The organism is Verrucomicrobiota bacterium JB022, assembly GCA_030673845.1.
Taxonomy (GTDB): domain Bacteria; phylum Verrucomicrobiota; class Verrucomicrobiia; order Opitutales; family Oceanipulchritudinaceae; genus WOUP01.
Genome location: JAUTCQ010000017.1, coordinates 1 through 113476, shown reverse-complemented (window position 1 = coordinate 113476; position 113476 = coordinate 1). Strand labels below are relative to the sequence as shown.

Sequence of the window (113476 nt, the reverse complement as noted above, 5' to 3'; positions counted from 1 at the left end):
CGCTCAGCCGGGAAAGCGTTCTGGAGCCCGATTACAAGGAGGCCGTCGTCGTTGTCGTAACGGCGCTCTCGGGCGAGGGGCTTGCTGACTTCCTGGACGCTAAGGCCCCAGTCTGCATAGGTGCCGCGCGCACCGACGCGGCTTTCGAGCCGTTCGGTCGTCACAGGCACGGTCAATTCTTCGCTGCCGCGGCGGAGCTTGAGGCTCACTTCCTGGCCCACGGGCTGGACCGCGATGCGGTGCAGGATGGGCGGGAGCTGCTCGGCAAAGCGACCGTCGACCGCCTGGCCGTCGATCGCGAGCACGATGTCGCCTGCCCGGAGGCCGGCATCGGCGGCGGGCGAACCGGCGTCGACGCTGTCGATCAACATGCCGACATTGGCGTCGAGGCCGAAAAAGGCTTCCAGGTCGCGCAAGGGCGCGGGGCGGATCCCGATGTTGCTGCGCACGACTTCGCCGCCGGCTTGCAGTTGGGGGATCACTTCGCGCGCGGTGTCGGCCGGTACGGCAAAGGAAAGGTTGTTGGCGCCGAGGTAGCTGCGGGTGTTGATACCCACCACCTTGCCGTCGGGCGTCACCAGAGGGCCGCCGCTGTTGCCGGGGTTGATCGCGGCATCGGTTTGCAGCCAGGTATTGAAGTAGCCCGTCTCGTAACCGCGGATGCTGTTGTTGGCGGCAAAGTAGCGCTGCGGGTTGGAGATGATGCCGCGCGTGACGGTGCGGGTGAGGCCGTTGGGCGTGCCGAGGGCGTAGACGGGCATGCCGGGCTGCAGGGTGTGCGAGGTGCCAAACTGGGCGGCGGCAAAGGCGAGGCCTTTTTCCTCGATCTCCTCGAGGTCGAGCTGCAGCAGCGCAAGGTCGGTCCAGTGGTCCCAGCCGACGAGCTTGGCGCGCACGCGCTCCAGGTTGGCGAGCGTCACGAGGATCTCCACCGCATCGGGGCTGACGACGTGGGCGTTGGTCAGCACATGGCCTTCGGCGGAGATGATCACGCCGCTGCCTTGGCCGCGCACGAGGCGCTGGCTGTCCCCCTCCCAGGCGATTTCGCGTACGTCGATGCGCACAACGGCTTGCTGGGCGTGGCGAAAGGCTTCCGGATGCTCCAGATAGTCGACCAGCCCACCAGTGGGCATCGGCACCGCTTCTGGCTCTCCCCCTCGCACAGAGACGAAGGGCAGCGCCAGGGCTGCGATCGACATGATGGGCGTTACCCCGGATACCATGCTCAGGACTCTAGAGAAGATACGCCAAAAGTAAAGACGTTTATAAGGAGATACACCCATTGTCATTGTAAAACATTTCTGCAGCACCTAACTAGGGTTTTTAGCCCATCGCTCATTTACCCATACCGAGGCAACGATCAAAAGGCCCCCTAGAGTGAGGCGCAGGAGGTTGGCTTCGCGGTTCCAGATGAGGAGGTTGACCAGCAGGCCGGCAGGGATCAGCGCGTTGTTCATGATCGCGAGGGTGCCGGCGTTGACCTTGGTCGCCCCGAGGTTCCAGAGGAAGTAGCCGAGCCCGGAGGCTCCGGCGCCCAGCCACAGGAGGATGCCCCACTGCAGCCCCGTCGTCGGGTATTGGGGCTGGCCCCACAGCAGCCAGGCGGGGAAGGCGACGAGCAACGCACCGACGTAAAAGAACGCAAAATCGCCCCGCTGCGCCTGCTCGCGCTCGCGCAAGCGCTTGTAGGCCACTTGGCCGGCGGCAAAGCAGAGATTGGAGCCTTGCACGACGAGGAAGCCGAGCCAGTAGTCTTGCGTCAGCCCGTCGTAGCGCATCACCGCCGCGCCGAGCACCGCCAGCCCGGCCGTAGCCAAGTACCAGGGGGAAAAGCGCAGCCGCAGCGCATCGTAGAGCAGCGTGACGTAAAGCGGGGTAAAGATGGTAAACAGCAAGACCTCCGGCACCGTCAGCAGCAAAAATGAGCGGTAATAGAAGATGTACATCAGCCCGAGCTGCACCGCCCCGATGGCCAGCAGCGGCCAGATGCGCCCGAGCCGCACGCTTCCCCAGCGCACCAGGGGCAAAAAGACAGCGGTTGCCACTCCGATCCGCATGAGCACCGCAAAGTAGTTGTCGACCTGGCCGGAGAGGTAGACACCAATGAGGCTGAACGAAAAGGCCCAGAGGATCGTAACGGCGATCAGGTATTGCATTGGGGAGGTGGGGACTTAAGAGAAGAGTATCGACCAAAACGCTTCCCGCGTTAACAAGCAAGCATGAGCCCGACCGACCCTGCCCTCGACCTGCTCTGGAGCCGCCTCGCGGCGGTGCGGCGTTTCCGCTTCGATGCCCGCAACGGCCCGGGTTCGCAGACCGACTGGAGCGGCTCGGGCGTGGGCACCGTGGCTGTGTCGGCCGAAAACGGCTGGCTTTTTGCCGAGAGCGGCACCTACACCACGCCCCACGGCCACCAGCTGCCGATGCGCAACACCTACCACTGGCAGCGCGAGGGGCAAGGCATCCGGCTCAGCCATCGGCGCTTTCAGCAACCCGTCTACCTCTTTACCCTGCAGACAGTCGATGCAACGGGCCGGCGTTGGCAGACGGACGAGCCTCACTTGTGCGGGGCAGACCTCTATCAGGCCACTCTACTTGTAGAGGACGCCGCGCTGAAGCTGGACTGGACCATCGTCGGGCCGAAGAAAAACGAGGCGCTGGCGTATGTATACGAGTAGAGATAGAGAGAGGGATTCACCAGAGAAGGCAGAAAATGGGGTCAGGAAGGCAGTGGGCGGGCGGATACGCTTGGGTTTCTCAATGGGATTTGACCACAAAAGGCACAGAACACACAGAAGAGGAGGTTTGACGTCCCTATATCCTGAAGGTCGCTCCGAGAAGTTGGCTGGGCGATCTTCTTCTACAATATTAAGAGGAGGCAGCTGGACCGACCCGCCCACCCAGACCTTTCCTGCCTTCTTCCTTTTGTGTGTTCTGTGCCTTTTGTGGTCAAATCCATCTGAGATACCGATGGATTTGCCTCTCCCATCGGCTTCCTGATCCCTTCTCTGCTTTTTCCGGTCAATCACCCGGCTTCTTTTGAGCAGTAGCGTTGTCTATTTTCCGCACAATCACGGGGTTTCGCAGCGGCGCTTGCGTTTCGGCATGAAACCTTCAGCATGTGCCGCGTGGCTACTGCTCTGCCCCATCCCGAAAAGTTTTATCAAAGCATGCGTCGCCAGGCCGAACGTCTGGAGCTCGACGTATTGGAGGCCGACCCGAAGACGCGTCTGAAGCGCTACCGCGAATATCTGGAACGCGGGCACCACTTGACGGAGCGCTACCATCACCAGGGGGCCAGCGGCCTCAAGGTATGCAACTGCCGCAGCATCGTGATGGACGTATTGCTGGAAAACCTGCTGCGCCTGGCCCTGCGCCAGTGGGAGAGCACCAGCGGCAAGCCACCCGCCGCCGAGGGCGCGTTGATGGCGCTGGGCGGCTACGGGCGCATGGAGCTGTGCCCGCATAGCGATATCGACATCATGTTCCTCTACCCCACGAAGACGCGGAAGGATTTTGGCGTTTTCCAGAAGGCGGTCGCCGATACCGTGCTCTACCTGATGTGGGATCTGGGGCTGAAGGTGGGCCACAGCACCCGCACCCCCAAAGAGGCGATGCAGGAGGCCGAAGCCGACGTGCAGAGCAAGAACAGCATGATCGAGGGCCGTTACGTGGCCGGCGCGCAAGAGCTGGTGCGCAAGTTCCAGCGCGAGTACGACCGCTACATCCGCAAGGACGATGCCGAGACCTACATCGACGCCCGCCGCAAAGACCAGGAAAGCCGCCGCGCGAAGTTTGGCGACACCGTCTTTCTCCAGGAGCCCGACCTCAAGAACGGCGTGGGCGGCCTGCGCGACTACCACAACATCCTCTGGATGGCTCGGCTAAAATTTGACAGCCGCGATCTCGAGGACTTGGTGACCAAAGGCCTCTTGCGCAAAAATGAACAGGAAGCGCTCGTCAAAGCTTACGACTTTATTTTGCGCACCCGCAACGAGCTGCACTACCAGAGCAAGCGCCCAACCGATACCTTGAGCCTGGAGCGCCAGCCCAAGGTCGCTTGGGCCATCGGCTACCGCCAGCACGAGATTTTCCGCCGGGTCGAGCTGTTCATGCGCGACTACTACCGCCACGCGAAGCACATCCACCGCATGGCCGAGTATCTGGAAGAGCGGCTGGCCCTGGAAGCACGCGAAAGCGTCTCCTTCCGCGAGGTGGTCAACAGCCGCCGCCAGCTCCGCAAGCCGTATGCAGACGGGCTGATCCTGCGCGGGCGCACGCTGGAGGCGGAGAATTCTTTCATCTTCCGCGAAGACCCGGTGCGCCTGATCCGCATCTTCCGCCACGCTCAACAGTTGGGTGCCGATTTCGACTTCGAGCTGACGCGCCTGATCGAGGATTCCGTGGGCCTGATCGACCGGAAGGTGCGCGAAAGCCCGGATGCGGCCAAATCGTTCCGCACCCTGCTACAGGAGCGCGGCAACGTCTACCCCTACCTCTACCGCATGCACACCCACGGCGTGCTTCAGAAATACATGCCGGAGTGGGCGGAGCTGTACTGTCTCGTGCAGCACGAATTTTACCACCGTTACACCGCCGACGAGCACACCCTCAATACGATCAAGGAGCTCGACGACATCTTTGCGCTGGAGAACCCGGGCCTCACGGCCAAGTACCGCGAAGCCCTGGAGGCCACGCACACCCCCTCCCTGCTCTACCTCGTGCTGCTGCTGCACGACATCGGCAAGAGCCGGGGCATTTCCGACCACGCCGCCAATGGGGCCGAAATGGCGGTGGAAATTCTTGCCCGCCTGCAGGTCGTGCCCGACATGCGTGAGAAAATTCGCGCGCTTATCACGCAGCACCTGGAGATGGCACGGTTCTGGCAGAGGTATGATGTCGATGACCCACGGTCCATCGCAGCCTTCAAAGAGCTGGTCGAGGATAGCCAGCAACTGCGCTACCTCTACGCCATGACCTACTGCGATGCCCGCGGAACGACACCTGAACTCTGGAACAGCTACAAGGACGCCTTGCACACGCAGCTCTATCAAGCTTCCCTCCGCGCATTCGGCCACTCCACTGGAGTCGGCTCTTCGGCAACTATGACCACCAAGGAAACCATCATCGAGCAGCTGCCCGACCTCTCCGAAGAGGAGATCGAGGCCCACTACAACCTGCTGCCCGAGCGCTACTTTGTCTCGACGGTGGCCGAGGAGATTGGCCTGCACCTCCGGATGGTGCACAAGCTCCTCCACAACATCGCCGAAGCCGACTCACTCGGCTCGCTGGTGCCGGTGATCGAATGGCAGGACGACGTGAACCTCGGCATGTCGGTCGTCCAGGTGGTCACGTGGGACCGCGCGGGCCTCTTCTACAAGCTGGCCGGCGCCTTCAGCGTCGCAGGCCTCAGCATCATCAGCTCGAAGGCCCTGACCCGTGCCGACCACATCACGATCGACACCTTCTACGTCTGCGAGCCCGACGGCGGCATCGTCCGCGACCCCGACGCCAAGCGCATCTTCCAGAAAAACCTGGAGGAAGCCCTGCTCAGCAACGTCGACCTGATGCCCCGCATCGAAAAGCTGGCCAAGGAGCACCAGCGCAACTCTTACCTGCGCCGCAACGAACGCCTCCGCGCCCCCCTGCCCCCGCGGGTGGACGTGTATCACGAGTTGAACCTGCGCCGCACCATCATCGAAGTGCAGGCTACCGACGTGATCGGCCTGCTCTACCGCCTCTCCAAAGCCATTTACGACCACGGCTTCGACATCACCTTCGCCCGGATCTCGACCGAGCGCAACGTGGCCGTCGATACCTTCTACATCGAGCCCGCCTCCTACCAACGCACGAGCAACAGCGAAAATTTGCTGGCCCTCCGCACGCGCCTCAACGAGATTGTGGAATCGATCAGCGGTATGGAAGACGTTCTCTAGCCCGTCTTTCTGAGATCCATCGACGGAGACTGCTGCGATGCTCGCGCGAGATATGGCCGAGACGGATATCATTGATTCGCTGTACCGGATCACGAGCCTCGTCAACCAGACCCAGGACCCCCACGAGGCCCTGGAGCTCGTGGTCGACGAGATCATGCTCGTCATCCCCTGCCACAGTGCCGCCATCGAGCTGATCAACCCGGAATCCCGGGAGCTCGAAATCGAAGTGACGCGGAATTTCCCCGTCGACGCCAAGCAGACCATCCTGCGCATGGGCGAAGGCGTGACCGGCTGGGTGGCCCTGCACGCCAAGCCGCTGCTCATCCCCGACGTGCGGCTCGACCCGCGCTACGTGGAGGTGAAGCCCGAGACGCTCAGCGAGATGGCCGTGCCCATCCTGGCCGAAAACGGCGAGTGCATCGGCGTCGTCAACTGCGACAGCGAACACCTCAACGCCTTTGCCGAGCAAGACCTCAAGGTCCTCAGCCTGCTCACCAACGAGGCCGCCCGCGTGCTCAACCGCCTGTGGCTGATCAAGAAGCTCGCCCAAAAGGCCGACCAGCTCGAAGCCCTCATCAACACCGCGCGCTCGATCGTGAAAAAGCGCGAGCTGCCCGAAGTGCTCAAGAGCGTGGTGGCCGAGGCGCGCGAACTCATGGGCTGCCGCATCTGCTCCCTCTTCCTGCTCGAAGAAGACGGCGTCACCCTCACCCTGCGCGCCATTGCCGGCCTGCCGGGCCGCCGCTACACCGAGAAGATCGGCATTGGCGACTCCGCCATCGGCACCGCCATCCGCCGGCACAAGCAGATCGAAGTCACCGATCTGCGCCGCACGGAAGAGCACCACTTCGTCAGCCTCATCCAGAGCGAAAACCTCGTCTCGATGCTCTCCTGCCCCATCGAGTACGAGAAGGAAGTCATCGGCGTGCTCAACGCCTATACCGACCGGCCCCACCGCTTTAACAACGAAGAGAAGCGCCTCTGCCAGACGCTCGCCAGTATGGCCGCCGTCGCGATCCAGAACGTCCGCCTCTACGCCCGCATCTTCCGTCAGGAAGACAACCTGCGCCGCAACGAAAAGCTGACCACTCTGGGCCTGCTCTCGGCCGAGATCGCCCACGAGATCCGCAACCCCTTGACCGTCATCCGCCTGCTTTTCGAGAGCCTCGACCTCCAGTTCGAAGGCACCGACCCGCGCGCCAAAGACGTGGCCATCATCGGCGAAAAGATCGACCAGCTCGAAAGCATCGTCTCCAAGGTGCTCAGCTTCGGCAAGTCGCGCGAAAACATGCGCGCCCGCTACGACCTGCATCAACTGGTGGAAGATACCCTCTTGCTCGTGCGCATGAAGCTGCAGCAGGGCGGCATCGACCCACGCTTCCACCGCCTGCCCGACCAGGAAGTGCTGGTAGAAGTCAACAAAGGCCAGATCCAGCAGGCCGTGCTCAACCTCCTGATCAACGCCATGCACGCCATGCCCGAAGGCGGCAAGATCGAGGTGTGGGTGCACCACGAGCAGCGCGACCAGCAGCACGTGGCCGTGATCGACATCGCCGACACCGGCAAAGGCGTGCCCGAGGGCATCCGCGAGCGCATCTTCGACAACTTCCTCACTGGCCGCCGCGGCGGCACCGGCCTCGGCCTCGCCATCGTCAAACGCATCATGCAAAGCCACAACGGCGACGTGGAGCTGCTCACCACGAGCAACAAAGGCACCACCATGCGCCTCTGGCTCCCGCTGGCCAAGGCGGTGTAGGGACGGACGCGAATTAAGGAGCTTTCATTGGGTGCGGACTCTTTGGACAAGATTCGGGGGAAGATTTTCTCACTAAGTTCACAAAGGCACAAAGAGGGTGAAGCCATGAAGCGGAACTTCTTTTTCAAGCGTAGGCAGCTGACCAAAGAAGCTTATAGAGAGCATTTCAGGACGCTTTGGAAAAATAGAGCTTCGCTAGATAAGCTATGCCGTGAACTCATTAACGCGATCGGAGCCCTGTCCGATGAGGGCCTACGCAACGGTAACCTGAACTGGGATCAGGGAGACGAAGATCACGTAGACTATCTTCGGGCCTTCCTTCCAGATCCTAATCGCTTCGATGCACCTACGATTTTGAGGATAAACGCATGTCTGGATCGGATAACTGAGGTCGGCAGGAGCAGAGGGCACTCGGGGGCCACAGCAGATGAGGAGATCGAATACATCATGAATCGTGTGGTCGATTCTACCAGTTCAAGACTTGGAAATGGTCCGCCTCTCTAGCACTCCGAGAGCGTGTTTAGGCGAAATCTACTCCCTTGAAACACGAAAGCAGCGACACCCACCCTTGGGTGCCGCTGCTGACAGGCATGAGGACGATTATCTGACAGAGATGATTTCAGCCTACGCGGCCTTGCGGCGGCGATAGAAGGCAAAGCCGAGCACAGCGGTACCGGCGAGCAAGGCGTAAGTTTGCGGCTCGGGCACGGCGGCGATGCTGGAGTAGCTGCTGCTGACGTCGAGACGGGCTTCGATCGTCGACTGGTGGGCGATGATCGGTGCAGTGATGCTGATCGAGGTGATCGTCTCGGTGATGCCCGAGAGGTCCCACTGCCAGGCATAGGAGGCGAGTTCGCCCTCAAAGCCGCCGATATTGGTCAGATCCGGGCCATTCACCACTTCGGCGAGCGTGGCCTGAATGCCTTGCGAGCCGCCGTTGAAGCTCAGGGTGGGCCCGCCGGTGTAGCCGGCCTGCATGTCGAAGCCGGGGATGTAGCTACCGTCGAAGTTGAGAATCTCCGCCGTCGTGTAGTCGGGGTTGGCCATCATCGCGAGCTGGAAGACGACGTTGCTCATGTCGAACGACGAGGTCTTCGTGACGGTGGCGCCGAAGTTCCCCTGCCAGCTGTAAAAGCCGGCGGAGGCCTGATAGCCGGGCGAGACCGGGGCGATCGTGCCGGTGCCGAAAGTCGGGGCCAGCGTCGTGTTGGCGTTGCTCAGGTCGGGGCTTTCCCACGCCACGGTGTCTTGTAGACCGGGCAGCGTGTAGTCGACGAGCATGAGAGAGGCTTGGGCGGCAGAGGCCACCCAGGCGAAGAGGCCGAGCAGAGCCCAGCGCGAGCGAGTTTGGAGGGTGTTTTTCATAGTTCAGACTCCCAGAGCAGGAGGTTAAATGAGGTGAGAAATAGTCCTGTTCTCAACTATAATTAGGATAATGAGACTCAGTACCATTTTAAAGTCAAGCGACTTTAATCTAGGGTCTTGCCGAGGAAATGACAGGCGGGAGCGGTTAGCCTCAATATGCGCGTAAAATAGGCGTACAACCTGCAAACATATCACGTATGAATCACCCTACCGAGGTCCTCTTCTGGCAGAGAGTGGACACCCCCGGACTGGAGCGCCTGACGCTCCATACATCTGCCGAAGGCGTGTGCGTGGAGTCCACGATTCTCTGCGCGCAAGAAGGCGGTTTTCGCCTCGACCATCGCTGGCAACTCGATACCGAATGGCGCTCGCAGTGCCTGGAGGTGCAAAAATGGACGACCACCCGCCACACGCAGCTCAAGATCGAGCGACAGGGCTATGACTGGCACATCGACGGCACGTTGCGCACGGAGCTGGAGGGGGCCGAGGATCTGGATCTGTCGGCCACGCCCTTCAGCAATACGCTCCCCATCCGCCGCATGATGGCCGAGCAGCGTTCCAGCCTCACCTTCGACGCGTGTTATGTGGATGTCGAGAGCATGTCGGTGGGGCGCTCGCGCCAACGCTACGAACGCCTCGGCCCGGCGCGCTTCCGTTACATCGACCTGGGGCTCTTTGCCGGGTTCATGGCGGAGCTGGAAGTCGACCCAGAGGGCCTGATCGAGCGCTACCAGCACCTCTTCGAACGGGTCAAGAAAGGCCCGCCCGCCCCGCGTGGTTACGACAGGTATGGCTCGAAGGCTTCCTTGTCGGCCGACTTCATATAGGCTTCTTCGCCGGTGATGGTGCCGGCGCGCAGGAGCTTGAGCAAAGAATTGTCCATCAGGCACATGCCTTCGGCGGAGCTGCCTTCGATGATGCCCCGGATGTTGGAAATGCTGCCGGTGCGGATCGTGTTGGGCAGCGCGTCGTGGCGCAGCAGGATCTCGTGCGCGGCCACCCGCCCGCCGCCCACCTTTTTGCAGAGCAGCTGCGAGACGACGCAGCTCAGGCAACTGGCGAGCATCACGCGGATCTGCGGCTGCTCGTCTGCCGGGAAGGCGTCGATGATGCGGTCGACCGTCTTGGGCGCGTTGTTGGTGTGCAAAGTGCCGAAGACGAGCATGCCCATGGAGGCGCAGTTGAGCGCGAGGCGGATCGTCTCCAAGTCACGCATTTCGCCCACGAGCAGGATGTCGGGGCCGGCGCGCATGGCCCCTTTCAGCGCATTGGCAAACGAGCCGCTGTGCTCGCCCACCTCACGATGCACAATGACCGACTTTTTGCGCGGGTGCACGAACTCGATCGGGTCTTCGATCGTGATGATGTGCTTCTCGAAGTTGTCGTTGATATAGTCGATCATCGCCGCGAGCGTGGTCGACTTGCCGGAGCCGGTGGGGCCGGTCACGAGCACGAGGCCTTCGCGGTAGCCGCAGACGCTGCGCAGCACTTCGGGCAGCTTCAACGTGTCGAACGACAGGATCTTGGCCGGGATCTGGCGAAACACCGCGCCCATGCCCCAGTGGTTGAAGAGGTAGCTGCCCCGGAAGCGCGCCACGCCGGGAATCTCGTAGGCGAGGTCGAAGTCTTTCTGCGCGCGGAATTGGTTCCAACGTTCGCCGCTGGTGATCTCGCTGAGCAGCTTTTCCATCACGGGCCCGGTCAGCTCACCCTGGCCCTTGAGGGGGGCGATGCTGCCGGAGGCGCGGATCTTGGGCGGCATGCCCACGCTCAGGTGCAGGTCGGAGCCGCCGTCGGCGAGCATCTGCTGGAGGAGTTGGTCGATGGCTGCCATGGGATCAGCGGAAGAGGCCGCGCTTCTTGGGTGCGTTTTCCTGGTTCAGGCTGCTGAGCGAGCCGAAATCGTCTTCGCTGCCACTGGCCGCCGGTGCACCTCCGCCCTGGATCTCGCGGGCGAGCATGCGGTTGCGGATATTGGCCAGCGCCACCTCATCGGCGATGCGGCCTTCGCGCCACAGTTGCAGGATCGAGGCGTCCATCAGGCGCATGCCCTCGCGCTTGCCCGTCTCCATCACGTTCGCGAGGTTTTGCGTCTTGCCTTCGCGGATGAGCACGGAGACGGCCATGTTGCGCAGCAGTAATTCGCTGGCGAGGGCCACGCCGCCGCTCTTGGCGGGCAGCAGGCGCTGGCAGACGATGCCGCGCAGCGACTCGGCCACCATGGCGCGGATCTGCGACTGCTGGGCCGGTGGGAACACATCGAGCAGGCGGTTGAGCGTCGTGGCGGAGTCGCTCGTGTGCATGGTGCCGATCACAAGGTGCCCGGTCTCGGAGGCGCTGATGGCCATCTCGATGGTTTCCAGGTCGCGCATCTCGCCGATCACGATGATGTCCGGGTCTTGCCGCAGCGCACCCTTCAGCGCGCGCTTGAAGCTCTCGGTGTGCGGCCCCACGCTGCGCTGCGTGATCTGGCACTGCCGGGACGGGAAGACGTTTTCAATCGGCTCCTCCAGCGTAATCAAGTGGTCCTGCCGTCGCTCGTTGAGCTCGCGGACCATCGCGGCGAGCGTGGTCGTCTTGCCGCTGCCGAGCGGGCCGGTGACGAGGATCAGGCCGTTGTGGTAAGACAGCAGCTTGCGGATGCGCTCCGCGTCTTGAAAGCCCAGCTCCTCCAGCGTGGGGATCCGGGCCTGCACGGTGCGGAAGACGCCTTGATAGCCGTCCTTGTGCACCATGAGGTTGGTGCGAAAGCGCATCCCGTTGTCGAGCGCGAGGGCAAAGTCGAAATCGTGAGCGCTCTGGAAGTGCTGCCACTGGGCCGGGCTGAGGCCGCTGCGAATCAGGTTGGCCACCAACCGGGCGCTGACCGGCTTGTCCGCCAGATAGCGGATCTTGCCTTGCTCGCGGACAAAGGGGCGGGCCTCCGCACACAGGTGCACATCGCTGGCACCGTCGCGGGTGGCCGCGATCAGGAGGCCCACAAAGTGTTTACCCAGTTGGTCGGGCGGCACGCGCTCCAGTTGGTCGAAGCGGGGCCAGGCGGCCTGCACGCCAGCGGTGGGCACCAGATACTCGGCTGGGCGTGGGCCTTTAGGCGCGGCAGGAGACTCCGCTGCTTCGGGCGAGGGAGCGCTCGTGCCGCCGCTATGGGCGCCGGGGCCACCTCCACCGGGCGCATTGCCGTAAGTGCCTCCTCCTCCCGCACCACTGCCGCCGGTTGCACGGGGGCCGCTGGGGGGTGCGCTGTTGATCTGCTCAACCAGACCCGCAATCTCGTCGAGGAACGAATCGCCGCCCTTCGGCTTGGCTTCCGAGCGCAGGCTGATGCGCGGCTTGGCGGGCTCAGGCTCCGGTGCAGGTGCCTGCTCGGGCTCAGGTGCAAAAACAGGGGGTTCGGGCGGCGCAGGAGGTGCCTCCGCCGTCGGGTAGTCTGGCAACTGACGCGCGCGGGACGGCAGGGTGGGCTTGGCGAACGCTGGCGGTGCGTCGAAAGGGTTCGAGGGCGGCAGCTTGCTCCAGTCCTGCTTGGCCGCCTCGTCGAGGATCTCTTGCACGAGGTCGAAATCGTCGGTGATCGTGTATTCCAGCAGCAGCTCGGCAAACGTCACGATGTCGGCATTGTCGCCTGCCGCGACGGACAAGCGACGACAAGTCTCCCGGTCCAGGACACCTTTCTCAACCGCCAAATAAGCAAACCAGACGACCTCCGCTCTCATTCCTTATCTTCATCGGCAGTCCTGAGGCAAAGGCAAAGCTCTAAGTGGGACTTTTAACCGATAATTGAGCCCAGAATGCGCCAGAAAAGACAGAAAATGGATTCAGCTAAGGAGATGGATGAACCATCCGAGAAATCCAGACCGCTCACCCGCGCCATTGCTTCGCTGGCTTTCGCTGATCAATCCCTTTGGTCAACAGAAACCCCACCCGCTGCGCAAAAACGGGTGGGGCTGGAGACAGGGCGCGCGACAGGACGGCGCTCGACCTACTCCGGGTCGGTTATGGCAAAGGTATGTTGCCCCGCTAACAAACGGTGTTTTGTCAAAAATTGCGAGAAGCTGCGATAGGTGACAGTCTGATACCCGTTGGGGCCCTTGTCCTCGTACTCCAGCAGGTTGCCCAAATTGCCGCCCACGCGGTACCAGAAACCCAGCTCAATCACATCGGGCTCGAAGTAGGCCTCCAGCTTGGCCTGCAAGCGCGCCTCGTCGGTCGTTTGGTAGAGCGCGACAAACATGATGCGCAGCAGCCAGGTGTTGCAGTTGTCGAACTCGGTGCGGTGGGGGTTGGCAAGCAGGTGATAGCTGGGGCGGTGCAGCGCCTGCCCGTGCGCCCGCATGGCGTCGATCAAGGGGCCTTGCAGCTCGGGGACCGGTACCAGCACACCCACATCAGGCTCGTAAGAGCCGGCAAGGAAAGTCTCCAGCGGCTGAATCGAGAGGTGGCTGTGGTGCTTGTCGTCAGCATCGCGGAAGAGCTGGTAGACGAACCACCCTTCAGTGATCGTGCCGTCGGCAGCTTGCGCGGGCTCGTGAACGAGCAGCGCCGAGTGGACGTACAGCAGACCCGCCGGCAGCTTGGTGCGCGGTCGGCCGCTGCGGGCGATGATCGCGGCGCGGACGCCCTCCCCTTCCAGCGTTTGTGTCACTTGTGCGTGCCAGGCGGCGATTTCGGTGGGAGCGTGGAATTGTGCGTCGTTGGTTGCCTCTTCGGAGCCTGCCCAAGCCTCGGTGGCAGCCCAGAGCAGGCAGAAGCACCAGACGAGCACGCTGGTGAGAAACGCGCCCGACCGAAGCCGGGCGCGCGGTTGAAGGGCTATTGCTGGTGGCATGCCAGCGCTTCGCCAGGGGCGGGGTCGGAGGTCTTGGGCTGGGCCTTGGTCGCAGCGGGAGCGGCCTGCTTTGTGGCGGGCGGGGCATCCTTGCCGTTGGCGGCATCCCAGAGGGCATCACCAGCCTCGGCGGAGGCGGCGCCGATGGCTTCGGCGGGCTTGCCTACCAGCCAGAGCGGCACGGCCGCAACCCCGGCGGCGAGGCGGAAAGTGCCTTCGCCCGCCGCGACACTGGCGTCGACAGAGGCCGTAGAGGCTTCGGAGAAGGCCCCAAAGGCGCTCCCGGCGTAGGTGGAGGAAACAGCGGCCAGCGGAAGGGCCGCGCAGAGAATGAGCATACGTTTCATGTTTGTCCTGGTTCGGAGGTGTCGCCCGGAGAAATAGCCTGCGGGCGGAAAACAAATCGCTTCGACAGTGGCACCCATCCAGGGTGCCTTATTGGGCTTGGGAACCCGGGGTATCGGCCCGCCCCAGCGGACCTCAACCCCGGGCTAAGAGGTGACAAGCCTCTGGCTTGTTGGATGATCCAGCATCCATCCCGGTGGGATGCAATCGGACAGCACCGACCCAGAATTTGCACTCCGGTGGGGTGCTACTGCCAAAATGCGTTGGCTACCGCAGGCTGGCCCAGGTGGCGGCGGCCTGGTCGGGGTGTGGCAGCGTCGCCGGGCGGTTGGAGCCGATCACCAGCACGGTGAAGAGCGTGGAAAGGCTGACGGTGCCAAGGAGCGTGAGGAGAAAGATGCGGCGGATGTTTTTCATAAGCAGTGTGGTTGATGCCATCTCCTATAGAACGACCTGTGCCAGCGCCCCGCACACAACCCCACATGATGTTGAAACACAGCAGGATAAAATCTTAAAAACCACTTTAGACCACAAACAGGAACTCAACGAAACATACGTTTCATGTATACCTGGCGACATTCCATGAACACACGAAAGGCAATAAAGAGCCCTTTGCTTTTGACAACGCAGCGAATGCGGGAAATGTTAAGATGTCCCGTCTGCCACTCCAGGGGGGCGGGGCACTCCATTATTTATGTGTGGTATCTGCGGAGAAATTACCTGGAAGGATCGTCAACCTGATCTGGGCGCCCTCGCGGCGATGTCCCAGACGATGACCCGCCGTGGCCCGGACAGCTCGGGCATGGTGAGTCGTGGACGGGTGGCATTGGCCCACCGTCGGCTCAAGATCATCGACTTGAGCGAGGCTTCCCAACAACCGATGGTCGATTCCGACCTCGGCCTTTCGATCGTCTACAACGGCGCGATTTACAATTACCCGGAGCTGCGGCAAGAGCTGCTGTCCAAGGGCTACAAGTTCTTCAGCCACGGCGACACGGAGGTCATCCTCAAGGCCTACCATTGCTGGGGCGAAGACTTTGTGAAGCACCTCAACGGCATGTTTGCCTTCGCCATCAGCGAGCGCGATACCGGCAAGGTGGTGCTGGGGCGCGACCGCCTGGGCATCAAGCCGCTCTACTACGCCGAGACGGCCGACGGGCTCCGCTTTTCCTCCACCCTGCCCGCGCTGCTGCAGTCACCGGGCGTGGACAAGAGCATCGATACCGTAGCGCTCAACTACTACATGAGCTTCCACTCCGTCGTGCCCGCGCCGCGCACGATCGTGAATGGCGTGAAGAAGCTGCTCCCGGCCACCCTCATGATCATCGACGGCGAGGGCCGCAGCCGGGAAAAGCGCTACTGGGACCTGCAATACGGCCCGCGCCCCGAACACGAGGGCTTTGATTTTGAAGACTGGAAGACCGCGACACTCGACGTGCTGCGCCGCTCGGTCAAACGCCGCCTGATTGCCGACGTGCCGGTGGGTGTGCTGCTCTCCGGCGGTCTCGACTCTTCGCTGATCGTCGGCCTGCTGGCCGAACACAGCAACCAGAGCATCGAGACCTTCTCCATCGGCTTTGAGACGGTGGGTGAAGAGCGCGGCGACGAGTTCCAGTACTCCGACATCGTGGCGGCCCGCTACAACACCGCCCACCATAAGCTGCCGATCGACAGCCGCCGCGCGCTCTCCGCGCTCAAGGAGTGCATCGGCCAGATGTCCGAGCCGATGGTGAGCCACGACAATGTGGGCTTTTACCTGCTCTCGCAGGAAGTCTCCAAGTTTGTGAAAGTCGTGCAGAGCGGCCAGGGCGCGGACGAAATCTTTGCCGGCTACCACTGGTACCCGCCGATGATGACCAGCACCAAGCCGGTCGACGACTATGCGCGCGTCTTCTTCGACCGCGACTTCGCCGAATACTGCGCCACCGTGCAGGAGCGCTTCCACGAGCGCGACTTTGCCCGCGAATACGTGTCGCAGCACTTTGGCCGCCCGGGTGCGGATGCCGCCATCGACCAGGCCATGCGCCTCGACACCGAGGTGATGCTGGTCGAAGACCCCGTCAAGCGCGTGGACAACAACACGATGGCCGCCTCGCTGGAGGCCCGTGTGCCCTTCCTCGACCACGAGGTGGTGGAATTCGCCGCCGCGATGCCCGCCAAATACAAGGTGCCCGAAGGCGGCAAATACGTGCTCAAGGAAGCCGCCCGCCAAGTCATCCCGCACGAGGTGATCGACCGCCCCAAGGGCTACTTCCCCGTCCCGGCGCTCAAGTACCTGCGCGGCGAGTTTTTCGACTTTGCCAAGGATGCCCTGCTCAACGACAAGGCACGCGAACGCGGTCTCTACCAATCGGATTACGTCGAAAAGCTGTTGAAAGACCCGGAGAAGCACATCACGCCCCTCCGTGGTTCCAAGCTCTGGCAGCTCGCCCTGCTGGAACGCTGGCTCCAGACCCATGGCATCTGATTTGCTAGTCTCTCCCCTGCTTAATGTGCCCAGCCCTGCCCGTCGGACTTCTCCGGCGCAGGGCCGCCCTCACTGACTCGCACCGCCCCTATGGAAGCTTCCCCTCCTGGCGTTATTCTCCCCTGTGGCTGGGGTCGCCTGATCTTTGCGCATACTTTCGTCGATCCGACCAAGGTGGCGGAAACCCTGCTCAACGAAGAGCCCGGCCAGCGCGACATCGCCTACTACATCGTAGACCCGCACCTGGTGCTCAACCACGCGCCACAGTCGCTCTTTCTCGACCCCTCCAACTCTTACCGGCTCAACTTCGAGGACTACCAGCCCTCGACCCGCGAGCTGAACGGCTTCCGCATCGAGGCCGTGCAGCAGCGCGCCGATCTGGAGGAGGCCAACCGCATCTACCGCACGCTCAATATGGTGCCGGTGGATGTGGATTACGCGCTCGAACACCGCGAGTGCGATAAACTTTACTACGCCGTGGCCCGCAGTGAGGCCGACGGCAGCATCTTGGGCGTCGTGATGGGCGTCGACCATGCGGCCAATTTCGACGACATCGAAAACGGCAGCAGCCTCTGGTCTCTCGCCGTCGATCCACAAGCCGAGTTCCCGGGCATCGGCGAGGCCCTGGTGCGCCACATCGTGGAGTATTTCCGCGACCGGGGCCGCGAGCAGCTCGACCTCTCGGTGATGCACAACAACCAGAACGCGATCCGCCTCTACGAGAAGCTCGGCTTCCAGAAGGTCGCGATCTTTGCGGTCAAGTGCCGTAACCGCATCAACGAGAAGCTCTTTATCGGCACGCCCCCGCACGAGGGCTTCAACCCTTACGCCACGATCCTGATCGACGAGGCCTTGCGGCGCGGCATCCACGTGGAGCCGCTGGACCCGAAACGGGGCTACTTCCGCCTCAGCCTCGGCGGCCGCGTCATCACCTGCCGCGAATCACTCAGTGAGCTGACCAGCGCGGTCGCCATGAGCCGTTGCGACGACAAGGAACTGACGCGCGACCTGCTGGAAAAGCACGGCGTCTCCGTGCCCGCCCAGCGCATCGCCGGCAGCCCCAGCGATAACCGCGCGTTTTTGCAGGAGCACGGCAGCGTGGTCGTGAAACCAGCCCGCGGTGAGCAGGGCCGGGGCGTGTTTGTGGACGTGCGCACGCCGGAGGGCGTCGAAAAATCCATCGCCGCCGCCCGGGAGGAAGACGAGCGCGTGCTGCTGGAGCAATATGTGACCGGCGAAGACCTGCGCATCATCGTGATCCATTACGAGGTCGTGGCCGCCGCCATCCGCAAGCCGCCGGAAATCTGCGGCACCGGCCAGCACACCATCCAGTCGCTGATCGAAAGCCTCTCGCGGCGCCGCTCGGCCGCAACCGGCGGGGAAAGCAAGATCCCGCTCGACGGTGAGACGGAACGCTGCGTGCAGGAGGCCGGTTACGACATGGACAGCACCCTCCCCCAAGGCGAAAAGCTGCGCGTGCGCAAGACCGCCAACCTCCACACCGGCGGCACCATCCACGACGTCACGGCCGACCTCCACCCGGAGCTGGCCGCCGCGGCAGTCAAGGCCGCCCAGGCACTGGAAATCCCCGTCGTCGGCCTCGACTTCATCGTGCCCGACGTGACGAAACCGGATTACGTGGTAATCGAAGCCAACGAACGCCCCGGCCTCGCCAATCACGAGCCCCAGCCCACCGCCCAGAAGTTCATCGACCTGCTCTTCCCCCAAACCATGGGCAACGCTCCACCCCGCCCCAACGGCGAAGCATAGGAAAAGGATCTTTCTGAACAGGAGTTTGGGAAGTTAAAGGAGTTGTTTTTTACTCCTGATACTCCTGTTCAAATCCTCCCGCTCAGCTTTTTGCTTTCCACGGGCGAGGGCTTTGCGCAGTGTGGACCCTTATGCAAGCAGGCATCGTCGGACTGCCCAATGTCGGGAAAAGCACGCTCTTCAACGCCGTGACGCGCACTCGTAAAGCCGAGGCGGCCAACTACCCGTTCTGCACCATCGACCCCAATGTGGGCGTCGTCCAGGTGCCGGACGACCGTCTGGAGCCGCTGCGCAAGCTCGCGGGCACACAGGTGACCATCCCCGCCTCGATCGAGATCGTGGACATCGCGGGCCTCGTCGCCGGTGCCAGCAAGGGCGAAGGACTCGGCAACAAGTTCCTCGCCAACATCCGCGAGGTCGATGCGATCATCCAGGTAGTGCGCTGCTTCGAGAACGACGACATCATCCACGCGATGGGCTCCGTCGACCCGGTGCGCGACATCGAGATCATCATGACCGAGCTGATCCTGGCCGACCTCGAAAGCGCCGAAGCCCAGCACCAGCGCCTGATCAAGCGCGCGCGCAGCCAGGACAAGGACGCCGTCGCGGCCGTGGCCCTGCTCGACCGCCTCCTCCCGATCCTCGGCGAGGGCAAGCCCGCCTTTACCCTCGAAGTGGACGACGAAGACAAGGCCCGTCTGCGCCAGTTCAACCTGCTGTCGGTCAAGCCCGTCATCTTTGCCTGCAATGTGGCCGAAGACGATCTCGCCGACCCGAACGCCAACCCCTACGTACAGGCCGTGCGCGCCTACGTGGAGAAGGCCCACGACGCCGGCATCGCCATCATTTCCTCCCGCCTTGAGGAAGAGCTGAGCGAAATGTCGCCCGCCGAAGCGAAGGAATTCCTCAACGAAATGGGCGTCAGCGACTCCGGCGTGAGCAACCTCATCCGCGCCACCTACGACCTGCTCGGCCTCGCCAGCTACTTCACCGCCGGCGAAAAGGAAGTGCGTGCCTGGACCTTCAAGAAGGGCATGACCGCGCCCGAATGCGCGGGCGTGATCCATACCGACTTCCAGAAGGGCTTCATCAAGGCCGAAGTCGTCGCTTACGACGACCTGGTGAAGTATGGCACCAAGGCGGCAGCCCGCGAAGCGGGCAGGGTGCGCCTCGAAGGCAAGGAATACCTCTTCAAGGACGGCGACGTCACCGAGTTCCGCTTCGCGAACTAGGCTTGAAGGGCTCTCTTCACAGGAGACTGTGAAGTAAATGAAAGAGGAGAATAAGGGTGCATTATCGCATCCTTTTTCCTATACACATCTTCGTTAACGTCGTTTTCTTCTGTTTTAACCTCTCTCACGTTTTCGATGAACCTGCTGCTCCTGCCTGAAGCCAGCGAACGCTTTACGCTCTCCGCGCGGGATGCGCGGCTGGAACACATCCGGGGGGTCTTGCGCGTCCAGGTGGGCGATCAGCTCGATGTGGGGGCTGTTTACGGGCCGCGCGGCAAGGGCACCGTCACGTCCATCACTCCGACGTCGGTCGAGCTGGAGCTGACGTGGGGAGAGACGCCGCCCCCTCCCCCGCCGGTCGACCTGTTGGTAGGCCTGCCCCGCCCCAACACAGCCAAGAAGATCCTGCAAGACGCGACCACGCTCGGCGTCCGGCGGATAATCTTTGTGCAGACGGGCAAGTGCGACCCGGCCTATGCCCGCAGCAGCCTCTGGAGCAGCGGCGAATACCGCGAGCACCTCCGCCTAGGGGCCGAGCAGGCCTTTACCACCCATTTGCCCGAGGTGGGCGTCTTTACCGACTGGGACGAGGCCCTCGCCACCCTCGCGCCCGACAGTGCACGCTGGGCCCTCGATGTTTACGAGGCCACCGGCGCCCTCAGCACCGTGCCGCTCAATTCCCGCTCCGTGACCCTCGCCCTCGGCCCCGAACGCGGCTGGAACGCTCCCGACCGCAAGACCCTCCGCGACACCGGCTTCATCCTGCTCTCTCTCGGCTCCCGCGTCCTCCGCGAAGAAACGGCGGTGGTCGCGGCCCTGGCACTGGTGCTGGCGAAGCTTGAGGTGATGTAGGGGTGATTGGAACAGGAGTTTTGGGAGTTAAGGAGTTTTAAAACAGAAGAACACGAAGAACACAAAGGTCTGTACCTGACTGCTTTCCCTTCGTGTCCTTTGCGACCTTCTGTTTATTCTGAAATAACTTCTTTTACTCCCAAAACTCCTGTTCAAAACCCACCTTCCTTAAGCCACGCCCATTCCTGACTTTACAAAAGCGTCACATCGGCGACAGTAGCGTTTCATGCCTGCTTCTCAGCAGCATATTACCCCTGAGACGCGGATGGGAGCGCAGTTGGTGCCGGAGGGTGGAGTGACCTTTCGGGTCTGGGCACCCACCGCCAAGGCGGTCTACGTACGGGGAGATTTCTCCGAGTGGCGAGGCCGTAACCATACCCGCCTCGTGCGACAGGGGGGCGGCTATTGGGCGGGCTACGTGCCGCAGGCGCGCGAGGGCGACGGCTACGAATACGCCATCGTGGGGCGCGGCAGCATCGGACCCAAGCGCGACCCCTATTCCCGCGAGCTGAGGCTACGACGCGGCAAGCGCAAGAGCGTGATCCGCGGCAGCGACTACCCTTGGCAAGACAGCGACTACCGCACACCTGCCTGGCACGAGCTGGTGATCTACCAGTTGCATGTGGGCACCTTCGACGCCCCCGCGTGGCCCGAGCGACAAGGCACCTTCCTCGACGTGGTGCGCCACCTGCCGCGACTGCAAGCGCTGGGGGTCAACGCGCTGCTGCTGCTGCCGATCCACGGGGTGCCTACCCAGTTTTCGATGGGTTACAACCCGGTCGACTACTTCGCGCCCGAGCTGAACTACGTGGTGCCCGACGACCAACTGGGGCCGTATCTGGACGAGGTCAACCGGCAACTGGCGAGCTTCGGGCGCCCACCGATGGAGTGGCACATGCTCTGCGGCGGCATGCGGCAGCTCAAGACGCTGATCAACCTCGCCCACCTGCACCGCCTCGCCGTACTCTTCGACGTGGTCTACAACCACGCGGGTGGCGACTTCGGGCGCGAAAGCCTGCACTTTTTCGACCGCCAGTATCGCGGCAATCACAACCGCTCCCTCTTCTTTACCGACCAAGGCTGGGCGGGCGGCCTCGTCTTCGCGATGTGGAAGCGCGAGGTGCGCCAGTTCCTGATCGACAACGCCCAGTTCTTCCTGCGCGAATACCATGTCGATGGCTTCCGCTTCGACGAAGTGAGCGTGCTGCTCCAACAGACGGGCCATAACGGCTGGCAATTCTGCCGCGACCTCAACGACACGCTGCGCCACCGCCACCCGGCCGCGTTCCGGCTAGCGGAGCATTGGCCCGTCTCGGGCTCGATTGTGCGGCCCACGGAGGAGGGCGGCGCGGGCTTTTCCGGCACCGTGCACCAGGGGCTGCGCGACAGCCTGCGCCACGTGCTGCGCCAGGCCAGCTACCCCGGCTCTCACGCGCTCGACCTCGACGGCGTGGCGCGGGAACTCCGGGCCGGCGGGCTGCGCCACCACTGGCAGGCCATCCAGTGTCTCGAAAACCACGACATCGTCTATTTCGAGCCCGGCAATGGCGACCGCGGCCCCCGCCTGCCCGTGCTCTGCGACCCCAACGACCCGGGCGGCTGGTATGCGCGCAGCCGTTGCCGCGCCGCGCTGGGCCTGCTGCTGACGGCACCCGGCATCCCTCAGCTTTTCATGGGGCAGGAAGTGCTCGAAACCCGGAGCTGGTCGGACAACCTCGTGCTGCACGGCCATCACCGGGTCGACTGGCAAGGTGCGGCGCACGACCGTCACCGTCGCGATTATTCGACCTTCCTGGCGCACCTGCTGGAATTTCGCCGCTCCCGCCCCGCCCTCACCGCCGAGGGCCTGCGCGTGGTGGCGGTGCACAATCAGGACCGCGTGCTGGCCTACTACCGCTACGTGCCAGGCGAAGGCAAAGAGGTGCTGGTCGCGATCAACTTCAACCACCGCTCGCACTTCGAGTATCGCCTCGGCTTCCCCCACAGCGGCCAGTGGCACGAGGTCTTCAACAGCGACGTCTACGACCACTACGTCAATCCCTGGCGCCAAGGGAACAGCGGCGGCGTGCAGGCCGACGGCCCCGGCTGCCACGGCCTCGCCCACAGCGCCCGCGTCGTGCTCCCGGCCTTGAGTATGGTGGCGTTCAGCCGGCAGGCGTAGCGGCAGCGGACTGGAAGGATGCCCTTGCCTTCCACGCCATCGCCGCAAAGCCGGCACCCCCAGCGAACGCCATGGCATCTACCGCCCATGTGCCGGGGTTTGGCGACCAAGGGGCGACCCCCGCGAGGCCGAGCAGGCTGCTGAAGGGGATGGCGAAGGTGCAGGCGGCGCAGAGCCAGAGCAGCTCGTCCGTGGCCCGGGCGGAACCACGCCAGAAGGCCCAGCCGAGAGCCAGCGCCAGCACAGCGTAGAAGATCCCCGCGTGCCAGTCGTCGAGGTGCAGGGTAGCCGGGAGCCACTTGGCGGCAGCAATCGTCAGCGAGATCCCCGCCATGGTGCCCAGGCAAACGCCCGCCGTGAGGCCGGAGAGGAACCGCACCGAACGCGGCTGCGCAAGCGCCGGGTTGGCGGCGGTAAGGCGCTTGCGACGGGCCTCGACCCAGAGCACGTTGCCGGTGTAGAAGAGGAACGCGCCGGACAGCCCCAGTGCCACATAGGCCCAGCGGATGGGCGTGCCGCCAAAGTTGCCGAAGTGCAGGCCGAAAAACGTGGTGATGATGGCGAGGCGGCTCGGCTGGCGGTCCGGGAAATAATCCGTCTGCACCAGCTCCCCTGTATAGGGGTCTGCCACGCCGATGCCAAAGGTGGGGCCGCGCAGCATGTAACGGTTGTCGTGGCCGAGGATACGCGCCACGGTACCCGCCGGAGTGCTCCGGTATTCAATCTGTTGGATCTGGAACGTTGGGGCCTGCTCCGCCAGTCGGGCGGCCATTTGGGAAGGCAGCAACATCGCCTGGCCCTCGGCGGGCTGGCTGAGAGCCGGCGGGGCAGGCCTCGCCAGCTCTGCCTGTCGCCCCTGGTAGAGCACGGCGTCCTGCACATCGTAAAACTGGTGGTGGGAGGCGAAGACCACCGCCGTAAGGGCGATCATCACGTGAAACGGCAGGCTGAAGATGCCCAGCGTATTGTGCATGTCCAGCCACTTGCGGCGCACCGCCCGTGCCCTCGCGCGGATGAGGAAGAGGTTTTTGACCAGCGTCGGCACCAGCACGACCACCCCGGAAACGAGCGCGAGGAAGTAGAGCAGCGAAACGACCCCGGTGACGGGCATGGAGATGTCGTGGTCGAAGGGCAGGCCCACTTGCTGGTGCAACACGTCGATGAACTGCGCGACCGGGGAGCCGCCGGTCTCCTGTACCACGAGTGCGCCCGCGTCGTCGAAAGCCGCGCCGTAGACGTGCGGGGCCGAATGGTGGTCCGCCGGGTCGCGAATCGTCCAGGTGACGCGGGCGGGGTTGGCGGGCGACGGGGCGAAGTTGATCGCGTAGGCCTTGCGGGCCTCCGGATGCGCCTCCACCGCCTGGCGGGCCAGTTCCGGCGCCTCGTCGAGCGCAACGGCGGGCGGCAGGGCCGTGGAAGGAGCCGAAGCCCAGCGCTGCAGCGGCAGCTCGAACATCGTGATCGCCCCGGCGTAAAAAGCGATGAAGAGGAACAGCGCCGACGTGATCCCCACCCAGGTGTGGACGGCCTTGTAAGTTTTGACGATATCGGTGCGCATAGCCTAGTAGAAGAGGGCGCGGCCGCCAAAGAGCAGTGCGTAGGTGAGCACGGTGGCGCCGCCCAGCCAAAGCCAGGCGCGCAGGCTGTCGCGAAAGAGAAAGCAGGCGGCGAGGATCGGGCACCAGAAGAAGGCCACCGACCACATGGCGATCTGGTCGACCGCGTAGGCTTCGACGCCGCCGGGCCCGAAATAGGCCAGCAGGCCGCTGAGGCCGACCGAGAGCGGGAAGCCGAGCACGACCGCAGCGGCCACCTTGCCAAACCAGTTGGCGGGCGTCAGCGGGGCAGGAGATTTGGTGGACTGGCTCATGAAGTGCGACGCAGGAAAGCGATGAAGGGCAGCGCAGACCCTTCGAGCATCAGGATGACGAGCCAGCTCGAAACGGCCGCCGCCGGGCCCATGGCGGACAAAAAGAGGCCGACCGCCAGCAGCAGGCTCGCGATGCCAAGCCAGAGGCCGCCCCGGCCCAGCCCAGCCGCAAGCAGCGCCTGGTTGGGGCTGCACAGGTAAAGAACAAGTCCCCCCGCCAAGGTCAAAAGGGTCGCCGCACAGGTTGTAAGAGCAAACATCAAGACGTGCCTTTTATTAAGATTGAGACTCTTTATTAAAAAGCGCACGCCGACCTCAAGCCCCGATCCGGGAAAGCTGCCCATTAGAAGCGTGCCTTAAGGACACCAGCGGCCCTGCAATACGCGACTTTACTATCGCCCTTCAACTTTCCCGAAAACAGCAAGTTACGACATCTCTGTCACTCCCCTTGAAACCGCTTGCCCCCCGACTACGCCTGGGGCATGATCAGGTGCTTTCGGTTTGGTTATAAGACCCATGAAAGAAAGTTCCGCTCCGGCCTTATGGTCGGCCTACCGCGATGGCACCCTTCGCGGATCGTGGTCGAAAGACCTGCTGGCAGGCATCATTGTTGGCGTGCTGGCGTTCCCCCTTGCCTTGGCCTTCGCCATTGCCTCCGGGCTGCCCCCGGAGACAGGCTGGGTGACGGCGGTGGTCGCCGGCGGCCTCATCTCACTGGGCAGCGGCAGCCGCTTCCAGATCGGTGGACCCACCGGGGCCTTCGTGCTGCTCGTGCACCAGACGGTGACGCAATATGGGCACGAGGGGCTGATCGTCGCGACCGCACTGGCGGGGCTGATCCTGCTCGCGATGGGGGCGATGAAGCTCGGCGGCGTGATCCGCTACATCCCCTACCCCGTCACGGTGGGCTTTACCAGCGCCATCGCCCTGATCATCGCCACCGGGCAGATCCCGGAGCTGATGGGCTGGAGCGGCCCGTGGCCCGAACACCTGCACGAGCGCTGGATCGCGTATGCGCAGCACCTCGGCCTGACGAATTTCGCCAGCCTCGCCTTGGGAGCCGCCACGATCCTGATCGTCACCCAATTCCCCCGCCTCTCGCGTCGCGTGCCCGGCTCGCTGGTCGCGATCTTGTTGACGACGCTGCTGGCGGTATTGCTGGGGCTCGACGTGCCGACCATCGGCAGCCGCTTCCCCACGCTCGACCTCAAGCTGCCGACCCCCGGCCTGCCCGCGCTCGACTGGCACCTCATCCAGGCCCTCCTGCCTTCGGCGGTCGCGATTGCGCTGCTCGGCGGGCTGGAATCGCTGCTCTCGGCGATGGTGGCCGACGGCATGACGGGGCAGCGCCACCGCCCCAATACCGAGCTGGTGGGCCAAGGCATCGCCAACGTCGCGGTGAGCTTTGTCGGCGGGATGCCGGCCACCGGGGCCATTGCGCGCACGGCGGCCAACATCAAGAACGGCGGCGTTACTCCGCTCTCGGGCATCGTCCATGCGCTGACCCTCCTTGTGCTGGGTCTCGCGCTGGGGCGCTACCTGCAATACGTGCCCATGGCGACGCTCGCAGGCATCCTGCTGGTGGTGGCCTACCACATGAGCGAGTGGCGCTTGTTTGTGCGCCTCTTCCGCAGCCCGCGCGAAGACGTCGGCGTGCTCCTGATCACCTTCCTGCTCACGGTGTTTGTCGACCTGACGTATGCGATCCCTGCCGGGGTCGTGCTGGCGGCCTTGCTCTTCATGCGCCGCATGGCCAACGCCACCCCGCTGGAATCGCTCGACCACGCAGATCTGCCCCGCCCCGAGCTGGCCGGGCACGAGATCCAGACCTTCCGCCTGCGCGGGCCGTTTTTCTTTGGCGTAGCCGATACCTGCCTCAACACGCTCGACCGGGTGGACCGCCGCTACCGCGCCCTGATTCTCGACTTCGCCGACGTGCCGTGGATGGACGCCACGGGGCTGCGCGCCCTCGAATCCCTCGTGCGCAAGGCCGAGCGCGCCGGCAAGACAGTCTACCTCGTAGGCCTGCGCGACCAGCCGCACAGCCTGATCGCCGCCAGCCCCATCCTGGCCGACCGCCGCACCCACGAAGTCACGACACTCGAACAGGCGCTGGCGGATTTCCGGGCGCAGTAGGAACTCTGTCAGCCACGGATGAACACGGATTGCCACGGATATTTTTATCTCAGAACCTGGATTTCATCCGTGAAAATCCGGGTTCCATCCGTGGCCAAAATTCCATTCCCGCGCCTCGGACGCCCCGCAGAGAGTTGACCTAGTCGGATGCGGTGGCACATTGGGCGGAAAGTTAACCACTTCCGCCCGTGTCGATTCAGTCCCCGCATACGCCCCTGCTCGCCCCCTCAATCCTCGCCGCCGACCACGCGGAACTTTGCCGCGGCCTCGAAGCCGTCTCTGCCGCCGGCTGCTCGTGGGTGCACCTCGACATCATGGACGGGCATTTTGTGCCCAACCTCAGCTTCGGCCCCGGCACGGTTGCCGCCCTGCGCGAGCGTAATAGCCAGCTCTTTTTCGACACCCACCTCATGCTGTCGCGGCCCGACCAGTATGTGGAAGCGTTTGCCGACGCCGGTTCGCAGCAGATCACCATCCACATCGAGCCGGACTACGACGTCGAGGCCACGCTGAAAGACATCGCGCGACGCGGGCTGAAGTGCGGCCTGTCGCTCAACCCCGGCACCGATGCCGCAGCGATCAAACACCTGCTGCCGCTCGTCGACCTCGTGCTGGTAATGACGGTTTGGCCGGGCTTCGGCGGTCAGTCGTTTATCGAAGACACGCTGCCCAAGATGCGCCAGCTGAGCGAGTGGCGCGCGACCGAGGGCCACCGCTTCCGCCTGGAGGTAGACGGCGGGATCAACCTCGAAACGGGCCGCCGCTGCGCCGCCATGGGCGTGGACACCTTTGTTGCCGGGACGGCCTTCTTCAAGGCGCCCGACCCGATCGCCTTCCGCCAGATGCTCGAAAACGCCTGATGCCTCACCGCCGTCTCCCCACCGACTGGGCCCTGCCCCATGCCCTTCTCGACCGCCTCACCCCCTCCGGCGGTCGCCAGCAAGCCCTTTTTGCCGACGGGCACCTGCTGCTCTACCTCCACCGCCTGCCCGACGACGATTCGCCGGACCGCGAGGGCGTGGTCTTTTACCGCCGGCCCGATGGCGTCTGGCTAAACGAGAAGGAGCCCCGCGGCCTCCTGCTGCTCGGCGAGATGCTCGACGATTACGACAACCGGGTCGATGCGCTCGACGACCGCCTAGACGCCTCCCAACGGGTCAAAGACTACTACGAGATCCTGACTGCCGTGCACCCAATCCTGCGCGCGGTGCGCAACCTCGCCTCGACGCTCGACCGGAGCCAGGAATACATCGTCGACCCCGAGCTACTGCCCTACATCGAGCGCACGCATGTGATCTCCCGCACGGCCGAGCTGCTGCTGACCGAGGCCAAGATGGCGATGGACTACGCGATCGCCCAAGACTCGGAGCTGCAATCGCAGGTGAACCTTGAAATGGCCAAGAGCTCGCACCGGCTCAACCTGATGGTCGCGCTCTTCCTGCCCATCACGGCCCTGGCCTCTGTCTTTGGCATGAACCTCACCAGCGGCCTCGAAGGCACGGGCGACTGGCTTTTCTGGGCCTTGATGGGCATCGGCGCCCTGCTCGGCTACCTGCTGCGCATCTTCATCGAGCGCGCTCAGGTGCCCCTGCTCGACCGGCTGAAGAAGCAGAGCGACCGCCTCTCCGTCTTCATCCGCCCCGGCAATGGCAACGGGCATATAAAGTGATCTGAATCTATTCCAAACGCGAATAACCGCAGAACCCGCGCTTATTAGATTAGCGGGCAACAAACGTCGCTTGACATAATTCATATCCGCCCATAGCTAAGCGGCGATGAAACTCGTCGCTCTATCTTCATTATTCGCTGGCTGCGTCCTGCTCACCGCCTCGGCTCACGCCAAACAACTCAACGACCCTGCCACCCACGACGGTTGGCTCAAATACGGCAAGCTCGGCTGGGTCTGGAACGCCGAATACCCGTGGATCTTTCACCAGGAGCTGGGCTGGATTTACGCTACAGAAGCCGCTGCAGATGCTTCCTACTACTGGCTCTATGATGCCGAGTCGACGATGGGAGCGCAGTGGTACTATTACGGCGAAGAAGATGGCCCTTGGACTTTCACTTCCCTCTTTGGCCTCTCCAACACGCGCTTTTGGAAATGGAGCCACGTCAAGGCGGGTCTGAAGCACGATATTATCCCGATCGCCAGCGTGGAGAATGTGGAGAAAGCCAAAGACTCGCAGATCCGTGGCGTATCACTCGGTTACCGGACCCTCACCCTCCAGATCAGCTACTCCGGCGGGGGTAGTGATCGCGACGACTTCTTCCTGCTCGCAGCCTCTCCCACCAGCTGGGCAGAAGACTATGCAGTGATCGGCGCGACTCGGCGGACGGAACTGGCACTGGTGGACGGCGCCTACGGCGAACTCAGCGACACCGGCATGTATCAATCCACAGTCACCTTCGACCTTATGCCGCTGGTCGAAAACTGGCAGCTGATGCCGGGCGACAGCGTCAACCTCGTCATCGGCAGCTACACGGTCAAGTGGACCTACGCCCCCATCTTCTAAGCGGCACTCACTGCATTCTCACCATTCATGCGCCTACGCAACCTTCTCCTTCTCGGTGGCCTCGCGGTTGCCGCCTCGGCTCACGCCAAACAACTCAACGACACGCCCACCCACGACGGCTGGCTCAAATACGGTAAGCTCGGCTGGGTCTGGAACGCCGAATACCCTTGGATCTACCAGCAGGAGCTGGGCTGGATCTGGGCCAGCGAAACCAGCGCCGACCCGTCCGCCTATTGGCTGTATGTGACGCCGGTCGCCTATGACGCCTTTGCCGACTGGTACCACTACGCCGAGTCTTCCGGCCCCTGGGTTTATACGGATGTGTTCAGCGGCTTCAGCACCGAGGGTCGCTACTGGAAGTGGGATCACGTCAAGAACGGCCTTCAGCACAAGACGATTCCGATCGCGAGCCTCGAAAACGTGCCCGACACCCCAGGCGTCACCGTCAACAGCATGACGATCGACGGCGACACGTTGACGCTCGACATGAACTTCAGCGGTGCCGAGACGCGAAAGGACTTCTTCGTCTTTGCCAGCCCGCCCTTCTCGATTCTCGAAAATGCCGAGATGATCGGCGCACCACGCCAGAGCAACCTGAAGGTGGTCGACGGTGCGAAGGCCGTCTTCGATGTCTACTCGCAAGGTAGCGTCACGATTGACCTGACGACGCTCGTTGAGGCTTGGGGCTTACAAGCCGGGGACACGGTCAGCCTCTGGATCGGCGACAAATCGGTCCAGTGGACGCAGCCCGACCTGACTGGCAGCACTCCCGACGGCGACCTCCCGCCCGGTCCGTGGGGCGAGGTAGGGAATTAAGCCGCTCCACTGCCCTAATGCCCGCTGGCCGGGGTGGTGAGCTTGAGGCCCACCAGCCCGCCGACGATCAGGGCCAGGAAGAAGAGCCGCGCTGCCGTGGCCGGCTCTTTCAAAAAGATGATGCCGCACAGGGCCGCACCCACCGTGCCGACGCCCGTCCACGCGGCATAAGCAGTGCCGACGGGCAGCACTTGCAGCCCCCGGTTGAGAAACCAGAAGCTGGTGACGAGCGCCGCGACGGTAGCCGCACTCCAGCCGAGCCGGGTAAAGTTCTCCGAGGCCCGCAGGAGGAAGGGCCACGAGATCTCGATCGCGCCTGCGATCCAGACCATCAACCATGCCTGTTGCACACTCATCCCTGCCAATGCATCCAAATTACAGGCAATGGCAAGTAGGAAGAAGTGTCAAAAAAGTAGGATCGACGGGCAGCGAGAAATAAACCTGCGGGCTGCGGCGTCTTACCGATGCCCATGCCATCGCCGAAGGCCCAGACTCTCCTCGCCTGGTTGCTGCAAATCGCCGCCGCCGCGATCTTGCTGCAGACGCTGTTTTTCAAATTCAGCGGTGCGGAGGAGTCGGTCTACATCTTCAGTACGCTGGGGCTGGAGCCGTGGGGGCGCTTTGCCACCGGCACGGCCGAGCTGATCGCCGCCGGGCTGCTGCTCTCGGGCAAGCTGGCATGGTGGGGAGCAGCCCTGGCCCTTGCCATCATGCTGGGCGCACTGGGCGGCCACTTGTTTGGCGGCCTCGGCATCGTGGTGCAGGGAGACGGCGGGCTGCTCTTCAGCCTTGCCTGTGCGGTCGCTGCGATGAGCGCTTTGCTGCTGTGGCTGCGCCGTGCCCAGGCCCCGGTGCAATTCCCTGCCCCTGCTCGGGCGTAACCTTTTGTCTCACCCTTGTGTCACGATTACACGACACCTTTTTCGTGCAACGGCCGGTCTGCCTTGACGTTTTATTCTCAACCGCTTCGGTGAGGGCTGTCAGGCAACCGTTTCCAGCGCAGGCTCCGATTTCCGCGCGCGCGGCACCAAACCTGCAGTATCCCCGAAGTATCACCTTCAACCATCGCAACGTAATATGACGCTCTTCCTCCTCCTGATTGTCCCGACCATCATTCTGGGCATGTGGGCCCAGTCCCGGGTCCAAGGGTCTTACAGCAAGTGGTCCCGCGTGGGCAACCACCGGGGGATCTCCGGCCGCGACGCCGCTCGCATCGTGCTGGAGCGCGCCGGTATCCACGACGTGCAGATCGTCTCCATCCAGGGCCACCTCACGGACCACTACGACCCGTCGAACAAGCGCCTCGCCCTGAGCGAGGAAAACTACCATGGCCGCAGCCTCGCCGCCGTGGGCATCGCCGCGCACGAAGCCGGCCACGCCATCCAGCACGCCGTGGGCTACAGCATGCTGAAGCTGCGCATGAGCCTCGTGCCGATCACCACCTTCGCCTCGCAGTTGCTGCCCTTCGTCATGATCGGCGGTTTCTTCTTTGGCATGACGGGGCTGATCAACCTTGGCGTGATCGTCTACCTTGTGCTCACGATCTTCCAACTCGTGACGCTGCCGGTCGAGTTCGACGCCTCCAACCGTGCCAAGGCCGAACTGGTCAACGGGGGCGTGCTCTACGACGAAGAGATGAACGGCGTGCGCGACATGCTGGGCTCTGCCGCTTGGACGTACGTAGCCGCTTTCGTCAGCTCGCTGGCCAACTTGCTCTACCTCTTCCTGCTCAGCCGCCGCGAATAACCGGCCCCGCCGACCGTAGAGCACCAGCCGCAGGCACCCTCGCAAACAGGGTGCCTTTTTTGTGCTCCTACTCCTGCGGGCGGTGCTTCTCCAGCTCGCGGGTGACGGCGCGGATGGTGAGGGCGATCACCAAGGCAATCACGCCCGCAAAGGTCTGCGAGACGAGCATGGAGCCGTAAAACTCTACATTGATCCGCTCCACCACGTGCAGGGCGGCACCAGATTCCACCACCCGCGTGTAGATGCGCACCGTATAGACCATGGCCCACGCAAATTGCAGCCAGACGAGGGTCCACCAGACATAGATCAACGGGTGCGCATTCTCGTCCTCCCAGTATCCTGGGCGCGGGTCTTTGGCGATCCGCGACAGGACGCGCAAGGCGAAGAAAGGCATCACCAAGTTTACAAACGGGATGATCCACGCCAGCACCGCCCACAGGGGGGAAATGCTGGTGCTGTCTCCATCCATCCGGCGGGCGTTCTTGACCGCTTTGTAGGTCCAGATCAAAAGCAGCACCCAGCCGGCCATCGAGGCCAAACCAGCGATGAGAGGCAGCGGGCTCGCATAGGCAGTGGTCGCGTGGGGTGCCGGGCGGTTCATCATCCCGATTGCCACATCGATCAGCGTGAGCACGGCGGTGATGCCATATGAGATCACGATGCCATTACTCAACCCGTCGAGGGCCGACCACTCCCGCCGGGCTGGCGCGGCGGAGACGGGAGCCCAAGCGGTGGGCGCAGCCTGCGTCGCCGGTGCGGTGGGCGGCATGGGAGGAGGCTGCAGGCGGGCCAGCGCCTCATCGGTCGCCGTCTCGCCCAGCAGCTCGGAGAGAGGGCGCCAGTCGGGCATGCCCTGCTTCCAGTAGAGGGTACGGGGCGGCAGTTCACCCGCCTCGTGCAGGCGGCGGACTTCTTCTTCGGGGTATGGGCCCTCCTGGCCCCGTTCGCGCGACAGGTAGATCATAGTGGGAGTCGTGAAAATCTCAGGAATAGGCCGCGCGCAGGGTGTGCTGCTGACGCGTGACCGTTTTGACGACGTGCATCAGGCACAGCGGCGGGAGGATAAAGCCGATGGCGACCGACACGAAATAGCCCAGCCCGAGCGCGATCAAAATCCCATCATCGAGCGTCCCGGCGACGTTGGTCGGCTCCTCCTGCATCTGGACCAAGCCCACCGCCATGCCCACCATGAGCAACCCGAAGTAGCAGAGGATGGGGGCGATGCTGGCGATCCACCACACGACAATCGCGCGCGTCGGCGTCTGCGCCTGCCAGTTGTGGGGCGATTGGCTGGCCTTGGACAGCTCGCGCAGCGCCAGAAAAGGCACGATCATCGAAACGATCGGCAGGAAATAGCAGACAATCGTCAGCACCGGGGAATAGTTCAGGCCCTCCGCCCCAAAGTAGCGCAGGTTGGCCATCGCGCGGTAGAGCCACACGAGGTAAACGATCCCCGCCCCCATCACGACGACGGAGACCAGCATAAAGACAATAACCAGCGAGCCCGCCAGCAGGTCGCTCGGGCTGGAGGCGGCCACCAGCGCAAAAAATCCGACGATCAGCAATACGAAGCAGACCACCGTCGACCAGATCAGGGCCGGGATCGCGTTGGCGGGGCCACGCAGGCTGCGGTAGTGCTCGCGGGGTGCAGCAGATGTGGGCCTGGCCGCCGGCGCGGGGCGGGATACGGGGGTGCCGGTCGCGGGCGGCGGAGGAGGAGGCGGCGGCGGCACGGCTCCGGCCGTGGCGGCCCCCACCCCGGGAAACAGCGTACTCAGCGGCTGCCAGTCGGCCATGCCTTGCTGCCAGTACAGCGTCTGCGGCGACACTTCGCCAGCCTCCAGCCTGCGACGCACTTCTGCCTCGGCGAACGGCCCTTCCTGGGCTCCATTGGGCGCAATATAGATCATGTGTAGCTACGGAAAATCATGAATAGACCGCGTGCAAGGTCTCCTGCTGTTGCGTCACCTTCTTCACCACATGCATCAGACACAGTGGCGGGATAACGAAGCTGGCCAGCGTGGCCCAGGCGCTGATCGTCACTAACATAGCGGAGTGCGCAGGCAAGCCCACCATGGCGACACTCACGATGAAAAGCCCATTGAAGAAAAATGCAGCAGTGGCGATCCACCATACGATCACTACGCGGCTTTTCTTCTGCTCTCGCCAGTGCTTGGGGGACTGGCTGGCCTTGGAAAGATCCAGCAGCACCTGAAAGGGGACGATGAGGTTGAGCAACGGGAAGAAGTGGCAGAAGATCGTCGCCCCCGGCAGGAAATCGCTGCTATCTGCCCCCAGATAGCGCAGGTTGGCAACGGCCCGGTAAAGCCATACCAGATAGAGCACGCCCGTCGCGGCAGAGATCAGGAACGTCAACCAGCCAATGATGGCGAGCGAGCGCGCCAGCAGCAGGTTGGAGTAAGCGGCCGTTCCCCAGCCGACTCCCATCAGCACCGCCATACCGATTGCCGTAGACCAGATCATGACGGGAATCGCTTTCGCCAAACCGGTAAGACTGCGGTAGGGCCCCCATGCGCCCACGTTTGCGTCCTGGGCCAACCCGGCGGCCTGCGGCGCGGAAGGTATTTCCGCGACGCCGCTTGTAGCGGGGGTGGTCTGGCAGGCCTCAGCCATGGCGGACGCGCAAGGCTTCCTGTTGGCGGGTGATGATTTTGACGAGGTAGTTCATGCAGAACAGCGGCACGAGCATGATGACCGGCAGCGGCAGGAAAAGCACGAAGACGAGGCCCAGCACCGCCGGGGGCAACGTCCCGTCCTGCATCCCCTGCAGCGAAAAGGCCGTGATGCCGACCAACAGGTAATTGAAAAACATCACTACGATCGGCAGGAAGGCGCACACCCACCACACGATCACCGCCCGGCTGGGCTGGCGCTGGCGCCAGTCGAGAGGGTCTTGGCTGGCCTTGGACAGCTCGCGCAGTGCAAGGAAGGGCACCACCATGCTGACCATCGGCACGAAGTTGCAGACGAGCGTGAGCAGCGGGGAAAACTCGAGCCCCTGCGCGCCCAGCGCCCGCAGGTTGGACTGCGCCCGGTAGAGCCAGGTGAGGTAGAGGACTTGAGTCGCCAACGCCCCGAGCCCCACCAGCATACCTCCCCCCACCAGCGAGGCCACCGCGAGAAAGCCGATCGCCTCCGAGGGCGGCCCTCCCGCCTTCACCGACAGCGCCATACTGCCGATCAGCCCCAACAGGAGGCACAGCGGCAGGGCACCCATGGTGAAATAAGTAGCCACCGGCACCCAGCGCGACAGTTTCTGGATCTCCAGATAAGGCGGAGGCGGGGCCGCGACCGGCACCGGAGCCAGCGGGGGCGGCGCGCCCAACAGCTCGTGCACAGGGCTCCAGGCTTCCATGCCCTCTTGCCAATACAGGGTATCGGGCGGCAGCTCCCCCGTATCGTAGCGGCGGCGGACTTCGTCCAGGGCCAAGGGGCCGTGGCGGCTTTGGTGGTAAGCGAGGTAGATCACAAGCGGCGACGAACAGCAGAAATCGGCAGGAGCATTCTAGCGATAGCCACCGTTGGCCAAATGGCAATGCGATTTACCCCGGCCTTACGCCTTGCGCTGGGCGTTCGCGGCTTCATCGTGGGCGGTATGCTCGGTAAGGATGCGAAATGGGCCTTTGTGGGCGTCGGCGCCCTGGGCGGTTACATTGCAGGCCGGCTCACCGCCGGGGGCGAAAACATGCACCTGCTTTTGCGTAGCGACTATGAGGCCGTGCGCGCCGAAGGCATGGTCGTCGACATGGTGCCCGACGGCGTGCGCTACGACTTGAGCCCCGCCCAGCTCCACCCCGCGCGCACGCCGGAAGAGATCGGCCCGGTCGACGTGGTGGTGGTGGCCCTCAAGAGCACCGCCAATGCTCAACTGCACGAGCTGCTGCCTCCCCTGCTCCACCCCGGCACGATCCTCGTGACGCTGCAAAACGGCCTCGGCAACGTCGAGCTGCTGCAACAGATCTGCGGACACAAGCGCGTGCTGGGCGCGCTCTGCCACATCGGGGTCAACCGCGTCTCACCGGGCAAGATCGAGTGCTACGCTCCGGGCGGCGGCACCGTCCAGTTTGGCGCACCGCCGGAGGCCCCCGAGGGGCTGGCGCGAGTGGTGGGTGAACGCTTTGCCGCCGCTGGCATCCGCGTGAGCTATGCCGACAGTCTGGGCGAGGCCCTGTGGCGCAAGCTGATGTGGAACGTGCCCTTCAACGGCCTCACCATCGTCGCCGGCGGCGTGCCGACCGACCAGATATTGGCCGACCCGGCGCTGACCGAAGTCGTATTGGCCCTGATCGAGGAATTGCGGGCCGCCGCCGGCGCGCTGGGCTACCAGATCGAGCCCGAGTATGGGCCCAAGCGGGTGGAGTTCACCCGACGCCTGCAGGACTACAAGCCGTCGACCCTGCTCGACTACCAGGCGGGACGCGCCATCGAGGTCGAAGCCATCTGGGGCGAGCCGCTGCGGCAGGGTCAAGCTACTGGGCAAAAAATGCCGCATCTCTTCCAGCTCTACGCTTTGCTGCGAAAACTGGCGGATTCACAGGGCAAATAGCCAGACCTAGGCATTTTTTGCCGAACTGATCGGTCTGGATAAAATCCTGCAAAATCGTAGAAATCCGTTGGGGCACTCTTCAAGATCCCCGTTTTTGCACGATAAGGAAGGTTAGCTCGGGATAGCTAGGCATCATTTGCCTAGTCATTTTCGTCATTGGGTGCCGCCAATTCTCCCGACCCGTCGTAAAACTCCTTTATAGGGTCTATTACTGGCCTTGCAGGCGGGAATACAGCGTTTTTCTAGGCAATATTTGCCTAATTTGATTAATGCCAAAAACGAAAAAAGAAAAATGGCATTTTTAATCGGTTAATTTTGAGCGACTTACAAACAAACAAAGTTCAAGTGGTTCCATTGCTGCTTTAAGGGATGGCACAAGCAACAACGCTAACTAGCTCACCCGATCATCTCCAGCCCTCCTCCACCCATGGTCCACTTTGCCGATACCGAAACCGCCTCCCCCGCCGTCAACGTCAAGATCAACCTCGCCGGCGTCAGCCCCGAGCGCTTCGAGTCTTGCCTGCCGCTGGTGCGCCGCGCGGTGAACGCCCTGGCCCGTCAACTGCCCCCCCAAGTTGAACTGGACGACCTCCACAGCGTGGGTGTGATCGGCCTCCTGAAGGCTTTCCAACGTTTCGACTCCACTCTCGGCACCTCGTTCGAAGCCTACGCCAATACGCGAATCCGCGGTGCGATGCTCGACGAACTGCGCCGCCTCGACCACCTGCCCCGCACCTCCCGCAGCAAGTGCCGCGAGCTGCGCCGCGTGACCGACGCCCTGGAACAAGAGCTGGGCCGCGAGCCCACCGAGTGCGAAGTCCGCGAAAAGCTGGGCCTCGACGTGCGCGGCTTCCGCCGCCTCAAGCGCCAGACCCGTGAAGTCTCCATCCTTTCCCTCGATTGCCCGGCCCCCAGCCACGACGGCGACTCCTGCAACCTCCACGAAGCCATTGCCGACGAAGAGCAGCAGCCCGGCTTTGCCGATATGGAGCAAAGCGAGTTGACCTCCGAAGTGCTGGAAGCCCTCGCCGCGCTGCCGGAGCGCCAACGCGAAGTGCTCCGCCTCTCCTACTACGAAGACTGCAAGCTGTCCGACATCGCCTCCCGCTTCCAGGTGAGCGAAGCCCGCATCTGCCAAATCCGCAACCAGGCCCTCTCCTCGCTGCGCCGTCAACTGCAGCCGGCCGTTGCCTAAGACACTGAGCGAATTTATTGCCCCCCGCAAAAGGGGCAAAGTGTGATCTAGTCCATGAAGGGTGTGATAGAGGTGATCCGGATAGCCGGATCACCTCTCTGGTTTTAAAGAAGCGCGAGAGAGTGCCCGCAGTCCTGTTTTTCAGCCGCAGATGAACGCAGATTTGCGCGGATGAAACCCCCATCAGTCTTCCTCTAAGGTCCACGAACCCCGTGTTCCATCCATGGCGAGGCTAACCCTCCACCCCGCCCTAGGTGGCGCACGAACCGGCAAAGAGGCTGAGCACCCAGAAAAACGCGATCAACTGGAACGCCAGCGTGAGGCCGTATTGCAAGACCTTGTGGATAAACATGATCTTGAGCGACTGGATGTGGTCCTTGACACACGAGAGGAAGGGTAGCAGCAGCGCCATCACGATCACCGCCAGCAGGTAGTCGACCGTCATCGCGCCGGGGAAACCCCAAGCCTTCATCGCCGCCTCCACCCCGACCAGGATGGTGGCATCGAGCGCGGCAAAGAGCAGCATCGAGGTCAGGAACATCTCTTCGTTGAAGACCTTGATCAGGATCCAGATCAGGGCAAAAGAGATGAAGGCACAGTAGGCAAATTTGACCGCGTAGACGAGCCACCCGTAAGCCTCCAGCTCCGCCTCTTCCTCACCCATGCCGGGCATGATCACCTGCGGCCCGCCCGTGAGTGCCTTGACCGCGTCGGGATCGTAGCCGCCCAGTTCGGCCAAGTCGTTCATCATTTCGTCGTAGGCCTCCGCTTCACTGAAGGCGTCTTCGTCGCGCGCGGCCAATTCGGCTTCGGTCGGCATCAGGGCCAAAGGATCGTCTGCCGGGGCCTGCAAGGCGGCCTCCTCCCCTGCGGGGCTCGGGCGGTATTGGCCCATCGCCCGAATCAGGCGCGTCTGATTGTTTTCGACCCCGGGCACCGGCTGGAGCAGCGCGGGCGGGATCTCAAAGCCCGGCACCGCCGAAGGAACGGGCGCCGCGGCCTCAAAAGGCGGTTGCGCCGTCGCCTCCGGGGTCGATTCGGCCCCCTCGCGCTCAAAAAAGGCTCCGGTGCGGGTATTCTGCGGGGCCGCGCGCCCATCGCTGAAGCGCACGCCTGTCTGGAGCTCCGGCGCCGTCTCGGGGGTCAGCCAACGCTCGCTGCTCGCCTCGCTCTCGCCGGAATATTCGATGCCGGTCACACGCACCAACACGCCATGTTCGAAAGTCAGGCGACCGCCCGAGCCGTAGACCCACAGCGTTTCGTGGCCGGAGCTACGCTCGCCATTGGGCTTGCCCAACTCGGCCATCACCTGCTCGGGCGTCATCCCGATGCGGACGACCGCCCAGGCCGGGTTCGCCCACCAAAAGGACAGCCCCAGCCACAGCATGCACCAAACAAGAGACCAGCGAACAGACAGCATTCCCTACAGCATAAGGGCGTTTTCGCGCTCGAAAAGCAAAAAGCCGATGGGCTGCTCCTTGCCAAAGCACCCCGCCCGCGCCGACAATGCCCCCATGCAGGTAGATTGGGAAGCGCGGCGCGTGCGGCTGAGTGTGCGCGAACTGGCCAACTTTGCCCTCGGCCCGGGCAGCGGCGGCGAGGGCTACGCCGGGCGTGGCCGCGCCGAGATCGGCCGTCAGTGGCACCAGACCTTGCAGGAGCGTGCCGTGCAAACCCAGGCCGCCGCCAAGGCCGAGGTGCGCCCGGAGGTGACGATCAACGGCCTCTGGAGCGAAAGCGGCTGGACGTTCGACCTGCAGGGCCGAATCGACCTCGTGGTGCGCGACGAGGCGGGCGAGACGCTGCGCGAGATCAAGACCGTGCGCCGCCCCTTGCCCGAAGACCCGACCGCGCTGCGCGAGGTCTACCCCGGCTACTTCACCCAACTCGCGGCCTATCTGGAGCTGCAGGCGGTGGTGAGCCCGGCTGCGTTTGAGCGGCGGGGCGAGCTGGTGTTTGTCGACATCGACGAGGGCCTGTCCCAGACCGTGCGTCTGTTGCCGGAAGACCACGACCGCTTTCACCGGCAGGTGCGGCAGCTCGCGGAGTTCCTGGAAGCGCGCTGGCAACGCCGGGTCGAGCTGCGCGAGATCGCCCTGCAGCCGCCCTTCCCCGACTGGCGCCCCGGCCAACCCGAAGCCCGTGCGGGCCTGGCCGAAGCGGCGATGCGCGACCGCCTCCTGTTTTTCCAGGCCCCCACCGGCTTTGGCAAGACGGGCCTCGCGCTCGACTTCGCGCTGGAGGCCCTCGCCTCGGGCCGGTGCGACCGCGTGATCTACCTGACCGGCAAGAGCACGGGCCAGTGGCAGACGACCGCCCAGCTCGCCCGTATGCGCCCGGCGGGCACGGAGGGATTCCGCTTTTACCAACTGCGCAATCAGGCCGAGCACGACCCGGAAGGCCGCTGGCAGGGCCGTCGCGATCCCGACTTGTGGGCCTCCCGTTGGCGGGAGCGCGGCACCGCCATCGACGCCCTGCTGCACGCCGGCACGCTGACGCTCGAAGAGGTGCAGCGGCTGGGCAACCAGTGGGAGATCCCGCCCTACGAGCTGTCTCGCGCGCTGCTGCCCTTTTGCGAAGTGTGGCTGGGCGATTACAATTACGTGTTCTCGCCCCGGCACTCCCGCATCTTCACCGAGCAACCGGGCTTCGACCCGCGCCAGACACTGCTGCTGATCGACGAGGCGCACAACCTCGCCAGTCGTGTCGCCTCCGGCTGGAGTCGCCGCCTGCGCGCCGAAGACATTTCGATCCTTGCCGCAGAGCTGCAACTGCAGGGAGCCTCGCGGCCGATCGTCCAGTGCCTGCACGAGCTGGAGGACTGGCTGCGCGGGCTGGATGCAGTCGAGCGCCTGCCGCCGGAAAGCCTGGCCGAGCTCCGCCAACTGATGGCCAAGTGCAGCGAGCGGCTCTCGCAAACCTGGCTGCTGGCGGAGGTGTTGACACCGTTTGCGCTGGAGCTGCTGGGCGAGATCGAGGGCACCTACCAAACCCTCGAACGCCCCACGCTGACTATCCTCGAATGGGCACCGGAGAAGGGCCATTTGCGGCTCGATTGCCTCAACGCCGCGCCGGAGATCGCGCAAACGCTGCGCCAGTATCAGCAGGCCGTGCTCATGTCGGCCACCCTCGAGCCGCGCGACCTCACCTGCCGAGGGCTCGGGCTGCCCGCCGACTCCGGCTACTGGATCGAAGCCGAAGCCCCTTGGCGCGAAGGGGCCTACACCATCGCCGTCGATACGCGCGTCGATACCCGCTACAAAAGCCGGGCGCGCGGCTATGGCCTGACCGCCGAGACGCTGATCGAGATGACGACGGGCGGCCCGCTGCTGCCGGTGGTCGCGTTTTTCCCCAGCTACGCCTACGCCGAGGCGATCAAGCGCGAGGTGCAGGCCCGCGAGCCGCACCTGACGGTGGTGATCCCGCCGCGTGGGCAGCCGCTCGGCGAGCTGACGAACTTCCTGGAGCTGGCGCTGCTCAACGCCCACCTATTGCTGCTCGTGCTGGGCAGCGGCCTGAGCGAGGGTATCGACCTGCTGGGCGGGCGCGTAGAGCGGGCGGTGGTCGTCGGCCCCGCGCTACCGGAGGTCAACCCCGTGCAACAGGCGCGCCTCGAAGCCGCCGAAACAGGGCTCGACCGCGCCGAAGCCTTCCGCGAAGTCTACCTCCTGCCCGCGCTGCTGAAGGTCAACCAGGCCCTCGGTCGCCTCGTGCGCGGCCCCGGCCAACACGCCGCCGTCCTGCTGCAATGCCAGCGCTTCGCCGCCCCGGCTTACCAGAACCTGCTTGCCCCAGCCTACCGGGGCGGTGCCGTCATCCGCCGCCCGCAGGACTGGCGGGAGTGGCTGCAGGGCTTGGAGTGAAGAATGTGATTCCTTAGCCACAAAAGCACGAAAACCCGATCAAGCGTATCCCAGCTGCACCTGATCGAATTTCAGTTTTGTGTCTTTTGTGAATCTTGTGGTTAAAAACAACAATACCCCTCGGCACTCGCACATGTAACGATCTTCCTGCTACCCGGCCATAGACGAGCGCACACCACCGCTAAGCCACCTGACTATCCGAACCCTAACCATAGCAATCGTAAAACACGCCGCCAACACCCTATTTTGTGGAAGCTTGCGCTTCAGATTGCTCACCTCATGCTAACTGAAATCACGGATTCACTCACGATCCTGAAAATCCCCTTGAGGTAATTACGACGGAGAAAGAGGTAGTTGTTTTGCTCACACTGAAGATTATCAATACAAAGTAATTCTCGTGCACGATGAGCGGGTGTCTTAAAAAAGAGGCCTCGTTAAACGCTTAGCAATAGCTCGCTCACCTTAGCTCAATCGTCTATGAAATCACTTATTGCAAAGGGATCGGCCCTGCTCGTACTCGCTTCTCAATGCAGCGCCTTTGTCAGCATCGAAGGGCTGACGTTTACCGTGGCCGATGCCACGACGTTTCACTCGTCTTCATCCACCGCCCTGCCTAATCTGGCGGAGGTGGGCGAACTCTACTTCGACGGCGACGAATCGCAGGCCCGCGGCCTCTCCGAGTTCAACCTCTCGGGCCTGACCACCGACGCCGCCTCCGTCATGGTCCAGTTCGAAGTGATCAACGACGGCGGGATCTTCTTCGCCAACGACTTCCCGTTCGACGGGGGGATCGCGGTGGAGATGTATCTGGCCAATAACACCGAAGACCTGACCGATTTCTGGATCCCCAGCTTCGTGCAGATCGCGGACTTCGCCACCTCCACCCTAGCGGTCGGGCAGATCCTGATGTTCGACGCCACGGAGGCCCTCAACTACGCCCTGAGCAAGGGCGCAACCAGCCTCGGGATCCGCCTCCAGGCCGACCCGCTCTACTACGTCAACGGGGGCGCATGGACCTTCGGTAACTTCGAGCTCACTTACGTGGCCGTGCCCGAGCCGAGCAGCACCGCCACGGCTCTGGGCGTGCTCGCCCTCGGGGCAGCCGTATTCGCCGCCCGCCGGCGCCGCGCCTAAGCGCTTCGACCTCAGCGACTCAAACAACCTGCATCCACCCTGGGCAACCGGGGTGGATTTTTTCGTGCGCGCCTGTTCTCTCCGTGCATTGACGCCGCCCGCAAACTGCTTCAGGATAGTGCTTGAGATGCGAACCTTGGTGGAACTTCCAGACGATCTTTACCAGAAGCTGCGCGACATTGCTGCCCGGCGTGAGTGGTCGTTGCAGGAGGTCGTCCGTCAAGGGATGGAAGCCTATGCGGCCACGACGCCCCTTCCGCCCGAAGAGCCAACACGTTGGATCTTTCCCACACTTGAACCGCGCGAAATGGTGCCCGGGATGGAACGGGTGCGTAACGAAACGACAGCCATCGAAGAGCGGCAGTGATCTCGGTTGATACCAATATCTTGATCCACGCAGCCAATCCTGCTTCCGCCCTTCATGCGAAAGCGCTGGAGTTCATGCAGGGGCAGGTTGAATCGCCTTTGGCGCTCTGTGAACTCGTCCTGGTTGAGCTTTACATGGCGCTGCGAAACCCAGTCATTTTTCCAAAACCGTACCCCGCCTGCCGAGCGGCAGAGTATTGCCTACGTCTCAAAAGCAATCCTGCCTGGACCTGCATCGACTACGCACCCGCCGTAGCACAAGCTTTGTGGAATTGGGCGACCGACACTGAGCGGGGCTATCGAACCATTGTCGATGCACGCATCGCCCTCACTTTGAGACACCATGGGATTCGTGAATTCGCGACGATGAACCTCAAGGATTTCCAGGGCTTCGGCTTTCAACGGGTCTGGAATCCGCTGGCCTGAACGGCGGTGCCGGGCGGGGATCCCCACGGACCGGATTTTTCGTCTACTTTCCCGTTGCGCCCGGGTGTCCGCTGGTCATGGTTTACCACTCGGCGATGCACTTTCCCCAGGTTGACAGCGAGACCCTCGACGCCGCTTTGGACAAATTGTCGAGCGAGTTGAAATCCTTCCTCCAGCCCAAGGCGCACGTCGCACTGGTCGGGATTGCCAATGGTGGCATCCCACTTGCGCGACTGTTGGCCGAGCGGATGGGCGGCAACATTCCCGTGGGCGTGGTCAATTCCAGCTTTCACCGCGACGACGTCACGCTGAAGCTGCTACCGACCAATTTTGCCCTGACCGACCTCGATTTCGAGATCGACGGTGCCACCATCGTACTGGTCGACGACGTGTTCGCGACCGGGCGCACGGTGCGCGCGGCGCTCAACGAGCTGTTCGACTACGGGCGCCCCGAAGAAGTCCGCATGGCGACGCTGGTCGACATCGGCCAGAAAAAGCTGCCCCTGCAGCCCGACTTCGTCGGCCTCTATTTGGAACTTGAACCCGGCCAGAAGGTGAAAGTCTGCCTGAGCGCAGACGATGCCTCGGCCCACACCATCGAGCTGGAAGCCAGCAGCAAATCTTTCGCATGAGCACCCCCACGACCTGGCGGTACAAAGACCTCACGAGCATCGAGCGGCTCACCCGTGAGGAGATCGAAACCGTGCACCACTACGCCGCGCAATTCAAGAAGTCGCTCGACCGCAGCCAGAAGAAGCTGCCGACGCTGCGTGGCAAGACGGTGATCAACCTCTTCATCGAGCCCAGCACGCGCACCCGCGTGGCCTTCGAGATCGCCGCCAAGCGCCTCAGCGCCGACGTGACGACGATCGAGGAAGCGGCCAGCAGCCTCGTGAAGGGCGAGAGCCTGCGCGACACGGCGGAGGTGATCCAGGCGCTCAATGCCGACCTCATCGTGATCCGCCACCGCTCCGCCGGCTCGGCCGATTACCTCGGCAAGCTGCTCGACATCCCCGTGATCAACGCGGGCGACGGCGCGCACGAGCACCCGACGCAGGCCCTGCTCGACACCTTCACGATGAAGGAGCGCCTCGGCAGCCTCGAAGGCCGCAAGGTCGTCATCCTGGGCGATATCCTCTTTTCCCGCGTCGCGCGGTCCAACATCTGGGCGCTGAAGAAGCTGGGCGCGCACGTCACGCTCTGCGGCCCGGCTACGCTTGTGCCCGAGGGCTTTCGCAGCATGGGTTGCGAGATCAATTACAACCTGCGCGCCGCCCTCGCCGACGCCGACGTCGTCATGCTCCTGCGCATCCAGCACGAGCGGCAGGCCAGCACACACTTCCCGAGCGTGGGCGAATACAAGGCGCTCTACAGCCTCAACGAAGAGCGCGCGTCGTGGCTCAAGCCCAACGCGATCATCATGCACCCGGGCCCCGTCAACCGCGGCGTGGAGATCGACTCCGCCCTGGCCGACAGCCCGCAATCCGTCATCCTCGAACAGGTCACCAACGGCATCGTGACCCGCATGGCCACGCTCTTCCTGTGCCTGACAAAGGCCAACGAGCTGCGCAACGCCCAGGCCGCACCCCAACAGTAAGTCATGAGCATTCTTTGGATCCAGAACGGTCGCGTGATCGACCCCGCCAACAACCGCGACGCCGTGGGCGACATCTACGCCGTCGACGGCAAGATCGTCGACCACCTGACGCCCGACCAGCAGCAACAGGCCCAGGTGATCAACGCCGCCGGCCTCGTCGTCTGCCCCGGCCTCGTCGACGTGCACGTGCACTTGCGCGAGCCCGGCCAGACGCACAAGGAAGACATCCGCTCCGGCTCCCGCGCGGCTGCCGCCGGCGGCTTTACGACCATCGTGTGCATGCCCAACACCAGCCCGGTGGCGGACAACAGCGGCACGATCGAGCGCATCCGCAACTCGGCCAAGGTCAACAGCATCGTCCACCTCTACCCCACCGGCACCCTTACTGTCGGCATGAACGGCGAAGCCCTCGCCCCCATCGGCAGCCTCAAACAGGCCAAGGTGGTCGCGGTGACGGACGACGGCAAGTGCGTGCAGAACAACGAGCTGATGCGCCGCGCGGTGGAATATTCCCACATGCTCGGCCTCGTGGTGATGGACCATTGCCAGGACGCCACCTTGACGAAGGGTGCCTCGATGAACGAGGGCGAATGGTCGATGCGGCTGGGCCTGACCGGTTGGCCGGCGGCGGCGGAAGACATCATCATCGCCCGCAACATCGTGCTCTCCGAAACCACCGGCGCGCACATCCACATGCAGCACGTGAGCACCAAGGGCGGCGTCGAGCTGATCCGCGAGGCCAAGAAGCGGGGCGTGCGCGTGAGCGGCGAAGCCATGCCCCACCACGCCTACTTCACCGATGAGGCGTGCAAGGACTACAACACCAATTTCAAGATGAACCCGCCCCTGCGCACGGCCGAAGACCGCGAAGCCGTGATCGAGGGCGTGATCGACGGGGCACTCGAGATTATTGCGACCGACCACGCTCCGCACACCGATTACGAGAAAGACTGCGAGTTCGACAAGGCTCCGTTTGGCGTCATCGGCATGGAGACGGCCCTCGCAACCTGCCTCGAAGTGTGGCTGCACAGCAACCGCCTCGACCTGCCGACCCTCCTCCAGCGTCTGACCGAGCAGCCCGCCAAGCTCCTCGGCCTGCCCGCCGGCACCCTCAGCACCGGGGCAGTGGCCGACATCTGCATCTTCGACCCCAACGAACGCTGGACCGTCGACCCGATGAAGTTCCAGAGCAAGTCGATCAACTGCCCCTGGAACGGCCTGACGCTGCGCGGGCGCGTGAAGCACACCATCTGCGCCGGTCGCCCGATCTGGGACGGTGAGCGTATCCTCGAAGCCGACGCCTGATGGACGAGCTCGCCGGGTTTGCCCTCGAAGATCTGATCCCCCTGATCGCCTACCTCGGGCTGGTGCTCACCATCGGCCTCATGGTCACCTTCTGGGGCACCATGCAGCTCAAGGCCGACCCGGATCTGCTCAAGCCCCGCCTGCCAGCCTGGCGCGCGAACCCGGTGGAGGCTGGCATCTTTGGCTGTGCGATCATCGGCGGCTACATCGGCGCGTTGTCGTTCGTCGGCTCGCTGGAGCCCTCGATTACCGCCCTCTGGCCCGATACGCCCAACATCATGGAGATCCTGGGCACCGTCACGATGGAGGTGTTCCTGACCCTCATCGTGATCGGGCTCTACCGCTACTTCGGGCAAGACGGCAACCGCGACCGGATCAACCCACAGCCGCAACCGCTGCCGCGCAACCTCATGATCGGCGGCCTCGCGCTGCTGGGCGTGTTCCCCATCCTCTTCGGCATCAACATCGTGTGGGGCTTCCTTCTGCAAGTGCTCAACGAGCTGGGGCTCGGGTTCGACATCGAGGCGCAGCCCGCCGTCTCGCTGCTGCAAAACATGGAGTCGCCCGGCCTGCTGGCCCTGATGCTGTTTGCCGTGGTCGTGATGGCCCCCGTCTCGGAGGAACTCGTCTTCCGCGCGGGCGTCTACCGCCTGTGCAAAAACAAGCTGCCGGTCAGCGCGTCGGTCATCGTATCGAGCCTTTTGTTTGCCGCCGTGCACTTCCACTGGCAGAGTATGCCTGGGCTGTTCCTCGTCGGCGCCTGCCTCGCGCTGATCTACGAATACACGGGAGACGTGCGCGCCAACATGGCTTTCCACGCCGCGTTCAACCTCAACTCCGTCATCATGATCTTTCTGGTGCCGCCCGGCTCGATATGAGCACCCCCTACCCGCTCTTTTCCGATCACCCAGCCGAGACGATTGCCGCCTGGGGCGAAGTCGCCCTGCTGGGGCACATCAAGGAGTGGCTGGGCCAGGCGACCCCCGACGCCCCTCACGGGATGGGCGACGATACGGCAGTGCTCCCCGAGAGCCCCGGCAACTTGCTGACGACCGATTCGCTCGTCTTTGGGCGCCACTTCACCACCGCGCTGCCGCCGGAGCTGGCCGCCGAAAAGCTGCTCAAGCGTAACCTGAGCGACATTGCCGCCATGGGCGGTGTGCCGACCGTGGCAGTGTTGGCAGGCTTCTTCCCCGGTAATCTCCGACAAGACTGGCTGGAGCGCTTTACTCGCGGCCTCGGCCAATGCGCGCTCGACTGGAATACCCGCATCGTCGGCGGCGACCTCGCCCAGGTCGAGAGCGGCTGGAGCGCCAACCTGACGCTGCTGGGGCACGCCAAACGCCCGCTATTGCGCACGGGGGCACAAGTCGGCGACTGGATCTTCGTCACCGGAGAACTAGGCGGCTCGATCGTCTCCTGGCACGCCCGCTTTACCCCGCGCCTGCCCGAAGGCCAATGGCTGGCCGAGCAGGCCGAGACCGTCAGCATGATCGACTTGACCGACGGCATCGCCAAAGACCTCCCGGCGCTCATGTCGAAGGGCCAGCAGGCGCTCGTCAACCGCCGCGACCTACCCCTGCGGCTCGACGTGACCGAGCAGGCCAAGGCGAGCGGCAAGCAGCCCTGGCAACACGCGCTGGCCGACGGCGAAGACTACGAGCTGCTCTTTACCTGGCGCGGCGACGCCGCAGCCCTACGCGAACGCTGGCCCTTTACCGGCACCATGGTGACGTGCATCGGCCGGATCGAGGCCGCGCCCGCGCCCGATGCGCCCCTGCTGCTCGACCCGATGGACGAGCTACCCCTGTTGGAGGCTGCTGGCTATGAGCATTTTCGCTGAGCTGAAAGACGGCATCGTCACCACCAGCCCGGAGCAGACCGAGGCCCTCGGTGCGCGCCTGTTGGCGGAGCTGCCCGAAGAGGCCTACCTCGCCCTGCGCGGCGATCTGGGCGTGGGCAAGACGACCTTTGTGCGCGGCCTCGCCCGGGCGCTGGGGATCGACAAGCACATCACCAGCCCCACCTTCAACATCTATACGCTCTACCGGGGCACGCGGCACCTGTTGCACATGGACGCCTATCGCCTCTCCGGCACCCGCGACGCCGAAGACCTTACGCTGGAGGAGTTCCTGCACCCGCCCTTCGTCGCCGTCGTCGAATGGCCCGACAACATCCGCGACTGGTTCCCCCCCGAGACCTTTTGGCTGGATTTCTCCATCCTCGAACCCGGCAAGCACCAGGTGCGGCTGGTGGGGTGAAGGGCGTGTAGGCACAACGCAAGTTGAGATTTCTAAATCATCCTTGCACCCTGGAGGACGTCAGGGCACGATGCCCTACGTCCAATCCGTGAAGTCCTTTAGTTGCAGTTGCCTTCTTTGGTGCGCGGCGGTGGTCGTACAGGCCGTGCCGGTCGTACGCTATACCCCGGTAGATCGCACGGCGATGGCGCCGGTGGAGCAAGCGGGGCCGCTCGCTTCGGCCAGTGACTTCACGCGCGGTTGGGGCCTGCAGCGGGGCTACGATCCGGGCTTTGGGTCGATGGGCTTCAATACGAGCCAGACTTTGGCGCAGGCGGAGGAGATGGGCGACTACTTCGAGTTTTCGATCACAATCGGCGCCGGCTATCAGCTCCAGCTCGATGAGCTGGGGCTCAGCTACCGGCGCACGTCGGGCAGTGCCGATCATGCGGCCCTCGCCTTCAGTCGCGATGGTTTTGCGGAGGAAAGCCTGGTGATCGACCCATTCCCCCTGCCCGCCGGCACACAGGCGCTCAGCTTCGACCTGAAGCACACGGGGCTGCCGGGCTTCGGCATCCATGAGGAGCCGGTGACGCTCAGCGTGCGTGTTTACGCCTGGGCAGAGAGCGGGGGCACGCGCATGGGTGAGCTGGTCTTCCAACCGCCCGAGAGCGGATCGGGGGGTGCGTTTTACCTGGAGGGGTCTTTCCGACATGTGCCGGAGCCGGCGACAGTCTCGCTTGCCTTGGGGCTGGGGGCGATGGTATGGGTGGGCTTGCGTCGTCGACGCGATCGCTAACCCGCCAGACAATCCCATCTCTCATGAAACGTTTTACCCTATGCCTGCTGATGGCCTTGGCCTGTGTGCGCCCTGCCACCGCCGCCGAGCCCAGCCGTGTCACCCCGCAAGAGCTGCAACTCGCCGAGCAGCTGCTTGAGACCATCAACGCGGATGAGTCCATGAAGCAGGTGATGGAGCAATACAGCTCTGTGCTCAAGAACGGGCTCCTGCAGTCGGCCCTTGGTGCCACCAGCTCTCAGGCCGATTCGCAGGCCGTGGCCAACGAGTTTGCCAACTGGTTCGAAGAGGCCATGGCGTGGGAAAACTTCGCCCCGAAGATCCAGGAAGCTTACGCCCAGGCCTACACCGGCGACGAGCTGAAGCAGCTGATCGCCTTTTATCAGAGCGACATCGGCCAGAAGCTGCTCGAAAGGCAGCCAGAGCTGACTCGCCGCTCGATGGAGATCGGCAAGCAATACATGGAGCAACTGATGCCCGAGCTGCAGGCCCGCCTCCAGACGGCCCAGGCGCAGGTGCAGGCCAGCCAGCTCAAACAGGTCGACGAGGCGCAAAAGACGCTCGAAAAGGCAGGGGTCACGGGCGGCCTGCGTGGGCTCTTGCCCAAGAAGGACAAATAGGGTGCTCCCTTGACGCCTCGCGCCTTTGGCCCAATGCTGGTCTCATGGCCCTCACCCCTTCCACCATGTTAGCGCTGGGCACGCCTTGCCCGCGCTTCAGCCTGCGCAACGTCGTCGACCAGCAGATGGTCTCCCTCTCCGATTACGAGGGGGCCAAGGGGCTGCTGGTGCTGTTTATCTGCAACCACTGCCCCTACGTAAAGCTGCTGAAAAAGCACTTGGCGGAGCTGGCGCGTGCGTATCAGGAGCAGGGCATCGCCACGGTGGCGATCAACAGCAACGACACGATTTCTTACCCCGACGACGCGCCGCCGCGCATGAAGGCCGACGCCGAGGAGTTCGGCTACCCCTTCCCCTACCTCTTCGACGAGAAGCAGGAGGTGGCCAAGGACTTTCGCGCTGCCTGCACGCCCGATATCTACCTCTTCGACCAGGATCAGAAGCTCGTCTACCGCGGCCAGTACGACGACTCCCGCCCTGGCAACAACAAGCCCGTGACCGGGGCCGACCTGCGCCGTGCGCTCGACGCCTTACTCGCGGGGCAGACGATCCCCGAAGACGAGCAAAAGCCCGCCACCGGCTGCAATATCAAATGGAAAGCGGGGAACGCGCCCAAATACTTCGGCTAAAAAACACGCAAGCCCGGTCCTCTGCAGGAGCCGGGCTTTTTTGTGCGCAGAAAGCGGGTGAGACTACGCGCGCTTGCGGCGCAGGGCCACGAAGCCGAGCACGCCCAGGCCGGCGATCGCGGCGTAGGTAGAGGGCTCGGGCACGACGGTGACGATAAAGCTGCCGGTTTCGTAATAGGTGGCCGTGCCGCCGCCGACCGGTTGCAGCTCGATCAGCCCAAAGCCTTCGTTGATGATGAGCCCGTCGAAGTGGGCGGGGCTCACGGCGCTACCCGGCGCGAGGCTCGAATCATTGGTGAAGTTGCTCGCGAAGACCACGTCGTCGAGGCGGAAGGCCGTGCCGAGGTCGAAGATGGGGAAACTGCTGTCTTCCGTGAACAGGATGTTGGCCCCGTCGGCATTGGGCAGCGCAATCAAGGTACCGCCATCGGCGTCGACCAAGGAGTAAGACCCGTCGCTGGAAACGCTGCCGGAAATCGAGAGCGTAACGGTGTCCCAGGTCAACTGGGCCAGCCCGATGCTCTGAAATTCGGAGTAGACTTCCTGGCTGGTGGTGGCGACGAAGGAGAAGGTGGAGCCGTTGAGGCCGTAGGTATCGCTGTCGAAAGCGGTCGGCTCGAATGAAAAAGCGATCGAGAAGCCGGCAAAGGCAGAGACGGTCGCGAGCAAGGAGACGGAGGACAAGACGAGGCGTTTCATGAGGCTTGTCGTTATCGTGGGCAATGGCCCCAAAATCAACGCTTTTTATGCCCAGGATTAATGCACCTGATGAGCGCTTGAAAAATGAGGAATGGTTAGGCGCGCTTGCGGCGATAGGCGACGAGGCCGAGCACACCCAGGCCGGCGATCGCAGCGTAAGTGGAGGGCTCGGGCACGGCGACGATATTCACCGTGTAGGCGTCGTGGTTGTATTCCCTGTAATCGTTATCACCCAGGGTACGCACATCAAAAACCGCAGGGGCGAACGCAAGTCCTTCAAAATGCTCCGGCATTACGGCGTCCCCCGCCGAGATAGCGGAGGTGACGCTAGCGGCTTCCCCGCTGAAACCGTGGATTCTAAACTGAAGCTCGGCGTCGAAGAATGCGTAGTTGAGAACGTCGTCCAAGAACAAAAGGGCCGTGTTGGAGTAGCTGGGTATGGCGTAAATATTGGCAGACGCAGTAGGAGAGAGGATGTAACTGCCGTCGTTCGACGCGCTTCCAGTGATGGAAAGAGACACCTCATCCCAAGTGAGGGAAGGAAAGCCGAAGATGTCCATCGGTTGGTAGGTCTCCTGGCTGGTGGTGGCGACAAAAGTGAAAGTCGAGCCGTTGAGGCCGAAGGTATCGGTATCGACCGCCGTCGGGTTGAACTGGAACGTGATCGACAGGCTGGCAAAGGCCGAGGCAGCCGCCAGCAGAGACAGAGTAGACAGGATGAGGCGCTTCATAGGCCTGCCGTTATGCTGGGCATTCAGCCTGCAATCAATGTAAATCATATCGCCTATTAAATTTCGTGATACAGATTGCAAAGAGCCCGGCCAGGAGATTTTCCCGGTCGGGCTCGGAAGGGCTGCAAAGGAATGAAATTGGCGTTAGGCGCGCTTGCGGCGGTAGGCTACGAAGCCGAGGGCACCCAGGCCGGCCAGGGCTCCATATACCCCAGGCTCGGGGATGACGGAGACGGTAAAGGGCGCGTAGGTGTAGCTGTAGTAGCCGAGGTCGGGCAGGGTGCGGATGTTGAAGCTGGGGAAGCCCGCGCCGTCGACCACCAGCCCGTCGAAGTGCTCTGGCAAGACGGCGTCGCCGGGGTTGACGAAGCCGCCGACGCTAGCGGAGCTGTAGGGCGAAAAGTTGCGCAGCTCAAAGAACGAGCCGACGGTGAAATCGACGGGGCCGCCGCCGCTGTCGAGCAACAGAATGGAGGTATCGCTGCCGGCATCGGGGACGGCACCGATCGGCCCGCTGTTGAGCTCTGTGAGCGAGTAAGTGCCGTCCGACATCGAGCTGCCGGAGAGCGTGAGCTGGATGGTGTCGAACTCCAGGTAGGCAAAGCCGCCGAAGTCGCTATAGACCTCATCGTCGGACGAGGCGAAAAAGGAAAACGTAGCCCCGTCGAGGCCCAGTGGATCGGCCCCGGACGCGGTGGCAGTGAAGGAAAACTCGAGTGAAATCGAGGCAGAAAGGGTTGCCGTGCAGAGGATGGGCAGGAGCGCAACGAGACGAGAATTCATATGGCGAGTTTAGCCGCTCCTCCATCATTTCTCAAAGCAAACTGTATCAAATACTTGTGAAAGCCTTGCGGCTAAGCTCTTTTGAGGCGTTCCAGCAGCTCACCTAGGCGTTTGTTCTTATCCCAGAGGCGGGACCTTTCCCGATAAGGCTCCGGCGAGCTGGCGGGGGGCTCTTGCAGGAAGGCCCGCATACGCTCGGTGAGGGCTTCGGCCGAGGCATCGCGGGTCAGCCAGCCCCTCCACTCCGGGTCGTCGAACAGCTCCGGGATGGCCCCCACCGGGGTCGCGATCACCGGGGTGCCGCAGGCCCAGGCTTCGAGCACGATCAGCCCAAAGCACTCGAGCCCCCGGGTGGGCAGGATAAAGCAGTCGGCCGCCGTGTAGAGGCGCGGGATGTCGGCGTCGTCGAGCCGGCCAAGGAAGCGCACGCGGGCCCGCAGGTCGTGCAAGGCCGCCTGATCTTCGAGCGCGGAGCGCAGGGGCCCGCTGCCACCGATCAACAGGCGAAACTTGTGCCCCTCTTGGGCGAGTCGGGCGGCGGCTTCGATCAGGTTTTCCAGCCCCATGCGCGGTTGCAGGCGGCGCAGGGTAAAGAACACGCGCTCGCCCGGCTCCAGCGGCGGCCCACCGAGGAAGTTGGCGAGGTCGAAGTCGTGCCGGGGCTGGAAGTGTTCGAGATCGGCCCAGGCCGGCCAGGCCTCGTAGCCGGCACACAGGCGAGGCCCATACAGCTCGCGCAGGCACTTGCCCGTATAGGCCGAGAAGCCGTGCACAAAGTCGCTCTTTTGCAGCACCTGCCGCTCGATCAGGCGAAACATGCCCTGCCGCACGGCGCGCATCCAGCTACGGGGCTCGTGGGCCTCGTCGTTGTAGCGCATCTCCAGCGCGTAGGGGCTGTGGACCGCATAGGCCAGCCGTGGGCGTTTGCGCGCCCGCAAAGGGCGTAGCGCACCGGCGTACTGCAGGGGCGTGTGGCCGTAGACAAGGTCGATCCGCGTCTGCCCGTAAATGCAGCGGGCCAGCCGCTCGCTCTCGCGCAGGTGGTGTTGCAGGCGCGCCCAGCCCTTGGCCTTGGCCGGGGCCGGCGGGTGCCTCCACACCTGCACCCCCTCGCTCTCCACCGGCTGGTCGTAAGGGCCGGCGGGCGACACGCAGAGATAGTGCACCTCGGCACCCTCGGCGGCCAGCGCACGCGCCACGTCGCTACCCAGGCGATTGGCGCCACTGGGGGCTTCGAGATGCCAGCCTTGGTTGCAGACGAGAACGGCCCGGGGAGTCGACACGCGGGGAGCTTCCCCCACGATCTGCGGACTGTCAAGGCGTGGGCTTGCTACTGGCGGTGGGCGGTGGTTAATTGGGGAGTATGCCGATCACGCAGCAAGCGCGCCTGCTCGCCCAGCTTTTGCAAGGCCCTGACTCCCAGCGGGAACAAGCGATTTCAGGCGTCACCTGTCGCGTCGAGCGTGTGCAGCCCGGCATGGTTTTCGCGGCGGTGGAGGAATTTCTGGCGTATCAGCAATGGCAGCACGGCCTGGCCCACCTCAGCGAGGCGGTGCGGCGTGGGGCCGGAGCGGTCATTACGCCCCGCGCTTCCGAAGATCTGGCGCTTTCCCAGCTCGTGGTGCCCGAGCCGCGTCGCGTGTACGGCACACTCTGCCGGGCCTTCTGGGGAGCGCCCGATCAAGTGCTGCGGCTGATCGGCGTCACCGGCACCAACGGCAAATCGACCACTGCCCAGCTCATCGCCCACCTCTACCAGCACACGTTGGGGCGCGCGGGCAGTATCGGCACGCTGGGTACCTACCTCAACGGCCAACGCATCGAGGCGGGCGTCTACACCACCCCCCTGGCCGAAGACGGCTACCGCCTGCTCGCCCGCCTGCGCAACCTCCACGCCGACGCCGTCGCGATGGAAGTCTCCAGCCACGGCCTCGCGCTCGAGCGGGTGGCGGGCATGAAGTTCAGCGCCGCCGTCTTCCTCAACCTCGGGCGCGATCACCTCGACTTTCACGGCACCCCCGAAGCCTACCTGGAGGCCAAGCTGCGGCTCTTCCAGCAACTGCCGGTCCGCTGCCCCGCCATTGTCAATGCCGACGATCCGGCGTGGCAGACCTTCGCCCATGCGGCCAAAGGGCCCGTGCTCCGCTACGGCATCAAGAACCGACGGGCCGAAGTGCGGGCGATCTTTATCAACCTCAGCGCGCGCGAAACCACCTTTACGCTCGCCTATCAAGGGCAGCGTTACCCCGCCCGCATGCGCCTGCTCGGCCGCTTCATGGTCTCCAACGCCCTCGCGGCCATCGCCACCCTGCTGGCCTACGGGGCCAAGCCGGAGGCCCTCCTGCGCGCCCTGGCCAGCTTCCGCCCGCTGCCGGGCCGCATGGAAGCCTTCCCTTTGCCCAACGGCGCCACCGCCATCGTCGATTACGCGCACAATCCCGACGGCCTCGAGCGCCTGCTGGAAAACGTGCGCGCGTTCGACCCTCGCCAGTTGCTGCTCGTTTTTGGGGCAGGGGGCGATCGCGACAAGGGCAAACGCCCCCTCATGGGCGAGATCGCGGCCCGCTACGCCGACCGCATCTGGATCAGCAACGACAACCCGCGCACCGAAGAGCCCGAAGCCATCGCGCAAGCCATTCGCCGCGGTGTCGGCCCGCACCCGGCCACAACCCTGCAGCTCGACCGCGCCGCCGCCATCCGCGAAGCCTACGCCTCCAGCCAACCCGGCGACGTGCTCGTCCTCGCCGGCAAAGGCCACGAAGACTACATGCAGATCGGCACCCGCAAACTCCCCTACAGCGACATCGCCGTGGTCAAAGCACTGCGGTAAGATTCGGCGAAAAAAAGCCCGGCTCATACGAACCGGGCTTTTACGTTCACAAATTGCGGGACAGCTACTTCTTGCGGTACCAGTCGCCGTCTGCGTCTTGCAGCCACACGCCGGGGCGGGAGATCTCGGCAATGCGGATGGCGCGTTGCTGGCCGACCTCCGCTACGGATTGGCCGGTACGGCGCGCCACGAGCGAGTAGAGCTCTCGGCGGTCGGCGTTTTCGGCCTCGACGAGTTGGGTCTGCTGTTCGTTGAGGCTGCTGCGGGCTTCGAGGTAGCCACGGTTGGTCTCGCCGACCGCGCCTTGGGCCTTGAGGGCATCGACTTGGGGCAAGCGGTCGCGCACACGCGCGGCGGCGTCTTGGGCAAAAGCGGTGGTGCCCAGCGCAAAGAGGCCGAGCAAGACGAAGCCCAGCCAGCGGAAAAAGTTACGTCGTTCCATCATCGCTCCTCCGTTTCAGTGGCCGGCGCCAGGGGTTCGTAGTCGGTCGTGGTCGAAGCGGCGTCGATCTCTCCGAAGATATCGTCCAGCTCGCGCTGGATCTCGTAGTTGATCGTCACTTCGACGTAGATCGGCTCGATCTTGATCGGATCGGTTTTGACGTGGATGCAACCGGCACTCAAAGCCAGCAGCGCCACGGGGATGAGTCGCCCAGTTTGCCGCCACATGTTCTCTTCAAACCTGTGCAGAATAGGCAAGGTTTCAACCCAATTCGCGGAAGATGCGGGAAGGCGGGCGTTAGTGATTTCTTAGCCGCAGATGGACGCGGATAATTTAAGCGAGGAGGTGCAAGGGCTTCTTACGCCCGCCTTTGGTTTCTGCGTCATCTTCGTGGGGCAGGCAGTCCGATGTGTAGCACGGCCCATAGCGCCTGTTCGAACGATGTATGCTGGCCTTGCTCGCGATCACCAAAGAGGTTGATTGGCATCCGGATGTGCACGCCTTCCAGTTCAAGCTCCTTGGTTCTTGCCGCTACTCCGAGCTCAAGGACGAGCGGCTGCAGCGGCGTCTTGGGATCGAACATGCGTGCGCGAAAATACTCGACCTGAAGTCCGTTCAATGCGGCGTTCACCACTGCCGGGCGTAGGGTAGGCGGCACCTGCTCTCCCAGGTTAAGGTATTTTTCAGCCAACTCGCGGTCGGTCAGGCGCACCAAGGGCTGATTTGGAGTCGTTAATGATAACTCCCCCTTGTCCGCACTCAAACGTCCATGGTCATACCGGACAGGAAGGTAGCCGCTCAGAGGCAAGATGGCACCTTTGACTTGGCCAGAGCGGGCAATGAACTCCAGTGCCGAACCCATCAACTGGGTAACGATCGGCTGCGCCTCCACCCCCTTGAGGTGCACTGTTGTCTCGAAAACCGGGTTGGCGAAGTCGTAGACGAAGGGCTCCAGCGTGACTTGCCCGCCGCGCCACTCGGCCACCACTTCTTCGACCGCGAGCTGCGGGTAGGCGGTCAGGTTGAAGCGTACGCTCACGTTTTTCAGCACCTCTTCGCCCTGCTTCACTTCGGCAATGGTCAGCGTCTGGGGGCCGTCGCTGCGGAGCTGGTTGCCTTGGTAGACGAGCTGCACCGTCGTGTTGAGCCCAGTGGTGGTGCGGCCCTCGGCCCAGGTCAGCGAACCGTCACGGATCTGCAGGCGCGCGTGGCCGGTGTAATCGAGCAGGTTGGCGCGCCCGGCTTCGCCCGACACCTCCAACTGCCCGCCGAAGCGCACGCCTGCCCAGGCCGGGCCGAGCAGCGCCTTGAGCGGGCCCAGCGAACCAAGCGCCCCCCCACCCTGCAGGGTCACGCGATCGACCAATGGCAACAAGGTGGCGCGCGCGTCGAGCTTGAGCACCAGCGGTTTTTGCCCGGCGGGCGGGAAGCTCTGCAGCGTCGATTGCAGCGTATAGCCCTGCGTCCAGTCCGCCTCTGCCTGCACGTCCAGCGCGCGGGCACCGGTGAGGCCGTCGTGCATCACCGCGTGGAGCTGCGCGTGCGGAGCCTCAGTCGGCATCTTCAGCGAAAGGCCCCGCAGGTCCCACTCCGGCGTGCCGGGAGAGCTGGCGCGGGCGAGCGTCAAATGAGTTTCCGGCCCCTGGGGCAGCCAAAAGCCGTAGGGGTTGGCCAAGCGCAAGGTGCCGTTCAGGTCGCGGAGTTGCCAGCCCTGCGCGGCGCTACCGAGCTGCGTCAACTGCGGACGCAGCTCCACCACGCCGGTCGGCTGCTCGCCCAGCGTCAGCTCCGACGAGCCGAAGGCGAGCGAACCCTGCGCCTGCAAATCGGCCCAGTCGCTCGGCAAAAAGGCCCGCACGGCCTCCAGCAGACCCGCCGCCAGCTTGCCCTGCCACGCCACCACCGGAGCCTCCCCAGAAAGATCGACCGTGCCTTCCAAGTCGGTGGCGGGAGCTTCGCCCGGCGAGCGGATCTGCCAGGCGACCGCGTCCAGCGGGCTCAAACCGTCGACCTGCGCTGCCAGATTCAGCAGTGGCACGTTGCGCGAACGCAGCTCGGCGCTCACCTCGGCGGCCTGTCGAAAGGTATGCACGGCCCCCTCGATATCCGCCAGCGACCAGTCCGGAAACTCCGCGACGGAGATGGGCGAAGCCTGCACGCTCCAGCCGCCGGCGATGGCTTTGCCAAAGATCGAAAACGGCTCCAGACTGTGCGGCTGCGACTCGCTTAAAAGGTGGGCCTCCTGCAGCGCCAGCTCCCACTCGGCCTGCGGCTGGGGATGCTTCCACGGGGCTTGCACAAAAGCGCGGAAGGCCGCCCGGGCGTGGATCGCATCACCTTGCCGGGCCACGAGGTTTGGCACCTCCACCTTGAGGTAGCGCGGCGCGGGGTATTTGACGATCACGTCGAAGGGGTCCACCTGCCAGTCGCCAAAGCTCAGGGCGTGCGAACGCAGGGCGCCATTCACCTCCAGATCGTCCCAGTCGTGGCCCTCGGCGGCGAGCACGATGCGCTCCAGCCCGGCGGTCAGGCCCTCTCCGTCGTCGTAGCGCCAATTCTGCCCCTCGATCAGCAATGCGGTGTGCGGGGCTTCGCCCGGGCGGGCGCGGAAAAGAGCCTCCGCCTGCGCCCCACCCCATTCGAGCCCGGCAGGGGCCTCCACCGCGAAGCTTTCGAGCCAAGGCGTCCAGGCTTCACGCCCGGCCATATCGAGCGACAGGCTCAACTCGGTCCATTCCGGGCGCACGCCGTCGACCGCAAGGTGCAAATCCAAAGAAGCGCCTTGCCCTTCGAAAGCTCCGGTCAGCTCGCGGCCATCGTCCTGCCAATGCAGCTGCCACGGCCAGGTCAACGGCGCTTCCTCGCCCCGCAAGATCCGCAGCTCGCCCTGAGGCACCGTTACCGCGCCGATCTGGAAATCCCACAAGCCCTGCAGCACCGTCTCCAGCGCGTCACCGTCCCAACGTGGGAGCCATTGGGGCGGAACTGCGGGCACGGGCCAAGGCTCGGGTGCCGTCGCGACGGGAGCAGTCGGCAGCTCGACGGGGTCGGGTTCGACAGTGGGAGCAGGCGGAGGCCTGGTCTCAGCCACAGGCGCGACAACCGGAGGGGCGGGCGGCGGGCCATCCTGCGGCAAAGGGGGGGCCAGCGGCACCTCCCGCGGAGGCGGCAGCGCGGCCGCAGTCGTAGCGGGGCGGGCCGGCTCGGGCCAGGCAATCGTCTGGCTCGGGTCGAGCGTCAGCGTGAGCGAATCGAAGCCGAGGTATTGCAGCGCGAAGGGCTGGCCGGGCAGCCAAAAATAATCCGCCTGCGCGCCCTCGCCCTGCAGTTCCCAGCCGGGGCCGGTCCAGTTGAGCTGCGGGGCGTCGAGGTGCGACAGGCTGGCAGAGGCGACTTCGAGGTCGAGCTGGCCGCCCACGTCTTGCGCGACCCAGCCTTCCAGCCAGTTTTCAACCCACCCGGGCAGGCCTTGCCGGATGGCGTTGACGGCCAAGGCTCCGCCCACGAGCGTCCCTGCGGCCAGAGGCACCCAAAATCGCCAAACCGAGGAGCGAGGAGCCGACGCCATGGATCAGCAGCCTCACTTGGCCGAAGCCGGCTTGCGCACGGCGGGAGACGGCATGCTGAAGTAGGAGCGAATGATGCCCGGGTTGATTTGCACGTTGGACACTTCGAGCAGCGACTGGCGCTCGCCATCGCTCACGGCCTCGATCTTTCGGGCCAGCCAGATGCCGTCGTATTGTGCGTAATCGCTGAGGAAATTCTCTTTCACCGTCTCCTCGCCCGTGGCGGAAGTGGTGTATTCGAGGTTTTTGGCCTCCCGCATGGTGCGCGAGTCGATGTAATAAACGATGCGCTTGCCGTCAGCCTTGGTCAGCTCGATGCGGTAATAGTCGACGCGGCCAATGCGTTCGGGCTCCAGCAGCTTGCGGGTCTCGCCCACCCCGGGCTTGCCGACCAGCGGCCCGTCGAAGTCGATCCCGCCAATGAATTCCTGGGCTTCGGGGCCTTCCATCGGCTCCACCCGGCGGCCTTGGGGCGAGTCGATCTGGCGCCACACGCGCTGCCCATCGTAGCCGATCGTAATCGTGACGCCTTCCTGTGCATACGAGACGACCTTCAGATCCGGGCGGCGCTTGAGGATGTTGAGGTCGAAGGTCTTACCCTCCATCGTATACTTGCCGATCACCCGGAGCGACTGGACGGCATCCATCTCCTTTTGCCCGCCGTTGGCCTCGATGTACTTGGCCAGCACGGCGTCGAGGTCGGTCAACAGGCGTTGAGCCGCCGCGTTCAGCGGCAGAAGCGTCAGGGCCAACAGGCCACAGATCCAGGTTCGGGAAAAGAGCTGCCACATAGGCACCAGCCTGCCGCAATCCCGGCAGTTTTCAAACGAAATACACCGGTTGCGGCAGGTTGGGCCTCAAACGTGGCGCTCAACCGGCACGCAGGTGCAGCCAGAGGCGGAATTGCGAGGTGCCCGCCTGGTTGAGCCGCAGATAAGCCTCCTCGGTTTGGAACCCGGGCCAAGGCTCGGTCGGCACCGCGCGCTGCCACCCCGTCGCCGCCAGCGAATAAGCACCCCAGCGGGTCGGGTTGGCCGCCGTCCCGAGCTGCACGGCCTCACCGGCACTGCCTGCAGTCGTCACCTGCAGCCACACCTCTTCGACCGTCCAGCCGGGGCGCAAGGTCGTCAGCCAATTGCTGGCCGCCGCCGTGCCGATGTCTGCAGCTCTCCAAAAGGTAGCCTCCCGGCGCCGCTCTCCGGGGTAGGCGGGCTGCAGGTGCTGCGGCTCACCGCCCCGCACGGCCCAATCGCTTCCGTTGCTGCTGGGCAGCCGGGATGCGCCGCCCGAGGCGAGATCCACCCGCATGGTCACGCCTACCTCGGTCAGCAGCATATCATCGGCCCACAGGATGTTACGCCGCCAGACGCCCGTGCTGTAAAATGCGAACAACGCCGAACTGATGGACGTCGGCACCGTGAGATCCAAGGACATCCGCCGCCAAGGCACGTTGACCGGCAAGTCGGCCGAAGCGAGCTGAGTAAATGAGCCGCCCTCCTCCCGCAGCAACAGCGCCACGGCGTCCGTCCCCTCGGTGCGATAGCGGAAGTGAAAGCGCAGGGCTTTGCCGCCATAGATCGCGAGGTTCACGTTCTGGTAGATCAGCGCATTCGTGCCGCCACCGGCGGAACGGTTGATCTTGAGGCTGGGGGAGCCCAAAAATCCTTCCGCCGGGTAACTGAGCTGGGCGGGCGAAGAAACGACAGTGGCCCACCCCGCACCGCCCGCCGTGAAGTCGGCATTGTTGAGCAGATTGGCCCCCGACACCGTCCGCAGCAGGTGCCAACCCGCCGGTCGCAGCGCCAGCCGTGCGATCTCTGCCGCGCCCAAGGCATGGTTGAGCACCAGTAGCTGGTCGTAGAGCTCACCCGACAGCCCTTCACCCGGCAGCACCTGGCTGGGCTCGTTGTTGCCATGGCCCAGATTGGCCGGGGCGACGGCCGCCAGGCTGACCGTAAATCGCGCGGCTCCATCGACGTATACGACCATACTTGCGGAAGGCTCCACCACCAGCACCAGATCGTAGATGGAGCCGTCGATCAGGCCCGGGTCGGGCAAGGTCGCCACCTGCTCGCTACCGTCGGCCAGCGTCCACACAAAGCGCCAGTCGCCAGTCGCCGCGATCTCCCAACGCCAGCGGTTGTTGCCGCTCCGGTGGGAGGTCCACAGCACGTTGTCCGCCCCCGGGCGCCAGTTATCGAGCGCGAGGCAAAGGCGAACCGTCCCGCTGCCCACCCCCCAGTTGAAGCCGTTGGACAGGCCTTCGACGTATTGGCCCGCCTCCAGGCGCGCACCTCCCCGCTGGGCGGAGGTCCGCTGCAGGCACTCCTCCCGCGAAGGGACGGCAAAGGCCGCGCGCGCCGCGGTCGGGTCGATCAACGGCAAGAGGTCCTGATCGGCGGGCATGTAATCGACAGCGGCCTGCAGCTGGGTGAGGAAGCGCGCGTCGGCTTCCGCTTTGCTGTAGGCCATGCCGGTCAACACGGGGGCGACCCCGCCGCTCGCGTAGCCATCGCTAAACACCTCCAGCGGACCGGCCCCGAACGTGATTTGCCGCGAAGGATTGTCTTTGCTCGTGCAGGTGGCGCTGAGCCAGTAGGTGCCGGGCTCAAGTTGCGTCTCGTCGCCCGTGAAGTGGAGCACGAGGTGCTGGTCGGTGCCGTTGGTCCATTCGGTGGGCGTGACTTCGTTGCTGGTGACGAGCGCCGTGCGCGTGAGGTAGACCGGGTCGTCCCAATGCGGCACCGAGCGGTCGGGCGGGAGGCGCTTGAGCGTAAAGGTAAAGCTCGCGAGGTCTCCGGAGTCGATGAGCTGACCTTGATCGAAAAGGCCGAACTGGATGCTGACGTCGCGCCCGCTCCAGAAGGCGGGCACGGCGTTGCGGCGCGCATCGAGGGGCGGCTCGAACGAATTGGCGTCGAGCGCCAGGCGGATGAGGTGGCGGGAAAAAGGCATGGTGGTAAATGGTTTGAGGCTTATTCGTGGGCCGCGTAGCCGAGGCTCACGACGTAGCGCAGCACCTCTTCGCGCCAGGGGCCCTTGGGCTCCGGCACGGCACGCGGCGTAAAGGGATGGGGCCGCATCGGCTCCGGCGCGCCGGGCGGTTGAAAGACGCGCAGGCGCTGGGCCAGCAGCGAGGCGAGCTGGCCTCGGGCGTTGCGCGGCGTGGCGTGCCAGAGGCTTTCGCGCAAGCGCACCGTCAGCTCCAGCAGACGCTCGCCGGAGAAATCGACCGTAAGGTAAGTGGGGCCTTCGAGGCGCACCGCCAGCGTCGTCGCCTCGGCGGCCTGCGTCTGCAGCTCACCCTCCAAGTCGGCCGGGTCGACCAGCCAGAGGTGCACGCCCCGCAGCTCGGGCAGCGTGCGCAAGTAGGCCAAGGCAAACTCGCCCAGGCGGTGATCGGGAAATTCGGACATGGTCGTAGTTGCTCGGGGTGGCTAAAAGCGGAGGCGGCGCGCGGTCAGCCGGTCGGAACGGGCGGAGACGACGACCGTCTGCCCGGAGGTGGGCGCCGGAGCGGTTTCCGGGTCGTCCGGCGCCTCCGGTCGCAGCCTGCCGGTGGCGAAACGCTCCAGCAGGGCCCGCGCATCCTGGTAAGCGCGCACCTGGTCGGGGCGCAGCTCCAGCGTGGGCAAGCGCGTTTGGGCGGTGGCGAGCACGAGGGCCGCCGCTGGGCCGTGCAGCTCCGCCGGCAAGGCTTGCGGGTCGGCGCTGAGCCTGTTGCCGCCCGCCCGCAGCTCGGCCCGGACGCGCGCGGTGACATCTGCGATGAGTTCGGGCAACGGATCGCCCTGCGCATCGGCTAGAGCCGCCGTCTGCAAAGCTCGCAACTGCGGGGCCGCCAGGTAGCGCTGCAAAATGGTTAAGGTCAAAGGATTCCAGGACATGGGAAAAGCGTAAGGTGAAAGAAAGAGAGGAAGAAGGGCTCTCACGGAGGGCACAAAGACACAAAGGGTGAGGGCCGAGCTCTCTCCATCCCACGCAACCCTCTTAGAGCTAGGGATTTAACCCTTTGTGCCTTTGTGATCTAGTGAGAGAACCCGTATCCCCAAAACGCGGTCGTATTTCACGGCCGCGCCGGGAGGGTTGGGTTTACGCACCGCTTACCGTCATGCGGCAGAGGCCATCCGGGTTGGTCAGCACCACTTGCGAATAGTGCTCGACGCTGATGTCGGTGTATTTGGCGTGCTCCTCCACGTAGACGCGGAAGGCGTTACCGTCGTCGGTGGGCGTGTAGAAGCGCTTGAGCGTGCTCGGCTCGTCGCGGTGGATGCCGTTCTGCCCGTAGAACAGGTAGATGGAGTGCTCCACCATCGCCTGCAGCTCCTGGCCGTCGTGGAAATACGGCGACATGAGACGCAGCTCGTCGACGAAGACCTTGCGCGCCAGCTCTTCGGGCGAGAGGCCGCCGGCTCGCGCGGCCGCCGCGTTGTCTTGCTGATCGTAGACGTTTTGGCGCAAGTCCCAGGCCACGGGGCCGTAGAGGATGCGGTTGGGGCGCAGGCCGGTGCCCAGCGTGCCTTGGAACAACTCGGCCCGGAGGTCGCCATCGGGGTTGGCATTCGCGCCCCAAGCCTGCGGGCTCGCGATCGTGGCGTTGTCCATCGCCTTCAGCGCGCGGCGCAGCTCATTGCGCAAGAGGCGCTGTACGAGCAGCCCCACGTAGCGTTCGCGCCAGTCGGGGCCGACTTCCTCGTCGTGGTCGACACGGATCGTCAGGCCCTTGTTGAGCGTCTTGCTCTGGACCGTCTCGCCCGAGTAGCCGACGCGCTTGAAGTTGGCGCCGATCGCGCGCACGTCGTCATCTTCCGAGTAGTAGAAGTCGGCGGCGGTGGATTTGCGGAACTCGAAGCGGCGGGCCACCGGCACGGCCGGAGCCAGGAAATCGAGCAGCGCCTGCAGGTTGTGCGGGTCTTTCCAGCCCATGGAATAGGCGGTCAGCGGCTCGCTGAGGTGGGCGTGCTGGAAGCGGCTCTCGTTGGCGGCGGTAATGGTGCCCTTCACGGGCAGGGATTCAATCGCAGTCATGTGTGTAAGTGGAAAAGTGGTGGGTAGGTGTTAGGTTTAGACGGTGCGGGTCTGCGGGAAGCAGGGGTCGAAGCAGACCAGTTGGCCCGCCGAAGCCGCTTGCAGCGCGCGGCCGACGATGTGGTAGGTGCCGGACGTGCCGGGCAGGGTGCGCACGGCGCCACCGGCCGCCGGGACGAGCAGCGCGCCCTCGGCCACGTTACCCGAGGCGACGGCGCGCAGGGTGCGGCCAGCCGAGCCGAGCAGCGTCACGTTGACGGCGTCGCCCGCAAGGTCGGCATCGTCTTGCGAAACACCGAGCGGGAGGTCGTTGGCCTCGCAGAGCGCCACCGTGCGGGGCTGGGCGCCGGGCTTCACGAGACGGTTGCGCGCACTAAGCGCGCCCGTCGAAAAGCGAGTGATCTCACCGGCGGCAAATTCGCCGACCGTATTGGCAAAAACCAGGTTGGAAGACTGAGACATGTGTATGTTGGATTTGGATGTAAGGTGTGGGTTGGAAAGGTGCGTTAGCCGCGGTGGCGCAGTGCGCTCCAGGCGGTCGGGAAATCCTCGCCCGTCTCGGCCATGCGGCTGTTGACGGCTTCAAGGAGCTGGCGGGACTCGCTTTGCGCGGGCTTGCGCTGCCCGAGCTGGGCGGTCAGCGCAGCAGTCTTGAGCGGGCGGCGCTCGGTGTTGGCCGCGGGGACTTCAAAGCGGGCGAGGCGGGCCTCAAGTTCGGCGATGCGCTGCTGCGCCTCTTCGGCTTCGCATTGCCAATCGGGCGACGCCGGCGGCAGGGCCTGCGTCTCCCCCACCCCGGCCACGCTGCCCTCGTCTTGCGGTGCGGCGTTCGCGATGGGTTCGCCGGGGATGTTGGGCGCATTCGTCAGCCCCACCGAGAGCAGCCGCACGGGGCGAAAAACGCCGCTCTCGACCGGCTCCATCAGCCAGCGGGGCGAAAGGTATTTGTAATGCGCCTCCGCCAGCAGCTCGCGACCGCTGCGGGCCCACTTGATGCGCACGAAAAGCCCGTCGTCGGCCACTTCGAGGCCCTGGACCCAGCCGTGCGCGCGGGTATCGTCGTGACCGGCCCGCCCGGAAAATTCGGCATCGTCGGGGTGGCCGACATAGACCGGCAGGCCCCCGAATCGCCGCGCCATCCGCCCCTTGAGCGAATAGAACGCCGCCACCAAAGCCTCCCCGGCCCCACGGTCGATCCGCTGGACCCCTTTGCGGTGTCCATGCTCGCCAAAGCTCACCAGCTTATAGCGCTCAAAGGTATTCTGATGTTCACTGTTCATAGGAAAAATAATAAAGATGATTGGAACAGGAGTTAGGTGAGTTGAAGGAGTCCCAGATCCAAAGAGAAATTTAGGATCCTCTTCTTCGTGTCCTTTGTGCTCTTCTGTAAAAAATCTTCCTCTCCTGACTCCCCAAACTCCTGTTCAGCCATTCCCTCCGATCATCGCCGATTCCTCCGTCGGCTCGGCGAGGTGGAAGCGTTCGCGGAAGTCGTGTTCGCTGAGCGGGATGCCCATTTCCCAGGCGAGGCGGTAGACCTGCAGGTCGCGCTCGGGCTGGGTTGTGCGGCCAGCACGAACTTCGATCACCGCGCGCGGCTCTTCGCCGAAGAGGTGGCGCAGCAAGGGCCGGTTGACCTGCGTTTGCAGGGCTTCGGAAACCAGTTGGGCGTCGCTCTCGGCCAGCAAGTCGGACTCCTCCTGCTGCAGGCTGGCCCCCACCCCGGCGCCCCGGCTGATCGTGCCCAGGTCGGCGCCGCGCCAGAGCACGACCATCGCCCGGTCCATGCGCTCGACCAACTGCGGGTAAGGCAGTTGCCCGCTCGCCTCCAGGTGGATCGCCTCCAGCTCGGTGCCGCGCCCCATCAAGGCGTGGAACTCCGCGCCAAAGCTCTCGACCGCCTCGCGCGCCGCCTCCCACTCCGGCGAACCGGGAGGCGCATCGGTCGTGCCCTTGATGCCCGGCATGCCGTTGCGCTCGCAGTAGACCAGCCAGTCGCGCAGGGGCAGCGTCTTGTAGAGGTAGGCGATGCTGCAGGCCTCCATCACACCCGGCCCGACGGTGACCATCCAGCCGTCGTCCTCCAGCGCCCGTCCCTCTTGCGCGAATTCCTGCTCCAGGAAGCGCAAGCGGCCCGTGCGGTTCTCGAAAAACCAGAGCGGCACAAAGCGGAACTCCGCCGTGAGGGTGCCGTCGCTCAAGGGCCGCCAGACGATTTCGTGCACCGCGTAACGTTTGCCAATCGAGTCAAGCATCTGACGCACGAGCAGGGAAAACCCGCCGCGTTCGTTCTCATCGAGGGCGTTCATCGCGGTCACGTGACGATAAAACGCGGTCAACGCCTCCTGGTGGCGTCGCGCGGTCGGCGAGTCCTCGGTTGTGAGGATTTCCCAACCGTGGCGGGCTGCCGCAGCCTTGCGCTTGGCCGCCACCGATTGCACCACGTCGTCGCGGCGCTCGATCGCCTCCCAGGTCAGCGCCGCCGCCCGAAGGTCCCCGGCGTGGAAGGCATCCAGTTGCCGGCCCAGGCTCTCCGGCGAGAGCTGCCGCACGGGGTTGAAACGCGTCCGCTGCTGGGCCTCCCGCCAGCGCGTCGAAGAAAGAGTGGTTGTTTTCATAAAAAGGAAATGGATGGGGAAAGAGGGCTCTCACGAAGGACACAAAGACACCAAGATGCTTAAAAAAAACCTAATCGCTCCTTTGTGCCTTTGTGACCTTAGTGAGAGAACCCGTTTAGCCTCACTTCCGCCCCTTGGGACGGATGACATGCACCTCCGGCGAGTGGCGTTCGCCGCCGGTGGCTGCGTGCAGGGCCAGGGCGAGGGCCCAGAAGCGGTCGCTGTGGCCGCTGGAATCGCGACGGGCGACAAAGCGGGGGTGGCCGGTGCTGGTCTGCTCCTGGCGCACGGCTCGGAGGTCGGCGCGGGTGGCGTCGTCTTCGGGGATACGCAGGCGGCGCTCTTCTAGGGCGCTCCGCAGCGGGTAGGCCAGCGTTTCCTGCACGGGCAGGCTCAGCTGCAGGCCCTCGACCCGGTAGCGCCCGTAGCGTTCGGACGCACGCTCGGCGAATTGCCGCCCGAGGCCCGTCGCGTCGATGCAGCACCGGCGGAATTCCGGGCGGCGCAACAGCGCGTCGAGCACCTGCTCCTGGCGCGAAAACGTCTCGCCCGCCAACACCTCGACATGGCGCGTCACCCACAAGTCGCCGATTGGCTCCAGCGCCCAGATGACGGTGCGGTCGTGCACCCGGCCCACATCGACGCCCACATACAGGGAGCGCGGCGGCTCGGCAAAGGCGCTCGTCGCCGGGTCCTTGAGCGAGGGCTGCAAGAGCCCCGGCACCTCGCAGGCCACGAGATCGCTGAACGAGAGGAAGGCCGCCGCGTCCTCCGCCGGCACGCAGCAATACTCCTGCAGCCAGCTCTCCTCGTCCGGGCAGCGGGCGCGGACGTAGTCGAGGTAGTCGTCGGGCGCGAGGTGCTTGCGCGGGTCGTCGTCGGGCAGGCGTGGTTGCAGGCGGTCGAGCAGGCCCTGATCGACGGCGTCCTGCAAAGTCACGCGGTGCAGCGAAAAGCCCTTGGGGTTGCCGCCCTCGCGCGCCTCCTTCACCAGTTGGTGGAAGAAGTTGGCGCTGCCCCGGTGGGTCGAGATCAGCTCCAGACCGCCGCCCCAGGTCACCCCCGGGTAAGCGATCCGGTAGAGCCGCTCCGGATCGGGGTGCAGGGCGAACTCGTCGAGCACCCGCGTGCCGCGCTTGCCGGCCTGCGCATCGGGGTTGGAGCTGAGGCAGTGGATGCGGCACCCGTTGGCCAGCTGCAACGTCTGCCGCGAGCTGCGCTTGCCGAGCACCCGCCCGCCCAACGAACGGGCCGCCGCATCGAGCCCCCGCCCAAAGCCGAGGCAGTCTTCCAGAAACAAGCGGGCCTGCACGGCATCGCGGCTGCTCACCCACGCATCGTAACGCGTTCCGGGTTGGCTGAGCCGCGACACCAGCCGGTAAGCAGTGGCCCACGACATCCCCACCTGCCGGGATTTCTCCATCAGCTTCAGCGGGGCCGGGTCTTCGATCCAGCGGCGTTGATACGGTAAGAACATGAAAAGGAATGAATTGGAACAGGAGTTGGAGGAGTTTCAGGAGTTCAGAAGCAGAAGAGAAAGGAGATAAACTCACCGTTTTAACGCTCTAACTCCCCAAACTCCTGTTCATATTTTTAGGCTCCCAGCGCCGCCTCGATTTGCCGCAGCACATCGGGCGTGAGTCCTTCCGTGGACGGCTCGTCGTCGGCGGGGCCGCTTTGGGCTTCCTTGAGCTGGAGGGTGCGGCGCTGGGTGGTGGTGGCGCAGAGGCGCTGCAGCGAGACGATGAGCTTGTCGAAATCCTGATCGTCGCCGCGCTGGAGGCGCTCGAACACGATCTGCCAGGCGAGCACGAGGGCCGCTTCGGGCAAAACATCGCGGGCGCCATAGCGGTCGAGAATCGCCTCGGCCTGCTCGCGGATATGGTCGATACTGTGCAACGTAGTAGACATGAGCAAATTGAGTGAAAGGAAAATTAGCCAACCAGTTGCCCGCAGGAGGCTTGAGCGGCATTGGAATAAGTATTCCTGCGCTTTCGTCCCGGTTGGTGACCTCACTTTAGCCACTTCCGCCGCTACGTTTCCATTCTTCGGCGGGCTGCGCGTGCTCGGCGGGTACAAACGCTGCAGCGCCTTGAATATGAAAATGATGCAGCAACAGATCGCGTTTTTACCTGTAAAAAAATGCTCAAGTGGGAAAATCCGGCCCAATTCAACCGTCAACCCGGGCCGCGCCTTGACTCTTCAAGTCGAAGCACCTAATGACCGACGGCGATGAACGTTCTCGTGATCGGTGGTGCGGGCTACATTGGTAGCCATTGTGTGCGTCAACTCCAGGCTGCCGGGCATCGCCCCGTGGTGCTCGACAACCTCGTCTACGGGCACCGTCAGGCAGTCTCCGAAGACGTGGCCTTCTACGATGGCAACCTCGGCGATATCCCGCTGGTCGAGCGCATCCTGCGCGACGAGCAGATCGAGATCGTGATGCACTTCGCGGCCTTCGCCTACGTCGGCGAATCCGTCCACGAGCCGCTGAAATATTACGAAAACAACCTCGCCGCCCCCATCCGCCTCCTCCAGGCGATGCGCAACGCGGGCGTCAACAAGTTCGTCTTCAGCTCCACCTGCGCCACCTTCGGCATCCCGGAAAAGATGCCCATCACCGAAGATCTGCCGCAGCGCCCGATCAACCCCTACGGCCAGACCAAGCTCGACTTCGAGAACACCCTCAAGGCCTGCGCGCACGCCTACGGCCTCAGCTTCGCCGCCTTCCGCTACTTCAACGCCGCGGGAGCCTCCGAAGACGCCAAGATCGGTGAAGACCACACGCCCGAATCGCACCTCATCCCCCTCGCGATCTACGCCGCCCAGGGCAAGCGCGACAAACTCACCGTTTTCGGCACCGATTACCCGACGCCCGACGGCACCTGCCTGCGCGACTACGTGCATGTCGACGACCTCAGCCGCGCCCACATCGCCGCCTTCGACAAGCTGGGCACCCCCGGCACCGGCCTCTTTTACAACCTCGGCACCGGCAACCCGACCTCCGTGCTCGAAATCATCAACGCGGTGGAGAAGGTCAGCGGGCTCAAGGTACCCTATGTGACGGGCGACCGCCGCGCAGGCGATCCCCCCGCCCTCTACGCCGATTCCTCCAAGGCGAAGAACGAGCTGGGCTGGACTCCGAAGTTCATGGAGATCGAACCCATCATCGCCACCGCCTGGCAGTGGCACCAAAGCCACCCCAACGGCTACGCGAGCTAAAGGAGTGATCACGCCACGCGCGCTCCTTACCGCCTTAACACACCTCGACGCCCTGCAGGTGCTCGCGGATGGAGAAGACGGCGCCCTCCAGGCTATGGTGGCCCTCGTAGACGAAGCCACGGGCGATCCGTTTTTCGTAGGGCACGATCGTCCAGCCCAGGCTGGAGTACACCACCACCGTGAGGATCGAAAGCTGCGGCACCATCTGCTTCAGCTTCAGGTAGATCGTGGGCTGGACGGAGGGCTGGTGCACGCGATTGCAAACCATGCCGAACGGTAGATCATAATCGAGCAGCGCCGCTTGCCGGATGTCGGCAAAGTCAGGCCACCCGATGTCTACCATCGGCTTGGGCGTGGTGATGATGAAGCGCGGGTAGAGTTCCAAATAAAGCTTCTCCAGCTCGACCAACTCAAGCAGGGCGCTCTCATCGAAGACTGTCAGAAGAGTAGTCACGCTTTAGGGGATTGGCTGTGCTACTATGGGGTAAAGGAGCCTACACATACAGTATCTACCTTTACGCTCCGCGCAATCGGCAATCGCCGTTTTTCGGCCATCAACCCTTTGAGCCCAAGCCAGTTAGCATCAACCAACCGTGATAATCGGCTTTCAATTTGCCGTTTGGGATGTGTTTTTGACCGCTAAACGCCAAAAAACACCCCAAAAACGCTTAATAAGTTGAAAACACCGCAGATCACATCTAAAAGCAGTTTCAACGGACAGAGATTTCAAACTTTAGTTAGTCGCTCTAAATCGCTCAGAATACAGACACGCTCTAAAGCTCAATTAGGCAATTAAAAGCCGCTCCGGACAGCCGGGGCGGCTTTCCTATTTGCAGACACAAAGAAGCGGCGGAAGCTCTCGCCACCGCCGCTCGGAAAAAGTCGGGTCGCGTCCCTCTACGCCTTGCGCCGGCGCAGCGCCACGAAGGCCAGGCCCAGCGCGCCAGCGATAGCGGCGTAGGTTGCGGGCTCGGGCACGGCAGGCAGGTCTCCCGCAATCGGCTTGCTGTTAATGTCGATGAGGAACATGCTGTAGGTGCCATCCGCCGGAATAGTCGTCTCGAAGTTGCTGTTCGTAGTGAGGGAACCCGCAAAGAGAGTCACCACGTCGCCCAACTGGAGCGGACCGAAACCGCCCACGAGGAACAGATCGTCGTCTGTCACCACAGACTGACCAGGGGGACCCCCCGCACCCACATCACTAATCATCACCGGGAGGCTTTCATTGACGGAAAAATACAGTCCCCCCGAGAAACCGCCGGTAATGCCGTCCGGCAGTCCAGCCGCCAGAAGGCCCGCAAAACCATCGAGAATAAAAACAGGGCCCACATCCGTGGGGGTCTCAGTGATCACAAACGTCGCGTCAGTCGCGAGCGTCACCGTCAGCGGCGAGCCCTCGCCACCGGAAAACAGCAGGTTGATCGAAGCCTGCGCAGAAGCGGCCAAAGCCGCCAGAACCAATAACAGAGATGCTGACTTGAAGAGCATAGAGCGCCTGATTAAGGGAATGACCCCCGCTTGGCGAGTGGTAAAGCAATGCCCGCGATTCTTTTACAAACGACCATTTTCACAAAAAAGCGGCGGAAGCTTTCGCCACCGCCGCTCGGGAAAGTTGGGTCGCGCCCCTCTACGCCTTGCGCCTGCGCAGCGCCACGAACGCCAGGCCCAGCGCGCCTGCGATGGCCGCATAGGTCGAGGGCTCGGGCACGACAGGAGCTTGAACGCCGTCGTTACTGATCCGTCTTACGCTACTGGTGGCAATGAAGGATTCGACAGACAGACTGCCTGGCGCCGGATCGGCGTAACTGGAGGAAAAGGTCAAGGTGCCCGCCGACACCGTGACAATGTCTCCTACGGAAAGAGGCATCGGATCCGTGTAGAAATAAAGATCGCCCGGATCGATGTCCACCCCGTTATAGTTGCTGATGCCGTAGACGAAGGAGATGCCTTCACCGCCATTGATCGAGAGCGTAACATCGCCGATAGGCGTCCTTGCGCCAAATGGCGTCAGATTTGTCCCTGTGAAGGCAAGGAAGATGTTGGACGACCTGGCTTCAGTAATCTCGTAGGAAATAGCAGGCAGATAAATGACCAACGGGCTGCCATTGCCCCCCGTGATATCGATGTTCACTGCCGCAAAAGAAGAACCTCCACAGGCCAGAAGAGCGCCGAGGCAGGCAAAGAGACGATTATGTAAAGACATGAGATTTAAAGCCTAGGCTATACCCCACGGGAAGAAAAGCGTTATTCCAGAAATCTTACCAGTGCGTTGCTCAGCGTTCGATCCTCTCACCGTGTCACGCCTCCAATACGCCACCCTACCCCGCCCCAAGATTGACAGCGCGCGCCGCTCGATCATGATGACTGGTTTTGTTTGCACCACGTGACGCGCGGCACTTTTCCGCGCCCAAAATCCGCATACCTCCCAACCCACCACGATGCCTCATTTTGCCGCCATTCCCGTCGCTCCGCCGGACCCGATCCTGGGCCTGACGGAGGCCTTCAAGGCTGACCCGAACCCGAACAAGATCAATTTCGGGGTCGGCGTCTATCTGGACGAACAAGGCCGCAACACTACCCTGCGCGTCGTCAAGGCTGCCGAACAACGCCTGTGGGAAGCGGAGCCGAGCAAGAACTACCTGCCCATCACCGGCGATGCCCGTTATTGCGAGCTGACCCGCCAGCTGCTGACGGCCGGCGGCACGGTGCCTGCCGGCCAGGCCAGCCTGCAAACCCCCGGCGGGACGGGTGCCCTCCGCGTCGTGGCCGACTTCCTCGCCCACAACCTCGAGCGCCCCACGGTCTGGATCTCCGGCCCCACCTGGCCCAACCACCCGAAGATCTTCGGCGCGGCCGGCCTCGCCACCAAGACCTACCGCTACCTCGACGGCGAGAGCAACGACCTTGATTTCGAAGGCTTCATCGCCGACTTGCAAAACATCCCGCAAGGCGACGTGGTGCTGCTGCACGGCTGCTGCCACAACCCCACCGGGATCGACCCGACGCAGGAGCAGTGGCTCGAAATCGCCAAGGTGCTCAAGGCGCGCGACATCCTCGCCATCATCGACCTCGCCTACCAAGGCTTTGGCGACGGCCTGCAGGAAGACGCCCTCGCCGTGCGCACCCTCCTCGGCGCCGGGCTCGAGCTGATCGTCTGCCAGTCGTTTTCCAAGAACTTCGGGCTCTACAACGAGCGCGTCGGGGCCCTCCACCTCTTCTCCGCCGAGTCCGACTCCGCCCAGCGCGCCCTCAGCCAGCTGAAGGTGATCGTGCGCACCAACTACAGCAACCCGCCCGCCCACGGTGCCCTCGTCGTGCGCACCATCCTGGAAGACGTCTCCCTGCGCAAGCAGTGGGAAGAGGAGCTGACCGAGATGCGCGCCCGCATCAACGGCATCCGCACCCAGTTTGTGGACGCGATGATGAAGTCGGGCCTCTCGCGCGACTTCTCCTTCCTCACCCGCCAGCGCGGCATGTTCTCGCTCACCGGCCTCAGCCTGGAGCAAGTCGACCGCCTGCGCCGCGAAGACGGCCTCTACATGGTGGGCAACGGCCGCATCAACGTCGCCGGCCTGACGCCCGAGAACCTCCCGATCGCCGCCAAGTCGATCGCCCGCGTGCTCGCCTAAACGGCGCGCCGCCACCGCCCCCGGCGGGCAGAGACCATGCGCATCTGCTTCATCACCACGGAATTCCCGCCCACTCGCATGGGCGGGGTCGGTACCTATTCGATCATCATGCCCCTGCTGCTCAAGGCGGCCGGGCACGAGGTCGTCATCGTGACCAAACAGGCGGAAAACGCCCCGGTTGAAGACACCTGGCACGGCCTGCCCGTCTATCGCCTCCACACCCTGTGGGATCAATACGGCGATATCGACTTTAACGGCGACACCACGCTGTTTTACGCGGAGATGTACCACCTCCGCAGCTTCGTCGGCGGCTTTGCCCGCGAGGTCGCCCGCGCGCTGCCCGGCCTGCACGCCCGCTACCACTTCGATGTCGTGCTGAGCCAGGAACTGGAAGGCCCCACCTTCCACGCGCAAGACCGCCAGATGCTCTTCGACGAGCTGGGCGACCTGCCCTTCGTGCTGTTCATCCACAGCCCGCACCGCTCCATCCAACTCAACAACGACGACGCCCTCTACAATCGCTTCGAATACCACCGGGTGATGTATGAGGAGCACGCCATCTGCCTCGCCAGCGGCCTCATCTACGCCAGCCACTACATGCGGCGCGAGCTGGTGGACCAGCTAGGCTGCGACGACCGGCCCGACGCCGTCGTGCCTCTCCCCCTGGGCGAGATCCCCAGCGCCGAGGCCGAGCCCCTGCCCGCGGGTGAAGAGCGCCTCGTCTACGCCGGCCGCATCGAGCCGCGCAAAGGCGTCGAAACGCTCATCCGCGCCGTCGCCCGGCTGCTCGACGAGCGCCCCAACCTCACGCTGCACCTGCTGGGTCGCGATACCCAGCACCCGGCGCTCAACCGCAGCATGCAAGAGTGGCTGCAGCGCTTCATCCCCGAGGAACACCGCGCACGCGTCGTCTTCCGAGGGGCCGTACCGCGCGACGAGCTATGGCGCGAATACCGCCAGGCCACGCTCGGCGTCGTCCCCAGCCGCTGGGAACCCTTTTCCTTCGTCTGCCAGGAGATGATGGCCAGCGGCCTGCCCGTCGTCGCCACCACCGCCGGCGGCATGGCCGAGATGATCCAGCACGGCAACAGTGGCTGGCTCTGCGCCTCCGAAGACCCCCCAGCCCTCGCCGACGCCCTGCGCCACGCGCTGGACCTGCCCGAGGCCGACCGCCAGGCCGTGGGCGCACGCGGTCGCGAGCGCATCCTCACCTATTGCGACAACGGGCGCATCGTCCGCCACACCGTCTCGCTGCTGGAGCGCGCGATCGAGCACCACGCCGAGCAACGCCGCCTGCACGGGCGCGTGCGCGTGCCCAGCCGCTACCCCTTTACCGATCGCCCCCTGCGCGACCCGCACTCGGCGCCCGCCTACAAGCACCAGCCCGTCCAGCACCTCGCCGTCGTCATCCCCTGCTACAACGTGGGCGAATTCCTCGACGAGTGCGTGCAAAGCCTGCTGGGGCAGACTCGCCCGCCCGAGCGCATCTACCTGATCGACGACGGCTCGACCGACGCCGCCTCACGCGAAGTCTACGCCCGCCTCGCCGCAGCCCACCCGCAGCACGTCGTCCTGCGCCGCTACGTCAACGGCGGCCTCCCCGTAGCTCGTGAACGCGGGGCACGCCTCGCCATCGAAGAAGGCGCGCAAGCCCTCGTCTTTATCGACGGCGACGACTACCTCGACCCTTCTTACTTCTCCCGTGGCCTCGCCGTGCTCGACCGCCACCCCGAGGTAGGGGCCGTCACCGCCTGGACCCACACCGTGGGCCTGATGCACACCTACTGGGCCCCCTTCCACAACCAGTTCCCCTTCCTCCTCGTCGAGTGCCAGAGCACACCCCCCGCCGTAATCCGACGCGAGGCCTACGAAGCCGCCGGCGGCTTCCAGGCGGCACAGAAGTATGCCTTTGAAGACTGGGACTTCTGGATCGGCCTCAACGGCACCGGCTTTGCTCAGCTCGTCATCCCCGAGCCACTCATCTTTTACCGCATGCGCGACGGCTCGATCTCGCGCCGCTACGTCAGCGCCACCCGCGAGCACGGGCGCCGCCACATCACCACCCGCCACGCCGCCCTCTTCCGCCGCTACGCCGCCGAAGTGGCCGTGCTCAACGAAGCCCTGCGCTGGTGGGAAGGGGAAAAGACCGTCATCACCCAGGACCAATTGACCAAGCTGCAACGCGACCTCGATTGGAACTACCACCAGCACCACCACTTCAAAGGCTGGTACGAGAAGAAGTTCGAAGAGTGCACGTGGCTGCACGAAGTCAAAAAGCACCACGAAGACCGCATTGCCGACCTCGAGCGCAAACTTGCCGCCGCCCAGCGCGAGGCCTCCCAACCATCTTGAGCAAGGCGGGCAAAAGGGCCGGCCAACGCTTTCGACCTTTACATCCCGGGCTGTGCGCGCTGTGCTGGCCGTAACATGACGCACCCGCGCCTCCGCCCCCTTACGACCCTCCTGCTCCTCAGCGCCCTCGGCTCCCAGGCCGTAGCCCAAAAACTCGTCCTGGCCAAGCTCGAGAACTACCGCGAAGTTGACGCCGGCCAAAGCCAGAACATCAGTTTCGACGACTATTTCCGCGTTTACCAAAGCGACCCCACCGCCACCTTTACCGTGCTGCTGCCCACCCTCTCGGGCACCACGATCCAGAACGTCGCCCGGCCGCGCACCTACTACACCGGCCAGATCACTCGCAACGAGCCGGGCTTTGTGACCGAAGTCGTCCCCCACGGCGACGGCACCGCCCGCATCGTCACCCTCACGCCCACCGACATCCAGGTGCGCCTGCTGCCCGACGAAGTGCCCAACGCGGTCGCCAATTTCATGACCTACGCCGCCGCCGGCGCCTACGAAAACACCTTCGTCCACCGCAACCCCGGCGCCGGTCTCAACCCCGCCTCGTTCCACATCGCCCAGGGCGGCGGCTTCAAGGCCCACCCCGCCAACGAAGGAGACATCGGTGAATTCCAGCAAGACACCGTGCCCGATCTGACCGCCGTCTGGGCCGAGCGCGGCCGCACCAGCGGTCAATACACCCTTGCGGGTGCCACCACCAGCAACGGCGTCTTCAGCAATCAGTGGTACTTCAACCTCAGCGACAACGCAGGCGCCTTCGGTAACAATTACCCGGTCTTCGGGGTCGTCGAGTCCAACGCGGGCAAAGCTGCGCTCGACCTCATGAAGCAGATCCCCGCCTACGACATGACGGGCCTGTGGTCCCCCGGCTCCTCGCTCTTCATCGACGTGCCGCTGATGGTCAACAGCGAAACAACAGCCGATGGCGCCCTCGACAGCCACGACGAAATCTGGATCGACGCCTTTCTCCGCTTCTCCGACGTCCGCCTCGACGACGAAAATCGCGGCAGCCCGGCCTCCAGCGACTCCACTGTCACCTTCTCCTGGGTCGCAGTCGAAGAGCTCGAAGACGAGAACAACGACGGCAACAACACCAACGACAATCGCTACAACTACGACAAGGAAGCCTTCCAGCTCAGCGTCGACGGTGGCAACCTCGTGGTAAACGCGCTCAAACCCGGTATGCTCGACATCCTGCTGCGGGCCAAGCAGGACGGGGATTGGAAAGACCTCTTCATCAGCCTGGCCTCCGTCAACCGAGCCCTCACCGCCTGCTTTACCAACTACACCCGCGTCGTGGCTCGCACGGACGAGGACGTCGAGTGGAATGCCTACTACACCCAGACTCCCTTTGGAGCCGTCTACGACTTTGGCTTCCCCTACGTCTACATCCGCCAATACGGCACCCTCTGGATCGACGCCGGCGAAAACTCCAACGACGTCAACGGCTTCTGGGCTTACGATTACGCCATTGGCCGCTGGATCTGGACCCAGGCCGCCCACCCTCGCCAGCTTTACGTGACGGGCGAAGGCGAAGGCAACACCGGCTGGGTCTACACCAACCTCACCCAAGTGCCCGACGAAGCCAACCCCGGCGCCACCCGCGACGTGCGCTGGCTCTGGGTCTACTCCATCGACGGCCAGCCCGCAGCCTGGATCAAGGCCCCCCGCCTCAAGGACAACAACCTGCGCGACCTGCTCGAAAGCGCGCAATAGGCGCCCGCCTCCGGCGGTGGAGGCAGATCCCCGCCGCGGCCAGGTACTCGAAAACAAACATAATCGAGCCTTTACACTTAAGGCTCAGACCCTATTGCTGGGAGCGTCATGACGCCCCCGCGCCTCCTTACGCTCAGCACCCTGCTGCTCCTGGGCACCTTCGGCTCCCAGGCCACCGCTCAAAAACTCGTCCTCGCGAAGCTGGAAAGGCTGCGCGAACTCGACGTCGGCACCACGCAGACGATCGACTTCGACGACTATTTCCGTCTCTACGAAAGCGACCCCACCGTCACCTTCACCGTGATGCTGCCCACGCTCTCCGGCACCACGATCGAGGACGTGACACGCGAGCGAGATTATGGGAGGGAGATTATCATCCGCGGCGAGCCGGGCTTTGTGACCGAAACGGTGCCCTACAACGGCGGCACGGCCCAAGTCATCAAGCTCACCCCGTTCGACATCCCGGTGCGCCTCCTGCCCGACGAGGTGCCTAATGCGGTCGCCAACTTCATGACCTACGTGGCCGCCCAGGCCTACGACGACACCATCGTCCACCGCAACCCAGGCTCAGGGCTCTACCAACGTCCCGACTCCCCGCCCCTCAGCATTGCCCAAGCCGGCGGCTACACGATTTCCCCTATCGGCGACGAAGCGGGTGGCTATGGCGAAGTGGGAATTGAGCACGTACCCGCACTGACCAGCGTTTTGGGTGAAAAAGGCCGCCTGAACACTCCCTACACGCTGGCGGGCGCACTCACCGGTTATGGTATCTTCACCAGCCAATGGTATTTTAACCTCGTCGACCACCCATGGCTGAGCAACAACTACCCCGTCTTCGGCGTCGTCGAAACCGAGGAAGGACAAGCAGTGCTCGACCGCCTGGCGCAAATCCCCGCTTATGATTTGGAGGACTACTGGTTCCCTTACCCTGACTCAGTTCAGTTTCAGGATCTGCCCCTGATGCGTAACAGCGAAGCGACTGCCGACGGTGCCCTCGACAGCCACGCAGGCTTTTGGAGCGACGCCTTTATCCGCTTCCCCAAGGTCCGCCTCGACGACGAATTTCTCGGCACCCCCGCCTCCGCCCACCCCGGGGTCGACTTCTCCTGGATCCCGCTCGAAGAGCTGGAAGACGAAGATCAGGACGGTAACACGACCGACAACGACGGCGGCTACAACTACGACAAATCCGCTTTCCAGATCACGCAGGAGGGCAGCAAGCTCACCGTGCACCCCCTCCGCCCCGGCATGCTGGACATCCAGCTTTCGGCGAAGAAAGGCGACGACGAAGAAAAGCTCTACCTGACCCTGTTGGCCGCGAATCAGGACCTGCTCGATTTCTTCACCACGGCCACGAGCGTCGTGCCCAAGCCAGATGATTTGGAAGAAACCTGGAAAGCCTATTACAATACGGGCTTTGGCCGCGTCTTCGACTACGGCTTCCCCACCGTCTGGATCCCCCTATACGGTGCGCTCTGGATCGACGCGGTCGAAGAGGCGAACGACGTCAACGGCTTCTGGGCCTACGACTTTACCCTCCAACGCTGGATGTGGACCAAGAACGCTCATTCGACCCAACTCTACGTGGCCGGCTCCGACAGCGACAGCTCTGGCTGGGTCCATACAAGACTCGAAGACCACGACAACGACCCCTCTACCCCACGGATCCGCTGGATCTACATCTACCCGCCCGAGTACGATATGGACGGCATTGGCACGTGGGTAAAAGCCGAGGACTTCCCGACTCAAACGCTCGAGTATTGGCTGAACAACCAGCCCTACTACTCCTGGTAAAGCCCCTGAGGCGGCCCCACCAGCGGCGCAGCAAAGAGAATCGCCTGTTTTCCAACGGGCGTTTTCGGCCTTTACTCCCGGGCTCACGCGCTGTTGTATCCGCAGCATGACGCATCAGCGCCTCCGCCCCCTTACGACCCTCCTGCTCCTGGGTGCCCTCGGCTCTCAGGCCAGCGCTCAAAAGCTCATCCTCGCCAAGCTCGAATCGCAACGCGAGTTCGATATCCAGACCACTGGGACGATCAACCTGGATGACTTTTTCCGGATCTACGAAAGCGATCCCACCGCCACCTTCACCGTCCTCCTGCCCACCCTATCGGGCACCACGATTGAGGGGATTACGCGTTATGGTAACCTTGCGGGAAGAGATTTCACCCGTAACGAACCGGGCTTCGTGACCGAAGAAGTGCCTTATGAGGGAGGTACCATCCGGCGGATCCAGTTGACGCCCACCGCGATCCAGGTACGGCTACTGCCAGATGAGGTCCCCAACGCGGTCGCCAATTTCATGACCTACGCGGCGGACCAAGCGTATGATAACACCATCGTCCAGCGCAACCCTGGCGCCGGTTTTTATGGCCCTCCTGACTTCAAGATTGCCCAAGCCGGCGGGTATACGGTCTCCTCGATTACTGAAGAAATCAGTAGCCTCGAAGACTGGGAATTTGGCAGAATCACGGCCAACTCCGCTGTCATTGCAGAAAAAGGGCAGCCGAATGCCCAATACACGCTGGCCGGAGCCACTGCTAACAACATCTTCCGAAGCGAGTGGTATTTTAACCTGAATGATAATACGGAAGGCCTCGGGTCCAACTTCCCCGTCTTCGGTAAAGTTGAAGCCCAGGCAGCCAAGAACGCCCTCGACCTGATGGCCCAAGTCCCAGCCTTTGATATGACCGGGCTGTGGGGATTCAATAACGATCTGGGCATTTTCATGAACGTCCCCCTCATGGTCAACGGCGAGCAGACCGCCAACGGGGTCATCAATAGCCACGAGGGCTACATCTGGGGTGACTCCTTCCTGCGCTTCACCAGCGTCCGCCTCGACGACGAAGGCCTCGGCGCAGCCGCCTCCAGCGACCCTGCCGTCACCTTCTCCTGGATCCCGCTCGAAGAGCTGGAGGACGAAGACAACGACGGCGACAAGACAGACAACGACGGCGGCTACCTCTACGATAAGGACTCCTTTGAGATCAGCCTGCAGGGTGGCAATCTGAGCGTGACGACCCTGAAGCCGGGGATGATGCAAATCCAACTGACCGCCAAAAAGGGTGAAGATGAAGAGAAGTTATCGATGACGCTCTTCTCCGCTAACAAGGCCCTGACCGATTTCTTCACCACTGCAACATCTGTCGTCCTGCCGACCAAAGACGAGGAGACCTGGAACGCCTACTATAACACCGGCTTTGGCCGCGTCTTCGACTACGGCTTCCCGAACGTCTTCATCCCCCTCTACGGCCCGCTGTGGATCGACGTGGCGGAAGGCTCCAACGACGTCAACGGATTCTGGGCTTACGACTTCCGCATCTCGCGCTGGATGTGGACCAAGAACACCCACTCCAGCCAGCTCTATGTCTCTGGCGACGGCGCAGACAACTCAGGCTGGGTCTACACCCGGCTTGAGGACCATGATAACGACGCCGCAACCCCGCGCCTCCGCTGGATCTACATCTATCCTTTGGCGACCGGCGATACCGGCGTATGGGTGAACGCCGATGGCAACGAGACGCCGCCAGTGGAACCGTTCTCGGCTCACACCCTGCGCTACTGGCTGGACCATCCGCCGGTATACACGACAGAGACCACCACCGCCCAGTAAAGGCAGTTCAATCCTCGGTGGAGGCATCTTCCAGCTCCTCCACCGCGTCATCCGTATCGCGGACATACCGTTCGACGCCTGGCGTCGGGCGGTATTTTTTTACCTCCCGGAATTCGCCCTTCAGGTACTCCTTCAACGCCAACTGGACCGCCGGCGCAATGTGTTGCCGGGCCTCGTCCAAGCTGGGCAGTTCGGAGACCTCTACCTTTGCCGCCGTCGGTTCATCCGGCAGATCGTCGCGCGCATAGCGCAGGTCGATAAACGGCCCGTCGGGCGCGTTATCGGCCCCCTCGCCGCCGTCGTAATAATCCAGCGGCGGCTCATCACCACTCCCGGCCAGATCGACTTTCGCCCGGCTCTCGGGTTGGTGCACGGCTTGCGACGCCGGTGCTTCCACCTCCGTCAACGGCGGCAAAACGACCGCTTCGGGCTCGATTTCGTCGGTCAGGAGAGGCCGAACGCGCAAGGGCGTAGGCGTGCGACCGGTTACGAGGCTGTCACCGGGCTTTTTTTTTCCGCGGTGTCTTCCGGCAACTCTCCGGCCATGCGACTCAAGTCACGCAGCACCGAGTCGATCGCACGGGTGCGGCTGGCCTCGACGGCCTTCAGCAGCGACACCTCGAAATTCACGCGCTCGTTCAGGCCCGTCTGGACCGAGCGCTCCCGCTCCTGCAACACGTCGAGCATGCGCAGCAGGCCCTCCGTCTGGCTGGTGCGGCCTTGCACGCTCTCCAGCAGGCGCTCGCGCACGCGCTGCTGCATGTCGCGCAACACGCGGCTCAAGTCGCGGCCTTCGCGCGCCAGACTCTCAACGTGGCCCAACAAGGCCCCGTAGTCGGCCGCCAACATCGCTTCGAGCAAGTCGTCGAGCTGCTGGGGCGAGGCCAGGCCATAGACGTCGAGCACGTCCTGCTCGGAGATTTCGCTGCCGCAGAAAGAAATCAGCTGGTCGAAGATACTCTGGGCGTCGCGCATCCCGCCATCAGCCAGGCGGGCCACATTGGCCAATGCCTCAGGGGCCACCTGGATGCCCTCCGCGTCGGCGATCTGTTGCAGGCGCTGCACGATCAACTCTGGCGCGATGGGGCGAAACTCGAAACGCTGGCAACGGGAGGTGATCGTCGCCAACACCTTCTGCGCCTCCGTCGTGGCAAAGATGAACTTCACGTGCGCGGGCGGCTCCTCCAGCGTCTTCAGCAGCGCGTTAAAGGCACCCTGCGAGAGCATGTGCACTTCGTCGATGATGTAGATCTTGTAGGTGCACTGCGCGGGCGCGTACTGGCACTCTTCGCGCAGGTCGCGGATCTGCTCCACCGAATTGTTGGACGCACCGTCGATCTCGATCACGTCCATGCAGTTGCCCGACATGATGGCCTTGGAGATTTCCGCATCCGGCGCCGGGGAGACGGACGGGCCGCCTTCCGCATTGAGCGCCTTCGCAAAAACGCGCGCAGTCGACGTCTTGCCGGTACCGCGCGGCCCCACAAAGAGGTAGGCGTGCGCGATACGACGCGTCTGGATCGCGTTCTTCAGCGTCCGCACAATATGCTCCTGCCCCACCAAGTCCTCAAAGGACTGGGGGCGCCAGCGACGTGCGATGACCTGGTAATCTTCTCCCATTCCGAGCAATAAGGGCACAGCCGCAGCGCGACTGAAAAAAGTAAAAAAGTGGCCAGGCGACCTACGGCACACGGGGGTCCTGGTTACCGTTGCTGCCTTCCGGCCCTGGCGGAGTTCACCGGCCCGCCGTTGCATAGGGCCCAGCCAAGGACGAAGGTCCGGCAAACTGGCGAAGATTTCAACCCTTTTCCGCGGCAAGTTTACGACGGGGTGAATTTTGTCCGCTCATCCATAAGATAAGCTAATACAGCGAGGTTTTTCGCTGACGGTGCTTGAGCCGAATGTTACAGTGCCGTAACATGTATGTAACAGAAGAGACACAATTCCGTCACAATCCGCCTCCTTCTGCCCCACATCAACTTTAAGGAGAAAAGGACCGTCCCCATGACTCGTAACATCATTTCCCTCGGCCTGCTGGCCCTCCTCGCCACCGCCGCCTCGACCCAAGCCGCTGAAACCGCGAGCAAGGTAGAAAGCCCGCGGAAGATCGTCGGCGAACAACCAGCCTACCCGATCGAAGCCCGCTTGCAAGGGATCGAGGGCACGGTGATGGTCGAGTTCCTCGTGGACGAGCAAGGCAAGCCCTTTGGCCCGGGCGTCGTCAACGACGCACATCCCCTTCTCGCGGCGGAAGCCCTGAAGACGATCCGCAACTGGCAATTCGAGCCCGCGACCCGCGACGGCTCTGCAACCTATGCGGTGGTCCGCATCCCGGTCGTCTTTTCGCTGACCGCCCCTGACCATACAGTCACGCCCACCGATTCCCTGCTGGCCGCCAAGTAGCCGCGCCGCAGAGATAGTGTGAGGCATCCCACTCCCCGACCGGTGGCCCTGCAGAAGGACCGCCGGTCTTTTTATGTACGCGTGCCGAACAAAAACGAGTGCGAAAAATCTGGATTGCAGATATTTTACTGATATTAAAGGCCTCCTCTCCACTAGTAGCCACCAAATGAAAAAGATGCTACCAGCCATCCTCTGCATTGGCATCGCCTTGCTGGCGACCGCGTTAATCTACAGCTATCTAAGCAGGGACGAGGTGATTCACCATACAGCAGAGAGTGGTCCCTATCGGGCTGAACTCGTATCCAGACGGAATATCGACAGCCTGTTTCCGAGCGGTTGGGACGTCATCGCTAGAGTCTGGAGAGATGAGAATCTAGTCGCACAGGCTACCGTCTTCTATGGGCGCGATTTCCCGGCTGACTTTGCCACCGTCACGTCATTCGAATTCAATCACGAAAGGGGCGTGGTGGATCTCGGCTTTTCCTACGGCTAAAAGGAGCCGAAGCTCAGCATACCTGTTAGCCTAGGAGAAAAGAACCTCTATGACTACAAGGCACTTGGAGAATAATTGCATGCTCCTTCCACCGAGACGCCAAGAAGGATAAAGGGGACTTGGTGCCTTAGTGACCTTGGTGAGAGAACCCCCTTCTCTCCCTCCACCCCTTTACTTCCGCACCGGCAGGCTTTCCATCACTGGCGCAAGCACGACGCGGAAGCCCAGTGAGGCGCGGGAGGTCGTTTCGCTGAGGCGCGAGCGCGAGGCGCTGCGGGCAAATTCCGCCGCTTCCTGCCAACTGCCGCCACGCACCGCCCGGCCCATCGTGCCGACCTCGCGGGTGTAGTTGCCCACGGCTTCACCCGGCAGGCGGTCGAGATAGCCGTCGAGGGTCCACTCGGCCACGTTGCCGTGCACGTCGTAGAGGCCCCAGGCGTTGGGCAGGTAGCTGCCAACGGGCTGAGGACCGTTCGGGCGCTCGGTCGTGGTGGTCGTGCGGCCCTGGAACTGGCGGAAATTGCGCGGATACTCGCCGCGGAAGTTGCCCTGCTCACCGCCCACGGCCTGCGCGCCAAAGCTGAAGGGCGCGTCGGAACCGGCTCGGGCGGCGTATTCCCACTCCATCTCGGTGGGCAGGCGATACTCGTACCCGGCGGGTACGCGACCGTAGCGCCGCTCCTGCTCGGTCAGGCGGGCACAAAACTGCATGGCGTCGCGCCAGCTCACGCTGTCGACCGGCAAGTCTTCACCGCCCCGGTTCTCGCTCGGGTTGCGCCCCATGAGGGCGGTGTAAAGCCGCTGCGTCACCTCGTGCTTGGCGATCCAGTAGCCCCGTTCGAGCGCCACGGGCGTGATCGGGCCGTCCGCCGGGCGGCGGTCCGGCTCTTCCACCGGGCTGCCCAGCTCGTCCCGACCGGCGGGGATCCAGAGCAGCTCCATCGCCAGGTAGGGCACTTCCCAGGCTTCGCCGGTTTGCGGGCCGGCGAGCGGCTTCAGCTCCGGCTGCCAGAGGTAGGCCTTGTTGGGCGGGATCGTCACCTGCGTCGCGGCCGGCTGGTAATGCTGCACAAACAGCTGCAGCTGCAAAGGCTCAAGCGCGGCCACCTCGTAGAGGCCGTCGGCCCGGGGCGTCTGGCGCTCGCGATTGACCAGCAGGGCGTGGGGCAGGCCTTCCGGCAACTGCACACGCACGGCGGCAGGTTTCGGCGCCAAGTCGATCGTCACGCGCGTGCGGTCGTCTTCCAGCACGTTTACCTCGCGCGCTACCGCCACAAAGTCTGGGTGCTCGACGCGGATCTGCTCGCTGCCTGCGCGCACATCGGCCACCACCGCCGGTTGACCGGAGTAAGACTCATCGCCCACCGCCACCTGCAGGGCAGCGAGCTGGTCCGGGGTCGGCGTCCTGCCTGCCATCGACACTTTCAGCTCCAGCTCGCCCCGGCGCTCTTCGAGGGCACCAAAATCCAATACCTGAGGCTCACCCGCGCGGAGCGTCACCTCGCGATTGGCCGTCTTGTAGCCGCCCTCGCCCACCGTCACCTGCAGGGCCTCGCCCAGCGGCAGGTTGTTCAAGGTGAGCGGCGTCTTGCCCCGGCGTTGGCCGTTGACCATCACGGCCAGGCCCTCGGGCTGCGAAAGCACCTGCAAAGGGCTCGGCAACGGCTCCAGAGGGGCCGTCACGCGGGCTGGCTCGCCGTTGCGCAAATCCACATCGAGGAGCGCGGGGGTGTAGCCGGGCGAAGAGACGCGCAACTGGTAGCGCCCCACCAGCAGACGGTCGGGCAAAGTCAGCGTGCCGGTATCGGGCACCCGGTCGAGGTAAAGCGCCACTCCCTCCGGCAGCAACACGTCGACAGTAGCCCCCGGGCGGGAAGTCAGTTGCAGCTCGGCCACTTCCGGTTGCAGCTGCAAATCGAGCGTCACCGGCTCGCCCGCCACTTCCAGGCGGCGCCGCACGGTGTTGAAGCGCGGGGCCGACACCTCCACGGTGTAGGTGCCACGCGGCAGATCGAGCGCCAGTTGCCCCTCCGACACCACAAACTGCTGGCTCTGCTCCGGGAAGCGCAGCGACGCACGGGCCGGGAACGTCCGCACCAGCAAGTCCACACCGCGAGCGCCGGGCTCCAGCCGCGTGATCACCCGCTCGGTAGGCTCCGGCGCCGCATTCTGGGCGGTAAAGAACTGCAGGCCCATCCAGGCCAACCCCAGCACAGCCACACCCGCCGCAACCAGAAAACCGAGGCGGATGTAGTTCTGGGCCGAGCGCGAATAGCGCTGCTGCAGCTTCTTCGGCAGCGGCAAGCCCTCCAGGTTCTGCAACACCTGCCCCTTCTGCTCCTGCGAACGCGCCACGTGGTGCAGCTTTTCCGCGCGATTGAGGTCTTCGCCAAACGCGTTGAGGTTGGCAAAGCGGTCGTAGGCGTCGGGCTCCAGACAGCGGCTGATGAACAAGTCCCAGCCCTCCGTCAGCTCCGGGCGCGCCTCGGTGGGCAGCACCCACTCGCGGGTCGGCTTTTGGCCGGTGAGGAGGAAATACGTGAGGATGCCGAGCGAAAAGATGTCGGCCCGCTGGTCGAACTCCTCATCGTTGCGCACCTCCGGGCTGAAGGTGTCCATCGCGGTGAGGTGCACGCGCTCGTCGTCTTCGAGGATCGGGATGATCGCCCCGCTCAGGAACACCTCGAATTTGCGGCGCTGCAGGGATTCATAGAGCCCAAACCCGTAGACGAAAACGTCGCCCTTGGGGCTGACCATCACCATGTCGGGCGTCAACGCAAAGTGGCCGATCATGCGGCTGCGGGCGGCCTTGAAGGCATCCGTCACCTTCCCCATCAAGGTCTTGAGCTGGCTGACGCTCAGCCCCGGGTCGGGCCGCTGGTCGTAAAAATAATCGCCCAAGGTCTGCAGGCCCGCCTCGTCGACATACTCGATCACCAGGCGCTCCTCAAAGCGGTCGCCATCGCGGATTTCCAGCAGGCCGGTATCCTTCAGGCTGTTGAGCTTGGCGCAGCGGCCCAGGTACGCCTTGTGAAAGACGGGGTCGCTGCTCAACGACTTGGGCAGCACGTGGATGAGCACTTGCCCATACTGCTCTTTGTCCACCCGGTAAAGCGCGCCGAACAAGTGAACGGCCAGCCGCTCCATCACCAGGTATGGACCCAACCGGTCCCCCTTTTGCAGCAGTTCCTGGGTGATAACCGACCCATACGGCAAGTGAGACATCCCAGCCATAGCGTGTGCCTACTCCACCGCAGCATCCACCTTTTGGCAACGCTTTTTAAGCCCTTGCCAGCCGGGGGCATCACTGCGCTGCCAGCGCTGCCGCGCCTCTCCACGGGCTTTTACCAACGGGCGGCTCAAAATCGTGCCGGCGCGCGCCCTATTTCGGCGGCAGCGGTGCCCGCGAGTCGGGCCAGCCCTCGGCCGGTGCGTAGACCTTGAGGTGCGGGTACGGGATCTCGATGCCCTCGCGCTCAAAGCGCTCCTTCATCTCCTGCAGCAGCGAGTTGCGCAGGTTGAGGTAGTCGCTCTTTTCAAACCACACGCCCCAGAGGAAGAGGATCTCGTCGGGTCGGAAGTCCTTGATCAGGATGAGCGGCTCCGGGTCGTCGAGCGCCCACAGGTTTTCCTTCGCCAGCTCGGCCAGGATCTCTTTCACCTTGCTCAGGTCGGAGCGGTAGGCGACGCGCACCTCAATGTCCATCCGGCGGATCGGGTAGCGGGTGATGTTCACCACCTCCCGCTTGATCATATCCTCGTTGGGGATGCGCACGAAAAGGTTGTCGAGCGTGCGCAGCTTGACCGACAGCATGTCGATGGACGCCACCACTCCCAGGCGCTCGCCGATCCGGATCAAGTCGCCGATGCGAAAAGGCTTTTCGCCGATCAGGAACAAGCCCGAGATGAAGTTGGAGAGCGTCGTCTGTGCCGCGAAGCCGATGGCAATGGTGGCGATACCGGCGGTAGCCACCAGGCCCGTGATGTCGTAGCCCAGCTCCGTCAGCACCAGCAGGATCAGGATGATGCTGCCACCCCAGAGGATGAAGCGCCGCAGGATGATGCTGCTGTGCTCCGAACCGTGGCGAACGAGCATTTGCCCGCCCAAACGGCCCAGTAACATCAGTAAGGGGAAGCCGAGCAGCACCATGGCGGCCGCCCGTGCGATCGAGAAATAATCGAGGGAAGCCATCGTCTAAGTCCCCATGGCCTGGAAGTCGGAAGCGGCCGCGTGTTTGAAGGTGAGGCCCACAAAAACGCGCTCGGCCGGCTCGTAAGCCTTGGAAACGAGGCGCAGGTTGGGCTCGTGGCTCGGAACACCGCTCTCGTAAGTCACCCGTGCCTCACGGGATTTGCCGGCGTAGCGGATGCGCACGACATTGCTCCAGAAGTGCTCGTGCCCGGAGTAGACGGCGAGGTGCTTGGTGCGCAGGCACAGCTTGTGGAACTCCAGCGCCTCCTCGCTATGGTTTTCCAGCACGATGGGGCAAATGATGTGGTGCGGGTGCCGGTTCAGCTCGTCGAGCTGCCGGCTGGCGGCAAAACGCAGCGAGTAGCACAGCTCCCCGTTGGCGTGGTTGCCAAACCAGGTATTGGAGAGCGCCCGGGTGGTCACGGTCGCCAGCTTTAGCTGTTCGTCGCGCTCCGGCCCGCCTACCCACAGCTCCACCCACACGGGGATGCAGGCAAAAAACTGGGCCGACTCGTGCGCCGGGATCGTCACCGGGCGATCCGCGCGCACCACGACCGGGCGCGGCGGCACTGCGGGCCACAGCTCAAACTGCTCGGGCGCGTGCTCGAAGGCGTGGTGATGCCACTCCAGCCCCTCGGGCACGACATCGTGCGGCACAAAGCTCGCGTCGAGCACCTCCGGGTCGTTCGCGTTTTCGTTGGCGTAGGCCCACTCCTTTTCGGCGCGGGCCAGCCAGAGGCGCAGCCGACCCAACCGCCAGAGGCATACGCGGTCGGCCGGCATACGACGAGGTTTCCAGAATTGCTGATGCGCCAACATGCCTGCGCCCTACTGAAGTGAAAAAAGCGGGAAATGCACGCCCATTCCGCAAACGGCTTACGGGCGCGCCTCGAAGAAGTCGACCACTGCCTGCACGATCGTATCGACCGCCGCCAGCTTGCCCTTGCCCTCGTAGCCGCAGGCCAGCATGCCCTCCGCCGGCTCGATGATCTGGTGCCCACGCTCGGCCAACGTGCGCAAATTGGCCTGCGTGGCCGGGTGCGCCAGCATCTTGCCGTTCATGGCCGGCGCGAGCATCACCGGCGCAGGCGTAGCGAGGTAGACGTTGCCCAACAAGTCTGGGGCAAGCCCATGGGCAAACTGGGCCAGCGTATTGGCCGTGGCCGGGGCCACCAGCAGCAAGTCGGCATTGTCCGCGATCTCGATATGGCCCGGCTGCCAGCCCTCCGCCTCGTCCCAGAGGCTCACGCACACCGGGCGGCGGCTCAAGGTCTGGAGCGTCAGCGGCGCAATCAGACGGGTGGCGGCCTCGGTCATCACTACATGCACCTCGGCCCCCAGCTTTACCAGCTGGCTGGTGATGTCGGCCGCCTTGTAGGCCGCAATCGAGCCCGTGACGCCCAGGACGATGTTCTTGCTCTCCAGCGGTAGTGCCATCCTGCCAGCCTGCCCTCAGTTTCCGCTTTGCGCAAGCGGGGAGATACACCGGCTGCGGGCACAAAAAACGGGCCCATCGCGTTGGATGGGCCCGCCAGTATGGAAAGCACAGAGTGAGGAAGAAACGGGGCCGGGTTACTTGGTGTAGGTCACCACGTTGCCGGTGCTGTTCACGTAGAACGACATGCTGTCGCTGAAGATGTAGATCCAGCTGTTGTAGCTGCTGGAGTAGATCCAGGGGAAGTGCGACGTGTCGAAGTCGACCCAGGTCCAGCCGAGGTTGTTACCCTCGACGCTGGCGTAGGAATAGAGCCAGCCCTGGTTGGTGTCGGCGCTGCCCGCACCCTGCACCTGCGTGTCGTTCACCCACAGGTAGCCCATCTGCGGATGCCAGAGGTAGGGGTAGCTGGAGGCGTAGAACACCCCGTTGCCGGTCGAGATGAAGCCGTTGCCGACAGCCTGGGCCCCGAAGAGGAAATTGGCGTGCAGGCTCTCGGAAGCGCCTTCGGTCAGCACCAGCTTGTAGCCGCGCAGCTGCACGTTGTCGACGCGCAGGCCGCCGGTGTGGCCGCTGCTCGTGGCGGTGTAGCTGGAGTTCAGATTGATCGTCAGCGTCACGCTGTCAGCGTTGTCGGCCTGGGCCGGCAGCTCATAAACGAGCTGGCTGTAGCTGGTGCCGATCATCGCGGTGGACTCCACCGGATAGGAGGTGCCGTCGACCATCACGCTGACGGTCGGGGTGCTCTGGAACGGGCCGCTGAGGGCCATCGCGTCGAGCGCAAACTGGACGTTGTAGTAGCCGGCGGTGCTGGCCGTAACGGTGATCGCCTTGGTGCCGATCTCACCGCGCAGGAGCAGCGAAGCGTTGTTGCCGGCAGCCTGGTTCTCGATGCCCCAGTTGGCGTTGTAGACAGAATTGAGCGTGCTGCCGTCGGTGCCGTTGAACGCGATCTCGTTACGGTCGTAGGCACCGGCCTGGCGGCTGTTGCCATTCACGTCGATCATGTCCGTCGGGTAGACCAGGCTCGAAAGGTCGAGCACGGCCGGCGTCAAAGCCGTCAGGCTGCTACCAGACTGCTCACCCTCCTTGGCGATCAGTTGCTTCTGCAGGCTGCTGGACACGATGATGCCACGAGCGATCGCCTGCTCATTCGTCAAACCATTGTAGGCTTGTTCGATCTTGGTCTCAAAATCCCACGCTGCGATCGGGGTCAAGTCGGTCCGTTGGGCATGCGCCGCACCAGCCAGGGCGGTTGCAAGACAAAGGGTGTAAAACGGCTTTTTCATGCGATATCGAATAGTGTTTTGAGAGAGGAAATTGAATTTGACCCGAGTCTGAAACACCACCCCAACCGGTCAAGTTGTTTCTAGTGCTAAGCCTTTAATGTAAGGCAAAAGACACAATGAACGGATAAAATTAACACAAATGACACACAACCGTTTCACAGCCCATGCCAGCACCGAAGAGACGTTGACAATCGAGGGCAACGGCCAAGACTGTGCGTCCCTACTGCACCCTGTTTGCACCGATGAGAAAAATGCCCTTCCGCACCCTCGCCACCCTCGGCCTGTTGAGCCTCTGCAGCCACCTCGGCGCCGCCGAAATCACCGCCGAAGCCCTGCCCCACCTGCCCGAATTCTGGCCCTCGCACCTGAAGCTGAAGGAGCAGACCACGGTGGAAGTCGAGGGGCGCGAGCGCACGATCCTCCCGCTGATCAACGGTGTGGTGGTGCGGGTAAGCGAGCAAGGAGTGCTGGCCGACTTCGGCTCCAGCGGGCGCCACCTCTTCCCCCTCGAGGCGACCGACATCCTCACCCGCGCCGAAGCCATCCAGGCCGACCCGAAGCTGAAACCCACCCCCCTCCTCCAGACCCAGATCGGGGACAAGTTCTGGCGCTGGAATGGCGAAAACATGCAGCGCCTGGGCGGCCACTATTTTGAACATAAGGACTATTTCGTATTTCTTTATGCCGAACCACAGGAAGCTACGTCCGTCAAAGCAGTGGCCAAATTGTCACAAGCCTATGACGAAATCGTCCGGCAAAGCCCGGAGGCCGAAGTCGTCCTGCTCTCGGCCAACCGCGAAGTGCAACCCTTCTTCGATCAGGATGCGCCGGAATTCCCTGTGATGGTGTGGCACATGTCCAAAGGCTACATCTACGCCCTGGCCCATCCGCTCGACCAGCGCCCCGCCGTCGTCGTGACCGATGCCAACAACCGCATCCTCTACCCGACCGAAGGCACCGCCGATTTTCCGGAAGTGGCCGACTGGGCCGGTTGGATCCACGACCTCATCGAGCGCGACCAGGCCCAACTGGCCGCCGATCCAGTGCGCGCGCCTTACCTGCAGCAGTAGCGATACCTCAGATTTCATCCAGACCGCCAAGGACTGCTCCCGCCGGGCAGTCTTTTTTTGGGACACAAAAAACCTTCGACCCAGCAGGTCGAAGGCAGCGTTTCCCCAAAAGGAGGTGCCTGAACGAATTCAGGCACCCAAGATGAAGCGGACTACTCCGAGCGGAGCACACCGAGACCGGAAGCAGCCGTCCAACCGTCGGTCCAGAGGCTCTCGGACGGGTTGAAAGCACCGAAGTAGGCGGCGCTTTGGAAGAACGTGGCCGTCACCGGGGCGAGGTCGCCATTCAGGCCAGCCGGGCGCGGGTCGAGACCGGTGCGGCGGCTGAACATCGACATGTCGCGACGCACCACAAACGGGTCGACGTCGGTGTAGTTGTTGCTGAACTTGCCAGCACGCTTTTCAGCATAGTCGCCACTGGCACCGTTGAGCACTTCGGCCGCGCGGATGTTGCCGGCGCCGACAAACACGGCGTCGCTCATCGCCACAAAGGAGTCGCCCGCATTGGCGAAGTTGTACCAGTAGTTGCTCTGGAAGCTCACGTCGCCGGCGAGCCAGCGGTCCACGCCGTCGGCGTCGAGGCGGATGCCCGAGCCACCGAAGTCGGAGAAGATCGAGTTGCGGTAGGTGCCGCCGAAGGAGTCGCGGATACGGAACGCGTCGTTGCGGCCGCTGTCGTAGCTCGCATTGTGACCGGCGCCGCCACCGATGTAGGTCGCGTTGTAAACGGTCGGGTAAGCGAGGGGGAGGCCGCCGCGAGCTTCCGCGCCGGTGTTCGTCACGCCGAGCGGCACGCCGTTGATCGAATCCACGAAGATGGAGTTGATCACGCCGTCATGCTCGCCGGCATGGTTGCCGGTGGCGGTGTCGTCGAGCTGCAGGGAGAACCAGAATTGGCCGAGGCCGGTGAAGCCTTCGTCGATGTCAAACGAATCGTCCTGGTTGAAGAGGGCGACGAGGTGGCTGGTGTTGACGGTGCCGCCAAACCACTCATAGCCGTCGTCGTTGTTCAGGTAGACTTCGACGTATTCGATCAGCGTGCCGAAGCCAACGCCGCCCATGGTGAGGCCGTTGATTTCATTGCCTTCGCCGATTTCGGTACCGCCGTGGCGGATCGACACGTAGCGCACCACGCCCGAAGAGTCGTTGGGGTTGGAACCGCCATAGACGGATTCCTCGCTGTCGATCAAGCCTTCGATCGTGTTTTCGAAATAGTTGTCGGTCAGCTCGCTTTGGGTGCCCACCGCGACGCCGTCGGCGATCGAGCCCACGTTGGTCGGCGCGCTACCGAGCAGGATCAGACCGCCCCAGAGACCACGGTTGTAGGGGGCAGCGCCCACCGCGCCATTGGAGGCGTCTTGCGTCCAGCCCGCGTAGGGGGGCAGCGGGTTGTTCAGCGGGTCGGCGTCGTGGAAGACATCCAGGCCCATCCCGGCGTTCCAACGGGTAGCGAAACCGCCGTCGGCGTCATAAGCGCCATCGTCGTTCACGTCCACCGCAGCGGTCGTGAAGATGATCGGCTGCTGAGCCGTGCCGGAGGCAATAATCTGGGAACCGCGAGAAACGATGAGGCTGCCGGCGTCGGTGACTACCGCGCTGGCGGGCTGGCCGCGCACGATCACGCCCGGCTCGATCGTGAGCACCGCACCATCCATCACATAGATGGGTCCTTCGAGGATGATGGGGCTGTCCGCCAAAGTCCAAGTCTCACTGGTCGTGATGTTGGAGCTGACGACCTTTTCGCCAAAAGCGCTAAGGGAAAAAGCCGCGACAACAGCAGCAGTACCGAGCAGTTTCAAGTTTTGCATCTTTGTTCGATTTGAGGTTCTCTGGTTGAAATTCTGGTGCATTCTACGCGTTGAAAGTGACAAAGCTTGGCTCATTCAGTTACGCGTGTGTAACAGCGACTAGAAAAAGTCGTAGGAGAGCGAAATACCGAACTCGCGACCACGCTTGTAGCTACTGCGCGCATACGGATTCTCCAGCCCACGGTAAATGGCACTCGTCGGATCGTTCTGCGAACTGACCGCTCCAAGATCGACCACCTCCGGGTCGTAAACCTGGTTGATCCACGGATCGAGCAGGTTCTTGATCGAGAACTTGAGCGACAGGTTGTCCGTCAGCTTTTGCGACACCACGAGGTTGAGCGTCGTCACCTCCTCGTCGTAGATCGAGAGGGCGTTCTCCGCCAGGTAGCCTACCGAAGAGAGGCGGTGGCTGGTCCAGTTCGCGGAGAGCGTCACATCGGTGCCCCACTCTTCCTGGCGGAAGTTGATGAAGCCGTTCATGATATACTCCGGCTGGTCGTAGAACTGGCGCTCGCGCGGCAGGAGCGAAGCGCCGCGCGTGTTCCAGCCCTGAGGGCCCAGCTCGCGGGTCGAACGCTCGATCTTGGCGTCGACGTAGGTGATGTTGCCCCCGACGTTGAACACCTGGAAGAAATCGCCGATGAAGCCCAGGTTCTTGCTCAACTCGATCTCAAGGCCCTTCAGCTTGCCATCGTTCTCGTTGTTTTCGAACGAGAAGCGGTTGGGGCGCACTTCGTAGCGCTCGATGGGGTTGGAGACGACCTTGTAGAAGAAGTTGAGCGACACGAGGTCGGCATCGCCAAAGAAGTATTCGAAGCGCACGTCGTAGTTGTCCACGCGCGACTGCTCCAGGCCGTCCACCGTCGGCGTCGAGCTGGAGGGCACGGCAAAGACTTCGCCCGGGTTGCCAAACTCCACGCTGTCGTCGGCCAACGAATAAGTCGCAAACGGGGCCAGCTCGCGGAACGAGGGGCGCGCGACCGTGCGGGAATAGGCGGTGCGGATCTTGAACTTCTCCGTCACATCCGTGTTCAAGGTGACGGAGGGCAGCCAGGTGCCTTCGTCGATCGGGCGGGTTTCACCGTAGCGCGGGCGGAAGTTGACGCCCTGAATGGTGCCGACCCCAAGGAATTCGATCTCGGCCTGCTCAAAGCGCGCGCCGGCAACAAACTTGTGCGTCATCGAAAGCAGGCTGAACGGCACTTCGGCCATCGCATAGCCAGACTTGATCGTGCGCGTGCCGGTGGCCGGCCCTTCTGCCGTCAGCGGGTAGTTGACCCACTGGCCGCCCGCGTTTTGCACCACATTGGCCGAGCCCACGATTTGCGAGGGCGATTCGAAGCGGGGGCGCCCGAGGGGAGAGTAGCTCGACTGGTATTGCACGAACTCGCGGCTCACGTCCTCATACTGCCCGCCCATCTTGAAGCGCGGCGTGCTGTCGAGGCCGAAGAAGTCGAGCGGCAGCGTAAAGTCGATCTTCGCGATCTGGTTCTCCTGGTCCGTCTCACGCGCAAACTGGCTCACGCGGTGGTCGCCGCTGCTGTCCAGCGTATAGTCGCCCCGGTTGGCATCGTAGATGATGAAGCGGAGGTTGCGCACCAGCTCGTCCTGCGTGTTGGTCGAATACGCGTAAGACCAGTCGAGCGAGGAGTTCATCAACTCCGGCAGGTAGTGGTGGCCCTCCACCTGGTGCAGCTGCATCTCGCGCTCGGTGTAGCCGAGGGTGCTGAAGTAGAAGAGTTGCTGCCCGACGCCGTCTTCATCCCAGTCGAGCGGAGGCAGCTCTTCGGCCTCGTCGGTGCCCATGCGGGTGAAGAAGTAGGTGTAGCGGAATTCCTGATTCTTCAGCGGGCGGTAGGAGAAGGAGGCGAGGCCGGAGAGGCTCACTTCTTCCGCACCGTAATTCCAGATGCCCCAAGGCTGGCCGGCAGCCGAATTGCCCTCGTTGTCGACGCTGGAGAGCGTGACGAGGTTGTTGCGCAGGTCGAAGACGCCCTCGCGCTCCAGGCGGGCCGTATCGCGGTAAAAGTAGTCGCGCTTCCAGCTCACCGAGCCGATGAAGCCCAGCTCCTGCTCACCGAAGATCTTGAAGCGGTCGCCGTAGGAGAGGGAGCCGCTGGTGTCGAGACCCGGCTTGCCCCGCTTGTTGGCCGCCATCGGCCCCTGGCTGGCGTCGGTCTGCGGGAAGACGCGGTCGTCGTAGCCCTGGGCCAGCCAGTCGTCGTTGCCCTCGTTGGTGGTGAGGAAATTGTCGTTGAATGACGTATTGTCGCGGTAGGCGGTGCCGAGGCTGAAGGAGAGGATGCGCTCTTCCGGCAGGCCCTTGGTCTTGATATTGATGTTGCCGCCGCTGGACTCGCCCGGCAGGTCGGGCGTGTAAGTCTTGCTGGCGATGATCTGGTCGATCATCGAAGAGGGAAAGATGTCGAGCTGCACCGCCTGGCGGTCCGGGTCTGGGCTGGGCATGACGACGCCGTTGAGCATCGTCGTGCTGTAGCGGTCGTTGAGGCCGCGCACGACGGCGTACTTGCCATCGCTCACGTTGAGGCCGGGCAGCTTGGTCACGGCTTCGGCCACATCGCTCACGGCAAAGCGGCTCATGTTGTCGGCGCTCAAGGCGTCGATGGCACCCAGCGACTGCTGGCGGATGGCCACCACTTCCACATTTTGCTCGCGGATGGCCTCGGCCGTCACCGCGATTGCCTCCAGCTCAAAGATCTCCGTCGGCATTTCGTCGCCAGAGGAAGCCGTGCTCGTGGGCGACGAAGAAGTCGTGGAGGCGGAGTTGCGCGGCAGGGCAACGTCCAGCGAAGCCGTCTGGCCCTGCGTCACCTCGATGCCCGTGACGTCGTAGGGGTCAAAGCCCGCCTTGTAGACGCGCAGCGTGTACTCGCCCACCGGCACATCGTCGAAGATGTAGGCGCCCTGGGCGTCGCTTTGGGTGTAGGCCGAAGAGTTCAGCAGCACCAGCGAAGCCGCAGAAATCGGCTGCCCCGAAGACTGTTCGAAGATTTTGCCTGCCACGCGGCCCGTTTGCGCCTGTGCGCAGACCGCAAATGGGATGAGAAGGCTCGAAAGGAGGGTCGGACGAGCGAATCGATAGTTCATAGTCAGCTCAAAAAGAGCCCCGACTCATTACCGGCCCTACCCCTGCGGCAACAGTAAACTCGGGCTGTTGCCGCTATTTCACTGGGCTGACGCGCCACCGTCACCTATGTCACAAATGTCGCAATTCCGTCACTTACACCAAATGCTTCCTCTTTTCGCTTTACCTTCATCCCCCCGTTCGGCTTAAAACGCTGCTCATGGATTCGGCCGTGCAAGCAGAGGTTTTGAAGATTTTCAAGGAGACAGGTGCCTTGCTGGAGGGGCACTTCATCCTGCGTTCCGGGCTGCGCAGCGCCCACTTTTTCCAATGTGCCCGCGTGTGCGAGCACCTGGATTACGTGACGCGCCTGATCGAGCTGCTCATCCCCAAGCTGCCCACGCAGGACTTCGAGACCGTCGTGGCCCCCGCCATGGGCGGCCTCGTGCTGGGCCAGGAAGTCGCCCGCCAGCTCGGCAAGCGCTTCATCTTTGTGGAAAAGGACGAAGGAGCCCTCGCCCTGCGCCGCAACTTCAAGATCGCCAACGGCGAGCGCGTGCTGGTGGTGGAAGACGTGATCACCCGCGGCGGTCGCGTGCAGGAGACGCTCGACATCATCGACAGCCGGGGCGGTGAAACCGTCGCCGTGACGGTGCTTGTCGACCGCAGCGCCGGCCAGGCCAAGTTCCCCATCCCGCTCGTGAGCCTGCTGGAGCTCGACTTCCCCACCTACGAGCCCAACCAACTGCCGCCGCACCTGCGCAATATCCCGGCGATCAAGCCCGGCTCGTAACCCGGCCCATTTCAGCTTTCCGCGCACAAAAAAGGGCGACCGTCGATCGAAGACGGTCGCCCTTGCTGTATACAAAGCCTTCTGAGGGCCCTCTAGCGCACGCGCAGGGCAAGGAAGCCGCGACGGCCCTGGAACTCTACCCAAAGCTTGTTCACGGCCCCCTGACGCAGCTTCTGGCGCAGGTCGTCGATCGAAGCCACCTTCTGGTCGTTGACCTCGATGATCACCATACCCGGGCGCAGGTCGCCGGCGTAGGGGGAGCGCGCCTCGACTTCGAGCACGATCACCCCTTCCTGGCTCTCGACGTTCCAGCTCTCGGCCTGCTCGGCACTCAAAGTCTGCAGGCGCACGCCTTCCAGCACCCGGTTATTGCCACCGGTGGTGCCAGAGCCGCTGCCGTCCTGATCGTCCAGATTGCCCAGCGTCACCTTTACGTCCTGCTGCTTGCCGCCGCGCACAATGCCCAGCGTCACCTCGGTGTCGGGGCTCATGCTGGCCACACGCAGGCGCAGGTCGGACGAGTTGTCGACCTCGCGGCCATTGATCGAGAGGATCACGTCGCCCCGCTCGATCCCCGCATCGGCAGCGGGCGAATCGGGCTGGATCGACTCCACCAGCGCACCGCGTGCGTGGTCGAGGTTGAAGGCCTCCGCCATGTCGCGGTCGAGATCGCTGATCGACACCCCGAGGAAGCCGCGGCGGACTTCGCCCGTCTCGATCAGGTCGACCACGATGCTCCGGGCCAGGCGCGTGGGGATGGCAAAGCCGATCCCGATGCTGCCACCCGTGCGCGAGATGATCGCGGAGTTGACGCCCACCAGGCGGCCGCCGGCATCGATCAACGCGCCGCCGGAATTGCCCTGATTGATCGCGGCATCCGTCTGGATAAAGTCTTCGTAGCCGCCCTGCCCCAGGATGCCGATCGTGCGGCGCGTGGCCGAGACGATGCCCATCGTGGTGGTCTGGCCGACGCCGAGCGGGTTGCCGATCGCGAAGACGATATCGCCCACGCGCAGCTTCTCGCTGTCGGCCATCGGCAGGAAGGGCAGGCCCGTGCGGTCGATCTTCAGCAGCGCGATATCGGTCCGCTCATCGCGGCCGACCAGCTCTGCCTTGAACTCCTCGCGCGAATTCAACTGCACCATGATCTCGTCCGCCGGTTCGCCACTCGGGTCCGTCACCACGTGATTGTTGGTGAGGATGTAGCCGTCGGAGGAGATGATGACGCCCGAACCAAGCCCGTTGGGGATCAGGCGCTCGGCGCCGCCTTCCGGCCCTTGGCCCTGCCCCGGTGCACCGCCCTGCGGCCCCTGCGGGTTGCCGGGCCCCGGCTGGGGCAGACCGTAAAAGCGACGCAGGAAGTCCTCAAGCGGGCTCGCACCCCCACCCCCGCGCATCGAGCTGACGATGCGGGATGTGGTGACCGAAACCACCGCCGGGCGTGCTTTTTCGAGCACATCCGCATAACTCACGACCACGGCATTGGCCGAGGCATCCAGGCGTTGTTCTTCTAGAGGAAACCGTTGATCCGCATTGACATCCTGCTTTTCGGCGGCACCGCAACCCAGCGGCGCGACGAGCAGGAACGCAAAAACCAGCGGAAACCGAGATAGCTTACGCAGCATTGACTCCATAGGTAATGATAAGGTTGCGTCTCAAAGCGCACAACGCAAGCGGTGGAACGGGAATCCCCGCCTGCCACTCGCATAAAAACCGCAAACCCTCCCAAAGTTGCACCGTCACCTTCAGATGATCATGCTACGCAACGCTTTTCTACTCTCCGGGCTGCTCCTCGCACCCCTCCTTTCTGCGGCCCCCAACGCGCTGGAAGAACAGGCTGCCGCCGCCCGCGAAGCCACCCAACGCCTACTGGAGCTAACGGAGCAGGCCCTCCCCGGCGCGGAGACCAACCCCACCCTGCCGCCCGACGAGGCCAAGACCCAGGCTACCGCACTCATCCTGCAGAGCGAAGCCGAACGCTTTCTCCAGGCCCTCGACCAGGCCCATGACGCCGCCCAAAGCGAGAAAGCCTGGCTCGACTTGATCCAACGCCGGCTGCTGCAGCAACGCTTTGCCGAGTGCCTCCAGTTGGCCGAACTCTTCGTACTCGCCTACCCCGAATCGCCCGAAGTGGCCGGCCTGATGGGCCTGCAACGCCAGATGGTGCTCAAAATCAAGGATGGCAGCGATACCCTCGAGCGAGTCAACGCACTCTTCATCAGCCGCTGGGAACGAGGGTTGGTACAACAGCAGGAAGCCCATTACATCCTCAGCCGCCTCAGCCGCGACAACGTGCGCAAGCTGGCCCCCACTCCGCCCCTGTACGAAGACAAGCACCGCTGGACCTACCGCCTCCCGGCCACCGCCACCCAGCCCGAGCGCTACCTGCACATCCGCTGGGACAATGGCCGCGTCGAAGACGTCAAGATCTCCGAAAAAGAAGACGCGCGCTGAGGGTATCGCGAGGCTTTCGCTTACCCCTCGTTGCCGAACGAGAAGATTCTTCACCTGAATCTCCCGGACTAGCCCCGCGCGCTCTGGGAGTGCTGGGCTATGCCCAGATCTGGATGATTCTAGGCCTCTCCGCCAACCAACCTCACTTGGAGTTTCACCTTGGGTCAGCGAAGAACCAGATCGGCGCGGAGCGCCGCACTCCACAACCCGCTGGACAGCCGGGGCAGCAAGGTGTGAAACTCACCCTTCGCGCTAAGGGCTGGCAAACCTCCAGCTTGCGACTCGATCCAGCATCCCAGCGGGATGCCATCACTTAGGCGGTGGTTGAGGACGCAGTCCGACACCACCGGAAGATGCCGAATCAGAAGAAAAGCACCCCAGCCGGGGTGCCACCAGCGTCGAGGTTACGCCCTCTACACCTTTCCCTAGATCCCCTTCTGCTTGAAGAGGCTGGTGACGCTCTGGTGGTTGTTGATGCGCAGAATGGCTTCGGCGAGCAACGGGGCGACACTCAGCACCGTGATCGGGAGGCCCTTGCAGTCCACCGGCACGGAGTTGGTCGTGATCAGCTCGTCGAGGAAGCCACTACGGATGCGCTCGTAGCCCTTTTCGTTGAGCACGCCGTGGCTGACGGCCGCCCGCACCTTGGTGGCACCCTGCGCGCGCAGCAGCTCGGCGGCGGCCTGGAGCGTGCCGGCCGATTCCGTCAAGTCGTCGACCAACAGCACCGAACGGCCCTTCACGTCGCCCACGATGCTGATTGCCTCCACGTTGGAGTGGTCGGTGCGGCGCTTGGCCACAAAGCCGAAATCGGCCCCGAGGTGGGTCGCATACTGGTTGGCCATCTTGATACCGCCCACGTCGGGCGAAATCACCATGATGTCTTCGTTCTTCAACGTCTTGAAGTAGTCGAAGAGCACCGAGGAGGCGTAGAGGTGATCGACCGGGATGTCGAAGAAGCCCTGGATCTGCGGCGCGTGCAAATCCATCGTCAACACGCGGTTGGCGCCGGCGGTCGTCAGCAGGTTGGCCACCAGTTTGGCCGTGATGGGCACGCGCGGCTGGTCCTTGCGGTCTTGACGGGCATAACCGTAAAACGGCAGCACGGCGGTAATCCGGTTGGCCGAGGCACGGCGGGCTGCGTCGATCATGATCAGCAGCTCCATCAAGTTATCGTTAGCCGGCGGACAGGTCGGCTGTACAATGAAGACGTCCCGGCCCCGGATGTTGTCGTCGATCTTCACAAACACTTCCTGGTCGGGGAAGCGCTCGATACGGATACGACACGGGGGGACGCCAATAAAATCGCAGATCGACTCGCCCAACTGTCGGTGGGCCGTGCCGATCAATACCTTCATTTCGCCAATCTGCATAACGGATGGGGGAAGACGCGGAAAAACGGAAGTGACAACAGTGCAACAGCCGCAGGGGGCCTGCAACGAAATAAACCGGGCTACTCCTCCGCCCCGCCGTTGCCCTCCAGCGTGCGCACGCGGGCAAAGAGCTCGGGCAGGCGCCCCGTCAAGGCGTCGAGACGGCGCTGCTCCTTCAGGTCGCGCGCGGGCGTGCCGGTGTAGACCTTGCTGCCGGGCAGGCTCTTGGAAACACCCGCCTGGCCGCCCACCTGCACATTGTCGCCAATCTCGAGGTGCCCCGCCACGCCCACCTGGCCGGCGAGCGTCACCATGTTGCCGATCTTGGTGCTGCCGCTCACCCCCACGCCGGCGCAGAGGAAGCAGTAGTCGCCGATCTCGCAGTTGTGGCCCACCTGCACGAGGTTGTCGATCTTGGTGCCGCGGCCGACCCGGGTGGCGCCGAAGCGCGCGCGGTCGATCGTCGAATTCGCCCCCACCTCCACATCATCGCCCAACACCACGCGGCCGATCTGCGGGATCTTGACCGGGCCCTTGGGCGAGGCCTCGAAGCCAAAGCCGTCGGCCCCAATCACTGCGCCAGAGTGAAGCAGGTTACGGCGCCCCACCTCGCAGTCGTGGTAGATCGAGACATGGGCCTTCAACTCCGAATCGGCCCCTACTTTGGCTCGAGCGCCGATAAATACCTGTGCACGCAGGATCACGCCTGCGCCGATCACCGCCTGCGGCTCCACCACACAAAGCGGGCCGATAAAGGCCGTGGGGTCGACTTCAGCGTCTTCGGCCACCACCGCCGAAGGGTGGATGCCTGCCGGGGGCCGGGGACGCGCCAGTCGCTCGATATGGTCGCAAATCGTCGCCAAGGCCAGCGAAGGGTGCGGCACCCGCAAGAAGGCCTGCCCCTCGCGCGGCGCCCCCTCGTAGTCTGCCGGTACGAGCACGATGCCCGCCTGGCACTCGGGCACCTGACGCGCATAGCGGCGATTGCCGAGGAAGGAGAGGTCGGCCACGCCGGCGTCCTGCAAGGAAGCCAGCCCCGTCACCTTTACCTGCTCCACACCCTGCGGCTGGCTCTCGGGCAACAAGGCCTGCAACTCCGCCAAAGACAGCTCAAACTGAATCATGCGAGCCACTTCAACAAATCGGCCCGCCAGCGCCAACGCCAAAAGCAGAAACGCCGCACGGTCGTTGCAACCGGGCGGCGTTTCGAAAAAACAATCGACGTGCGAAAGCTACTTGGCGGCAGGGCCGGCAGCGGCGCCTTGGTCCTTGTTCAGCAAGCGCTCCACCTTGGCGGTGATGTCGAGCTGCGTGTCGGAGTAGATCACGGCGGGCACACCCGTGTTGGCGATATCGGAGGTGTCGAGCACCATGCTCGCGCCTTCGTCCTTCGCCACGGAGATCACCACGTCGCGGATTTCACCGAGGAATTGATTACGCTTGGCCATGTTCTGGTTCTGCAGGTTGCGCAGGGTTTCCTGGCGCCATTGCTCCACTTCCTGCTGCTTTTGCTGGAATTGCATGGCCAGCTGTTGCAGCTGGGTCTGCTTTTCCGCCTTGGCAGAGTCGGAGAGCACCGGGTTCTGCAGCTCTTCCTGCAGCGTCTCGGCCTGGGTGGCCATGGTTTGCAGCTCTTCCTGCTTGGCGCGGAGTTCGCCCTGCACCTGCTGCTGCACACCCTGCGTTTGCTCACGGAACTTGGTCGTCTTGTAGTAGCCGTCGAACAGCTCTGCCATGCTGACCGTCACGATCTTCTGGGCCTGAGCCGAAGCGAGGGCGGTAGCGAGAACCGTTGCACAGATAAACAGGATAAATTTCTTCATAATGGGGTCTGATGGAGAGATGGTTTGCGACTAGCGAAGGGGCGAATGCCCTGTCTGTCAGCAAAATTCTGATTCCTACGTAAGGTTAAAACCGCGTCCCGAAGGAAAAGTTGAAGACGTTTCCGCTATCGTTGGTGTAAAGGAGCTTCCGCTGGCCGGCGTCGTTCGTTCCATACTCCGTCGTCGTGGTGAGCGGGATACCGTAGTCGAGGCGCAGCGGGTTGCCCAACACCATCAGGCGGATGCCGAAGCCAAAGTTGTCGTTGTAGGAGCCAGGGTCGAACTCGAAGTCGCCCTGGTTCACGAAGCCCCAGTCGTAAAACGCGGCCACGCGCAGCGGGCCGGCAACCTTTACGGTGTACTCGAAGCTGCTGAAGGCATACGAATTACCCCCGATGTTTTCGAGGCCATCGTCATCGCGCGGGCTCACTTCGCGATATTCGAAGCCGCGCAGCGTGTCCGGCCCGCCCAGGTAGTAGCGGTCGAAGAACGGCGTCGGCTTGTCCGAATACTCGTACAGGCTGCCCGCACGGAAAAGGACCGAAAGGACTTGGTCGCCCGTCTTGAAGAGCGGGATGAAGACGGCGTTGCGTGTTTCCAGCTCGGCATATTCCGTATCGCCCCCGAGGCCGGCGAAACCGGTGTGGAGGGAGAAACGGCTGCCGCGCGTGGTCAGCACCAGGTCGTTACGCGTGTCGCGCACCATCGTAAAGTTGACCTTCGAGATCGAGCGCGGGCTGAAGGCGGCTTCATCCCGAATCACCTGCGGCGCAAAGCCGCTCACGTTGTCGAGGTCGACGATTTCGTAGCGGTAGGCCAGGTTGCCGTCCACGAGGCCGAAGAGGCGCTTGCGGAGGTAGAGCTCGATACCGGTGCGCATTTCGTCGTAGTAAGACGAATTGTACTCCGACTCGGAGCGGAAGAGCGTGAAGCCGAAGGCCAGGCGCTGCTCGAAGAGCCACGGCTCTTCCCACGACAGCACCAGCTCGTTGGAGCGGCTACCGATCGAGCCCCGGAAGCGGAACTTCTGGCCGTCGCCCTGCAGCACCGGCGAGCGCCATTTGAAGATGTCGAAGTTGGACTGGCTGACTTCGAAGAACAGCACCATGTTTTCCAGCGTGCTGAAGCCGGCACCGATCTGGAAGTTACCCGTGCGCGCCTCGGAGACGCGGATGTTCAGGTTGCGGCGCCCCGGCACGTTGGTAGCCACGTGGTTGAGCTGCACGTCCTCGAAGTAACGAGTGTTCTTCAGGCGCGCCTCGCTGTTCTTCATGTAGATCAGGTTGAACGTGCGGCCCGGCTGCAACGCCAGTTCGCGCACGATCACCGTGCTCTTCGTCTTGGTATTGCCCTCGACGATGATCGACTCCACGTCCGAAGGCGTGCCCTCGTTAATACGGAAGACCAAGTCGATATTGCCCGTCTCGATGTTGGGCACGCGCTCGGGGCGGATGTCCACATCCAGATAGCCGCGCACACCGTAGACGTTTTCCAGCGCCTCCACGTCTTCGCTCAACACCTTGGGCGAGAAGACCTCACCGGGGCGCAGGCGGATGATGCTGTAGAGCAGCGGCTGGGGATAAATGTCTTCGCCCTGGAAGTCGATGCTGCCGACGCGGTACTGCTTGCCTTCGTCGACCCGGATCGTCAGCGAGATTTCGCCATCCTTGGGGTATTCGAGCGAGACGTTGGACTCCGGGATGCTCACGTCGAGGAAGCCGCGCTCGATATAGTAGGCGCGCACCTTCTCCAGGTCTTCCTGGAACGTCTTTTCGTTGAAGCGACCGCTGCCGGTGAGGAACGACCACCAACGGCGCTCGGACGTCTCCATCTCGTCGGAAAGCTCGTCGTCGTCCAGCGTGTCGTTGCCGACAAAGTCGATCGTTTCGATCTTGAGCTTGCGGCCTTCGTCGATCTGGAAGGTCACACTGCCCTGCCCCGTTACATCGTCACGCTCGATGTCGTAATTGACTTCGACTTCGGTGTAACCCTTCTCGCGGTAATAATCGCGGATGGCGACGGCATCTTCATTGATGCTGCGCTCGTCGAGGATAAAGCCGATGCCGCTCTTCACCTTGTCGCGCAGGCGGCGGTCGCTGATCTTGTCGTTGCCGACAAAGTCGATATCGTTGATGCGATAGCGGCCCTGGACGCGGAAGATCACGCGGATCTGGTTGTCGGGCATCTGCTCGGTCACCGCCTCGATGTAGTCGAACAGGCGGGTGTTGTAGAGCAGGCGGATCGAGCGGTCGATCAACGACTGGTCGTAGATCTGCCCTTCGCGGATCTGCACGCGGGCAAACACGGCCTCCTCGCTGAGGTTGCGGGCGGTGTCGACAAACTCGATCTGGATGTCGCCCACAATCTGGGTCGGTGCCTGCGCGACCTCTCCCGCCGGCTGGCTCTCGCCCCCCGCAGTGTCGGTCTGGGCATAGGCGAAGCCGCCGCAGCTGAGAATAAAGAGGGTACTAGCGAGCCGGAGGCCGCCTTTATTCCGAAGATTGGCTCGTGTAGTTTTCAAATCGGGTAAAGTCGGGAATGAAGGTCAGCTTGAAGTCGCCGGTGGGGCCGTTACGCTGTTTGGCGATGATGAGCAGGCGCTCATGGGCCGCTTGCGGTATCACGGGACTGGCAGGGTTTTTATCGTTCGAGCGAGGACTATCAAGCAGGAAAACCATGTCGGCGTCCTGTTCGATGGATCCGGACTCTCGCAAATCGGAAATCCGCGGCATGCGGTTCTCCTTTTCCGAGGCTCGATTCAACTGACTCAGTACCAATACCGGGACGTTCAATTCTTTTGCCAGCGCTTTTACCCCACGGCTGATTTCGGAGATCTGCTGCTCGCGCGGCACGCGCGAGTCGATGCCCGAAATGAGCTGCAGGTAGTCGATCACGATCAGGCGGATCGGGTGCTGCTGAGACATGCGGCGCGCCTTGGCCCGCAGTTCGAGAATATTGAGGCCGCTGGAGTCGTCGACCCAGATGGGGGCGCGCTTCAGCTCGCCGCCCACCCGCGTCAGCTCGCGCACCTGGTCCTTGCTGATCATGCGGTCGCGCACCTTCTTCAGGTTCACCTTGGCGCGGCCGCACAGCATCCGCATCGCCAGCTGCTCGCTCGGCATTTCGAGCGAAAACACCAGCACGCCGTGGCCATCCTTGCCCCCGGGGGGCAGCGCCACATTCTCGGCAATGTTGAGGGCAAACGACGTCTTGCCCATCGAGGGGCGGGCCGCGAGTACGATCATCTGGCCCGGGTGCAGGCCGAAGGTGCGGTCGTCGAGGTCGCGATACTGCGTGAGCACGCCGCTCTCGTTGCGGCCCTGCAGCATCATGTTGATCAGGTTGGCCGCCTGGTCGACGGCCACCTCGAACTTTTGCGCGCTGTCCTGGATCCGGTCTTCGTTGATCGCAAGGATCTGCTGCTCGACCGTGTCGATAAAGTGGTTGAGCTCGCCCTGGCTCGAGTAGGCTTGCTCGACGATGTTGCGGCTCGTGTCGATCAGGCGGCGCAGGATCCACTTGTCGCGCACGATCTGCAGCCAGTAACGCGCGTGGGTGGTCGTTTCCACACGGTTGGTGATCTCGAGGATCGTCGACGGCCCGCCGATCAGGTCGAGCAAGGTCGTCGTCGCCGGGGTCAGCCGCTGCTTTTCCTTCAGCCAGCGGACCGAGCCGATGTTATGGCTCGCGAGGTGGTCGATCACCACCACTTCGTCGGCCATCACATTCTTCGCATACAAGTCCATCATCACGTGGAAGAGGACTTGGTGGGCCGGCTTGTAAAAAGCATCGTGGCGCAGGCGCGCCTCCATGCACAGAGTCAGGACATCCTGCCCGCCATCGAGCAAGCAGGCTGCGAGAAGGCCCTCCTCCGCATCCAGGTTGTGCGGAGGGTGGCGGTCGGTCGCAACGGCCTGCGATGATTGCTGCGTAGCCGTCCGACCGTTTTGTGGGGGTTCGGAAGACATGAGCTGCCGTCAGGGCAGACCGTCGTTAGTACCCAAGGCACGCCGAAAAGCGCGCGCTTAGGCCTGGGCGCCTTCCTCGGCGTCTTCGATCGGATTCTCGGAGACGACTTCGAAGGACTTGTCGAAGTGCACCTTGGCATGCACGCGCACGCGGGCTTCGTGCTGGCCGAGGGTGTGCACCGGGGCAGGCAGGCTGAGCTGCTTCTTCTCCAGCTCGATGCCTTCTTCGGCGAGGCGGTCGAGGATGTTCTGCGCGGTGATCGCGCCAAACATCTTGCCACCGGGGCCGGTCTTCACGGCAAAGACGAGGGACGTAGCCTCGATCTTGGCCTGGACGGCCTGGGCGGCTTCGAGTTCGCGCTGTTCGCGCTCGGCGGCGCGCTGACGCAGCACTTCCACCTGCTTGCGGTTGGCGCGGGTGACCGGGATGGCCATGCCGCGCGGCAGCAGGAAGTTACGGGCGTAGCCGGCCTTGACGGCGACTTCGTCGCCTTCGTTGCCAAGGTTGGTGATCGGCTGGAGCAAAAGGAGATTGGCTTGGGCCATGGCTTGCTAACGTTTGCAGTAAAGGAATGCGGTTGGTTGCGGATCTCAGAAGGGGACGTCGTCCTCAAACTCGTCCACCGGAGTCGACGACGCAGACGGGCTGCGACGGGGGGCCGAGCTGCGGCTGGGGGCCGGCTGCTGGCTGTAGGAATCATCGTAGCTGCCGCCGCCGGACGAGCCGCCGGCTTCGTCACCGCGGCCACCGACAAACTGGAAGTTTTCCAGCACGACGGAGAGCTTGCTGCGGTTGTTGCCCTGTTGGTCTTGCCACTGGTCGAGCTTGAGGCGCCCTTCGACGAAGAGGCCCCGGCCCTTGGAGCAATACTGGGCAATCACCTCGGCCTGGCGGCCGAAGGCATCGATGTCTACAAAGGTGGTCTCCTCGCGGTTCTGACCATCCTGCGACTTGAAGGTGCGGTTGACGGCCATGCCGAGCTTGACGATCGTCAGCCCGTTCGGCGTAACGCGCTTTTCAGGGTCGCGCGTCAGGTTACCCATCAGAAGGACTTTGTTCAGGTTGGCCATGACGTGGAAGGCTGCAGGAGGGGAGGCGAGAGGGCGAGTCCGAATTCGCTTACAGCGACTGGACCATGACGCGCTTGACCGTCTTGTCGAGGCGGACGCGCTCTTGCAGATCGGCAGGCACGTTGGCCGGGCCGGCAAATTCGATTTGCACGTAGAGATCGCCGACGTGGCGGCGATCGGTGACGCGGATAAAGTCGTGGCGACCGAGGTTTTCGGCCTTGGTGACGTCAGCGCCCAGGCTCTTGAGGATGTCCTTGAGCTTGGTGGTCAGCGTTTCGACCGGTTCCTTGTAATCCCGGGTGTCCAGGATCACCGTCGCGAGGTACTGGCGATTGAGGGAGATGCTCATCGGTAGGTGGTGGAGATGGCTTTTTCTGATTGAGTTGGTTCATCGCCCGCTCCGGGCCATGGCGGACGAGGTATTCCAACCCCTCCAACCACTCCGGCAAAGCACGGTCGATTGCGGCCTGCTCGTCGGGCGTGAACCGGCCGAGCACGAAATCTTTTAACGGAGCCAGCGGCTTTTGCGCTGGCATGATGCCGATGCGAAAACGGATAAACGCATCCCCAAGGCGGTTGATGATGTCCGCCACGCCATTGTGCCCACCTGGGCTGCCACGGAGGCTGAGCTTCAGCCTGCCGACCGGCAGCGTATACTCGTCGTAAACGACGACGCATTCCGCCGGCTTCCATTTATAGAAGCGGCAGATTTCGCCGAGCGACTTCCCGCTGAGGTTCATGAAGGTATCAGGCTTCATGAGCACCACGGGCTGCCCGGCAATTTCGACGGATGCGGTGTGGGCACAAAACTTCTTGTTCTCGCTCCACGACGCCCCTAGCCGCTTGGCCAGCTCGTCGACGGCGCGAAAACCGATATTGTGGCGTGTCCCGTCGTAGCGCGGCCCGGGGTTACCCAAACCTGCAATGACACGCACCGGCATAATGACTGGAAAGAACGAGACAGGCCGACACGGGGCCGGCCTGTCGTAAAGACAAAGGGTTTAAGCTTCCGCGGTGGCGGTGGCTTCCGCTTCTTCAGCACGGGCCGCAGCAGCGGTCGCATTGGTACCGACCACGGCAGCCACGACGGCGTCTTCATCGGTCAGGAAGGTCACGCCTTCCGGGGCCGACAGGTCGCGCACGTGCATCGAGTCGCCAATCATCAGGGCCGAGACGTCGACTTCGATGAATTCCGGCAGGTCGCGGGGGCGGCAGCGGATTTCGATGCGGTCGAGCGTGATATCGAGGATACCGCCCTGGTTCTTCACACCAGCCGGCACGCCCTTGGAGTGGACGGGCACTTCGGCTTCCATCGGCTTGCCACGTTGGATTTCGCGGAAGTCGATGTGCACAAAGGAGTCGTCGAGCGCGTTGCGCTGCATTTCCTGGATCACCGCGAACATCTCATTCTCATGGCCCTCGATCTTGAGGGTGATGAGGAAGGACGTGCCCACCAGCTTGCGGTAGGCCATGGCAAAAGTGTGCTCGTCAAGCACCAGGTGCTCCGTGCCCGATTCGCCGTAGATCACCGCCGGGATTTTGCCGGCTTCGCGCAGGCGCTTGGCAGCGGTGCGGCCAGTATCGGTGCGTCGTTGGGCCTCGAAGGTTACTTGTTTCATGGACAGAAAGGGATGGGCGTTGGAAGAAAATCGAAGAGAAAAACAGCTCCCCTGCCCAGAAGCAACCAAAAGTTTCTTTTAAATCCGTTTTTCAGCTTGCACTTTCGCCGCGAGCCCTCCTGCGAAGGGTGAAAATTCATCAGCCACAGATGCACACAGATTTGCACGGATCGAATTTCTTCACATCTGCTATCCGTGCCAGTCCGTAAATTATCGGTGGCCTAAACCTTCTTCCATTCATCGCACCTTTTCCCTTCCCTTCTGCGCACAATTTCCCATTCCCTAGGGGATGGAAGCATCGCAGTGGAATGTCCTCGTAATCGGCAGCGGCGGTCGGGAGCACGCGCTCGTCAAAGCCTGCCTCGCCAGCCCGCGCGTGGCGAACGTCGTCGCCGCCCCCGGTAATGCCGGCATGGCGCTGGAGGCCGAATGCCGCCCCGTCGACGCCGAAGACGCCGCCTCCGTCCTCGCCCTCGCCGCCCAGATGAAGGCCGACCTCGTGATCGTCGGGCCCGAAGCCCCGCTCGCGGTGGGCGTCGGCGATGCCCTGCGCGCCGCCGGCTTCAACGTCTACGGCCCCGACAAGGACGGCGCGACGCTCGAAGCCAGCAAAGTCTACTGCAAGGAGATCCTCGCCCGCTACGAGATCCCGACGGCTGCCTACGCCCAGTTTACCGATCCCGAAGCCGCGCGCGACTACCTCGCCACCGCCAGCTTCCCGCTCGTGGTCAAGGCCAGCGGGCTCGCCGCCGGCAAGGGCGTGGTGATCTGCGAAGAGCGCAGCCAGGCCGAAGCCGCAATCCAGGACATGATGGTCGAGGCAATCTTTGGCGACAGTGGCCGCGAGGTGGTGATCGAAGAATTTTTGCGCGGCGAGGAAGCCTCGATGATGGTGATGGTCAGCGGCGAAAAATTCGTCTGCCTGCCCGTAAGCCAGGACCATAAACGCGCGGGCGAAGGCGACACCGGCCCCAACACCGGAGGCATGGGCGCCTACGCTCCGGCGGCCGTTGTGACGCCTGAACTGCAGAAGCAGATCGAAGAGACGATCATCCGCCCCACCCTCGCCGGCCTCGTCAACGAAGGCATCGACTACCGCGGCACGCTCTACATCGGCCTGATGCTGACCGAGCAAGGCCCGAAGGTGCTGGAATTCAACGTGCGCTTTGGCGACCCCGAGTGCCAGGTGTTGCTGCCCCTCTGCGAGACCGACCCGGTGGAGCTGATGATGGCCTGCGCGGACGGCACCCTCCAGCCCGAGCAGGTCAAGATCAAGGACGCCTACGCCATGATCGTGGTGCACGCCGCCGCCGGCTACCCCGGCAGCTACCCCAAGGGCGACGAGATTTCCCTCCCCGCGCCTGAAGCCCTGCCCCCGCAGGCCCACATCATCCACGCCGGCGTGCGCGCCAATGCCGAAGGCCACCTTGTGACCAACGGCGGTCGCGTGCTCGGCGTCGTGGCCCAAGGCCCTACCCTGCAAGCCGCTGCCGACCTCGCCTACCAGGTCAGCGCAGAAGTCAGCTGGAAGCACCACTACTACCGCAAAGACATCGCATGGCGCCAACTCCAGCGCGAAGGCTGAGGCAGCCTGCGGACATTCTTTAAACAGCAAAGGCGCGGGGACCAACACCCGCGCCTTTTTCGTGTCTGCGAGGTCAGCGCCTCGCCAAAAGAACAAGCTTACTCCACCGCCGGAGCCTCAAACGCATTCAGCGCGCTCAGCTTCATCCACTGGTCATACTTCGTGACGTAGGCCCAGCGAGCATTCGGGCTAGTGGCAGCGGTATCCAGGGCGATCCAGTCAAAGCCCTCCGTATACAGCCACGGGTAGGTGCTCTCGTCGGTAAAGAACCAACGGTTCGCGCTCTGGTCGTACCACCAGAATCCACCATTGGTGAACTCAGCAATATAGACCCAGCCATTGCCATCCCACTTGTACCAAGGCGCCTGATTGACCCGGAACTTGCCGAAGGGCGGGGCCATGTACTCGCTTTCACCACGGTAGAGCGGGAAAGCAGCAGAGAGGCCCGCCATCGCATTCGTCTCGTCAAAGACCTGGTCCGGCTCGCCCAGCGATTCCAGCCACGGCAGCGACTCGGGGCTGAACGAATAGTGGTAGGCCACCATCTGGGCTCCATCCATGTCGCCATTGCTGTAAGGCGAGCAAGGAAGGCTCGGATCAAGCGCTTCGCAATCGGAATTCTGGGCGTAAACCAGCCATGTCTGTCCGATAACGTAGGTCGGGAGGCAGACGTCAGGTCCCAACGTCTGCACCTCGACGCGTCGATTCTCAAAGGTCTCACCTTCGGTCTTCCACGTCGCGTACAGCTCGAGCGTCACATACTGGTTTGCGGGCATGAACCCCGTTACCTCCGACTCCATTTCAACCGTCTTGACGACGCGGCCAAGAAAGATGGCGTCGGCATCCGCATAGGCCTCACCAATGGTTTTGGTCTGGCACGGGACGGTCAGGGCCTGCAGAGGCGCCACGCCAGCAAACGCCGCCACCAAAGCAAGGAAAGCGGAAGAAGAGATACTCAAAGAGCGTTTCATAAATTGATTCAAAAATTTCGACTGCAAGAATAACGCCGTAATCAACCCGGATAGACATAGCGAGAAAAACCTGCCGGAGCTTTACCCGGGGAAAATACGGCATTCCCGAAAAAAGGCGCGGGGACCAACACCCGCGCCATTCTCGTGGCGGCGAGGTCAGCGCCTCGCCAAAGAACAAGCTTACTCCGCCGCCGGAGCCTCAAACGCATTCAGCGCGCTCAGCTTCATCCACTGGTCATACTTCGTGACGTAGGCCCAACGAGCATTCGGGC

Annotated in this window: 103 protein-coding genes and 1 other RNA gene (1 of these 104 cut by a window edge); 45 read left to right on the top strand and 59 right to left on the bottom strand. The window is 63.4% G+C overall.

From position 1 onward, the window contains the following. Positions 1 to 1199, bottom strand: partial view of a trypsin-like peptidase domain-containing protein gene (locus Q7P63_13235; protein ID MDP0501052.1) — the 5' portion only. The gene continues 166 nt to the left of window position 1, outside the view; the window shows 1199 of its 1365 coding nt (coding positions 1-1199); it begins with the start codon at positions 1197 to 1199; its stop codon lies off the left edge, out of view. Positions 1200 to 1310: 111 nt separating this feature from the next. Continuing rightward, positions 1311 to 2156: a DMT family transporter gene (locus tag Q7P63_13230; protein ID MDP0501051.1), complete on the bottom strand. Its 846-nt coding sequence runs from the start codon at positions 2154 to 2156 to the stop codon at positions 1311 to 1313. Between the two features lie 63 nt (positions 2157 to 2219). Here Q7P63_13230 and Q7P63_13225 point away from each other — a divergent pair, with 63 nt between their 5' ends. From Q7P63_13225 to Q7P63_13215, 3 genes are all read left to right on the top strand, one after another. Next, on the top strand, positions 2220 to 2678 hold the full coding sequence (locus Q7P63_13225; protein MDP0501050.1) for a DUF6314 family protein: 459 nt from the start codon (positions 2220 to 2222) through the stop codon (positions 2676 to 2678). A 450-nt stretch (positions 2679 to 3128) separates the two neighbouring features. Beyond that, on the top strand, positions 3129 to 5936 hold the full coding sequence (gene glnD / locus Q7P63_13220) for a [protein-PII] uridylyltransferase (protein MDP0501049.1): 2808 nt from the start codon (positions 3129 to 3131) through the stop codon (positions 5934 to 5936). Positions 5937 to 5973: 37 nt separating this feature from the next. Next, positions 5974 to 7692 carry a GAF domain-containing protein gene (locus Q7P63_13215; GenBank protein MDP0501048.1) on the top strand — a complete coding sequence of 573 codons (1719 nt, stop codon included), beginning with the start codon at positions 5974 to 5976 and terminating at the stop codon, positions 7690 to 7692. A 624-nt stretch (positions 7693 to 8316) separates the two neighbouring features. Here the strand turns inward: Q7P63_13215 and Q7P63_13210 are convergent. Further along, positions 8317 to 9057: a PEP-CTERM sorting domain-containing protein gene (locus Q7P63_13210; GenBank protein MDP0501047.1), complete on the bottom strand. Its 741-nt coding sequence runs from the start codon at positions 9055 to 9057 to the stop codon at positions 8317 to 8319. A gap of 197 nt (positions 9058 to 9254) precedes the next feature. Here Q7P63_13210 and Q7P63_13205 point away from each other — a divergent pair, with 197 nt between their 5' ends. Next, positions 9255 to 9884, top strand: coding sequence for a putative glycolipid-binding domain-containing protein (locus Q7P63_13205; GenBank protein MDP0501046.1), 630 nt, complete (start codon positions 9255 to 9257; stop codon positions 9882 to 9884). Here Q7P63_13205 and Q7P63_13200 read toward each other — a convergent pair. The 5 genes from Q7P63_13200 to Q7P63_13180 all read right to left on the bottom strand — a co-directional run bounded on the left by Q7P63_13200 (position 9836) and on the right by Q7P63_13180 (position 14647). Then, positions 9836 to 10891: a PilT/PilU family type 4a pilus ATPase gene (locus tag Q7P63_13200; protein MDP0501045.1), complete on the bottom strand. Its 1056-nt coding sequence runs from the start codon at positions 10889 to 10891 to the stop codon at positions 9836 to 9838. The genes Q7P63_13205 and Q7P63_13200 overlap by 49 nt on opposite strands. Positions 10892 to 10895: 4 nt before the next feature. After that, positions 10896 to 12698, bottom strand: coding sequence for a PilT/PilU family type 4a pilus ATPase (locus Q7P63_13195; GenBank protein MDP0501044.1), 1803 nt, complete (start codon positions 12696 to 12698; stop codon positions 10896 to 10898). A 341-nt stretch (positions 12699 to 13039) separates the two neighbouring features. Beyond that, entirely contained in the window at positions 13040 to 13885 is an 846-nt protein-coding gene (locus Q7P63_13190; GenBank protein ID MDP0501043.1) for a DUF2145 domain-containing protein, read from the bottom strand. Beyond that, positions 13870 to 14232: a hypothetical protein gene (locus Q7P63_13185; protein ID MDP0501042.1), complete on the bottom strand. Its 363-nt coding sequence runs from the start codon at positions 14230 to 14232 to the stop codon at positions 13870 to 13872. Before Q7P63_13185 ends, Q7P63_13190 begins: the two co-directional genes overlap by 16 nt. Positions 14233 to 14497: 265 nt before the next feature. After that, positions 14498 to 14647, bottom strand: a complete 150-nt coding sequence (locus Q7P63_13180; protein MDP0501041.1) for a hypothetical protein — start codon at positions 14645 to 14647, stop codon at positions 14498 to 14500. A gap of 277 nt (positions 14648 to 14924) precedes the next feature. Here Q7P63_13180 and Q7P63_13175 point away from each other — a divergent pair, with 277 nt between their 5' ends. From Q7P63_13175 to Q7P63_13155, 5 genes are all read left to right on the top strand, one after another. Continuing rightward, positions 14925 to 16697 (top strand): N-acetylglutaminylglutamine amidotransferase, encoded by a 1773-nt coding sequence (locus Q7P63_13175; protein MDP0501040.1) that lies wholly within the window; start codon positions 14925 to 14927, stop codon positions 16695 to 16697. A gap of 90 nt (positions 16698 to 16787) precedes the next feature. Further along, the gene (gene ngg, locus Q7P63_13170) at positions 16788 to 18467 is read left to right on the top strand and encodes an N-acetylglutaminylglutamine synthetase (GenBank protein ID MDP0501039.1); all 1680 of its coding nucleotides are present in this window, start codon (positions 16788 to 16790) and stop codon (positions 18465 to 18467) included. A 131-nt stretch (positions 18468 to 18598) separates the two neighbouring features. Further along, positions 18599 to 19699: a redox-regulated ATPase YchF gene (ychF, locus tag Q7P63_13165; GenBank protein MDP0501038.1), complete on the top strand. Its 1101-nt coding sequence runs from the start codon at positions 18599 to 18601 to the stop codon at positions 19697 to 19699. A gap of 135 nt (positions 19700 to 19834) precedes the next feature. After that, positions 19835 to 20551, top strand: coding sequence for an RsmE family RNA methyltransferase (locus tag Q7P63_13160; protein MDP0501037.1), 717 nt, complete (start codon positions 19835 to 19837; stop codon positions 20549 to 20551). Between the two features lie 265 nt (positions 20552 to 20816). Then, positions 20817 to 22712: an alpha amylase C-terminal domain-containing protein gene (locus tag Q7P63_13155; protein ID MDP0501036.1), complete on the top strand. Its 1896-nt coding sequence runs from the start codon at positions 20817 to 20819 to the stop codon at positions 22710 to 22712. On the opposite strand, the gene Q7P63_13150 is transcribed toward Q7P63_13155, so the two are convergent. The 3 genes from Q7P63_13150 to Q7P63_13140 are packed head-to-tail and all read right to left on the bottom strand — an operon-like array spanning position 22696 to position 24926. Continuing rightward, positions 22696 to 24270 (bottom strand): PepSY-associated TM helix domain-containing protein, encoded by a 1575-nt coding sequence (locus tag Q7P63_13150; GenBank protein ID MDP0501035.1) that lies wholly within the window; start codon positions 24268 to 24270, stop codon positions 22696 to 22698. The two genes, Q7P63_13155 and Q7P63_13150, sit on opposite strands and share 17 nt — an antisense overlap. 3 nt (positions 24271 to 24273) lie before the next feature. After that, entirely contained in the window at positions 24274 to 24582 is a 309-nt protein-coding gene (locus Q7P63_13145) for a hypothetical protein (protein MDP0501034.1), read from the bottom strand. Continuing rightward, positions 24579 to 24926, bottom strand: a complete 348-nt coding sequence (locus Q7P63_13140; GenBank protein MDP0501033.1) for a hypothetical protein — start codon at positions 24924 to 24926, stop codon at positions 24579 to 24581. Before Q7P63_13140 ends, Q7P63_13145 begins: the two co-directional genes overlap by 4 nt. Before the next feature lie 172 nt (positions 24927 to 25098). On the opposite strand from Q7P63_13140, the gene Q7P63_13135 reads away from it, so the two are divergent. The 5 genes from Q7P63_13135 to Q7P63_13115 all read left to right on the top strand — a co-directional run bounded on the left by Q7P63_13135 (position 25099) and on the right by Q7P63_13115 (position 30047). Beyond that, positions 25099 to 26718, top strand: coding sequence for a SulP family inorganic anion transporter (locus Q7P63_13135; protein ID MDP0501032.1), 1620 nt, complete (start codon positions 25099 to 25101; stop codon positions 26716 to 26718). Positions 26719 to 26906: 188 nt separating this feature from the next. After that, entirely contained in the window at positions 26907 to 27578 is a 672-nt protein-coding gene (gene rpe / locus Q7P63_13130; protein MDP0501031.1) for a ribulose-phosphate 3-epimerase, read from the top strand. Next, on the top strand, positions 27578 to 28387 hold the full coding sequence (locus tag Q7P63_13125; GenBank protein ID MDP0501030.1) for a CorA family divalent cation transporter: 810 nt from the start codon (positions 27578 to 27580) through the stop codon (positions 28385 to 28387). The genes rpe and Q7P63_13125 overlap by 1 nt, the downstream gene beginning before the upstream one ends. A 106-nt stretch (positions 28388 to 28493) precedes the next feature. Further along, complete coding sequence (locus Q7P63_13120; protein ID MDP0501029.1) at positions 28494 to 29231, top strand: hypothetical protein; 738 nt, start codon at positions 28494 to 28496, stop codon at positions 29229 to 29231. A 27-nt stretch (positions 29232 to 29258) separates the two neighbouring features. Beyond that, complete coding sequence (locus Q7P63_13115) at positions 29259 to 30047, top strand: hypothetical protein (GenBank protein MDP0501028.1); 789 nt, start codon at positions 29259 to 29261, stop codon at positions 30045 to 30047. Between the two features lie 14 nt (positions 30048 to 30061). On the opposite strand, the gene Q7P63_13110 is transcribed toward Q7P63_13115, so the two are convergent. Continuing rightward, complete coding sequence (locus tag Q7P63_13110; protein ID MDP0501027.1) at positions 30062 to 30403, bottom strand: multidrug efflux SMR transporter; 342 nt, start codon at positions 30401 to 30403, stop codon at positions 30062 to 30064. A 114-nt stretch (positions 30404 to 30517) separates the two neighbouring features. Here Q7P63_13110 and Q7P63_13105 point away from each other — a divergent pair, with 114 nt between their 5' ends. Together Q7P63_13105 and Q7P63_13100 are read left to right on the top strand one after the other, a co-directional pair. Further along, positions 30518 to 30928, top strand: a complete 411-nt coding sequence (locus Q7P63_13105; GenBank protein ID MDP0501026.1) for a DoxX family protein — start codon at positions 30518 to 30520, stop codon at positions 30926 to 30928. Between the two features lie 196 nt (positions 30929 to 31124). Continuing rightward, a complete protein-coding gene (locus tag Q7P63_13100; GenBank protein MDP0501025.1) occupies positions 31125 to 31793 on the top strand; it encodes a zinc metallopeptidase in 669 nt (222 codons plus the stop codon). 67 nt (positions 31794 to 31860) lie between these two features. Here the strand turns inward: Q7P63_13100 and Q7P63_13095 are convergent, their stop codons facing one another. From Q7P63_13095 to Q7P63_13080, 4 genes are all read right to left on the bottom strand, one after another. Then, complete coding sequence (locus Q7P63_13095) at positions 31861 to 32757, bottom strand: DUF4328 domain-containing protein (GenBank protein ID MDP0501024.1); 897 nt, start codon at positions 32755 to 32757, stop codon at positions 31861 to 31863. Between the two features lie 19 nt (positions 32758 to 32776). Then, entirely contained in the window at positions 32777 to 33703 is a 927-nt protein-coding gene (locus Q7P63_13090; GenBank protein ID MDP0501023.1) for a DUF4328 domain-containing protein, read from the bottom strand. Between the two features lie 16 nt (positions 33704 to 33719). Then, a complete protein-coding gene (locus Q7P63_13085; protein ID MDP0501022.1) occupies positions 33720 to 34277 on the bottom strand; it encodes a DUF4328 domain-containing protein in 558 nt (185 codons plus the stop codon). A gap of 142 nt (positions 34278 to 34419) precedes the next feature. Next, positions 34420 to 35283 (bottom strand): DUF4328 domain-containing protein, encoded by an 864-nt coding sequence (locus Q7P63_13080; protein ID MDP0501021.1) that lies wholly within the window; start codon positions 35281 to 35283, stop codon positions 34420 to 34422. A gap of 60 nt (positions 35284 to 35343) precedes the next feature. On the opposite strand from Q7P63_13080, the gene Q7P63_13075 reads away from it, so the two are divergent. Both Q7P63_13075 and Q7P63_13070 read left to right on the top strand, forming a co-directional pair. After that, positions 35344 to 36360 carry a 2-dehydropantoate 2-reductase gene (locus Q7P63_13075; GenBank protein ID MDP0501020.1) on the top strand — a complete coding sequence of 339 codons (1017 nt, stop codon included), beginning with the start codon at positions 35344 to 35346 and terminating at the stop codon, positions 36358 to 36360. 427 nt (positions 36361 to 36787) lie between these two features. Then, positions 36788 to 37555 carry a FliA/WhiG family RNA polymerase sigma factor gene (locus Q7P63_13070; protein MDP0501019.1) on the top strand — a complete coding sequence of 256 codons (768 nt, stop codon included), beginning with the start codon at positions 36788 to 36790 and terminating at the stop codon, positions 37553 to 37555. Between the two features lie 250 nt (positions 37556 to 37805). Here Q7P63_13070 and Q7P63_13065 read toward each other — a convergent pair whose 3' ends face one another. Beyond that, positions 37806 to 38942 (bottom strand): hypothetical protein, encoded by a 1137-nt coding sequence (locus Q7P63_13065; protein MDP0501018.1) that lies wholly within the window; start codon positions 38940 to 38942, stop codon positions 37806 to 37808. Positions 38943 to 39033: 91 nt separating this feature from the next. Here Q7P63_13065 and Q7P63_13060 point away from each other — a divergent pair, with 91 nt between their 5' ends. The 13 genes from Q7P63_13060 to Q7P63_13000 all read left to right on the top strand — a co-directional run bounded on the left by Q7P63_13060 (position 39034) and on the right by Q7P63_13000 (position 50534). Then, complete coding sequence (locus tag Q7P63_13060) at positions 39034 to 41418, top strand: helicase C-terminal domain-containing protein (GenBank protein ID MDP0501017.1); 2385 nt, start codon at positions 39034 to 39036, stop codon at positions 41416 to 41418. Positions 41419 to 41895: 477 nt separating this feature from the next. Next, a complete protein-coding gene (locus tag Q7P63_13055; GenBank protein MDP0501016.1) occupies positions 41896 to 42552 on the top strand; it encodes a PEP-CTERM sorting domain-containing protein in 657 nt (218 codons plus the stop codon). 127 nt (positions 42553 to 42679) lie between these two features. Continuing rightward, on the top strand, positions 42680 to 42919 hold the full coding sequence (locus Q7P63_13050; protein ID MDP0501015.1) for a hypothetical protein: 240 nt from the start codon (positions 42680 to 42682) through the stop codon (positions 42917 to 42919). Further along, entirely contained in the window at positions 42916 to 43344 is a 429-nt protein-coding gene (locus tag Q7P63_13045; protein MDP0501014.1) for a PIN domain-containing protein, read from the top strand. The genes Q7P63_13050 and Q7P63_13045 overlap by 4 nt, the downstream gene beginning before the upstream one ends. A gap of 95 nt (positions 43345 to 43439) precedes the next feature. Beyond that, positions 43440 to 43976, top strand: a complete 537-nt coding sequence (gene pyrR / locus Q7P63_13040) for a bifunctional pyr operon transcriptional regulator/uracil phosphoribosyltransferase PyrR (protein ID MDP0501013.1) — start codon at positions 43440 to 43442, stop codon at positions 43974 to 43976. Beyond that, positions 43973 to 44941, top strand: coding sequence for an aspartate carbamoyltransferase catalytic subunit (locus Q7P63_13035; GenBank protein MDP0501012.1), 969 nt, complete (start codon positions 43973 to 43975; stop codon positions 44939 to 44941). The genes pyrR and Q7P63_13035 overlap by 4 nt, the downstream gene beginning before the upstream one ends. 3 nt (positions 44942 to 44944) lie before the next feature. Beyond that, entirely contained in the window at positions 44945 to 46246 is a 1302-nt protein-coding gene (locus Q7P63_13030; protein ID MDP0501011.1) for a dihydroorotase, read from the top strand. Beyond that, positions 46246 to 47124 carry a CPBP family intramembrane metalloprotease gene (locus Q7P63_13025; GenBank protein ID MDP0501010.1) on the top strand — a complete coding sequence of 293 codons (879 nt, stop codon included), beginning with the start codon at positions 46246 to 46248 and terminating at the stop codon, positions 47122 to 47124. The genes Q7P63_13030 and Q7P63_13025 overlap by 1 nt, the downstream gene beginning before the upstream one ends. Beyond that, positions 47121 to 48089, top strand: coding sequence for a thiamine-phosphate kinase (locus Q7P63_13020; protein ID MDP0501009.1), 969 nt, complete (start codon positions 47121 to 47123; stop codon positions 48087 to 48089). Before Q7P63_13025 ends, Q7P63_13020 begins: the two co-directional genes overlap by 4 nt. Beyond that, positions 48073 to 48507, top strand: a complete 435-nt coding sequence (gene tsaE / locus Q7P63_13015; GenBank protein ID MDP0501008.1) for a tRNA (adenosine(37)-N6)-threonylcarbamoyltransferase complex ATPase subunit type 1 TsaE — start codon at positions 48073 to 48075, stop codon at positions 48505 to 48507. Before Q7P63_13020 ends, tsaE begins: the two co-directional genes overlap by 17 nt. Positions 48508 to 48595: 88 nt before the next feature. Next, positions 48596 to 49285, top strand: a complete 690-nt coding sequence (locus tag Q7P63_13010) for a PEP-CTERM sorting domain-containing protein (protein ID MDP0501007.1) — start codon at positions 48596 to 48598, stop codon at positions 49283 to 49285. A gap of 23 nt (positions 49286 to 49308) precedes the next feature. After that, positions 49309 to 49905, top strand: coding sequence for a DUF2059 domain-containing protein (locus Q7P63_13005; protein ID MDP0501006.1), 597 nt, complete (start codon positions 49309 to 49311; stop codon positions 49903 to 49905). Between the two features lie 44 nt (positions 49906 to 49949). Beyond that, positions 49950 to 50534 (top strand): thioredoxin family protein, encoded by a 585-nt coding sequence (locus Q7P63_13000; protein ID MDP0501005.1) that lies wholly within the window; start codon positions 49950 to 49952, stop codon positions 50532 to 50534. Between the two features lie 63 nt (positions 50535 to 50597). Here Q7P63_13000 and Q7P63_12995 read toward each other — a convergent pair whose 3' ends face one another. The 4 genes from Q7P63_12995 to Q7P63_12980 all read right to left on the bottom strand — a co-directional run bounded on the left by Q7P63_12995 (position 50598) and on the right by Q7P63_12980 (position 54030). After that, complete coding sequence (locus Q7P63_12995) at positions 50598 to 51233, bottom strand: PEP-CTERM sorting domain-containing protein (GenBank protein ID MDP0501004.1); 636 nt, start codon at positions 51231 to 51233, stop codon at positions 50598 to 50600. A gap of 95 nt (positions 51234 to 51328) precedes the next feature. Next, entirely contained in the window at positions 51329 to 51964 is a 636-nt protein-coding gene (locus Q7P63_12990; GenBank protein MDP0501003.1) for a PEP-CTERM sorting domain-containing protein, read from the bottom strand. Positions 51965 to 52108: 144 nt separating this feature from the next. Next, the gene (locus Q7P63_12985; GenBank protein MDP0501002.1) at positions 52109 to 52747 is read right to left on the bottom strand and encodes a PEP-CTERM sorting domain-containing protein; all 639 of its coding nucleotides are present in this window, start codon (positions 52745 to 52747) and stop codon (positions 52109 to 52111) included. Between the two features lie 71 nt (positions 52748 to 52818). Then, on the bottom strand, positions 52819 to 54030 hold the full coding sequence (locus Q7P63_12980; protein MDP0501001.1) for a glycosyltransferase family 4 protein: 1212 nt from the start codon (positions 54028 to 54030) through the stop codon (positions 52819 to 52821). 80 nt (positions 54031 to 54110) lie between these two features. Between Q7P63_12980 and Q7P63_12975 the strand changes: the two genes are divergently transcribed. Next, positions 54111 to 55577 carry a UDP-N-acetylmuramoyl-L-alanyl-D-glutamate--2,6-diaminopimelate ligase gene (locus Q7P63_12975; GenBank protein ID MDP0501000.1) on the top strand — a complete coding sequence of 489 codons (1467 nt, stop codon included), beginning with the start codon at positions 54111 to 54113 and terminating at the stop codon, positions 55575 to 55577. A gap of 64 nt (positions 55578 to 55641) precedes the next feature. Here the strand turns inward: Q7P63_12975 and Q7P63_12970 are convergent, their stop codons facing one another. The 13 genes from Q7P63_12970 to Q7P63_12910 form a co-directional block, all read right to left on the bottom strand. Next, positions 55642 to 56019, bottom strand: coding sequence for a YdbL family protein (locus Q7P63_12970; GenBank protein ID MDP0500999.1), 378 nt, complete (start codon positions 56017 to 56019; stop codon positions 55642 to 55644). Beyond that, positions 56019 to 56246, bottom strand: a complete 228-nt coding sequence (locus Q7P63_12965; GenBank protein MDP0500998.1) for a hypothetical protein — start codon at positions 56244 to 56246, stop codon at positions 56019 to 56021. Before Q7P63_12965 ends, Q7P63_12970 begins: the two co-directional genes overlap by 1 nt. 155 nt (positions 56247 to 56401) lie before the next feature. Further along, complete coding sequence (locus Q7P63_12960; GenBank protein MDP0500997.1) at positions 56402 to 59548, bottom strand: YdbH domain-containing protein; 3147 nt, start codon at positions 59546 to 59548, stop codon at positions 56402 to 56404. A 51-nt stretch (positions 59549 to 59599) separates the two neighbouring features. Beyond that, on the bottom strand, positions 59600 to 60337 hold the full coding sequence (locus Q7P63_12955; GenBank protein MDP0500996.1) for an outer membrane lipoprotein-sorting protein: 738 nt from the start codon (positions 60335 to 60337) through the stop codon (positions 59600 to 59602). 118 nt (positions 60338 to 60455) lie between these two features. After that, positions 60456 to 62540, bottom strand: a complete 2085-nt coding sequence (locus Q7P63_12950; protein MDP0500995.1) for a hypothetical protein — start codon at positions 62538 to 62540, stop codon at positions 60456 to 60458. Positions 62541 to 62560: 20 nt separating this feature from the next. Continuing rightward, on the bottom strand, positions 62561 to 63001 hold the full coding sequence (locus Q7P63_12945) for a hypothetical protein (protein MDP0500994.1): 441 nt from the start codon (positions 62999 to 63001) through the stop codon (positions 62561 to 62563). Positions 63002 to 63022: 21 nt separating this feature from the next. Then, positions 63023 to 63472: a hypothetical protein gene (locus Q7P63_12940; protein MDP0500993.1), complete on the bottom strand. Its 450-nt coding sequence runs from the start codon at positions 63470 to 63472 to the stop codon at positions 63023 to 63025. Between the two features lie 205 nt (positions 63473 to 63677). Beyond that, on the bottom strand, positions 63678 to 64613 hold the full coding sequence (locus Q7P63_12935; GenBank protein ID MDP0500992.1) for a hypothetical protein: 936 nt from the start codon (positions 64611 to 64613) through the stop codon (positions 63678 to 63680). A 36-nt stretch (positions 64614 to 64649) separates the two neighbouring features. Then, positions 64650 to 65075: a hypothetical protein gene (locus tag Q7P63_12930; GenBank protein ID MDP0500991.1), complete on the bottom strand. Its 426-nt coding sequence runs from the start codon at positions 65073 to 65075 to the stop codon at positions 64650 to 64652. Between the two features lie 44 nt (positions 65076 to 65119). Beyond that, complete coding sequence (locus tag Q7P63_12925) at positions 65120 to 65893, bottom strand: phage protease (protein ID MDP0500990.1); 774 nt, start codon at positions 65891 to 65893, stop codon at positions 65120 to 65122. A gap of 144 nt (positions 65894 to 66037) precedes the next feature. Beyond that, complete coding sequence (locus Q7P63_12920; GenBank protein MDP0500989.1) at positions 66038 to 67231, bottom strand: DUF935 family protein; 1194 nt, start codon at positions 67229 to 67231, stop codon at positions 66038 to 66040. Between the two features lie 121 nt (positions 67232 to 67352). Continuing rightward, positions 67353 to 68708, bottom strand: a complete 1356-nt coding sequence (locus tag Q7P63_12915; protein ID MDP0500988.1) for a terminase family protein — start codon at positions 68706 to 68708, stop codon at positions 67353 to 67355. A gap of 116 nt (positions 68709 to 68824) precedes the next feature. After that, positions 68825 to 69142 carry a hypothetical protein gene (locus Q7P63_12910; protein ID MDP0500987.1) on the bottom strand — a complete coding sequence of 106 codons (318 nt, stop codon included), beginning with the start codon at positions 69140 to 69142 and terminating at the stop codon, positions 68825 to 68827. Here Q7P63_12910 and Q7P63_12905 point away from each other — a divergent pair. After that, the gene (locus Q7P63_12905) at positions 69141 to 69467 is read left to right on the top strand and encodes a hypothetical protein (protein ID MDP0500986.1); all 327 of its coding nucleotides are present in this window, start codon (positions 69141 to 69143) and stop codon (positions 69465 to 69467) included. The genes Q7P63_12910 and Q7P63_12905 overlap by 2 nt on opposite strands. Beyond that, positions 69464 to 70453: a UDP-glucose 4-epimerase GalE gene (gene galE, locus Q7P63_12900; GenBank protein ID MDP0500985.1), complete on the top strand. Its 990-nt coding sequence runs from the start codon at positions 69464 to 69466 to the stop codon at positions 70451 to 70453. Before Q7P63_12905 ends, galE begins: the two co-directional genes overlap by 4 nt. 34 nt (positions 70454 to 70487) lie before the next feature. Here the strand turns inward: galE and Q7P63_12895 are convergent, their stop codons facing one another. The 3 genes from Q7P63_12895 to Q7P63_12885 form a co-directional block, all read right to left on the bottom strand. Continuing rightward, positions 70488 to 70907, bottom strand: coding sequence for a hypothetical protein (locus Q7P63_12895; protein ID MDP0500984.1), 420 nt, complete (start codon positions 70905 to 70907; stop codon positions 70488 to 70490). Positions 70908 to 71350: 443 nt separating this feature from the next. After that, positions 71351 to 71941, bottom strand: coding sequence for a PEP-CTERM sorting domain-containing protein (locus Q7P63_12890; GenBank protein ID MDP0500983.1), 591 nt, complete (start codon positions 71939 to 71941; stop codon positions 71351 to 71353). Between the two features lie 139 nt (positions 71942 to 72080). After that, positions 72081 to 72656: a PEP-CTERM sorting domain-containing protein gene (locus tag Q7P63_12885; GenBank protein ID MDP0500982.1), complete on the bottom strand. Its 576-nt coding sequence runs from the start codon at positions 72654 to 72656 to the stop codon at positions 72081 to 72083. A 235-nt stretch (positions 72657 to 72891) separates the two neighbouring features. Between Q7P63_12885 and Q7P63_12880 the strand changes: the two genes are divergently transcribed. The 5 genes from Q7P63_12880 (at position 72892) to Q7P63_12860 (ending at position 81772) form a co-directional block, all read left to right on the top strand. Further along, complete coding sequence (locus Q7P63_12880; GenBank protein MDP0500981.1) at positions 72892 to 74082, top strand: amino acid aminotransferase; 1191 nt, start codon at positions 72892 to 72894, stop codon at positions 74080 to 74082. Between the two features lie 36 nt (positions 74083 to 74118). Then, the gene (locus Q7P63_12875) at positions 74119 to 76434 is read left to right on the top strand and encodes a glycosyltransferase (protein MDP0500980.1); all 2316 of its coding nucleotides are present in this window, start codon (positions 74119 to 74121) and stop codon (positions 76432 to 76434) included. Positions 76435 to 76509: 75 nt separating this feature from the next. After that, positions 76510 to 78159: a peptidylprolyl isomerase gene (locus tag Q7P63_12870; GenBank protein MDP0500979.1), complete on the top strand. Its 1650-nt coding sequence runs from the start codon at positions 76510 to 76512 to the stop codon at positions 78157 to 78159. Between the two features lie 108 nt (positions 78160 to 78267). Next, a complete protein-coding gene (locus tag Q7P63_12865; protein MDP0500978.1) occupies positions 78268 to 79953 on the top strand; it encodes a peptidylprolyl isomerase in 1686 nt (561 codons plus the stop codon). Between the two features lie 106 nt (positions 79954 to 80059). Continuing rightward, positions 80060 to 81772: a peptidylprolyl isomerase gene (locus tag Q7P63_12860; GenBank protein MDP0500977.1), complete on the top strand. Its 1713-nt coding sequence runs from the start codon at positions 80060 to 80062 to the stop codon at positions 81770 to 81772. Between the two features lie 7 nt (positions 81773 to 81779). Here the strand turns inward: Q7P63_12860 and Q7P63_12855 are convergent, their stop codons facing one another. The 3 genes from Q7P63_12855 to ffs all read right to left on the bottom strand — a co-directional run bounded on the left by Q7P63_12855 (position 81780) and on the right by ffs (position 83538). Then, a complete protein-coding gene (locus Q7P63_12855; GenBank protein MDP0500976.1) occupies positions 81780 to 82238 on the bottom strand; it encodes a hypothetical protein in 459 nt (152 codons plus the stop codon). Between the two features lie 20 nt (positions 82239 to 82258). Then, positions 82259 to 83392, bottom strand: coding sequence for a DNA polymerase III subunit gamma/tau (gene dnaX / locus Q7P63_12850; protein MDP0500975.1), 1134 nt, complete (start codon positions 83390 to 83392; stop codon positions 82259 to 82261). 47 nt (positions 83393 to 83439) lie between these two features. Further along, an RNA gene (gene ffs, locus Q7P63_12845) (signal recognition particle sRNA small type) lies at positions 83440 to 83538 on the bottom strand. 238 nt (positions 83539 to 83776) lie between these two features. Here ffs and Q7P63_12840 point away from each other — a divergent pair. Both Q7P63_12840 and Q7P63_12835 read left to right on the top strand, forming a co-directional pair. Beyond that, a complete protein-coding gene (locus tag Q7P63_12840) occupies positions 83777 to 84175 on the top strand; it encodes an energy transducer TonB (GenBank protein MDP0500974.1) in 399 nt (132 codons plus the stop codon). Between the two features lie 166 nt (positions 84176 to 84341). After that, positions 84342 to 84668, top strand: coding sequence for a hypothetical protein (locus Q7P63_12835; protein ID MDP0500973.1), 327 nt, complete (start codon positions 84342 to 84344; stop codon positions 84666 to 84668). 171 nt (positions 84669 to 84839) lie between these two features. On the opposite strand, the gene Q7P63_12830 is transcribed toward Q7P63_12835, so the two are convergent. The 5 genes from Q7P63_12830 to Q7P63_12810 all read right to left on the bottom strand — a co-directional run bounded on the left by Q7P63_12830 (position 84840) and on the right by Q7P63_12810 (position 91584). Further along, positions 84840 to 87893, bottom strand: a complete 3054-nt coding sequence (locus Q7P63_12830) for an SUMF1/EgtB/PvdO family nonheme iron enzyme (GenBank protein ID MDP0500972.1) — start codon at positions 87891 to 87893, stop codon at positions 84840 to 84842. A gap of 157 nt (positions 87894 to 88050) precedes the next feature. Continuing rightward, complete coding sequence (locus Q7P63_12825; protein MDP0500971.1) at positions 88051 to 88860, bottom strand: mechanosensitive ion channel family protein; 810 nt, start codon at positions 88858 to 88860, stop codon at positions 88051 to 88053. A 3-nt stretch (positions 88861 to 88863) separates the two neighbouring features. After that, on the bottom strand, positions 88864 to 89643 hold the full coding sequence (locus Q7P63_12820; GenBank protein ID MDP0500970.1) for a DUF432 domain-containing protein: 780 nt from the start codon (positions 89641 to 89643) through the stop codon (positions 88864 to 88866). Between the two features lie 93 nt (positions 89644 to 89736). Continuing rightward, a complete protein-coding gene (gene coaBC, locus Q7P63_12815) occupies positions 89737 to 90297 on the bottom strand; it encodes a bifunctional phosphopantothenoylcysteine decarboxylase/phosphopantothenate--cysteine ligase CoaBC (protein MDP0500969.1) in 561 nt (186 codons plus the stop codon). 135 nt (positions 90298 to 90432) lie between these two features. After that, on the bottom strand, positions 90433 to 91584 hold the full coding sequence (locus tag Q7P63_12810) for a hypothetical protein (protein ID MDP0500968.1): 1152 nt from the start codon (positions 91582 to 91584) through the stop codon (positions 90433 to 90435). 242 nt (positions 91585 to 91826) lie between these two features. On the opposite strand from Q7P63_12810, the gene Q7P63_12805 reads away from it, so the two are divergent. Then, positions 91827 to 92654: a hypothetical protein gene (locus Q7P63_12805; GenBank protein MDP0500967.1), complete on the top strand. Its 828-nt coding sequence runs from the start codon at positions 91827 to 91829 to the stop codon at positions 92652 to 92654. 152 nt (positions 92655 to 92806) lie between these two features. On the opposite strand, the gene Q7P63_12800 is transcribed toward Q7P63_12805, so the two are convergent. Further along, positions 92807 to 94462: a hypothetical protein gene (locus tag Q7P63_12800; protein MDP0500966.1), complete on the bottom strand. Its 1656-nt coding sequence runs from the start codon at positions 94460 to 94462 to the stop codon at positions 92807 to 92809. Between the two features lie 99 nt (positions 94463 to 94561). Then, positions 94562 to 97570: a TonB-dependent receptor gene (locus Q7P63_12795; GenBank protein MDP0500965.1), complete on the bottom strand. Its 3009-nt coding sequence runs from the start codon at positions 97568 to 97570 to the stop codon at positions 94562 to 94564. Between the two features lie 197 nt (positions 97571 to 97767). On the opposite strand from Q7P63_12795, the gene pyrE reads away from it, so the two are divergent. Then, entirely contained in the window at positions 97768 to 98340 is a 573-nt protein-coding gene (gene pyrE, locus Q7P63_12790; GenBank protein ID MDP0500964.1) for an orotate phosphoribosyltransferase, read from the top strand. A gap of 92 nt (positions 98341 to 98432) precedes the next feature. Here the strand turns inward: pyrE and Q7P63_12785 are convergent, their stop codons facing one another. Further along, complete coding sequence (locus Q7P63_12785) at positions 98433 to 99965, bottom strand: Do family serine endopeptidase (protein MDP0500963.1); 1533 nt, start codon at positions 99963 to 99965, stop codon at positions 98433 to 98435. 130 nt (positions 99966 to 100095) lie between these two features. Between Q7P63_12785 and Q7P63_12780 the strand changes: the two genes are divergently transcribed. Then, positions 100096 to 100794 (top strand): hypothetical protein, encoded by a 699-nt coding sequence (locus Q7P63_12780; protein MDP0500962.1) that lies wholly within the window; start codon positions 100096 to 100098, stop codon positions 100792 to 100794. Between the two features lie 425 nt (positions 100795 to 101219). Here Q7P63_12780 and Q7P63_12775 read toward each other — a convergent pair whose 3' ends face one another. From Q7P63_12775 to Q7P63_12730, 10 genes are all read right to left on the bottom strand, one after another. Further along, positions 101220 to 102167, bottom strand: a complete 948-nt coding sequence (locus Q7P63_12775; GenBank protein MDP0500961.1) for a ribose-phosphate pyrophosphokinase — start codon at positions 102165 to 102167, stop codon at positions 101220 to 101222. An 80-nt stretch (positions 102168 to 102247) separates the two neighbouring features. Continuing rightward, a complete protein-coding gene (lpxD, locus tag Q7P63_12770) occupies positions 102248 to 103291 on the bottom strand; it encodes a UDP-3-O-(3-hydroxymyristoyl)glucosamine N-acyltransferase (GenBank protein ID MDP0500960.1) in 1044 nt (347 codons plus the stop codon). Positions 103292 to 103399: 108 nt separating this feature from the next. Continuing rightward, complete coding sequence (locus Q7P63_12765; protein ID MDP0500959.1) at positions 103400 to 103990, bottom strand: OmpH family outer membrane protein; 591 nt, start codon at positions 103988 to 103990, stop codon at positions 103400 to 103402. Between the two features lie 85 nt (positions 103991 to 104075). After that, a complete protein-coding gene (bamA, locus tag Q7P63_12760; protein MDP0500958.1) occupies positions 104076 to 106511 on the bottom strand; it encodes an outer membrane protein assembly factor BamA in 2436 nt (811 codons plus the stop codon). Further along, complete coding sequence (gene dnaB / locus Q7P63_12755) at positions 106480 to 107958, bottom strand: replicative DNA helicase (protein MDP0500957.1); 1479 nt, start codon at positions 107956 to 107958, stop codon at positions 106480 to 106482. The genes bamA and dnaB overlap by 32 nt, the downstream gene beginning before the upstream one ends. Positions 107959 to 108015: 57 nt before the next feature. Further along, the gene (rplI, locus tag Q7P63_12750) at positions 108016 to 108504 is read right to left on the bottom strand and encodes a 50S ribosomal protein L9 (GenBank protein MDP0500956.1); all 489 of its coding nucleotides are present in this window, start codon (positions 108502 to 108504) and stop codon (positions 108016 to 108018) included. 45 nt (positions 108505 to 108549) lie between these two features. Then, positions 108550 to 109029, bottom strand: coding sequence for a single-stranded DNA-binding protein (gene ssb, locus Q7P63_12745; protein MDP0500955.1), 480 nt, complete (start codon positions 109027 to 109029; stop codon positions 108550 to 108552). Between the two features lie 49 nt (positions 109030 to 109078). After that, positions 109079 to 109342 (bottom strand): 30S ribosomal protein S6, encoded by a 264-nt coding sequence (locus tag Q7P63_12740; protein MDP0500954.1) that lies wholly within the window; start codon positions 109340 to 109342, stop codon positions 109079 to 109081. Continuing rightward, on the bottom strand, positions 109257 to 109970 hold the full coding sequence (pth, locus tag Q7P63_12735) for an aminoacyl-tRNA hydrolase (protein MDP0500953.1): 714 nt from the start codon (positions 109968 to 109970) through the stop codon (positions 109257 to 109259). The genes Q7P63_12740 and pth overlap by 86 nt, the downstream gene beginning before the upstream one ends. Before the next feature lie 60 nt (positions 109971 to 110030). Then, positions 110031 to 110648 (bottom strand): 50S ribosomal protein L25, encoded by a 618-nt coding sequence (locus Q7P63_12730; GenBank protein ID MDP0500952.1) that lies wholly within the window; start codon positions 110646 to 110648, stop codon positions 110031 to 110033. Between the two features lie 289 nt (positions 110649 to 110937). On the opposite strand from Q7P63_12730, the gene purD reads away from it, so the two are divergent. Further along, positions 110938 to 112233: a phosphoribosylamine--glycine ligase gene (gene purD / locus Q7P63_12725; GenBank protein MDP0500951.1), complete on the top strand. Its 1296-nt coding sequence runs from the start codon at positions 110938 to 110940 to the stop codon at positions 112231 to 112233. A 98-nt stretch (positions 112234 to 112331) separates the two neighbouring features. On the opposite strand, the gene Q7P63_12720 is transcribed toward purD, so the two are convergent. Next, positions 112332 to 113204, bottom strand: a complete 873-nt coding sequence (locus tag Q7P63_12720; GenBank protein MDP0500950.1) for a hypothetical protein — start codon at positions 113202 to 113204, stop codon at positions 112332 to 112334. Positions 113205 to 113476: the final 272 nt, after the last annotated feature.

Bases quoted from the DNA above. Each gene is read 5' to 3' on its own strand.
- Q7P63_13230 (MDP0501051.1), bottom strand. From the start codon at position 2,156: ATGCAATACCTGATCGCCGTTACGATCCTCTGGGCCTTTTCGTTCAGC.
- Q7P63_13225 (MDP0501050.1), top strand. From the start codon at position 2,220: ATGAGCCCGACCGACCCTGCCCTCGACCTGCTCTGGAGCCGCCTCGCG.
- Q7P63_13215 (MDP0501048.1), top strand. From the start codon at position 5,974: ATGCTCGCGCGAGATATGGCCGAGACGGATATCATTGATTCGCTGTAC.
- Q7P63_13210 (MDP0501047.1), bottom strand. From the start codon at position 9,057: ATGAAAAACACCCTCCAAACTCGCTCGCGCTGGGCTCTGCTCGGCCTC.
- Q7P63_13205 (MDP0501046.1), top strand. From the start codon at position 9,255: ATGAATCACCCTACCGAGGTCCTCTTCTGGCAGAGAGTGGACACCCCC.
- Q7P63_13200 (MDP0501045.1), bottom strand. From the start codon at position 10,891: ATGGCAGCCATCGACCAACTCCTCCAGCAGATGCTCGCCGACGGCGGC.
- Q7P63_13190 (MDP0501043.1), bottom strand. From the start codon at position 13,885: ATGCCACCAGCAATAGCCCTTCAACCGCGCGCCCGGCTTCGGTCGGGC.
- Q7P63_13185 (MDP0501042.1), bottom strand. From the start codon at position 14,232: ATGAAACGTATGCTCATTCTCTGCGCGGCCCTTCCGCTGGCCGCTGTT.
- Q7P63_13180 (MDP0501041.1), bottom strand. From the start codon at position 14,647: ATGAAAAACATCCGCCGCATCTTTCTCCTCACGCTCCTTGGCACCGTC.
- Q7P63_13175 (MDP0501040.1), top strand. From the start codon at position 14,925: ATGTGTGGTATCTGCGGAGAAATTACCTGGAAGGATCGTCAACCTGAT.
- ngg (MDP0501039.1), top strand. From the start codon at position 16,788: ATGGAAGCTTCCCCTCCTGGCGTTATTCTCCCCTGTGGCTGGGGTCGC.
- ychF (MDP0501038.1), top strand. From the start codon at position 18,599: ATGCAAGCAGGCATCGTCGGACTGCCCAATGTCGGGAAAAGCACGCTC.
- Q7P63_13160 (MDP0501037.1), top strand. From the start codon at position 19,835: ATGAACCTGCTGCTCCTGCCTGAAGCCAGCGAACGCTTTACGCTCTCC.
- Q7P63_13155 (MDP0501036.1), top strand. From the start codon at position 20,817: ATGGGAGCGCAGTTGGTGCCGGAGGGTGGAGTGACCTTTCGGGTCTGG.
- Q7P63_13150 (MDP0501035.1), bottom strand. From the start codon at position 24,270: ATGCGCACCGATATCGTCAAAACTTACAAGGCCGTCCACACCTGGGTG.
- Q7P63_13145 (MDP0501034.1), bottom strand. From the start codon at position 24,582: ATGAGCCAGTCCACCAAATCTCCTGCCCCGCTGACGCCCGCCAACTGG.
- Q7P63_13140 (MDP0501033.1), bottom strand. From the start codon at position 24,926: ATGGGCAGCTTTCCCGGATCGGGGCTTGAGGTCGGCGTGCGCTTTTTA.
- Q7P63_13135 (MDP0501032.1), top strand. From the start codon at position 25,099: ATGAAAGAAAGTTCCGCTCCGGCCTTATGGTCGGCCTACCGCGATGGC.
- Q7P63_13125 (MDP0501030.1), top strand. From the start codon at position 27,578: ATGCCTCACCGCCGTCTCCCCACCGACTGGGCCCTGCCCCATGCCCTT.
- Q7P63_13120 (MDP0501029.1), top strand. From the start codon at position 28,494: ATGAAACTCGTCGCTCTATCTTCATTATTCGCTGGCTGCGTCCTGCTC.
- Q7P63_13115 (MDP0501028.1), top strand. From the start codon at position 29,259: ATGCGCCTACGCAACCTTCTCCTTCTCGGTGGCCTCGCGGTTGCCGCC.
- Q7P63_13110 (MDP0501027.1), bottom strand. From the start codon at position 30,403: ATGAGTGTGCAACAGGCATGGTTGATGGTCTGGATCGCAGGCGCGATC.
- Q7P63_13105 (MDP0501026.1), top strand. From the start codon at position 30,518: ATGCCATCGCCGAAGGCCCAGACTCTCCTCGCCTGGTTGCTGCAAATC.
- Q7P63_13100 (MDP0501025.1), top strand. From the start codon at position 31,125: ATGACGCTCTTCCTCCTCCTGATTGTCCCGACCATCATTCTGGGCATG.
- Q7P63_13095 (MDP0501024.1), bottom strand. From the start codon at position 32,757: ATGATCTACCTGTCGCGCGAACGGGGCCAGGAGGGCCCATACCCCGAA.
- Q7P63_13090 (MDP0501023.1), bottom strand. From the start codon at position 33,703: ATGATCTATATTGCGCCCAATGGAGCCCAGGAAGGGCCGTTCGCCGAG.
- Q7P63_13085 (MDP0501022.1), bottom strand. From the start codon at position 34,277: ATGATCTGGTCTACGGCAATCGGTATGGCGGTGCTGATGGGAGTCGGC.
- Q7P63_13075 (MDP0501020.1), top strand. From the start codon at position 35,344: ATGGCAATGCGATTTACCCCGGCCTTACGCCTTGCGCTGGGCGTTCGC.
- Q7P63_13070 (MDP0501019.1), top strand. From the start codon at position 36,788: ATGGTCCACTTTGCCGATACCGAAACCGCCTCCCCCGCCGTCAACGTC.
- Q7P63_13065 (MDP0501018.1), bottom strand. From the start codon at position 38,942: ATGCTGTGGCTGGGGCTGTCCTTTTGGTGGGCGAACCCGGCCTGGGCG.
- Q7P63_13055 (MDP0501016.1), top strand. From the start codon at position 41,896: ATGAAATCACTTATTGCAAAGGGATCGGCCCTGCTCGTACTCGCTTCT.
- Q7P63_13050 (MDP0501015.1), top strand. From the start codon at position 42,680: ATGCGAACCTTGGTGGAACTTCCAGACGATCTTTACCAGAAGCTGCGC.
- pyrR (MDP0501013.1), top strand. From the start codon at position 43,440: ATGCACTTTCCCCAGGTTGACAGCGAGACCCTCGACGCCGCTTTGGAC.
- Q7P63_13035 (MDP0501012.1), top strand. From the start codon at position 43,973: ATGAGCACCCCCACGACCTGGCGGTACAAAGACCTCACGAGCATCGAG.
- Q7P63_13030 (MDP0501011.1), top strand. From the start codon at position 44,945: ATGAGCATTCTTTGGATCCAGAACGGTCGCGTGATCGACCCCGCCAAC.
- Q7P63_13025 (MDP0501010.1), top strand. From the start codon at position 46,246: ATGGACGAGCTCGCCGGGTTTGCCCTCGAAGATCTGATCCCCCTGATC.
- Q7P63_13020 (MDP0501009.1), top strand. From the start codon at position 47,121: ATGAGCACCCCCTACCCGCTCTTTTCCGATCACCCAGCCGAGACGATT.
- tsaE (MDP0501008.1), top strand. From the start codon at position 48,073: ATGAGCATTTTCGCTGAGCTGAAAGACGGCATCGTCACCACCAGCCCG.
- Q7P63_13005 (MDP0501006.1), top strand. From the start codon at position 49,309: ATGAAACGTTTTACCCTATGCCTGCTGATGGCCTTGGCCTGTGTGCGC.
- Q7P63_13000 (MDP0501005.1), top strand. From the start codon at position 49,950: ATGGCCCTCACCCCTTCCACCATGTTAGCGCTGGGCACGCCTTGCCCG.
- Q7P63_12995 (MDP0501004.1), bottom strand. From the start codon at position 51,233: ATGAAACGCCTCGTCTTGTCCTCCGTCTCCTTGCTCGCGACCGTCTCT.
- Q7P63_12990 (MDP0501003.1), bottom strand. From the start codon at position 51,964: ATGAAGCGCCTCATCCTGTCTACTCTGTCTCTGCTGGCGGCTGCCTCG.
- Q7P63_12985 (MDP0501002.1), bottom strand. From the start codon at position 52,747: ATGAATTCTCGTCTCGTTGCGCTCCTGCCCATCCTCTGCACGGCAACC.
- Q7P63_12975 (MDP0501000.1), top strand. From the start codon at position 54,111: ATGCCGATCACGCAGCAAGCGCGCCTGCTCGCCCAGCTTTTGCAAGGC.
- Q7P63_12970 (MDP0500999.1), bottom strand. From the start codon at position 56,019: ATGGAACGACGTAACTTTTTCCGCTGGCTGGGCTTCGTCTTGCTCGGC.
- Q7P63_12965 (MDP0500998.1), bottom strand. From the start codon at position 56,246: ATGTGGCGGCAAACTGGGCGACTCATCCCCGTGGCGCTGCTGGCTTTG.
- Q7P63_12950 (MDP0500995.1), bottom strand. From the start codon at position 62,540: ATGCCTTTTTCCCGCCACCTCATCCGCCTGGCGCTCGACGCCAATTCG.
- Q7P63_12945 (MDP0500994.1), bottom strand. From the start codon at position 63,001: ATGTCCGAATTTCCCGATCACCGCCTGGGCGAGTTTGCCTTGGCCTAC.
- Q7P63_12940 (MDP0500993.1), bottom strand. From the start codon at position 63,472: ATGTCCTGGAATCCTTTGACCTTAACCATTTTGCAGCGCTACCTGGCG.
- Q7P63_12935 (MDP0500992.1), bottom strand. From the start codon at position 64,613: ATGACTGCGATTGAATCCCTGCCCGTGAAGGGCACCATTACCGCCGCC.
- Q7P63_12930 (MDP0500991.1), bottom strand. From the start codon at position 65,075: ATGTCTCAGTCTTCCAACCTGGTTTTTGCCAATACGGTCGGCGAATTT.
- Q7P63_12925 (MDP0500990.1), bottom strand. From the start codon at position 65,893: ATGAACAGTGAACATCAGAATACCTTTGAGCGCTATAAGCTGGTGAGC.
- Q7P63_12920 (MDP0500989.1), bottom strand. From the start codon at position 67,231: ATGAAAACAACCACTCTTTCTTCGACGCGCTGGCGGGAGGCCCAGCAG.
- Q7P63_12915 (MDP0500988.1), bottom strand. From the start codon at position 68,708: ATGTTCTTACCGTATCAACGCCGCTGGATCGAAGACCCGGCCCCGCTG.
- Q7P63_12905 (MDP0500986.1), top strand. From the start codon at position 69,141: ATGAGCAAATTGAGTGAAAGGAAAATTAGCCAACCAGTTGCCCGCAGG.
- Q7P63_12910 (MDP0500987.1), bottom strand. From the start codon at position 69,142: ATGTCTACTACGTTGCACAGTATCGACCATATCCGCGAGCAGGCCGAG.
- galE (MDP0500985.1), top strand. From the start codon at position 69,464: ATGAACGTTCTCGTGATCGGTGGTGCGGGCTACATTGGTAGCCATTGT.
- Q7P63_12890 (MDP0500983.1), bottom strand. From the start codon at position 71,941: ATGCTCTTCAAGTCAGCATCTCTGTTATTGGTTCTGGCGGCTTTGGCC.
- Q7P63_12885 (MDP0500982.1), bottom strand. From the start codon at position 72,656: ATGTCTTTACATAATCGTCTCTTTGCCTGCCTCGGCGCTCTTCTGGCC.
- Q7P63_12880 (MDP0500981.1), top strand. From the start codon at position 72,892: ATGCCTCATTTTGCCGCCATTCCCGTCGCTCCGCCGGACCCGATCCTG.
- Q7P63_12875 (MDP0500980.1), top strand. From the start codon at position 74,119: ATGCGCATCTGCTTCATCACCACGGAATTCCCGCCCACTCGCATGGGC.
- Q7P63_12870 (MDP0500979.1), top strand. From the start codon at position 76,510: ATGACGCACCCGCGCCTCCGCCCCCTTACGACCCTCCTGCTCCTCAGC.
- Q7P63_12865 (MDP0500978.1), top strand. From the start codon at position 78,268: ATGACGCCCCCGCGCCTCCTTACGCTCAGCACCCTGCTGCTCCTGGGC.
- Q7P63_12860 (MDP0500977.1), top strand. From the start codon at position 80,060: ATGACGCATCAGCGCCTCCGCCCCCTTACGACCCTCCTGCTCCTGGGT.
- dnaX (MDP0500975.1), bottom strand. From the start codon at position 83,392: ATGGGAGAAGATTACCAGGTCATCGCACGTCGCTGGCGCCCCCAGTCC.
- Q7P63_12840 (MDP0500974.1), top strand. From the start codon at position 83,777: ATGACTCGTAACATCATTTCCCTCGGCCTGCTGGCCCTCCTCGCCACC.
- Q7P63_12835 (MDP0500973.1), top strand. From the start codon at position 84,342: ATGAAAAAGATGCTACCAGCCATCCTCTGCATTGGCATCGCCTTGCTG.
- Q7P63_12830 (MDP0500972.1), bottom strand. From the start codon at position 87,893: ATGTCTCACTTGCCGTATGGGTCGGTTATCACCCAGGAACTGCTGCAA.
- Q7P63_12825 (MDP0500971.1), bottom strand. From the start codon at position 88,860: ATGGCTTCCCTCGATTATTTCTCGATCGCACGGGCGGCCGCCATGGTG.
- Q7P63_12820 (MDP0500970.1), bottom strand. From the start codon at position 89,643: ATGCCGGCCGACCGCGTATGCCTCTGGCGGTTGGGTCGGCTGCGCCTC.
- coaBC (MDP0500969.1), bottom strand. From the start codon at position 90,297: ATGGCACTACCGCTGGAGAGCAAGAACATCGTCCTGGGCGTCACGGGC.
- Q7P63_12810 (MDP0500968.1), bottom strand. From the start codon at position 91,584: ATGAAAAAGCCGTTTTACACCCTTTGTCTTGCAACCGCCCTGGCTGGT.
- Q7P63_12805 (MDP0500967.1), top strand. From the start codon at position 91,827: ATGAGAAAAATGCCCTTCCGCACCCTCGCCACCCTCGGCCTGTTGAGC.
- Q7P63_12800 (MDP0500966.1), bottom strand. From the start codon at position 94,462: ATGCAAAACTTGAAACTGCTCGGTACTGCTGCTGTTGTCGCGGCTTTT.
- Q7P63_12795 (MDP0500965.1), bottom strand. From the start codon at position 97,570: ATGAACTATCGATTCGCTCGTCCGACCCTCCTTTCGAGCCTTCTCATC.
- pyrE (MDP0500964.1), top strand. From the start codon at position 97,768: ATGGATTCGGCCGTGCAAGCAGAGGTTTTGAAGATTTTCAAGGAGACA.
- Q7P63_12785 (MDP0500963.1), bottom strand. From the start codon at position 99,965: ATGCTGCGTAAGCTATCTCGGTTTCCGCTGGTTTTTGCGTTCCTGCTC.
- Q7P63_12780 (MDP0500962.1), top strand. From the start codon at position 100,096: ATGCTACGCAACGCTTTTCTACTCTCCGGGCTGCTCCTCGCACCCCTC.
- Q7P63_12775 (MDP0500961.1), bottom strand. From the start codon at position 102,167: ATGCAGATTGGCGAAATGAAGGTATTGATCGGCACGGCCCACCGACAG.
- lpxD (MDP0500960.1), bottom strand. From the start codon at position 103,291: ATGATTCAGTTTGAGCTGTCTTTGGCGGAGTTGCAGGCCTTGTTGCCC.
- Q7P63_12765 (MDP0500959.1), bottom strand. From the start codon at position 103,990: ATGAAGAAATTTATCCTGTTTATCTGTGCAACGGTTCTCGCTACCGCC.
- dnaB (MDP0500957.1), bottom strand. From the start codon at position 107,958: ATGTCTTCCGAACCCCCACAAAACGGTCGGACGGCTACGCAGCAATCA.
- rplI (MDP0500956.1), bottom strand. From the start codon at position 108,504: ATGGCCCAAGCCAATCTCCTTTTGCTCCAGCCGATCACCAACCTTGGC.
- ssb (MDP0500955.1), bottom strand. From the start codon at position 109,029: ATGGCCAACCTGAACAAAGTCCTTCTGATGGGTAACCTGACGCGCGAC.
- pth (MDP0500953.1), bottom strand. From the start codon at position 109,970: ATGCCGGTGCGTGTCATTGCAGGTTTGGGTAACCCCGGGCCGCGCTAC.
- Q7P63_12730 (MDP0500952.1), bottom strand. From the start codon at position 110,648: ATGAAACAAGTAACCTTCGAGGCCCAACGACGCACCGATACTGGCCGC.
- purD (MDP0500951.1), top strand. From the start codon at position 110,938: ATGGAAGCATCGCAGTGGAATGTCCTCGTAATCGGCAGCGGCGGTCGG.
- Q7P63_12720 (MDP0500950.1), bottom strand. From the start codon at position 113,204: ATGAAACGCTCTTTGAGTATCTCTTCTTCCGCTTTCCTTGCTTTGGTG.